The following is a 113,737-nucleotide window of genomic DNA, read 5'->3' as shown; positions in this document are numbered from 1 at the left end:
ACGTCCGCCGGATGAAACTGGCGCGCGAGACCGTCGGCCAGGACGTCCGGATCGCCGTCGACGCCAACCAGCGCTGGGACGTGTCCGCGGCGGTCGCCTGGATGACCGCGCTGGCGCCGTACGACCCGTACTGGATCGAGGAGCCGACGTCCCCGGACGACGTCCTCGGGCACGCGGCGATCGCGAAAGCGCTTGCGCCGATCCGGGTCGCGACCGGCGAGCACGTCCAGAACCGCGTGATCTTCAAGCAGCTGCTGCAGGCGGACGCGATTTCGGTGCTGCAGCTGGACGCCGCCCGCGTCGGCGGGTTCAACGAGAACCTGGCCATCCTGCTGCTGGCCGCCAAGTTCGGCGTCCCGGTGTGCCCGCACGCCGGTGGCGTGGGGCTCTGCGAGCTCGTGCGGCACCTGTCGATGTTCGACTTCGTCGCGGTGTCCGGCACCGACACCGACCGGTCCATCGAGTGGGTCGACCACCTGCACGAGCACTTCACCGACCCGGCCGTCGTCGAGCGCGGCCGGTACCTCGCCCCGACCGCACCCGGGTTCTCCGCGCGCATGCACGACGCCACGCTGCGCCGGTTCCGGTTCCCGGACGGTCCCGAGTGGACGGAGACCGCAAGTGAGTGAATTCGAGGGCCTGGTGGCCGCCGTCACCGGAGGCGCCTCGGGCATCGGCAAGGCGGTGGCGGACCTGCTCACCGAGCGCGGTGCGCAGGTGGCGGTGCTGGACCTGAAGCCGGACGACGACGGCTTCCGCTGCGACGTCGGCTCCGATCAGGAAGTCCGCGAAGCGATCGACGCCGTCGTGGACCGCTTCGGGCGGCTCGACATCCTGGTCAACAACGCCGGGATCGGCGCGCAAGGCGACGTCACGGCCAACGGCGACGACGAGTGGCACCGCGTGTTCGACGTCAACGTCGTCGGCATGGTCCGGCTCGCCCGCGCGGCGCTGCCGCACCTCAAGAACTCGCCGTCCGCGGCGATCGTCAACACCTGCTCCATCGCGGCCTGGGCCGGCTTGCCCAACCGCGCGCTGTATTCGGCCAGCAAGGGCGCGGTGCTCTCGCTGACCCTGGCCATGGCGACCGACCACCTGCCCGACCGCATCCGCGTCAACTGCGTGTGCCCGGGCACGGCGGACACCCCGTGGGTGGGCCGGCTGCTCGACGCCGCCGACGACCCGGCGGCCGAACGCGCGGCCCTCGCGGCCCGCCAGCCGATGGGCCGGCTGGTGACCGCGGCCGAGGTCGCGAACGCGATCGCCTACCTGGCGAGCCCCCTGTCCGCTTCGACCACCGGCACCGCGCTCGCGGTCGACGGCGGCATGTACGGCCTGCGTCCTCGCGGCCCCGTTCACCACGACTAGAAGACTTGATTCCCCGCCGTCATCAAGGAGGATGCTGTGCGCACGAAGGTGATCAAGGTGGCCGCCGTCGCCGCCTGCGGCCTGGTACTGGCCGCCTGTGGGTCCACTAAGGACAACGCGTCGGCGCCCGCGGCGGGTGGTGGCGCGGGCGGCAAGGTCGGGGCGACGCTGCCGCTGCTGACCTCGCCGTTCTGGCAGGCCTACAACAACTACGTGCCGAAGATGGCCAAGGAGGAGGGCGTCGACGTCCTCCCGACGGTCAACGCCGACAGCGACCCCGCGAAGCTGATCACCGACATCGGCACCTTCCTCAACCAGGGCGTCAAGGGCCTGGTCGTGACGCCGCTGGACTCCGCGGCCATCGTCGCCGGGCTCAAGCAGGCGGAGAACAAGGGCGTCCCGGTCGTCGCGGTCGACGTCGCTCCCGAAAGCGGCAAGGTCGCGATGGTGGTGCGGGCCGACAACAAGGCCTACGGCACCAAGGCGTGCGACGCGATCGGCACGAAGGTCAAGTCGGGCAAGGTCGTGCAGATCATGGGCGACCTGGCCTCGGTCAACGGCCGCGACCGCTCGGAAGCCTTCCGCGACTGCATGAAGCAGAAGTACCCGGGCATCCAGGTGCTGGAGATCCCGGCCGAGTGGAAGGCCGACAAGGCGTCCTCCGGCCTGGACAGCATGCTCACCGCGAACCCGGACATCAAGGGCGTCTACATGCAGGCCGGCGGGGTCTACCTGGCCCCGACCGAACAGGCGCTCAAGCGCAAGAACCTGTTCTTCCCGGTCGGCGACCCGAAGCACATCGTGCTCGTGTCCAACGACGGCATCCCGCAGGAACTGGCCGCGATCCGCGCCGGCGAGCTGGACGCCACGGTGTCCCAGCCGGCCGACGCGTACGCGAAGTACGGCCTGTACTGGCTGAAGAAGGCCATGGCGGGCGAGACGTTCAAGCCGGGCCCGACCGACCACGGCAGCACCATCGTCGAGATCAGCCCCGGCATCCTCGAAGACCAGCTGCCCGCGCCCGTCATCACCAAGGACAACGTGGACGACAAGGCCCTGTGGGGGAACAACCTGTGACCGCGCTGCCCGCCGGCGAATCCGCCGTCCCGGTGGTCAGCGCCGTAGGAGTCGGGAAGCGCTACGGCCCCACCGTGGCGCTCCACGACGTCAGCCTCACCGTGCACCCCGGCGAGTCGCACGCGCTCGTCGGGCGCAACGGGGCCGGCAAGTCGACGCTCGTCTCCATCCTCACCGGCCTGTCCGCCACGGACACCGGGCACGTCGAGTTCGCCGGGGTGCCGGCCCCGCCCCTGACCAGGCAGGACGACTGGAAGGCGCGCGTCGCCTGCGTGTACCAGCACGCGATGGTCGTCCCGCAGCTCACCGTGGCCGAGAACCTGTTCCTCAACCGGCAGGCCGGCGGCGGGTTCTCGATCGGCTGGAAGTCGTTGCGGCGCAAGGCTCGCGAGCTGCTGGACTCGTGGGACGTGCACGTCGACGTCGACACCCCGGCCGGGGACCTCTCGGTCGAGGACCGGCAGTTCGTCGAGATCGCCCGCGCGCTGTCCTACGGCGCCCGGTTCATCGTCCTCGACGAGCCGACCGCGCAGCTGGACAGCCAGGCCATCGAGCGGCTCTTCGACCGGATGCGCCAGATGCAGGCGGGCGGGGTGACGTTCCTGTTCATCTCGCACCACCTGCACGAGGTGTACGAGGTCTGCCAGGCCGTCACGGTGCTGCGCGACGCGAAGCACGTGCTCACCGCGCCGGTCGCCGAGGTCGGCAAGGCCCAGCTGGTCGACGCCATGACCGGCGAACCGGGCGGCCTGTCGGTCCGTGACGCCGCTTCCCGGGAGTCGCTGGAAGCGGACGCCGCCGAGATCCTCGCGGTCGACGGGCTTTCCGGCGACGGCTTCCGGGACGTCTCGTTCCGGCTGCGCCGCGGCGAGGTCGTCGGGCTGGCGGGCAGCAACGCCAGCGGCAAGCACCAGGTCGCGGAGACGGTCTACGGCCTGCGGACGCCGTCCGCGGGCACGATCCGCGTCGACGGCTCGCCGCTGCGGCCGGGGGACATCCCGGCGGCGATCCGGGCCGGCATCGGCTGCGTGCCGCGCGACCGGCACCACGAAGGACTGGTCCTGGAGCACTCGATCGCCGACAACACGACTCTGTCCATTTTGGACCGGATGGGCCGTGGCGGGATCGCGTCGCCCGCCGCCCGGCGCGCGAAGGCGGCGCAGGCTTTGAAGGACTACGACATCGTGGCCGCGAGCGCCGAGCAGCCCGTGTCGGACCTCTCCGGCGGCAACCAGCAGAAAGTCGTGCTGGCGCGGGCCCTGATCGGCGACCCGCGGGTGGTCGTGCTGATCAACCCGACCGCCGGGGTGGACGTGAAGTCGAAGGAGGCGCTGCTCGCGGTCGTCGACCGGGTGCGCGCCGAGGGCAAGGCGGTGCTGATCGTCAGCGACGAGCTCGACGACCTGCGCCTGAGCGACCGGGTCCTGGTGCTGCGCGCCGGGACCGTCGTCGCCGAACACCAGGCCGGGTGGTCCGACGGCGACCTCGTGGCCGACATCGAAGGAGTCGAGCTTTCGTGACCGACGTGATGACCTCCCCCACGACGCAGCTGCCCGCGCCACCCCGGCGCCGCAAGGCCGTCTGGCTGCGTGAACTCGCGCTCCTGCCCGCCCTGGTCGTGGTGTTCGTGATCGGCGGCCTGGTCGACGACACGTTCGTCGGCTGGAGCAACATCGTCAGCATCCTGACCGCATCGGCCGCGCTGTCGCTGGTCGTGCTCGGCGAGTCCCTGGTCCTGATCACCGGCAAGTTCGACCTGTCGCTGGAATCGACCATGGGCCTGGCGCCCGCGCTGGGCGCGATGGTCGTGATCCCGGCGGCGTCGGCCGGCTTCGGCGTCGAGCTGCCCGCGGCGATCGGGTTGCTGATCATCCCGTTGTGCGGGGCGCTGGTCGGGTTCGTCAACGGCTTCCTGATCGTGAAGCTGAAGCTGAACGCCTTCATCGTGACGCTGGCGATGCTGACCGTGTTGCGCGGTGTGCAGGTCGGGTCGACCAAGGGCAAAACGCTGTTCAACCTGCCCGACTCGTTCACGAACCTGGCGACGACGACGTTCGCCGGGCTGCCGATGTCGGTGTGGCTGGCGGCGCTGCTGTTCGCGGTCGCCGGCTGGGTGCTGCGCTACCACCGCGTCGGCCGTGCGCTGTACGCCATCGGCGGCAACCGCGAAGCCGCGCGGGCGGCGGGCGTGCGCGTCGACCGGATCGCGTGGGCGGTGTTCGTCGTGGCCGGGATCCTTGCGGCAATCGGGGGTCTGGCCTACACCGGATACGTCGGGGCCTTGGGCGCGAACCAGGGATCCGGCATGATCCTGCAGGTGTTCGCGGCGGCGGTGATCGGCGGCGTCTCGCTCGACGGCGGCAAGGGCACGCTGGTCGGCGCGCTGACCGGCGTCCTGCTGCTGTCGTCGGTGTCGAGCCTGCTCAACTACGCGCACGTCACGGCGGAGTGGCAGGGCGCGATCTACGGCGCCATCATCCTGGTCGCGCTGATCATCGCCCGGTACGCGGGCGGAAAGCCCCAAACCTGACGCTCGCCGCGTGAAGATCGGACCACTGCGAGGAGGTGGGTGTGTCAGGAGGCTGCCGCGGCCGGCCCGTCGTCCGAGTCGGGCACGGTCGGATCGTCCGCGGTGCCCAGGGCGTTGCGCAGCCACTGCTCCACGCCCGCGACGTGCACGGTCGCCCACGAACGGGCCAGCTCCGGCTCGCGCGCGGCGATGGCCTCGTAGATCGCCGTGTGCTGTTCGCGGGTCTTCGCGACCGCGCCCTCCTGCGTGAGGCCGCGCCAGATGCGGGCGCGGGCGGTCGGCCCGGAGAGGCTGTCGAGCAGCGAGCAGAGCACGGGGTTGCCGGAGCCGTCGGCGATCTTGCGGTGGAACTGCAGGTCGTTGGCGACCAGCGCCTCCACGGTCGGCGAGTCCTCCAGCTCGCTGAGCAGGGTGCCCAGCTCGGTGATGTCGTCGTCGCTCATGTGCAGCGCGGCCAGCGCGGTCGCCGCCGGCTCGAGGATCCGGCGCACGGCCAGGAAGTCGAGCACGGTGTCGTCGCGGTGGAAGTCGACCACGAACGTCATGGCGTCGAGCAGCAGGTTGGGCTCGAGGCTGGTGACATACGTGCCGTCGCCTTGCCGGACGTCCAGGACGCGGATCAGGCACAACGCCTTCACGGCCTCCCGCAGGGAACTGCGCGAAAGCCCGAGCCGCTGGGCCAGCTCGGCCTCCTTGGGCAGCCGGTCGCCCGGGGCGAGCTCCCCGGAGATGATCATGTCCTTGATCTTGTCGATCGCGACATCGGTGACGGGCACGGTGTCCGCCCTTCCCTGCAACAGACCTCGGATGTTTCGTGTTCCTCCCCAGCGTGCCATGTTCCGGCGAAGGAGTGGTGATGACCCACCAGCCCGCACCACAAAGAGTGGCTCTGCACACCCGGCTCAAGCCCGGCAAGGAGGCCGAGTACGAGTCCGTCCACGCGGTCATCCCGCCCGAGCTCGACACGGCGTTGCGCGAAGCCGGCGTGCGGACGTGGCGGATCTGGCGTAACGGTCTCGACCTCTTCCACGTCGTCGAAGTCGACGACTACGCGGCGATGCGGGCGGCACTGCGGGACCACCCCGCGAACGTCCCGTGGCAGGCCCGGATGGCCGAGCTGCTGGCCGTCGAAGACGACTACTCCGGCAACGACACCGGCATCGGGCTGGTCTGGGAACTGCCGGAAAAGGAGTGACGGCGTTGGAACTCTCCCTGTCCCCGCTCGGTCTCGGCTGCGCGCAGCTGGGCAACCTCTACCACGCGATCAGCGACGAGACGGCGGCCGCGACCGTGCGCCGCGCGTGGGACGAGGGCGTCCGCTACTTCGACACCGCGCCGCACTACGGCCTCGGACTGTCCGAAATCCGGCTCGGTGCGGCGCTGCGTTCGTACCCGCGTGACGAGTACGTGCTTTCGACGAAGGTCGGCCGCGTGCTGGAGCCGAACCCGGACGGCGCCGGCGAGACGGACGACGAGGGCTTCGCCGTCCCCGCCGCGTACAAGCGCCGCTGGGACTTCAGCCGCGACGGCGTCCTGCGGTCGTTGGAGGACAGCCTGACCCGGCTGGGGCTCGACCGCGTCGACGTCGTGTACGTCCACGACCCCGACGACCACTTCGACGAGGCCCTGCGCGGTGCCTTCCCGGCGTTGCGGGAACTGCGGGAGCAGGGCGTGATCGGCGCGTTCGGCGCCGGGATGAACCAGACGCGGCTGCCCGCCGAGTTCGTCCGCCGCACCGACCTCGACATCCTGCTCGTGGCCGGCCGGTACACGCTGCTCGGCCAGCCGGCGCTGGACGAGCTGTTCCCGCTGTGCGCCGAGCGCGGGGTCACGGTGGTCGTCGGCGGCGCGTTCAACGGCGGCATCCTGGCGACCGCCGAGCCGGGGCGCGTCTACGACTACGCCGAGGCGCCGCCGGAGCTGGTCGAGCGCGCGCGGCGGATCGCCGAGGTCTGCGCGCGGCACGGCGTCGAGCTGCCGGAAGCCGCCCTGGCGCTGCCGATGGCGCACCCTGCGGTGGCGTCGGTGGTCGTCGGCGCGCATGATCCCGAGCAGGTGAGTGTCAACGCGCGGCGGGCGCGGGCCGTCGTGCCGCCGGAGCTGTGGACCGAGCTCATCGGCGCGGGGCTGCTGCGCGCCGACGTCGTGATCGCCGAGGGAGTTTCATGATCGACGCGCACCACCACCTGTGGGACCCCTCGCGGCGCGAGTACCCCTGGATGGCGGGGGACGCCCTGGACCCGATCCGCCGCCCGTACACCGTCGACGACCTGCGCGCGGTGACGAAGGCGGCGGGGGTGCACGCGACGGTCCTGGTCCAGACGGTGTCGTCGGCCGAGGAGACCGAGGAGTTCCTCGCGACGGCGGCGGCGGAGCCGGTGATCGCGGGCGTGGTCGGCTGGGTGGACCTCACCGCCCCGGACGTCGCCGACCGGCTGGCCGCCCTCGACGGGCCCCTGTCCGGGATCCGGCACCAGGTGGAGAACGAGCCGGACGACGACTGGCTGCTGCGTCCCGAGGTGCTGGCCGGGCTGGGTGCGGTGGCGGCGGGCGGGTGGGCGTTCGACCTGCTCGTCCGGGCGCCCCAGCTGCCCGCGGCGGCGGCGCTGGCGGCGCGGCTGCCGGAGCTGCGCCTGGTCCTCGACCACGCGGCGAAGCCCCCGATCGCGACGGGGGAGTGGGAGCCGTGGGCCTCCGGCGTGGCCGCGCTGGCGGCGCACGAGAACGTGGTGTGCAAGCTGTCCGGGCTGGTCACCGAGGCGGACTGGTCCGGGTGGGAGGTCGGGCACCTGCGCCGGTACGTGGACCACGTGCTGGACGTGTTCGGCCCCGGGCGGCTGCTGTTCGGCTCGGACTGGCCGGTCTGCGAACTGGCGGCGTCGTACGAGGTGGTCGTGGACGCGGCGATCGCGCTGACCGGATCGCTGTCGGACGCCGAGCGCCTGGCCGTGTTCGAGCACAACGCCCGCGCGGTCTACGGCCTGGATGCGAGCGGGGACACCCCCTCCAGGGGGTGAAAGGGTGTCCCCGCCCGCCGCTGGCGTGGTCGGTCAGAACTCGTCGTCGCGGATCATGCCGCGCAGGCGGGTCAGGGCCCGGTGCTGCGTCACGCGGACGTTGCCCGGGGAGATCCCGAGTGCTTCGGCGGTTTCGGTCGCCGAGAAGCCGACGGCGATGCGCAGGGTCAGGATCTCCTGCTGCACGCGGGGCAGGGAGGCGAGCAGCTTGCCGAGCCGGGCACCGAGGTCCAGGTGCAGGGCGTGGCTTTCGGGTTCGTTGCCGGCGACCAGCGGGCGCTCCGGGAGCTCGGGGACGGGCTCGGAGCGGTCGCGGGCGACGGCGCGGTAGGCGTCGGCAACCTTGTTGGCGGCGATGGCGTGGACCAGGTAGAGGAAGGAGCCGCCGCGGTCCTGGTAGTCGGGCAGGGCCTTGAGGACGGCGAGGCAGACTTCCTGGGCGACGTCGTCGGCCGACAGGTAGGACAGGTCGCGGCCGCCCATGCGGGCGCGGCAGTAGCGGACCACCACCGGCTCGATCATCTGCAGCAGCGAGTGGATGGCGGCGGGGTTGCCGCCGCCGGCGTCCTTCACCAGGGGGTCGAGATCTTCCTTGGTGAGCCGCCCGCCCGGGCGCGGCAGATGCTCGGGAGCCCGATAATCGCGAAGCTCCGAAGCGGGCTGTTCGGTGGTCCTCGGCGGTGCTGTCATGGTCGTCTCCCCGGCCGACCCTCGACCGTCGCTGCCGGGGGTTCAACACTCCGTAACTGATCCATCGCAGAGGCTCCGAGAGATCCGGGCTGATCTGCGGTCCGTGCGACGCAGGGTAATCGTAAGCACCTCCACCCGAGTCAGTCCAGATTTCAACGACCAATACCCCGTTAGCAGGAGCGACCGTGATGTTCCCGCGACCCGGCGCCGCACATTGCGATTAATCTGTTTCAGGATGTGCCGACTTCACCCGTCAGTGGAGGATGACCACGGAGGCGGCCGTCGCGGTCACGGCCAGCGACGCGATCGCGGGCAGTGCCGGGCTCGCCGGACCGGGTTCGGGGGCGCGCAAGGCGCGTTCCCGCCGCGCGCCGATGGCCGCTAGCAGGGCAGATGTAACGGCGGCGAGCAGTGCGGGGATGAGAGAGAGGCCCCAGTGGTGCTGTGCGGCCGAGTGAAGGAGCAGCACGGTGCAGGCGGCCGACGCCAAGGCGGTCCGCCGCCAAGCGAGCCCAGTGCGCTCGGCTTGGGCGCCATCCGGGGTGGTCACGGCCGGATCCGGGGCGGCATGACGGTACTTATGACGTCACGATAATCGCGAACGAGCGGTATTCGCGGCGAACGTCGAAGCCCGGTCACGCCGACGGGGCGCTCTCGCTGGGGATGTCGGACGGCGGAGCCGGCGCCGGCGGCCGTCACCGTCCGCTGCGGGTTGTTGTCCCTCACGAGAGCACCAGCAACACGGCCGCGGCGACGATGAGGGCGAGCAGCCCGCCGGTCAGCACCAGGATCAGCCGGCTCGGCGGCAGCGGTTCCCCGGCCCGCATGGCGATCTGGACCCGCCGCCACCGCGGGTAGGCGGTCGCGGCCAGGATCCCGGCGAGAACGACGCAAAGCCCGGCAAGCACCGCACTGGCGGCAGCGGGCGACGGCACGAGCTGGTGCACGGCCACACCGCCGGCGAGTAGCCCGAGGGCGGTGCGGAGCCAGGCGAGGAAGGTGCGTTCGTTGGCCAGGGTGAACCGGTAGTCCGGTTCGGTGCCGCCCGCGTGGGGCTTGATGTCATCGGGGGCCACGGGTGCTGACGCTAGCCGGTGCGGGCGGGTGTGGCCGGTTCGGTGCGGGCTGGAGCTGCCGGCGTCAGCTGGTGCGCGCGGCGGCCGGTTCGGTCTGGTGGGCGAAGACCCACCACCGCAGCACCGCGAACCGCACGAAGCCGCCGACCAGGCTGGCCAGCAGCAGCGTGCCGGTCTCTTCCCACGACGTCGGCCGGTCGACGAGGGCGTCCAGCAGGGCCAGCACCGCCGAGCCGTAGAGGGCGTAGAAGGCGAACGTCAGCACGTCCTGCAGGTGCCGCTTCCCCGCATTGCTGCGCCGCCCGGCGAAGGTCACCCGGCGGTGGAACTCCGTGTTCCCCACTGTCGTGAGCGCGATCGCGACCAGGTTCGCGACCTGGGAGCCGAGCTCGTCGCGCAGCAGGAGGAACAGGACGGCCTGGATGCCGGTCGTCACCACGCCGGCCACCACGTACCACGCGGCGTGCGTGCCCAGCTCGTGGTGGCGGTCCGGATCGGTGGCGAGCAGCCGGCGATCCGGTGCGCACCTGGTGGTGGCCATGATCCCAAGCTACCCGGCATTCACAAACTTGTGAATGTGTTAAACCCGTTGAAGAAATGTGATCCCCGTGACACCGCGGGGTTTCGGGGCCCCGACCAGCGGGGTAGGTCACCGTCGACGACATTTCCGACGCCAGGAGACCCTGTGAGTGACCGTGACTCGGCCGAACCGCAAAGCCTGAGCCCCAGCGAGGCGCTGGACGAGGACGAGCTGCGCGTGGACCCGCTCGAAGAGGGCGTCGAGCCGCCCGAGCACTGGAGTGCCGCGGACCGCTACGGCACCACGCCCCGCGAGATCCGCGACGGCGAGCCGATGGACCTGCGCCTGTCCGAAGAGGTCCCGGACACCGAGCCGGAGCCGATCCCGGACCGCCCCTTGGCCGCGACGCCGGCGGCGGAGCTCGACGAAACGATCGAGGACGCCCCGCCGGACTTCGAGCCGGTGGTCCCGGAGGACACGGTGCCCCAGCGGCACACCGGCCCGGACCGGGGCGAACAGGCGATCTACGCGGGCGAGTCGGTGGCCGACGCCATCCGCGCGTCCCGGGAGGGCTGATCCGCTCAGCCTGCACACCCGTTCGGGCGCCCCTAGCGTGGGGCACCAGTGCATCGGACCGCGACGAAGGGAAGGCCGAAGATGCTGACCGTGACCGAAGCCGCCGCCGAGGCGATCACCGCACTGACGGGCCAGGAAGAGGGCGACGCCGGGCTGCGCCTGGCGGTCGAGAAAGCCGACGGGGAAAGCGCCCAGCTGGCCCTGTCGGTGGCTCCCGAACCGGCCGAGGGCGACAGCGTGCTGGGAGCGGACGAGGGCCCGAAGGTCTTCCTCGAACCCCAGGCGGCGGCCCTGCTCGACGACAAGGTGCTGGACGTCCAGGAGGACGAAGCCGGCGGCGTGGCGTTCGCCGTACTGCCTCAGCACACGAGCTGACCGCGGCGGACGGGCCTTTCGCTCCACGGGTGCGGAAGGTCCGTTCGCTCGCGGGCGTCACAGGTTCGGCGAACGCTCGCCGCTCGCCGCGGTCGCCTGCGACCAGCTCACGGCGGAGTTGCTCCTCCGCGGGCGTCGCTCGCTGAGCGCTTCTCCGCGGTCGGCTCTGCCGGAGTGCGCCCCTTTCCACGGGCACCGCTGCCTCATGCGGGGTGCGCCTTTCCGCGGGCGCCGCTCGTTCATGCCGGAGTGCACCTCTCGACGGGCGCCGCTGCCTCATGCGGGGTGCGCCTTTCCGCGGGCGCCGCTCGTTCATGCCGGAGCGCACCTCCCGACGGGCGCCGCCCATTCATGCCGGAGCGCGCTTCTCCGCGAGTGCCGCTCCCTCAGGCCGCCGCGCGGCCGGTCCCGCAGCGCTCGTCCTACTGCCTCGCCTCCTTCCAAGCCCGCACCAGCTCCGCCGCCCGCGCCCGCAGCAGTTCCGCCGCGTGCGCCCGCGCGTAGTCCAGCGAAGGCGCGTGGTCGACCAGCGCGCTGCTCCCCACGACTCCCAGCCGCGCCAACCCGGCGGCGTCGAGCTGGATCCGCCCCGCCAGCACCATCAACGGAATCCCCCGGGCCCGCTCGGCGATCCCCGCCGGCGCCTTGCCGTTCAGGCTCTGCTCGTCCAATGATCCCTCGCCGGTGATCACCAGATCCGCACCTTCGAGCGCCCGGTCGACCCCGGTCAGCCCGGCGATGAGCTCGAACCCCGATTCCACCCTCGCGCCGAGAGCGATCGCCCCGGCCGCGACCCCGCCGCCCGCTCCGGCTCCCGGCACCCGCGACACGTCCGGCGCGCCGCCCACCTGCAGTGCGTGCGCCCACCGCCCCAGGGCTTCGTCGAGCGTCGCCACCTCCGCCGGTCCCGCCCCCTTCTGCGGCCCGAACACCGCCGCCGCGCCTTCCGGGCCCAGCAACGGGTTCGTCACGTCGGTCGCCACCGCCACGCGCACACCGTCCAGCCGCTCCCGCACCGGCGTGAGCTCGGCCGAGGCGACCCGGCCCAGCGTCCCGCCGCCCAGGCCGACCGGCGCGCCGAACGCGTCCAGCACGCCCGCGCCGAGCGCGCCGAGCATCCCGGCTCCGCCGTCCGTGCTGGCCGTGCCGCCGACCGTGAGCACCAGCGCCTTCGCGCCGTGGATCAGCGCGTCCGCCAGCAGTTCGCCGACGCCCCAGGTGTGCGCGGCCAGCGCCGTCGCCGGCGACGGTTCGACGAATTCGATGCCGCACGCCCGCGCCGATTCCACATAGGCCGTGCCGTCCAGCACCGCATACCGCGCCTGGACGGACTCCTCGAGCGGCCCCCGGACCGTCAGCCGCACGATCCGCGCGCCCGCCGCCTCCAGGACGTCCAGGGTGCCTTCGCCCCCGTCGGCGACCGGGCAGGTGACGATTTCCGCGTCCGGCAAGGCATCCCGCACCCCGAGCGCGATCGCCTCCGCGGCCTCGACCGCGGTGAGACTGCCCTTGAACTTGTCCGGCGCGATGACGACCCGGGTCACGGCTTCACCTCCGTCAGCGGGGGACGCCCGGCGAGCACCGCCGCGACGTTGCGGGCGGCCAGCACGGCCATCCCGGTCCGGGTCTCGACCGTGGCCGACCCCAGGTGCGGGCTCAGCACGACGTCGTCCCGGCCGAGCAGCCGCGGCTCGACCTCCGGCTCCTTTTCGAACACGTCGAGCGCCGCGCCGGCGATCTCCCCGGCCTCCAGCGCGTCGGCCAGCGCGGCTTCGTCGACGACCGGGCCGCGGGTCGTGTTCACCAGGTACGCGCTGCGTTTCATGGCCCGCAACGCACCGGCGTCGATGAGGTGCCGCGTCTCGGGCGTCAACGGGCAGTGCAGGGAAACGACGTCCGAGCGCGCCAGGAGTTCCTCGAAAGACACGTACTCGGCCTCGGTGTCCTGTTTGGACCGTCCGGAGTAGACGATGGACATCCCGAACGCCGCCGCCCGGCGGGCCATCGCCCGCCCGATCTGCCCGTAGCCGACGATGCCCAGCGTCTTGCCCTGCAGCCCGGACCCGAGCAGGAAGCCGAGGTGGAACGACCACGGCGTGCGAGAGCGCAGCAGCCGTTCACCCTCGCCGATCCGCCGCGTGACGGCCAGCAGGAGGCCGAAGGCGAGGTCGGCGGTCGCGTCGGTGAGCACGCCCGGCGTGTTCGTGACGACGACACCGCGCGAAGCCAGCGCCGCGACGTCGACGTTGTCGTATCCCACCGCGACGTTCGCGACCACCTTCAGCCCCGGCCCGGCGGCTTCGGCCAGCGCGCCGTCGAGCCGGTCGTGCAGCATGCCGACGACCGCAGACGCCCCGCCGACGAACTCGTGCAGTTCGGCAGGGGTCAGCGGACGATCGGCGGGGGAGACCTCCACATCGCCTGCCTCGGCGAGGAGCTTCACCGCGTCGTCGGGAATCCATCGGGTCACCGCGATCTTGGCCACGACGACAGCGTAAGGCACCCCACCGACAGTTTTCGGGGTTCGGGTGGCGGAGCCCCCGACCTGGGGCGGAGCCCCAGATGTCATTGCCAATTCAGCCCACGCGAGTCAGCCGCACCACCGCGCTCGCGTACCCGCTGCCCGGCAACGAGACGTCGAGCCCGTGGTTCAGCAACACGGCCCCGTGGTGCTCGGCGCCGTCCTGATCGCGGTAGAGCCCGGCCGGATCCAGCCCCGCGAGCCGCGGCGGGGTGTACGGCCGCGCGAACTCCGTCGGCCGCCGCCAGAAGAACACGACGGCGGAATCGCCGAGCACGTACTGCACCGCCGTCAGCGCCGAGACCGCCGGATCCGCCAGCCGGTACAGCACGCCGTGCTGCACCACGGGCCGGATCTCCTTGTACAGCGCCACGAGCGACGCCGCTTCGGCGAGTTCGCCCGCCGTCCAGCGCGGCAGGTCGCCGCCCAGGCCGAGCACGCCCGCCATCGCCACGTGGAACCGGAAGCTCAGCGGGGCCTCCCGGTGCGTGGCCGGGTTCGGGCTGTCGGTGACCCAGGCCGACATGGTGCCCGCCGGGTAGATCTGGCCGTAGCCGTGCTGGATGGTGATCCGGTCGGCCGCGTCGGTGTTGTCCGACGCCCAGATCTCGTCGGTACGCGCGAGGATGCCCAGGTCGGTGCGCCCGCCGCCGCCCGCGCAGCCCTGGATCCGCAGGTCCGGGTGGTCGGCCCGCAGCCGGTCGAGGATCGCGTACACCGCCCGCACGTGGCCGACCCACAGGCGTGACGCGCCGGGCCCCGCGTCCGGCCAGCCGGCCTCGGTGAACGCGCGGTTCATGTCCCACTTGAGGTAGTCGATGCCGTGCTCGCCGACCAGCCGGTCGAGCCACTTGTGCGCCCAGTCCGCGACGTCCGGCCGCGCGAAGTTCAGCACGAGCTGGTTGCGCAACGTCGTCCGGGATCGGTTCGCCATGTGCAGCACCCAGTCGGGGTGCGCGCGGTAGAGGTCGCTGTCCGGGTTGACCATCTCCGGCTCGACCCACAGCCCGAACCGCATCCCGTGCGCGTGCACGGCGTCGACCAGCGGCTGCAGCCCGGCCGGGAAGCGCTGTTCGTTGGCGATCCAGTCGCCGAGCCCGGCGGTGTCGCCGCTGCGGGCGCCGAACCAGCCGTCGTCCATGACGAACAGTTCGGCCCCCACCCGGGCCGCTGCGGCCGCCAGTTCGGTCTCCGTCCGCTCGTCGACGTCCCAGCCGGTCGCCTCCCACGAGTTGTAGACGATCGGCCGCAGCTCGCCCGGGTGCGGCTGGACGAACTCGCGGACGTAGGCGTGCCAGCGCCGGCTGGTGCCGCCGAAGCCGTCGGCCGCGTAGAGCCCGGCGAACACCGGCGTCTCCCACGTTTCGCCCGGCTGCAGCCGCCAGGTGACGTGCTCGTGCCCGAATCCGCCGGTCCACGTGACGCGGCCGGTGTGCGTGCGCTCCACGGTGATCCGCCAGCTTCCGCTCCACGCCAGCGCGCTGCTCCAGACCTCGCCGGCGGTCTCCGTCGCGTCGCCCGCGTCGAGCATCACCCACGGGTTGACCTGGTGGCTGGAGGCGCCGCGGCGGCTGGTGAGCGTGGTTTCGCCGACCGGCAGCGGTTCGCGCAGCACGCCGTACTCGGCGCTCCACGCGCCGGACGTCCGGCTCAGCCGGGCGCCCTCGCGCCGGGGCAGCGTCCAGGACGCGGAGTCCGTGCGCAGCAAGGCGATGGGCTCGCCGGAGCCGGTGTGCCGCAACGACGTCCAGCGCTCGATGACGTCCGCGCGGACGCGGTAGTGCAGGGACACTTCGAGCGGGTAGTGCCGGTCGGCGAGCCGCACGACGAGTGCGTCGTCTTCGAGCGCGAAGCCGTCGTAACGCCACTCGAGCGCCGACGTCCCGTCCGCGTACTGCACGGCGAGGGCCGCGACGCCGAAGAAGGCGCCGCCCTCGGCCGGGAGTTCCTGCCGCTCGTCGCCGGGCTCGTCGAAGCTGCTGTCGGCCGGGTTGCGGCGCGCGGCGACCTGGGTGGCCTGGGCGAGCGTCAGCGGCGGGCCCCAGTGGACGTGCCGCGGGCGGTCGTCGGCGTCCAGCCGGAAGGCGTACGAGCTCTCGGGGGTGCGCAGCAGCCAGAGCCGGTGCGCGGGGTCGTGTTCGACGAGCGGCATGCCCGACAGCGTAGAGCTGACCAGCGCGAAAATAAATTCTTGACGAAGTTAATTAAATCTCTCTACCCTTCCGGCCATGCCTCGCAGTGCACCGGCAAGGGCGCCGATCACCAGTCCCGCGGCCGCGACCGTGTTCACCACGGTCCTGACCGAAGGGCCGGTTTCCCGCGTCGACGTCGCCCGCCGCACCGGGCTCTCCTCCGCCGCGGTCACCAAGGCCGCCCGGCCCTTCATCGAAGCCGGCTACCTCGAAGAACTCGCCTCGGAAGGCCGCACCGCGCCGGGCGCGGGCCGTCCGGCGAACCCCCTGGCCATCCGGCCGGACCGCGAGTACTTCGTCGGCGTCAAGATCACCGGCGACGACCTGATCGGCGTGGTCACCGACCTGCGCGCCGACGTCCGGGCCAGCGCCCACCACGCCCTGACCAGCCACGGCGTCGAGCACGTCGTCCAGGCGCTGGCCGACCTCGTCGGGGAGCTGCTCTCCGGCCACCTCCGCGAGCGCGCCTACTGCCTGGGCGTCGCGGTGTCCGGCGACGTCGACCGGGCCTCCGGCGTCGTCCGGTACTCCCCGTTCCTCGGCTGGCGGGACGTGCCCCTGGCGTCGCTTCTGGAAGACGCCACCGGGCTCACGGTCACCTTGGAGAACGACGTCAAGGCCCTCGCCGTCGCCGAGCAGTGGTTCGGCGAAGGCGTCGGAGCGTCGTCGTTCGCGCTGGTCACCGTGGGCACCGGCATCGGCAGCGCGCTGGTGGTCAACGGCGACCTGGTCCGCGGCGCACACGGCGTCGCCGGCGAGATCGGGCACGTCCCGGTCGCCGACGGCGGGCCGTCGTGCCACTGTGGTGGCCGGGGCTGCGTCGAGGCGATCGCGTCCACCGAGGCCATCCTGACGCACGCCCGGCAGGTCACCGGCGAACCCGGGCTGTCGATGGACGACGCCGTGACGCGGGCCCGCGGCGGTGACGAGCCGCTGCGTGAGGTGTTCGCCGCCGCCGGCCACGCGATCGGCCTGGGGCTGGCCGCGCTGGTCAACCTGTTCGGCCCGGAACGGGTGGTCGTCTCGGGCGAGGGCGTCGCCACCTACGACCTGTTCGAAGACCAGATCCGCCGGACCTTCGCGGTCCAGGCGTTCGGCAGCGCCGCCCGGTGCGGCCTGGTCATCCGGCCGCTGCCGTTCGAGGAGTGGGCCCGCGGTGCGGCCGCGGTCGCCGTCCAGAGCCTGTTCGTGTCCGACACCGTTTGAGGAGAGTCCCGTGAGCCCCATGAATCGCCGAAGCTTCCTGGTCGGTTCCGTCCTCTTTGCCGGGGGAGCGGCCCTCGCGGGCTGCACTTCAGACCCGTTGAACAAGAACGCCGCTTCGGGGGCGAAAGTCACGCTGCAGCAGTGGTACCACGCGTACGGCGAATCCGGGACGCAGCAGGCGGTCCAGCGGTACGCGCAGGAGTTCACCAAGGCCAACCCGGACATCGCGATCAACGTCAGCTGGATCGCCGGCGACTACGAGACCAAGCTGAACTCGGCGATGCTCACCGCGCAGGCGCCGGACCTGTTCGAGCTCGGCGACTTCCGGTACCAGAACGTCAAGAACGGCCTGCTCGCGCCACTGGACGACGTGGTCGGCCCGGTGAAGGGCGACTTCAGCCCGGCCGCGCTGGACACGGTGACCGTCGACGGCAAGGTCTACGGCGTCAAGATGATCGACGACGTCATGATGCTGTACTACCGCAAGAGCGCGCTGCAGGCCGCGGGCGTCCGGCCGCCGCAGACGTTCGCCGAGCTCCTCGAGGCGACGCGGAAGCTGAACAACGGCAAGCAGAAGGGCCTGTACGTCGGCACCGACGGCGTCGGCGAGGCGGCGACGCTCCTGCTCTGGTCGTCCGGCGGGGACTTCTTCGACGCGAGCGGCAAGAAGGTCGCCTTCGCCTCGCCCGAAGCGATCGCCGCGATCGGCGGGCTCAAGCAGCTGCACGACACCGGCGGCCTGCTCCAGGGCTACCCGACGGACTGGTCCGACCCCGGCGCGTTCACCGGAGGCGCCACGGCCATGCAGTGGGGCGGCCTGTGGTCGCTGCCGGACATCGAGAAGGCTTTGGGCGACGACTTCGGCGTCGTCGCGTGGCCGAAGTTCGGGGACGCGGGCAAGCAGGTCGCCCGGGTCGGCGGCTGGTACCAGCTGGCCAACGCGAAGTCCGCCAACTTGGACGCGGTCAAGAAGTACATCGACTGGCTGTGGATCAAGAACGCCGACCTGCAGAAGGAGTGGTGCGTCAAGTACGGCTTCCACATCCCGGCCCGCAAGGAGGTCGCGGCGCGGACGACCGAGTTATCCGGCGGTCCCGCGAAGGACGCCGTGACGATCTCGCAGCAGTTCGGCAAGTCGTACTCGGGGCTGTGGAACAAGGCGTCGGCGACGCTGTTCCTGCAGGCCGCGACGAAGATCGCGAACGGGCAGGCCGACCCGGCCGCCGAACTCGGCGACGCGGCGAAGAAGGCGCAGGCCGAAGTCGACAAGCAGCTGGCATGACGGCCGTGATGGAGGCCCCGGCGGTCTCGGCGTCGCCGGCGAAGAAGCGTCGCCGGCGTCGCGACTGGCGGGCGATCGGTGCGTTCATCGTGCTCACCGGGCCGGTGGTGGCCGGGCTGGGGCTGTTCAAGTACGTCGCCATCGCGTGGAGCTTCCTGCTCAGCTTCAACGACGCCCGCGGCACCATCACCCTCGGGAACTGGATCGGCTTCGGCAACTACGCGTTCCTGCTGGGCGACGACGCCTTCCTGACATCGTTGACGACGATCGCGCTCTTCACGGTCTTCATCGTGCCGATCACCTTCGTCGCGTCGCTGGGGCTCGCGGTGCTGATCAACAGCATCAAGCGCGGCAAGGCGTTCTTCCGGACCGTGTTCCTCATCCCGGCGGCGGTGTCGTACGTCGTCGCCGCGCTGGTGTGGAAGATGGCGCTGTTCGACGGGCTGCCGTCGGGGGTCGCGAACGTCGTCGGCGGGCTGTTCGGCGCCGACCCGGTACCGTGGCTGTCGACGACGAGCCCGCCGGTGTACTGGGTCGCGGTCGTGACGCTGCGGCTGTGGCTGCAGGTCGGGCTGTACATGATCCTGTTCCTGGCCGGGCTGCAGGCAATCTCGCCGTCGCTGTACGAAGCCGGCGAGCTGGACGGCACGACGCGGTGGCAGGCGTTCCGCTACATCACGCTGCCGCAGCTGCGGAACACGTCGGTGGCGGTGCTGCTGCTGATCCTCATCGCCGCGTTCCAGGCGTTCGACGAGTTCTACAACCTGTTCGGCACCGGCCTGTCCGGCACGGCGACCGCGCCGGTGAAGCCGCCGCTGGTCTACCTGTACGACTCCGCGCTCGGCGACCAGAACTACGGCGTCGGCTCGGCGGGCGCGTTCCTGCTGACGGTGATCATCGTCGTGATCACGCTGCTGCAGGGCCGGTTCGTCGGTTTCGGGAAGAAGGACTGATGGCCGTTCTGCCGGTTTCCCGGAAAGCGCCGAAGTACGTCCTGGCGTCGGTGCTGTCGCTGATCTTCCTGCTGCCGTTCTACCTCATGCTGCGCAACGCGCTGATGACGCGGCAGCAGGTCAGCTCGCCGGACTGGGCGTGGCTGCCGGATCCACTCTCGTGGGTGAACTTCGGCGACCTGTTCGCCGACGCTTCGGTGCCGATGGCGCACTCGTTGTGGAACTCGTTCCTGGTCGCGGTCGTGACGGCCCCGGTCGGCACGCTCTTCGGCTCGATGGCAGGCTATGCGCTGGCCCGGATCAACGTGCCCGGTCGGCGGTTCGTCTTCACGTACGTGCTGGTCACGCTGATGATCCCGCAGTCGGTGACGTTCGTGCCGACGTTCGTCGTCGTCGGCTCGATGGGCGGGGTCGACACCGAGTGGGGAATTATCGCGCCGAACCTGTTCAGCGCGTTCACGGTGATCCTGTTCCGCAACTTCTACCTGCGGTTCCCGGCCGAGATCGAAGAGGCCGGGCGGCTCGACGGCCTCGGCTACCTCGGCGTCTACCGGCGGCTGGTGCTGCCGAACTCGGGAAGCATGATCGCCTCGCTCGGGGCGCTGATGTTCATCGAAAGCTGGAACGCGTTCCTGTGGCCGCTCGTCATCGGGCAGGACCCGTCGTCGTGGACCGCACAGATCGCCCTTTCGACGTTCCTGACCGCGCAGTCGGTCAACCTGCCGGCGCTGTTCGCCGGTGCGCTCGTCACCATCGCGCCCCTGGTCGCGATGTTCCTGGTCGCCCAGCGGTTCATCGTCCGCGGGATCGCGGCGAGCGGGCTCAAGGAGTAGGTAGGTCCCCACCTCACGGCCTCGCCGTGCCGCCGCACGGCTCGCGCTGGATCCAGATCGGCTGACGATTTCCCCTTCGACGTGCGTGCGTCATCCATTGGGTGGAAGACGTCTGGTCGGGCCCCCGCCCGCCGTGCTATGTTCGCTGGCAGAACGAGTGTGCGTGATGCGAACAATCGATCGGTACGGAGGGTGTGATGGCGGAGCTGCTGTCGCTGGAGGAGGCCGTGGCCCGGCTGGTGCACGACGGCGACACCGTCGCGCTCGAAGGGTTCACGCACCTCATCCCGGTCGCGGCCGGGCAGGAGATCATCCGGCAACGCCGCCGGGACCTCACGCTGGTGCGCATGACGCCCGACATCGTGTACGACCAGCTCATCGGCGCCGGGTGCGCCCGCAAGCTGATCTTTTCGTGGGGCGGCAACCCGGGCGTCGGCTCGCTGCACCGCTTCCGCGACGCCGTCCAGCACGACTGGCCGGTGCCGCTGGAGATCGAGGAACACAGCCACGCGGGCATGGCGAACCGGTATGTCGCCGGTGCGTCCGGCCTGCCGTTCGCGGTGCTGCGCGGCTACACGGGCACCGACCTGCCTGCCCAGACCGACACGATCAAACCGATCACGTGCCCGTTCACCGGCGAGCGGCTGACGGCGGTGCCGGCGTTGAACCCGGACGTCGCGATCGTCCACGCCCAGCGCGCGGACCGCTCCGGCAACGTCCAGATGTGGGGCATCACGGGTGTGCAGAAGGAAGCGGTGCTGGCAGCGAAACGGTCCCTGGTGACGGTCGAGGAGATCGTCGACGAGCTGGAGCCCCGCCCGGGCGCGGTCGTGCTGCCGTCCTGGGTGGTCACGGCGGTGGCCGAGGTCCCGGGTGGCGCGAAGCCATCGTACGCGGCGGGGTACTACGAGCGGGACAACGCGGCGTACCAGGCGTGGGACGAGATCGGCCGCGACCGCGAGGAGTTCACGAAGTGGCTGAACGAGCTGACCGGGGTGACGGCATGACTGCGGAGTACACCGCCGACGAGATGATGAGCGTGGCGGCGGCCCGCGCGCTCGGCGACGGCATGTCGTGCTTCGTCGGGATCGGCCTGCCGAGCAAGGCGGCGAACCTCGCCCGCCGCGCGCACGCCCCGAACCTGACGCTGATCTACGAGTCCGGCTGCCTGGGCGCCAAGCCGTCCCGGCTGCCGCTGTCCATCGGCGACGGCGAGCTGGCCGACACGGCCGACGCGGTGATCAGCGTCCCGGAGGTGTTCAACTACTGGCTCCAGCCGGGCCGCATCGACGTGGGCTTCCTCGGCGCGGCCCAGCTCGACAAGTTCGGCAACATCAACACGACGGTGATCGGCTCGGACTACCACGACCCGAAGGTGCGGCTGCCGGGAGCGGGCGGCGCCCCGGAGATCGCGGCTTCGTGCGGCGAGGTGTTCATCGTCCTCCGCCAGAACCCGAGGGCCTTTGTGGAGAAGGTGGACTTCGTGACGTCGTTCGGCCACGGAACCGGCAAGGGCGACCGCGAGAAACTCGGCCTCCCGGGCCGCGGCCCGACGCTGGTGGTGACGGACCTGGGCTTGCTGCGCCCCGACCCGGAGACGGCGGAACTGACGTTGACGCAGCTCCACCCCGGCGTGGACCTCGACAAGGCCGTCGCGGCCACGGGGTGGAAACTGAAGGTGTCCGACGACCTCGAGACCACCCCGGCCCCCACGGAGCAGGAGCTGACCCTCCTGCGAGACCTGGAGAAGGCGAGCGCATGACCGACGTCTACGTCCTCGACGCGATCCGCACCCCGTTCGGCCGCTACGGCGGCGCGCTGGCCGGCGTCCGCCCGGACGACCTCGCCGCCGGCGTCCTCAAAGCACTCCAGCAGCGCACCGGCCTCGATCCGTCCACAGTGGACGAAGTCACCCTCGGCGACGCGAACGGCGCGGGCGAGGACAACCGCAACGTCGCCCGGATGGCCGCCCTCCTCGCGGGCTGGCCCACGACCGTCCCGGGCAGCACGGTCAACCGCCTCTGCGGCTCCGGCCTCGACGCGGCGATCCAGGCCAGCCGCGCGATCCAGACCGGCGACGCCTCCCTCGTCGTCGCCGGCGGTGTCGAGTCGATGACCCGCTCGCCGCTGGTCATGCCGAAGCCGGAGAAGGCGTTCCCCGCGGGCAACCAGACCCTCTACAACACCGCACTCGGCTGGCGCATGGTCAACCCGGCGATGCCGTCGCAGTGGACGATCTCCCTCGGCGAGTCCACCGAGCAGCTCGCCGAGCGCTACGGCATCGGCCGCGACGAGCAGGACGCCTTCGCCGCCCGCAGCCACGTGAACGCCGCCAAGGCGTGGGACGAGGGCTTCTACGACGACCTCGTCGTCCCGGTCGAGGGCGTCGACCTGACCCGCGACGAGGGCATCCGCCCGGATTCCAGCCCCGAGAAGCTCGCCAAGCTGAAGCCGGTGTTCCGCAAGGAGAACGGCACCGTCACCGCGGGCAACGCCTCCCCGCTCAACGACGGCGCCTCGGCCCTCCTCCTCGGCGACGAAAGGGCCGCCAGCCGCCTGGCCAAAGCCCCGCTGGCCCGGATCGCCGGCCGCGGCGCGGCGGGGGTCGACCCGGACGTCTTCGGCATCGGCCCGGTGCGGGCGGCGGAGATCGCCCTCGAACGCGCCGGCATCGGCTGGGACGACCTGGCCGCCGTCGAACTCAACGAGGCCTTCGCCGCGCAGTCGCTGGCCTGCCTGCGCGACTGGAAGGACCTGGACCCGGAGATCGTCAACACCCACGGCGGCGCGATCGCCATCGGCCACCCGCTCGGGGCGTCCGGCGGCCGGATCCTCGGCACCCTGGCGCACGACCTGCACCGCCGCGGCGGAGGCTGGGGCCTCGCCGCCATCTGCATCGGCGTCGGCCAGGGCCTGGCCGTCGTCCTCGAAGGCCGGTAAAGAGGAGAGAAACGTGGCCACTCCGACCGATCTCAGGCTGCCGCGCTACGGGGAAGACCCCGAAGGCACCCACCCGCCCCTCGACTCCAGCGGCTACCGCTCCACGGCCCTGCGGCACCCGAAGCAGGACCTCGTCCTGCTCCCGCAGATGCTGACCGAGGTCACCGGCCCGCTGCTCGGGCCCGGCCGCCTCGGCGAGCACGACAACGACCTCACCCGGCAGCACGCGGGCGAACCGCAGGGCCAGCGGATCATCGTCACCGGACGGCTCCTCGACGGCGACGGCCGCCCGGTGCGCGATTCGCTCGTCGAGATCTGGCAGGCCAACGCCGGCGGCCGCTACCGCCACACCGGCGACCGCTGGCCGTCGCCGCTCGACCCGAACTTCGACGGCGTCGGGCGCACCCTCACCGACAGCGACGGCCGCTACACCTTCACCACCATCAAGCCCGGCGCGTACCCGTGGAAGAACCACGACAACGCCTGGCGCCCCGCGCACATCCACTTCTCGGTGTTCGGTTCGGCGTTCACCCAGCGGCTGGTCACCCAGATGTACTTCCCGGACGACCCGCTGTTCTCCCAGGACCCGATCTTCAACTCGATCCCGGACGAGAAGGCCCGGCAGCGCATGGTCTCGCGCTACGACCACGAGATCACCCAGGCCGAGTGGGCCCTCGGGTTCCAGTTCGACATCGTGTTGCGCGGGCGCGACGCGTCGGTGTTCGAAGAGGAAGAGGACGACGACGAATGACCAGGCTGCTGCCCACCCCTTCGCAGACCGTCGGCCCGTACCTGTCGATCGGGCTGCCCTGGCCCGACGGCCCGCACGTCGTGCCCGAGGGCACGCCCGGCGCGTTCTGGATCCGCGGCACCGTCCGCGACGGCAACGGCGACCCGGTCCCGGACGCCATGATCGAGACCTGGCAGGCCGACCCGGACGGCGGCTTCTGCCACCCGGACGACCCGCGCGGCGCGGCGAACGGCGAGTTCCGCGGCTTCGGCCGCTGCCCGACCGAGGCCGACGGCACCTACGGGATCCTCACCCTGCTGCCGGGGATCGTCCCCGGCGAGGGCGGCGCCACACAGGCCCGGCACATCGACGTCTCGGTGTTCGCGCGCGGCCTGCTCAACCGGGTCGTCACGCGGATCTACTTCGAGGACCAGGACAACTCCGCCGACCCGGTGCTGGCGACGGTCCCGGAGGAACGGCGCGGCACGCTGATCGCGGCGAAGACCGGGGACGGCTACCGCTTCGACGTCCGGCTGCAGGGAGACGGCGAGACCGTCTTCTTCCGGGTGTGACGCCGGTGAGCGCGGTGAAGCTGCACCGGGTCGTGGAAGGCCCCGGAGACGGGCCGGTGGTCGTGTTCGGCGGGTCGCTCGGCAGCGACCTGCGGATGTGGGAACCGCAGGTCGCGCCGCTGGTGGAGCGCGGCTTCCGGGTGGTCCGGTACGACACCCGCGGGCACGGCGCCTCGCCGGTCCCGCCGGGTCCGTACGAGCTCGAAGACCTGGGCGCAGACGTTCTGGCGCTGCTCGACGAACTCGGCGTCGAACGGGCCCACCACGTGGGCCTGTCCCTCGGCGGCATGACCGGGATGTGGCTGGGGATCCACGCACCGGACCGGATCGCGAGCCTGATCCTCTGCTGCACGTCGGCGAAGCTCGGCCCACCGGAGATGTGGGCGGAGCGGGCCCGCACGGTCCGCGCCGAGGGCACCGCCGCGGTCGCCGGGGCAGGCGTGAGCCGCTGGCTGACGCCGGGGTACGCCGAGCGTCACCCGGACCGGGCCGAATTCCTGCGGGCGATGATCGCCGCGGTCCCGGCCGAGGGCTACGCGGCCTGCTGCGGCGCGATCGAGCGGATGGACCTGCTCGACCTGCTGCCGAAGATCAGCGCCCCCACCCTGGTCATCGCGGGCGCGGACGACCCGGCGACCGCGCCGGCCGAGCACGCGCGGCCGATCGCCGAGGGCATCCCCGGCGCGCGGCTGGAGGTCGTGGCGGATGCCGCGCACCTGGGCAGCTACGAGCGGCCGGCGGAGTTCACCCGGCTGATCCTGGACCACTTGGAGCGAGCGTGACGGACCGCCACGAGCAGGGCATGAAGGTGCGGCGCGAGGTGCTCGGCGACGAGCACGTCGACCGCGCGGTCGCGGGCACCACGGACTTCAGCCGCCCGTTCCAGGACTACATCACCGAGGGCGCGTGGGGCTCGGTGTGGGCCCGCGACGGCCTGGACCGCCGCACGCGCAGCTGCGTGACGCTGGCGGCGCTGACGGCGTTGCAGGCGCACAACGAGCTGGCGATGCACGTCCGCGCGGCGGTCCGCAACGGCCTGACGGCGGCGGAGATCAGCGAGGTCCTGCTGCACACGGCGGTGTACGCGGGCGCCCCGGCAGCGAACGCGGCGTTCGCCATCGCCCAGCGCACCCTGGCCGAGCTCGGCGAGCCGGGTGCCCGGCCCGCCGACGCCGGATAGGGTGCCGGGAATGGACGTGACGAGGCCGCCGTTCGCCGCCGAACTGGACAGTGAACCGGCGCACCGCGGCGCCCACCACGTCCAGTCGCTGGAGCGCGGGCTGGCCGTGATCAAGGCGTTCCACGCGGGCGCGGCCGAGCTCACCCTGAGCGACGTCGCCCGCGCCACGGGCCTCACCCGCGCGGCGGCCCGCCGCTTCCTCCTGACGCTGACCGACCTCGGTTACGTCCGCACCGACGGCAAGTACTTCTCGCTGACGGCCCGGGTGCTGGAGCTGGGGTACGCGTACCTGTCGAGCATGACGCTGCCGGAGGTGGCGCAACCGCACCTGGAGCACCTGTCGGCGCGCGTGCACGAGTCGAGCTCGGTCTCGGTCCTGGAGGGAACGGACATCGTCTACGTGGCGCGGGTGGCGGTGTCCCGCATCATGACGGTGAGCATCAACGTGGGCACCCGCTTCCCGGCCCACGCGACCTCGATGGGCCACGTCCTGCTGGCCGGCCTCAGCAAGGCGGAGCTGGAGGCGTACTTCGTGGTGGCCGAGCTGAACCGCCTGACCGACCACACGGTCACGGCACAGGCAGCCCTCCGGGCCGAGCTGGCCAAGGTGGCGGACCAGGGCTGGGCCATGGTGGACCAGGAACTGGAGGAGGGCCTCCGTTCGGTGGCGGCCCCGATCCACAACCGCAGGGGCCGCGTGGTGGCGGCGGTGAACCTGTCGACCCACGCAAGCCGCACAACGGCGGAGTCGGTCCAGACCGACCTGGTTCCCCCGCTCCTGGAGACGGCCCAGGCGATCGAAGCGGACCTGGCCATCGGAGCCACGGACCGCGCCCATGGCTGACCAGGCACCCCCCTCCCACCGACAGCCGGCGGTAAAGGGCTCCGCTGCCGGGATGGCCGAGCCGACCACCGCCGCACCCCCACCCGCCGGCAGCCGGACCGCCGTCCATGCCTGACCCCACCCCACCAGTCGCCGGCCTGCTCCTCGCCGCCGGGGCCGGCCGCCGCTTCGGTGGGCCCAAAGCCCTCGCCGAACTCGACGGTGAACCCCTCGTCCTCCGCGCCCTCCGTACCCTGACCGCCGCCGGCTGCCGGCCGGTCCGGGTGGTCGTCGGCGCCGCCGCCGATCAGGTCCGGGCCCTCCTGCCCGACCCCTCCCAAGCCGTGGCCGCCGAGGACTGGGCCACCGGCATGGGGGCCTCCCTCCGCGCCGGCCTCGCCGCCCTCGCGGACGATCCGGAACCCGTCGCCGCTCTCGTCCACCTCGTCGACCTGCCCTGGGTCGGGTCCGACGTCCTGACCCGCGTCGCCGCGCACGCCGCCGGAGACACCGTGGCCCGCGCCGCCTACCACGGCACCCCCGGGCACCCCGTCCTGCTCGGCCGCCGGTGGTGGCCCGAAATCGCCGAGACCGCCCGCGGCGATCGCGGCGCGCGGGACTGGCTGGCCACCCGGGAGGACCTCGCCCTCGTCGAGTGCGGTGACCTCGGCAGCGGCCGGGACGTCGACCGGCCCGCCGACCTCCCGGGCGGCCCGGCGTGAGCACCCTTCGCCGCCTACGATCGTCAGCGTGACGGACTCGCCCGAAGCACTCGCCGCCGCGCTCGACGCCACCGGTTACCTCGCCGATGACGGGCTCGCGACCGCCGGCTTCCTCGCCCTGCGGATGGGGCGGCCCCTCTTCTGCGAAGGCGAGCCCGGTACCGGCAAGACGTCGCTCGCCATCGCTCTCGCCACCGCGCTCGGCCGGCCGCTCGTCCGCCTCCAATGCCACGAAGGCATCGACGCCTCCCAGGCCCTCTACGAATGGGACTTCCCGCGGCAGCTCCTGCACCTGCGCGCCCTCGAAGCCGCCGGGGACGGGCACCTCGACGTCGAGGCCGCCGAACGTTCGCTCTACACCGAACGGTTCCTGCTCGCCCGGCCGCTGCTGCAGGCCCTGATCAGCGCCCCCTGCGTCCTGCTCATCGACGAGATCGACCGCGCCGACGACGAGTTCGAAGCCTTCCTGCTGCAGCTGCTCGACGAACACGCCGTCACCATCCCCGAGTACGGCGAAGTCCGCGCCGAGCAGCCGCCGCTGGTCGTGCTGACCTCGAACCGGACCCGCGAAGTGCACGACGCGCTCAAGCGCCGCTGCCTCTACCACTGGCTCGAACACCCGGACCTGGTGCGGGAGGTCGCCATCCTCCGACGTAGGATCCCGCAAACAGGCGAAGTGCTGGCCCGGCAGATCGCGGAAGCCGTCCACCGGCTCCGGGAAATGGATCTGCTGAAGCCACCGGGAGTGGCGGAGTCACTCGACTGGGCGCGAGCCCTGCTGACTCTGCAGCGTGACGAACTGGACGCGGCGACGGCGGCGCGGACACTCGGCGCAGTCCTGAAGTACAGCGAAGACCTCGACCGGGTCCGGGCGAAACTCGACGCCCTCTTCGCCTGATCCCGGTGGGACGACATCCCGGTGGGACGACGGACGAAGCCGAGACGGGGGAGGACCTGCGGATGAGCGTGGCGGAGACGACCGAGACGAGACCGGTGGCCGAAGCGGAGCCGGACCGGCCCGGCCCGGCCACCGGACGGCGGGGGTGGCGCGCCCGGCTCGCCGCCGTGGCCGCGGTGCTCGGCGGCACCGCGCTGATCGCCGCGCACGCCTCGCTCTACGGCCGCTGGCTGATCGACGACGCCGCCATCACGTTCGCCTACTCGCGCAACGTCGCCGACGGCTTCGGCCCCGTCCTCCAGCCCGGCGCCGCGCCGGTCGAGGGGTACTCCAACCCGACCTGGATGGTCCTGCTCGCCCTCGGCAAGCTCGTCGGCCTCTTCGACCACGGCACGCTCTTCGGCGTCAACGACCAGATCCTCTTCCCGAAGGCGCTCGCCCTCGCCTGCTGCGCCGGTATCCTCGTCCTGTTCTACTTCGGCGCGAAGACGCTCTCGCGCCGCCCCGCGCTGATCACGTTCGCCGCCGGGGCCGCGCTCGCCGCGATCCCGTCCTTCGTGATCTGGTGCTTCTCCGGGCTCGAAAACTCCTTCTACGCGCTGACGATCGCCGCTCTCGCCGTGCTGATCCTGCGCGCGGTGCAGAGCGGCCGGCTGCTCGACACCCGGATCGCCGTCGGCACCGGCCTGATCGCCATGCTCGCCGCGCTGACCCGGCCCGACGGGATCATCTACGCCGGCGCGTACCCGATCGTCGTCCTGCTGTTCCTCAAGCGGGAGCTCCTCGGCCGCAGCGTCCGCGCGGTCGTCGGGTCGGTCGCCGGGTTCGCCGTGCCCTACGGCGCCTACGTGGTCTTCCGCTGGTTCGAATTCGGCCGGCTGGTGCCCAACACCGCCGTCGCGAAGGGACAGGAGGCGCCGAACCTCGACGACCTCGCGCGGCCGGGCGAAATCGTGTCCTACGTGGGCTGGCTGATCGTCGCGGTCGCCGTCGCTTGCCTGGTGACGCTGCTGGTGCGGCCGTCGCGGCTGCGCACCGGCCTGATCGCGCTGCTCGTGCCGTTCGGGCTCACCGTCGTCGCCTACATCGTGCTCGAGTACGACTGGATGGGGCAGCTGCGCTTCGCGACCCCGGTCTGGACGCTCGGCGCGTTCGGCGGCGCGATCGTGGTCGTCGAGGCACTGGCCGCGGCCCGCCTGCGCGGCCGGATCGTGCTCGCCTGCCTGCTCGTGGTGGCCCTGGTCAGCTCGGTGAGCGGGCTGTACACCCAGGGCACCACCTACCGCGCCAACGTCAAGACGGCGTTCTGCATCGTCGCCGAGCGCGACGCCCAGACCGTCAACGGCTTCGCGGACATCCTGAAGCTGCCCGACACCGCGCAGGTCGGCCTCATCGACCTCGGCGGGACGTCGCTGGGCAGCCGCATCCGGGTGCTCGACCTGGCCGGGCTCGGCGACAAGCCGATCGCCGACTTTTTGCACGACTCCGACCTGCAGGGGCTGCGCGACTACGTCTTCACCCAGGCCAAGCCCGAGCTGATCACGTTCATCGGGTCGTGGATCACCACGCTGCAGTTCGACCAGGACCCGCGGTTCGACCGCGACTACGTCACGATCTTCGCGAACCAGGGGATCGGCAACTCGACGATCGACTCGCGCAACTGGGTCAGCTACCACGTCCGGCGCGACCTGGTCGACCCCGCGAAACTCGCGGAACTGCAGGCGTACGCCCGGAAGACGCTGACCCCGGTCCTGGAGCTGAACAAGACGGCGGGCCTGCGCGGCTGCGCGAACATCCAGCCCGGCACCAAGGCCGCCTGACCTCCGGAAATCACGCCCGCCTCGATGGTCCGCAAAGGACCGCCGGGGCGGGCGTTTTAATTGCGTTGCCCGCCCGCGGGGCATTCGGGCATCCTTTTCCCAGCACAGCAGAAACCGCCACCCGAGAGGAGGAGATCGTGGCCCGACGGCAAGACCGGAACCTCTGCGGCACGATCTCCCGTGCCGTTCGCTGACTTTCCTTTTCCTTCCGAAAAGCTCTTCGCGCCCACCCGCCGCTACCTTGGGTCGGCCGCGGCGAAGAGCGCGGTCTGCGCGCCCGTCCGGGGAGGGACGCGTGCGCAGACCGCCCCGTCCCGGTAGCTCAGCAGGACAGAGCGCGGCGCTACGAACGCCGAGGTCCGAGGTTCGACTCCTCGCCGGGACACCGAACAAGCGCACAATGGAGACATGACCACGGTCTCCGATCCGGTTGCGGGCTACGCCGGCTTCGCCGCCGCACTGCGCGAAGCCGGTGTCGCCTGCGACGCGCACCGCGTGCAGGCGTACCTGACCGCCGTGGCCGAGATCGACGTCGCCGAGCCCACGCAGCTCTACTGGGCCGGACGGCTGACGCTCTGCTCCAGCCCCGACGACCTCCCGTGCTACGAAGAGGCGTTCAGCCAGTGGTTTTCGATCGAGACGACGACCCCGCAGCGCGCGAAGACCGCTGTTCCGAAGCAGGCCCGGATCGCCCCGCTCGTCGACGCCGAAGGTGGCGACGGCGAGTCAGGCGACGGCCCTGACCAGCTCAAAGTCGCCGCGAGCGCCCACGAAGTCCTGCGCCACCGCGACCTCGCCGAACTCACCACGGCCGAGCGTGAACACCTCCGCGAGCTGCTGGCCACGCTGAAACCCGCGCCCCCGCGGCGCCCGGCCGCCCGCCGGACGCCGTCGCGGCGCGGCCGTCTCGACCCCTCGCGCACGCTGCGCGCCATGCTCGCCAGCGGTGGCGAACCCCTGAAACTCGTGCACGCCAAACGCGGCAGCCGGCCACGGCGCGTCGTGCTGCTCGTCGACGTCTCGGGGTCGATGAGCCCGTACGCCGACGCGCTGCTGCGGTTCGCCCACGTCCTGACGCGGTCCGCGCCCCAGTCCGTCGAGGTGTTCACCCTCGGCACGCGGCTGACCCGCGTGTCGCGGCAGCTGCGCCAGCGCGACCCGGAACGCGCGATGCTCGCGGCCGGCTCGGCGGTGCCGGACTTCGCCGGCGGAACCCGGCTCGGCGAGACGCTCCAGGCGTTCCTCGACCGCTGGGGCCGGCGCGGCGTGGCGCGCCGCGCGGTCGTCACCGTGTTCTCCGACGGCTGGGAACGCGGCGACACCGGCCTGCTCGGCGAGCAGCTCGCCCGCCTGCGCCGGCTCGCGCACGCCGTATTCTGGGTGAATCCGCACGCCGGCCGTGCGGGATACGCTCCGGTCCAGTCGGGCATCGTGGCCGCGCTGCCCCACATCGACCGGCTCCTGGCCGGGCACACCCTGGCCACCTTGGAACGACTGCTCGGGGAGATTTCCGATGCGTGACGTACTGGACGACGTGTTCCGCCGCTGGTCCGACGGGGAAACCGTCGGGCTCGGCACCGTGGTCGCCACCTTCTCCTCGGCGCCGCGCGCGCCGGGTGCCGCGATGGTCGTCGCTCCGGACGGCACAGTCGCCGGCAGCGTGTCCGGTGGCTGCGTCGAAGGCGCGGTCTACGAGCTCGCGCAGGAGGTCGTCGCCGAGCGCAAGCCGGTGCTGCAGCGCTACGGCGTCTCCGACGACGACGCCTTCGCGGTCGGCCTGACCTGCGGCGGGATCATCGACATCTACGTCGAGCCGGTCGACCGCGAGTCGATGCCGGAGCTCGGCGACGTGGTCGCGTCCGTGCGGAGCGGCGAGCCGGTCGCGGTCGTCACGATCATCGAACACGAGCACGAGGGCCTGGTCGGCGAGCACATGATCGTGTGGCCGGACCGCACCGCCGGCTCGCTGGGCTCGTCGCGGATGGACGACGCCGTGGCCGACGACGCGCGCGGCCTGCTGGCCAGCGGCCGCACCGGCACCCTGCACTACGGCCCCGACGGGCAGCGCCGCGGCGAGGGGATGGCGGTGTTCGTCAACTCCTTCGAGCCGCCGCCCCGGTTGCTGGTCTTCGGCGCGATCGACTTCGCCGCCGCGATGGCCCGTATGGGCGCCTACCTCGGTTACCAGGTCACCGTCTGCGACGCGCGGCCGGTGTTCGCCACCACCAGCCGGTTCCCGGACGCGCACGACGTCGTCGTCGACTGGCCGCACCGCTACCTGCAGGCCGAGGCGGACGCGGGCCGCGTCGACCAGCGGACGGCGATCGCGGTGCTGACCCACGACCCGAAGTTCGACGTGCCGCTGCTGGAGGTCGCGCTGCGCCTGGACGTCGGCTACGTCGGCGCGATGGGCTCCCGCAAGACCCACGACGACCGGTTCGCGCGGCTGCGCGAGGCCGGGATCACCGAGGCGGAACTGGAAAGGCTGTCCTCCCCGATCGGCCTCGACCTCGGTGCGCGCACGCCGGAGGAGACGGCCGTGTCCATCGCCGCGGAGATCATCGCGCTGCGCTGGGGCGGGGGCGGCAAGCGCCTGGCCGAGCTTTCGGGACGCATTCACGGCTGAGTACGCCGACCGGCCGATAAAAGTTCACCCATCCGGAACTCCGCACCTACGGAGTTGCGCTCAGCTTCGGCGCGCAGGTGCGGAACAAGTAGTTGAACGTGTGACATCAGGTCTTGTCGACGCGAAGGTCGCGTAGCACGCTCGGGGTTTGTGAGCCCGATCACCCTCGGGCAGGCCGTTCCCGAACCGGCTTTTGGAGGCCTGATGCGCATCACCGTCACCGTCGACGGGACGAAGTACACGGACGAAGTGGAGCCTCGCACGCTCCTCGTGCACCACCTACGGGAAAAACTCGGGAAGGTCGGTACCGTCGTCGGCTGCGACACCAGCAACTGCGGCGCCTGCACCGTCCACCTGGACGGGCACAGCGTGAAGTCCTGCTCCGTCCTGGCCGTGCAGGCCGACGGCTGCGAGGTCACCACCATCGAAGGTCTCGCCCGCGACGGCAAGCTGCACCCGGTGCAGCAGGCGTTCCACGACAACCACGCCCTGCAGTGCGGGTTCTGCACGCCGGGGATGATCATGCAGTCGATCGACCTGCTGGCCGACAACCCGGACCCGGACGAACAGGCCGTCCGCGAGGGCCTGGAAGGCAACCTCTGCCGCTGCACCGGCTACCAGAACATCGTCCGCGCGGTCCGCGACGCCGCGAAGCACATGAGCCCGGGCGCCGGGCCCGAAGCCGAGCGGATCGCCGAGAACAAGCACGTCGGCGTGGGTGGTGACTGATGACCGCCACGATCGAACCGGAGGTCGGCAAGTCCCGCCGCCGCAAGGAGGACGAGCGGCTGATCACCGGCCGCACCCGCTGGACCGACAACATCACGCTGCCCGGCCTGCTGCACCTGGCCGTGCTGCGCAGCCCGTTCGCGCACGCCAAGATCGTCTCGATCGACACGTCGGCGGCGAAGAGCGCGCCCGGCGTCATCGCCGTCTACACCGCGCAGGACCTCGACCCCGAAGGCGCGGTCGGCATGCCCTGCGCGTGGCCGATCACGCCGGACATGAAGGCTCCGCGCCGCCCGGTGCTGGCGGCCGGCACGGTCAACTTCGCCGGTGAGGGCGTCGCGGTCGTCGTCGCGCGCTCGTCCGCCGAAGCGCACGACGCGCTCGAGGCCATCGACGTCGAATACGACGAGCTGCCGGTCATCCTCGACATGGAAGCCGCCATCGCCGACGGCGCCCCGCTGGTCCACGAGGACCTCGGCACCAACACGAGCGCGGTGTGGAAGTTCGACTCGGCCGAGGCCGGCACCGGCGGCAACGTCGAGGACGCGATCAGCTCGTCGGAGGTCGTCCTCAAGCGCCGCTTCCGCCAGCAGCGGCTCGTGCCGGCGTTCATGGAGCCACGCGCCTGCGTCGTCGACCCGACCGGCACCCAGATCACCATGTGGTCGGCCACCCAGATCCCGCACATCCTGCGCGTGATGTCGGCGCTGACCCTCGGCATCCCCGAGCACAAGCTGCGCGTGATCGCCCCGGACGTCGGCGGCGGTTTCGGCGGCAAGATCGGTGTCCTGCCGGAAGAGATGATGTCGCTGCTGGTCGCGCAGAAGCTCGGCAAGCCGGTCAAGTGGAACGAGACGCGGTCGGAGACCATGCTCGCCGCGCACCACGGCCGCGACCAGATCCAGGACATCACCATTTCGGCGACCCGCGACGGCCAGGTCACCGGCCTCAAGGTCGAACTGCTCGCCAACCTCGGCGCCTACAACGGCCTGGTCGGGCCGGGCGTGCCGATCCTCGGCGCGTTCATGTTCAACGCCATCTACAAGATCCCGGCGTACCACTTCGCGTGCACCAACGTGTACACGACGACCACGCTGACCGACGCCTACCGCGGCGCCGGCCGCCCGGAAGCCACGTTCGCGATCGAGCGGATCATGGACGAGCTCGCCGTCGAGCTCGGCATGGACCCGATGGAGCTGCGCGAGAAGAACTGGATCAAGCACGAGGAATTCCCGTTCACCACGGTGTGCGGGCTGACCTACGACTCCGGCAACTACGAGGCCGCCACCGAGAAGGCCAAGCAGCTCTTCGACTACGACGGCCTGCGCGCCGAGCAGGAGAAGCGCCGCGCGTCGAAGGACAAGGTCCAGCTCGGCATCGGCATCTCGACGTTCACCGAGATGTGCGGGCTCGCGCCCTCGCGGGTGCTCGGCTCGCTCGACTACGGCGCCGGCGGCTGGGAGTACGCGTCGATCCGGATGCTGCCCACCGGCAAGGTCGAGGTCATGACCGGCGCGTCCGCGCACGGCCAGGGCCACGAGACGGCGTGGAGCCAGATCGTCGCCGACCAGCTCGGCGTCGCGTTCGAGGACGTCGAGATCCTGCACGGCGACACCCAGTCGTCGCACAAGGGCATGGACACCTACGGCTCGCGCTCGCTGGTCGTCGGCGGCATCGCCGTCGTCAAGGCGGCGGAGAAGGTGGTGGCCAAGGCCAAGCCGATCGCGGCGCACCTGCTCGAATGCGCGGAGGACGACCTCGAGTTCGCCGGCGGCAAGTTCACGGTGAAGGGCACCGACACGTCCACGACGATCGGCGACGTCGCGCTCGCGGTGTTCGCGGCGCACAACCTGCCCGACGGGGTCGAGCCGTCACTCGACTCGGATGCGACGTTCGACCCGGAGAACTTCTCGTTCCCGCACGGCACGCACCTGTGCGCCGCCGAGGTGGACACCGAGACGGGCCGGATCAAACTGCGCTCGTACGTCTGCGTCGACGACGTCGGCGTCGCGGTGAACCCGCTGATCGTCGAAGGCCAGGTGCACGGCGGGCTCGCGCAGGGCATCGCGCAGGCGTTGTTCGAGGGCACCGAACACGACGAGAGCGGGACGCTCACCACGGGCACGTTCGCCGACTACCTGCTGCCGTCGGCGGCCGACCTGCCGTCGTTCACCACCGACCGCACCGAAACGCCGTCGACGACGAACCCGCTCGGCGCCAAGGGCGTCGGCGAGGCGGGCACCATCGCGTCCACCCCGGCGGTGGTCAACGCGGTGATCGATGCTGTGCGGCCCTTCGGCGTGAACGACATCGAGATGCCGCTGACCCCGATGCGGGTCTGGCACGCCATCCAGCACGGCACCAGCGACGCGGGCGGCCCCGGCCGCGGCGAAGCCGGTGGCGGGCTCGGTTCCATCGACGCCACCGGAGGTGCGCAGTGATCCCGGCTCCCTTCGACTACGTCCGCCCGTCCACAGTGGACGAAGCGGTGCAGGCGCTGGTGGCGGCGGGCGAGGACGCCAAGGTCCTGGCCGGCGGACAGAGCCTCCTGCCGGTGCTGCGGATGCGCCTCGCGGCGCCGACCACGCTGATCGACCTCGGGCGCGTCGCGGAGCTGCGCGGCGTCCGCGAGGACGGCGACGAACTGGTGATCGGCGCGATGACGACGCACTACGACGTCCAGCGGGACGCGCTGGTCGCCTCGCACGCGGCGTTGCTCAAAGAGGCGACGGACACGGTGGCCGACCCGCAGATCCGCCACCGCGGCACACTCGGCGGCGCGATCGCCCACGCCGACCCGGCCGGGGACCTGCTCGCGCCGGTCCTGGCGCTGGAGGCGTCGCTGGTCCTGGCCGGACCGTCGGGGCGGCGCACGGTGCCGGCGGCGGAGTTCTTCCGCGACCTGTTCACCACCGCGCTGGCGCCGGACGAGCTGCTGGTCGAGGTCCGCATCCCCAAGCACACGGGGTGGCGGGCGCACTACGAGAAGTTCAACCGGGTCGCCCAGGCGTGGTCGATGGTCGCGGTCGCGGTGACGGTCCGTACCGAGGCCGGGGTCATCGAGGAAGCCCGGGTCGCCCTGACGAACATGGGCTCGACCCCGGTCCGCGCCTCGGGCGTCGAGGCGGCCCTGGTCGGCGTCCAGGCCTCGGCGGACTCGATCCGCGCGGCGGCTTCGCACGCGGCGGAGGGCACGAATCCGCCGGTGGACGGCAACGCCGACGTCGAATACCGCCGCCACCTGGCCGAGGTGCTGACGGGCCGCGCGATCGCGGCGGCGGCGGGAGCCTGACGCTCGTTCCGGGGCCGCGGCTCGCCCGCCGGCCCGCGGCCCCGGGACGGCTAGGGTGGGGTGCGGACACCCAGGTTCGGCAGAGAGGAGGTCGGCCCGTGCGGCTCGACCACGAATTCACCGTCCCGGCACCGATCGGCGAGGTCTGGCAGGCGGTCGTCGACCCGGAGCGCGTTGCCCCCTGCATGCCCGGCGCGTCGCTCACCAAGGTGGACGGCGACAAGTTCAGCGGAACGGTGAAGGTCAAGCTGGGACCGATTTCCCTGCTGTACAAGGGCAACGGCGAGTTCCTGGAGAAGGACGAAGCGGCCCGCAAGGTGACGATCAAGGCCTCGGGCAAGGACTCCCGCGGAGCAGGCACGGCAGCGGCAACGGTGACGTTGACGTTGACGGAGACCGACGGCGGAACTCACGGAGCAGTGTCGACGGACCTGGCGATCACGGGCAAGCCGGCCCAGTTCGGCCGCGGGTTGATCAGCGAGGTGGGCGGGAAGATTTTGGACACGTTCGCGGGCTGCCTGTCGGGCAAACTGGCCCCGGCGGAAGGCGCGACGGGTGCGGCGGCCGAGCAGGGGCCGGCTGGGAAGGCCCCGGCCGCGCAGGCGGCGGGAAGCGCTCCGGCGGCCGAGCAAGGGGCGGGCGGAGGTGCTCCGGCGGCGCAGGCCCCGGCCCAGCCGGTGGCCGAACCGGCCGTGAAGCCGGTGCCGGATTCCGCCGGGCAGGCGGCCGAGCCGACGGCCGCGTCCGAGCCCGTGGCCAAGCCGCAGCCGGCGGTCAAGTCCGCGCCGACCACCGCGGACATCAACACCGAGCCGAAGGCCAAGCCGGCGGAGCGTCCGGCGCTGCACAGCGTGCCGGCACCGCCGGAAACCGAGGCGATCGACCTGCTCGACTACGCGGGGCAGTCCGTGCTCAAGCGGGTGGCGCCGGTGCTGCTCGGCCTTGCCGCGGTCGTCGGGCTGGTGGCGATCGTCCGCGCGCTGCGGAAGTGATCTGACCTGAGTCGACGGTCCGGATTGGCCTCTTGCTCGAAGAGGCTGGGGCCCATCGTCCGTTTTGTCCTGTGCCTCCTTGGGCGATCTTTGGCGCGCGCTGAGCTGGGCTGATCTACCCTGCGCGGGTCTTCGGGCAGGCGCGTTGCCGGCAAATCCCCCGGACTGGCGACGCCGCTCGCCGGAACGGCTACGCTGGGCAACCTATCGGCCGAACTTCGCGCAAGGGGTACGTCACGATGCCGGCTCGTCACGTCTGTGACCTCGGCTCTTGAGAGCCCAGGCCGCCGTGCGCCGGGGATCGGTTTCCACCTGGCCGGGCTGGCCCGCGCGGTGGGCGATGTGGGGCGGTGCCAAGGCCCGCTGGATCGCCTACGCGCTCGGTTGTGAACTGCTCGCCGTCGTCGCGACGGTGACCGCGCTGGTCAGCGGGTTCGGTGGGCCGGTGCGTCCGGTGTGGTTCGCCGTGCTGGTCGCGTTGGGCGTGGCGCAGGCCGAGATGTCGCGCCGCATCGAACGGTTGCGCCGGTGGATGAGCGGGCAGACGCACATCAACGTCACGTCCGTCTGGTACCTGGCCGGTGTCGTCCTCCTCCCGCCTGCTTGGGTCGCGCTGCTGGCCGTTGTGCTCTACACGCACCTCTGGGTGCGAGTGTGGCGACAGGTGCGTACGCGGCCCGCGCACCGCTTCGTCGCGAGCACGGCGTGGGCGATGCTCTCCTGCTTCGCTGCTTCCTCCGTTCTCGCGGTCTTGGGGCTGCATGGGACGCCGCTGCAGACGCCGCGCGGGTTGTTCGCGTTGTGCCTGGCGGCCGCGGTGTTCGAGCTGGTGAACGTCGGTCTCGTCGCGGCCGGGATCTACCTGTACACGAGCCAGCGCTCGGCGGCGGACCTGATCGGCACGTGGGAAGACAACGCTTTCGAGCTGGCGACCCTCTGCCTCGGCGGCCTCGCCGCGCTGGCGCTGGTCGAGCAGCCGGTGCTGGTCGTGTTCGTCGTCGCGCCGTTGCTGCTGTTGCACCGGTACCTGTTGCTGAAGCAGCAGCTGCAGGTCGCCGCGGTCACCGACGAGAAGACGGGTCTGCTCAACACGGCGGGCTGGCACGAATCCGCGGTCCGTGAGCACGCCCGCGCCCAGCGCCGAGGCGCGGCCGGCGATTTCGCCGTGCTGATGATCGACCTGGACCATTTCAAGCGGATCAACGACACGTACGGCCACCTGACCGGCGACGACGTACTGGCCGCCGTCGCGGTGGCGATCTCCGGTTCGGTGCGCCAGGGCGACACGGTCGGCCGGTTCGGTGGTGAGGAGTTCGTCGTGCTGCTGCCGGGCATCGGCCGGGCGGACGTCCTGGCCATCGCGGAACGGGTGCGGGTGGCGGTGGGCGAGCTGAACGTGGTGATTTCCACGGGGTCGGGCACGGTCAGGGTGAGTGGCTTGTCGGTGTCGATCGGGGTGGCACGCCATCCCGACGCGGGTCCGACTCTCGACGACGTTCTCCGGACCGCTGATGCGGCGCTGTACCGGGCCAAGGAGGCCGGCCGGAACCGGGTTGCCGTGTGAGGACGGTTCGGGTCCGCGCCAAGAGCGGCTCGTCGAAGGGTAGCCCGGGGTTTTGAGGGCGGGCCGCGGAATGGTGGCGGGTTCGGGTGCTGCGGCAGGCTGGTTTGAAGGCCGGCCGCTCTTGTGCCGATGTGATGTAGCGCGCGAAATACGTGACCTTGCCTGTCGTTGCACCTCACATGAGCGGTGCGGATCACGAGACTGACGTCGTGGTGATCGGGGCCGGGCAGGCTGGGCTCTCCGCTGCCTATCACCTGCGGCGGGCCGGGTTCGCCAATGGGCGTGGGTTCGTCGTGCTCGATCACGGGAAGCGGGCCGGGGGTGCCTGGCAGTACCGGTGGCCGTCGCTCGTTCTCGGGAAGGTTCACGGCATCCATGACCTTCCCGGCATGGCCTTCGGCACTCCCGACGTGACGCGCCCCGCCTCCGAGGTGGTCTCCGAGTACTTCGCGCGCTTCGAGAGCGTCTACGACCTTCCGGTGCTGCGGCCCGTCGACGTCCAGTCCGTGACGCGGGCGGGGGAGCGGCTGGTCGTCTCGAGCCCGGTGGAATCCTGGGCCGCGCGGGCCGTCATCAGCGCCACCGGGACCTGGGACCGGCCCTTCTGGCCGCGCTATCCCGGGCAGGAAACCTTCGCCGGGCGGCAGCTGCACACCGCCGACTACGGCGGGCCCGAAGACTTCCGGGGGCTGCGGGTGGTCGTCGTCGGGGGTGGGGCGTCGGCCGTTCAGCTGCTCATGGAGTTCGCGCCGCTCGCGCGCGCCACGGCCTGGGTCACCCGGCGGCCGCCCGTGTGGCGGGACGAGCCCTTCAGCGAGAACTGGGGCCGCAGCGCCGTCGCCAAGGTCGACGAACGGGTGCGGGCCGGGCTCCCGCCCGAAAGCGTCGTCAGCGTCACCGATCTCGCCGTGACGCCGGAGGTGCGGGCCGCCCGTGCCGCCGGGATCCTCGACCGGCGGCCGATGTTCGAGCGCATCACGCCCGACGGTGTCGTCTGGGCGGACGGCTCGCGGTTCGACGCCGACGTGATCCTGTGGGCGACCGGCTTCCGGGCGGCGATCGACCACCTCGCACCGCTGCACATCCGTGAAGCGGGAGGCGGGATCCGCATGGACGGCACGCGGGTGGTGCTCGAGCCACGGCTGCACCTGGTGGGGTACGGGCCGTCGGCGAGCACGGTCGGGGCGAACCGGGCGGGGCGCGCCGCGGTGACGGAGATCCGGAAACTGCTGCGGTCGGACGGCTGAACCGGGTCTTCGGCGGATGGTCGGGGTGCGGGGGGTGCGGGCCATACATCCGAAGCTACCGAACGTCTGTGCGAACGTCAGTCGCTGAATCGGGTGATCTTGAAGCGGGCCGTTTCTCTTGTGGGACAACGAGGAAGAGAAACGTCGGACCACCGGTCCCGACCCCCGGCGCAGTATCCCGATCACCGGCACATGCGCTGAGCTGCGAAAACGGTGAAAAGCTCACCCTCTTGACCGATTCAACGACAAGACAAGTCTTGTCAGCCGGAACATCTCCTCGTTAAAGTCCGCTTAGTTAGGAAACTTTCCTAACAGTTCGAAGACGCCGCAGCCCACCAGCCACCGCCAGGCCCGTAAGGAGCGCGACGTGCCGTCCACCTGCCTACGTCCCCTATTCCGACTCACCCCGGTGCTCGCCGCCGTGGTGCTGCTGCCCTCCGCGATCGCCGCGGCCGCCACCACCCAGGCCGCCGATGTCCTGCTGTCGCAGGGGAAACCCGTCGCCACCTCGACCGTCGAAAGCTCGTCGTACACCGGCGCCAAGGCCGTCGACGGCAGCACCACCACCCGCTGGGCCAGCGCCGAGGGCTCCGACCCCCAGTGGCTGCGGATCGACCTCGGCCAGACCGCGAGCATCCACCGCGTCGTCCTCAACTGGGAAGCCGCCTACGCGAAGAAGTACCGGATCGAGGTCTCCGACGACGGCACGACGTTCACCACGGCCGCCACCATCGACACCGGTGACGGCAAGGTCGACGACCTCGGCGGCCTCACCGCCCGCGGCCGCTTCGTGCGCTTCGTCGGCCTCACCCGCGCCACGAGCTACGGCTACTCCTTCTGGGAGATGCAGGTCTTCGGCAGCACGGATTCCTCCGGCGACACCCAGGCCCCGACCACCCCGGCCGGCCTCACCGCGGGCCCGGCGACCGCCACGAGTGTCCCGCTGACCTGGGGCGCAGCCACCGACAACGTCGGCGTGACCGGGTACGACATCCTCCGCAACGGCACGGCCGTCGCCACCAGCGCGACGACGTCCTACACCGACACCGGGCTCACGCCGGGCACGAGCTACACCTACGCGGTCCGCGCGCGCGACGCCGCCGGGAACACCTCACCCGCGAGCACGGCGATCACGGTCAAGACCGCGGCGGGGAGCGCGGGATTCGTCCTCGCCGCAGCCGGGGACATCGCCGAACAGTGCACCGCGAGCAGCTCCGGCTGCGTCCACCCCAAGACCGCGAAGCTCGTCGAGAACATGAACCCCGCGGCCGTGATCACCATGGGCGACAACCAGTACGACGAACCCACCCTGTCGGACTTCAAGAACTACTACGACAAGTCCTGGGGCAAGTTCAAGAGCATCACCCACCCGATCCCCGGCAACCACGAGTCCTACTCCGGGTTCACCGGCTACGACCAGTACTTCGGCGCCATCGCCAAGCCGCAGGGCCAGCGGTACTACAGCTGGGAAATGGGCAACTGGCACTTCATCGCCCTCGACTCCAACGACTTCGTCACCCACGACGACTTCGCCGAGCCGCCGCAGATCACCTGGCTGAAGCAGGACCTCGCCACCAACAAGAAGGGCTGCGTCGCCGCGTACTACCACCACCCGCGGTGGAGTTCCGGTGACCACGGCGACAACAAGGACAGCATCGAGCTCTGGAACCTCATGGTCGCCAACAAGGTCGACCTCGTCCTCAACGGCCACGACCACGACTACGAGCGGTTCGTCCCGCAGAACGCCGACGGCAAGGCGGACGGAGGAGGCCCGGTCGAGATCGTCAGCGGCAGCGGCGGCGCCAACCTGTACGACCTGAGCCCCGCGCACGCGACGACCGCCAAGCTGCTGAAGACCTTCGGTGTCCTGAAGCTGTCGATGACGGACACGTCGTTCCAGACGCAGCTGATCGGCGTCGACGGCAAGGTCCTGGACAGCAGCCCGACCTACACCTGCCACTAGGAGCCCGGGCATGTACATCGCGGCAAGCCGTACCTCGGACCTGGCGACGGAAACCGACCGCAAACCGGCGCTGAAGCGGGTGTCCGCCAACGTGGTGGCGCTGGGCATGGTCAGCCTGGTCACCGACGTCTCGTCGGAGATGGTCACCGCCGTCCTCCCGCTCTACCTGGTGCTCGGGCTCGGCCTGAACCCGCTGCAGTTCGGGCTGCTCGACGGGCTCTACGCCGGCGCCACCGCGGTCGTGCGGGTGCTCGGCGGGCACCTGGCCGACCGGTGGCGGCGGCTCAAGGCCGTCGCCGGGTTCGGGTACGGCTTGTCCGCGGTGTGCAAGCTCGGCTTGGTCGCGGCCGGTTCGTCGGTCGCGGCCATCGGCCTGGTCCTCGCCGCCGACCGCACCGGCAAGGGGCTGCGCACCGGCCCGCGCGACGCGCTCATCTCGCTGTCCAGCGAGCCGGCGGCCCTCGGCCGGTCGTTCGGGGTGCACCGGGCGATGGACACCGTCGGCGCGTTCCTCGGCCCGCTGGTGGCGATGGCGGTGCTCGCGCTGAGCCTCGGCAGCTACACCAGCGTGTTCTTCACCAGTTTCTGCATCGCGGCCATCGCGGTGCTGCTGCTGGCACTGTTCGTCCGCGACCGGTCCGGCGCGGTCGACCGGGCCGCGGTGTCGGCGCGGGCCGCGCTCGGCCTCCTCCGGCAGCAGGACTTCCGGCGCGTGACGCTCTGGGCGGCGCTGCTGGGCCTGGTGACGGTCGGCGACTCGTTCGTCTACCTCGTCCTGCAGCGGCGCTGGGAGATCGCGGCGACGTACTTCCCGCTGCTGCCACTGGGCACGGCCGGGGTCTACCTGCTGCTGGCCGTGCCGCTGGGCAAGCTCGCCGACCGCGTCGGCCGCTGGCCGGTGTTCCTCGGCGGCCACGTGGCCCTGTGCCTGGCCCTCGTGCTGCTGTGCGGCCCGGCTTACGCGGCGCTTCCCGTCATCGCGCTCGGCCTGCACGGCGTGTTCTACGCGGCCACCGACGGCGTCCTGATGGCCGCCGCCGGCCCGCTCGTCCCGGCCGGCCTGCGCGCCACCGGGCTGGCCGTCGTGCAGACGGGCCAGGCCGTGGCCCGGATGCTCTCCTCCGTCCTCTTCGGACTGGCGTGGACGCTGTGGGACCTGCGGCCCGCGGTGCTCGTCGCCGCGGCCTGCCTGGCCGTCGTCGCCCTCGCCGCCGCCTTCGCGAAACCGGTGCGCCCGTGAAGAAACTCGTCCTCGCCCTCACCGGCACGGCCCTCCTGGTCGCCGCCGCTGTCACGTACACGGTCAGCGCGCGGCACGACACGGCGGCCGCCGAACCGGCCGCCGCGGTGACCCTCGCCCCCGGCCAGCTCCTGTTCCGCGACACGGCCACCGGCCGCGTCGGCGCCGTCCCGCTCGCCGACACCGCGGCGAAACCGCAGCTCAGCGGCCTGAAGTGTGACCGGTTCGCGGTGGCGAAGCAGACGGCGGTGTGCCTGGCGGTCCGGCCCGGCACGCTCCCGGCGATCACGGACGTCCTGGTCCTCGACGACCACCTCGCCGTCCGCCACACCGAGACCCTGCCGGGGACCCCGAGCCGCGCCCGCGTCTCCCCGGACGGCCAGCGCGTCTACTGGACGCTGTTCGTCACCGGTGATTCCTATGCGCAGACCGGCTTCTCGACCCGCGCGGGACTTTACGAAGCCGACACCGGACGGCTCGTCAAGACGATCGAGGAGCTCCCGGTCTTCAAGGACGGCAACCGCTACTTCGCGGCCGACGTCAACTACTGGGGCATCACCTTCGCCCCCGACGGCAACCGCTTCTACGCCACCCTGGGCAGCAAGGGCAAGACGTACCTCGTCGAGGCCGATTACGCGCGCTACCGCGGGAAGACCCTGCGCGAGAACGTCGAATGCCCGTCGCTGTCCCCGGACGGCAAGCGGATCGCCTTCAAGAAAAAGGTCGGCGAAGGCGTCTGGCGGCTGTCCGTCCTGGACCTCGGGTCGCTGAAGGAAACCGAGCTCGCCGAGACCCGCAGCGTCGACGACCAAGCGCTGTGGCAGGACGACCACACGGTGCTGTACGGCCTGGACAACGCCGTCTGGGCGGTCCCGGCGGACGGCTCCGGCGCGCCGCGGCAGCTGGTAGCCGGTGCGGCGTCGCCGGCCGTCACTCAGGACCCGAGGTAACGCACCTGGCCGCCCTTCCCTCGCTCGTAACCGTCCCGCCCGGCCAGGTGCTCGGGCACGCCGACCTCCCACCAGGCCCCGGCTTCGGTCCACGCCGACGGCTGCGTCTTCACCACGACGACGGCCGGACGCTGCTCCGAGACAGCCGCCTCGCGAGCCGACGCATACGCGGCTCGCAGCGAGTCCACAGTGGACGCGGTGAAAACCACGCACCCCAGTGACTCCGCGTGGCGCGCGAAGTCGACCCGCGGCGGCGAAGCGTGCGAAGTCGTGCAGTCGGCGTAGAAGTTGTTGAACGGCTTCCCGCCCTGACCCTCCTGAAGCCGTGCGATGACGGCGTACCCGTCGTTGTCGCACACCACAGCGACGAACGGGTGACCTGCGAAGGCGGCCGAGAACAGCTCCGAGTTCAACATCAGGTACGAGCCGTCACCCAGCAGCGTCGTCACCAGACCCGGGTGGGCGATCGCCGCACCCCAGGCGCCGGACAGTTCGTAGCCCATGCACGAGAAGCCGTACTCGACGTCCATGGAGACCGAGCCGGACCCGCGCCAGCCGCCGATCAGCTCGCCCGGCAGCCCGCCTGAGGCCGTCATGACGTAGTCGTCCGGAGCCGACAGGTCGTTGACCACGCCGACGACCTGGGCATACGACGGCAGCTCGCCCGAAGGAGACCGCAGCGAGTCGATGTGCGTGTCCCAAGAAGCGCGTTCGGCTGCGGCGCGGGCGGTCCATGAGGGGTCCACCCGCCAGCTCTCCAGCTGGGCGGCGAGGTCCGTCAGGCCCGCGTCCGCGTCCCCGACGACCGACAACGCCCCGTGCTTCACCGCGTCGAACCGGGCGGCGTTGAGCGACACCAGCCGGACGTCGGGGGAGAAGACCGTCCACGACGCCGTCGTGAAGTCCTGCAGCCGCGTTCCCACCGCGAGCACGACGTCGGCCGCCGCCGCGACGACGTTCGCCGAGGTCGAGCCGGTGATGCCGAGCGGCCCCGCGTGCAGCGGATGCCCGTGCGGCACCAGCGTCCGGCCCGCGGTGGTCTCCACGAGCGGAATCCCGTGCCGCTCGGCGAAGTCCAGTGCGCGCTGCCCGGCACCGGAGTACCGGACGCCCCCGCCGAGCACCATCAGGGGCCGTTGTGAGGAGCGCAGAAGCCCGGCCGCTTCGGTGACCGAACGCCGGTCCGGCCGCGGGCGCAGCGGCCGGTGCGTCACCGGCTCGAACAGCGCGTCCGGGAAGTCGTACGTCTCGGCCTGGACGTCCTGCGGCAGCGCCAGAGTCACCGGACCGGCGTCGGCCGGGTCCGTGAGCACCCGCGCGACCTGCGGCAACGTCGAGATCAGCTGCTCGGGCCGGGTGATCCGGTCGAAGTAGCGCGAGACTGCGCGGAAGGCGTCGTTCACCGTCGCCGTCGCGTCGCCGAACGGCTCGATCTGCTGCAGCACCGGGTCCGGCGCCCGGTTGGTGAAGGTGTCGCCCGGCAGGAGCAGCACGGGCAGCCGGTTCGCGTGGGCGACGCCGGCCGCGGTCACCATGTTCAGCGCGCCCGGCCCGATCGACGACGTCACCACACCGACCTGCCGCCGGTGCGTGGCCTTCGCGTACCCGACCGCGGCCAGGGCCATGCCCTGCTCGGTGTGCCCGCGCCAGACCGGGATGTCGCCGCGGTGTTCCTCCAGGGCGGTGCCCAGGCCGAGGACGTTGCCGTGCCCGAAGATCGCGAACACGCCGGGGAACAGCGGGACTTCGCGCCCGTCCAGGGTTTCCGAACGCTGGGCGAGGATCCAGCGGACCAGCGCCTGAGCCGTCGTCAGCTTCACTGCACACGTCCTTCGTGACTCGTGACCGGGCACCGCGGGTCGAGCTCCTGCGCCGCCCACGTGTCGCGGACCCAGCCGTGCGCCGGGTCGTCGCAGAACGCCATCGACCGCTCTTCGGCCGGCCCGGCCAGGACGTTCAGGTAGTACATCGGGTAGCCGGGCGCGGCCACGCACGGCCCGTGGTAGCCGCGCGGGATCAGGAAGACGTCGTGGTCGCGCACGGCGACGTCCTCGTCGAGGTCCCCGTCGCTCGTGTACGTCCGGTGCAGGCCGAAGCCTTCGCGGGACGGCGTCACGCCGTCGCGGCCGGCGATGCGGAAGTAGTAGATCTCCTCGTTGACGACTTCGCATTCGGTCGCCTCGTCGTGCTTGTGCGGTGGATACGACGACCAGTTGCCGCCCGGCGTGATCAGCTCGCACGCGTTGAGCTTGTCCGCGTGGTCCCACACCCCGGGGACGCCGAAGTTGGTCACCTGCCGCGTCGCCTGCCCGGCGCCGCGCACCTCGACCGGCACGTCCTCGGCGGGGCCGTACCGCGGGGTCAGCCGCCGGGTGCAGCGCGCCATCGGCAGCGCGACCTCGAGACCGTCCTTTGTCGACAACTCGACTTCGGCTTCGCGGGGGACGTACGCGAAGTCGGTCACGCGCGTGAAGACGGACGCGCGGCCGGCCAGCTCGAAGGTTTCCCCGTCGACGCGGACCGTCGCCGAACCGGCCAGGGGCAGCACGAACGCCTCGAATTCGCCGGTGTGCAGGACGCGGACCTCGCCGGGGGCCAGGGAAAGCACCCGCAACCCGGTGTACGTCCAGCCCGCGCTGTCCGGGGTCAGCCGGACCGGGTCGGTCTCGTCGGACAGGGTCCCGAACGGACGGTGCAGCTTGCTCACTTCGCGGCCTCCAGGACCTTCGCGGCGGCTTCCACGGCGGCGCCGACATCGCCGCCCGGCGGGTAGAGCAGGGTGCGGCCGACGACCAGGCCGCGGACGACGTCGTGGCGCAGCGTCCGGCCCCAAGAGGCCAGGTCGGCGGCCGGGTCGCCCGACGGCACGCCGCCGAGCACCACCACCGGCAGTGTGGTGGCGCCCAGGACGGCCGCCGAGTCAGTGGGCGGCAGCTTCAGCCACGTGTGGGCCGACGTCACGCCGAGCCCCGAAGCCACCGTAACCGCTCGCGCGAGCGACACGGGGTCCTGCTGCAGCACCAGTTTCCCGTCCGAACGGCGGTAGGGGAGCGGCTCCACCATGGCGACCAGGCCGTACGCGGCCAGCTCGGTGACGGCGTCGGCGCAGGCCTGCAGCGTCGGGACCGTGCCCGGGTCGGAGTCGACCAGCCGCAGCAGCATCTTGCCGCCGTCGAGCCCGCAGTCGACCAGGGTGCGGGCGTCGTAGCCGGTGAACCGGTCGTCGATCTCCCAGTCGGCGCCGGCCAGGCCGCCGCGGTTCATCGAGCCGAAGACGACCTTGTCGTGCAGGGCGCCGAGCAGCAGCAGTTCCTCGACGACGTCGGGGGTGCCGAGGAGGCCGTCGACCGCCGGGTTGGCCAGGGCGACGAGCAGCCGTTCGAGCAGTGTCCGCCGGTCGGCCATGGCGAGGGGGTCCTCGCCGACACCCAGCGCTCCCCGGGCCGGGTGGTCGGCCGCGACCAGGAACAGCGTGCCCTGGTCGGACAGCAGTTTCGAGCGCCGCCGGCGGGTCGCGTACGCCTGCCGGATCGCCCCCGGGTTCGTGGCCCGGACGTGCAGGAGATCCCGCCAGCGCTCGTCGGTGAGGATCACAGCAGCTCCTCGATTTCGGCGGGGGCCGGCATGGCGTCGGCGCAGGCCAGCCGCGACGCCACCAGCGCGCCCGCCGCGTTCGCGTACTCCGCGATGCGCACCGGCTCCCAGCCCGACAGCAGCCCGTGGATCAGGGCTCCGCCGAAGCCGTCGCCCGCGCCGAGGCCGCAGACGACCTCGACGCGCTGCGGCGGCACGGTCGACCGCCCGTCCGGCGTGGCCACCAGCACGCCTTCGGCGCCCTTCTTGATCACGGCCAGCCGCAGGCCCCGCTCCAGCAAGCGGTCCGCCGCGGTGTCCGGGTCCGCGGTGCCGACGGCGACCTCGACCTCGGTGCGGTTGCCGACCGCGACCGTGACGTGGTCGAGCATGGCGCCGATCTCCGCGCGGGCTTCGGCCGCCGACGGCCAGAACATCGGGCGATAGTCGAGGTCGAGGACGGTGTGCTCCCGGCGTCCCCGGGCTTCCAGGATCTTCCGCTGGGTCGTCCGGGCCGGTTCCGCGGAGACGCCGGTGCCGGTGACCCACAGCAGCGGCACCGACTCGACGACGTCCCAGGGCACGTCGTCGTCGGTGAGCGTGAGGTCGGGGGCGATCGGGGAGCGGTAGAACAGCAGCGGCGGGTCCGCGGGCGGGTTCAGCTCGCAGAACACCACCGGCGTCTGCAGCTCCGGCGAGGTGCCCACGAACTCCGGTGAGACGCCGAAGCCGTCGAGGGCCTGGCGAACGTAGTCGCCGAAGCCGTCCGGGCCGACCTTGGTGAGCACCGCCGTGCGCCGGCCGAGCCGTGCGGCGGCGACCGCGACGTTGGTCGCGGTCCCGCCGAGCGACTTCGCGAAGGTGCTGACCCCGGCCAGGGGCACGCCGCTCTGTTCCGGGTAGAGGTCGACGCCCACCCGGCCGATCGTCAACGCCTCCAGAGTCACGCCTTTTCCACCTGCCGCAGCTCGTGTTCGAGGGCTTCCAGTTCGGCACCGCCCGCCATCTGCCGGGTCAGTTCGTTGATGTCGATCTCGGACTTCTCGTAGTGCCCGAGCGCGGCACCCCGCTTGAGCAGCAGGAACCGGTCCGCGACGGGGTAGGCGTGGTGCGGGTTGTGCGTGATCAGCACGACGCCGAGCCCGCGATCGCGCGCCTGGGCGACGTACTTGAGCACCACGCCGGCCTGTTTGACACCGAGCGCGGCCGTCGGCTCGTCCAGGATCAGCACCTTCGCCCCGAAGTACACCGCGCGCGCGATGGCGACGCACTGGCGTTCACCGCCCGAGAGCGTCCCGACCGGCTGCTCGACGTCCCGCAGGTCGATGCCCATGTCGGACAGCGCCTTCTTGGTCGTCTCGCGGCCCTTCTTGCGGTCGAGCATCCGGAACGGGCCGAATCCGGTCGTCGGCTCGGAGCCGAGGAAGAAGTTCCGCCAGACGCTCATCAGCGGCACCACGGCGAGGTCCTGGTACACGGTCGCGATCCCGCGGTCGAGAGCTTCGCGCGGCGACGAGAACCGCACCGGCTCGCCTTCCACCAGGAACTCGCCGCGGTCGTGCTGGTGCACCCCGGCCAGGATCTTGATCAGCGTGGACTTCCCGGCGCCGTTGTCGCCGAGCACGCACGTCACCTCGCCCGCATTGACCACAGTGGACACATCGCGCAGCGCGATGACACTGCCGTAGGTCTTCCCGATCTCGCGGACTTCCAGCAGGCTCATCGGCGTACCCTCTCCGCGCGGCGCCGGAAGGCGTTGTTGACCAGGACCGCGGCCAGCAGCATGACGCCGAGGAACAGCATGAACCAGTCGCTGTTCCACTGCGCGAACACGATGCCCTGGCGCGCCATGCCGAAGATCAGCGCACCGATCGCCGCGCCCACCGCCGAGCCGAACCCGCCGGTGAGCAGGCAGCCGCCGATCACCGCCGCGATGATGTACTGGAACTCCAGCCCGATGCCCTGGTTCGCCTGGACGCTGGCGAAGCGCAGGATGTTGATCGAGCCGACCAGCCACGCGCCGAGCGCGGTGCCCATGAACAGCAGGATCTTCGTGCGCACCACCGGCACGCCGACCGAGCGGGCCGACACCTGCGACCCGCCGACCGCGAAGATCCAGTTGCCGAACCGGGTCCGCACCAGCAGCCACGCGGCGATCGCCGTGACGAGGATCCACCAAATGATCGACGACTGAAACTGTGTGCCGCCGATGTCGAACGTCGACGCGAACAGCCCGCCTGCCGATTCGTAACCGCTGGTCGAGCGCATGCCCGACACCTGGACGGTGTTGGTGACCAGCCGGGTCACGCCGAGGTTGAGGCCCTGCAGGGCCAGGAACGACCCCAGCGTGACGATGAAGCTCGGCAGCCCGGTCTTCATCACCAGCCAGCCGTTGAACGCGCCGACGCCGAGCGCGAAGGCCAGCGACGCCAGCAGCGCGAGCCAGACGTTCCAGCCCGCCTGCGTCGCCAGGATCGCCGTGACCAGCGACGTCGACGCCGTCATGACGCCGGCCGAGAGGTCGAACTCGCCGCCGACCATGAGCAGCGCGACCACGACGGCCATGATGCCCAGTGTCGAGGAGTCGTCCAGCCAGGTCGCCACGCCCAGCGGGCTGAGGAACTGGCCGGTGACCACGGAGAAGAAGACGAAGACCAGCACCGCTCCGAGGAGCGCGCCGATTTCGGGGCGGACGACCAAGCGGTCCGTCAGTCCCTTCTTGGCGACGCGCTCGTCGGGCTGCGCTTGGATCGCTGCGGTCATCGCGTGCCGCGCTGCGCGTACGGGGCGATGGTGTCGATGTTGGTCTTGTCGACGAAGCCCGGGCCGGTCTGCACCGGGTGGCCGCCGCCGATGGTGTTGCCGTTCTCCTTGTACAGCTTGAGGAAGACGATCGGCAGGTAGCCCTGTTCGTACTGCTGCTGGTCGACGGCGAAGAGGATGCTGCCGTCCTTGATGGCCGCGACGACGTCGGCGTTCAGGTCGAAGGTGGCCACCTGGGCCTTGGAGCTCGCTTCCTTCGCCGCGGCGACAGCGCGGGCCGCGACCTGCGAGTTCAGCGCGAGCACGGCGTCGATCGACGGGTCGGACTGCAGCGCGCCGCGGATCCGGGCCTGCGCGTCGGTCGGGTTGGAGATGTCGACCTGCAGCGTCGTGACGTTGCCGAAGGTCTGCTTCGCGCCGTCACAGCGCTGGTTCTGGCCGATGTTGCCGGCCTCGTGGATGACGCACAGCAGCTTGGTCTTGCCGGCCGCCTTGAGCCGCTGGCCGGCGCCCTGGCCCGCGAGGCCCTCGCTCTGCCCGACGTGCGCGATCGCGCCGAACTGGGCGCTGAAGTCCTCGCCGGAGTTGATGGTGATCACCGGGATGCCGGCCTTCACCGCGTTCTGGATCGACGTCTGCAGGGCCTGCGGGTTCGCCATCGAGACGACCAGGCCGCCGACCTTCTGCGCGACCGCGTTGTCGATCAGCCGGGCCTGGTTGCCCGGGTCGCCGTCGGAGAAGTAGTCGACGCCGACGTTCAGGTCCTTGCCCGCCTGCTCGGCGCCGTTCTTGACGACGTTCCAGAAGGCGTCGCCGGCGCTGCCGTGGGTGACCACGGCGACCTTGAGCGGGCCGCCCGAGCTGGGCACCGCGGCGGACGAGGTGCCGGGGGCGTTGCTGCCGGAGCTGTTGTCGGCCGTCGGGCCGCTGCAGGCGGACAGGACCAGGCCGGCGGCGGCGATCGCCGCCACGCCGGCCAGCTTCTTGAGAGAAAACACAGTCACTCCTTTGGGACCAGGTGCTAGAGGGAGGCGATAATCTTCGCGAGGTGGGCCAGGCTGCGCTCGGTGTCCCGCCGGGGTAGGTCGTCGGGGCTCTCCGCGCCGAGGGCGGTGTCCTGTTCGAGGACGTACCAGCCGTCGTAGCCGGCGGCCTGGACGGAGCGCACCATCGCCGCCACGTCCACGTCCCCCTCGCCGAGCGGGGTGTAGATGCCCCGCCCGACCGCGTCGGTGTAGCCGAGCCGGCCCGCGCGGACCTCGGCCGCCAGGTCTTCCCGGACGTCCTTGAGATGCACGTGCCCCACCCGTTCGGGATACCGCTGCGCCAGCTCGACCGGATCCGTCCCGCCGATCATCAGGTGCCCGGTGTCGAGGCACAACCCGAGATCGGAATCGGCGAGGAACCGCTCGACCTCGGCCTGCTGCTCCACGTGCGTCCCGACGTGCGGGTGCAGCACCGTGCGCAGGCCGTGGCGAGCCGCGATGTCGCGGATCTTGCCCGCGGTGTCGACGAGGGTCGCCCACTGGGTGCCGGTGAGCCGGGGGCGGTCGTCGTAGCCGTCGAGCCCGGTCGCGGCGGCGAGGACGAGGACGTCACCCCCGCACGCGGCGAAGAGCGCAGCCGACTCTTCCGCTTCCTTGAGCGCGTTCTCCTGGTTTTCGTGGAGCACGACGGCGAGGAAACCGCCGACGAGCGTCAGGTCGTACCCGGCGAGCAGCTCGCGCAGGGCGGCGGGCTCGCGGGGGAGATATCCGGGCGGTCCCAGCTCGGTGGCCTGGACACCCAGCGCCGCCATCTCGCCGAGCACGGTCGCCGCGTCCAGTACCCGGCCCCAGCCCGGGACTTCGCAGACGCCCCAGGAGATCGGGGCGGCGGCCACGCGGATCGTCGCTGTCACAAGGGGCCTCCGTCGGTCCGTTGGAGCGCTCTATTGATTAGAGCGCTCTAATCTTGTAGCGTCCGTCACAGCAAAGTCAAGGCCGAGTTTTCCGAGATCAGGGGAGGTGCGCATGGTGCGTCCGACCATGGAGGACGTCGCCGAACGGGCGGGAGTTTCCCGCGCGCTGGTCTCCCTGGTGATGAACAATTCACCGAAGGTCTCCGAGGCCCGGCGTGCGGCGGTGCTGCGCGCGGCCGAGGAACTCGGCTACCAGCCGCACGTGATGGCGCGCTCGCTGGCCAGCCGGACGTCGACGGTGCTCGGCGTGATGGTCAACGACCTGCGCAACGCCTTCTTCGCCGACATCGTCGAAGAGCTGGACACCGCCGCGCAGGCGGCGGGGTTCGACCTGATCCTCAACACCGGCGGCCGCAGCCCCACCCGCGAGTGGAACGCCCTGCACAACCTGCTTTCCTTCCGCCCGGCGGGGATCATCCTGCTGTCCCCGGTCGTCCCGGCGGCGTCGATCCAGGTCGCGGCCAAGCAGTGCCCGGTCGTGCTGGTGTCGCGGACGATTCGTTCGTCCATAGTGGACACGGTGAACGACGACGGCGAGGCGGGGTCGGCGCTGGCCGTCGACCACCTGGCCGGCCTCGGGCACCGGCGCATCGCGCACCTCGACGGCGGCGGTGCGGCCGGTGCGGCGCAACGGCGGCGCGGCTTCGAGTCCGCGATGCGGCGCCACGGCCTGGAGCCGGTCGTCGTGCGCAGCGAGCACACCGACATCGGGGGCGAGAACGCCGTGCGGGAGCTGCTCGGCGCGTACTCACGCCAGGAGCTGCCGACGGGCTTGGTCGCCGGCAACGACTTCAACGCCGTGGGCGCGATCTCGGCGCTCGAGGAGGCCGGGCTGCGGGTGCCGGAGGACGTCTCCGTCGTCGGCTACGACAACACTTCTCTCGCCGCGCTGCGGCACCTGTCCCTGACGACGGTCGACCAGCCGCGCAAGGACATGGCGCGGCTGGCCTTCGCGGCCTTGCTCGAACGCGTCCGCGGGGAGCGCACGGAGCCGGTCCGGCACCTGCTGCACCCGTCCCTGGTGGTCCGGGCGACCACCGCCGAGTTTTCCGACACAGGAGGAGCACCACGATGAGGTTGGGACTGGCGGGCACCGGCCGGATCGGCACCGCGCACGCGGAGACGCTGAAGGGCTTCGAAGAGGTCGAGTCGGTCGTCGTGGCCGACGTCGACACCGCGCGGGCCGCCTCCGCGGCCGCGAAGCTCGGCGTCGAAGCGGTGTCCCTCGACGAGCTGTTCGCCGCGGGGCTGGACGGCCTGGTCGTCACGGCGGCGACGGACGCGCACCCGGGTTTGATCATCGCCGCGGTCGACGCGGGGATCCCGGTGTTCTGCGAAAAGCCGGTGGCCGCGGACATCCCGGGCACCCTGGCGGTGATCGACCGGATCGGCGCGTCGGACGTCGGAGTCCAGATCGGCTTCCAGCGCCGGTTCGACGCGGGCTACGCGGCCGCACGGGCGGCGGTGGCGTCGGGCGAGCTGGGCTGGCTGCACACGTTGCGCGCGACCACGTTCGACCCGGCGCCCCCGCCGGCGGAGTACGTAGCCCATTCGGGTGGACTGTTCCGCGACTGCGGCGTCCACGACTTCGACATCATCCGCTGGGTGAGCGGCCGCGAGGTCGAGGAGGTGTACGCCATCGGAGCCAACCGAGGTGAGCAGTTCTTCGCGGACGCGGGTGACGTGGACACGGCAGCGGCAACACTGACCCTGGACGACGGCACATTGGCAACGGTGTCGCTGACCCGCTACAACGGCGCGGGCTACGACGTTCGCCTGGACGTACTGGGCTCGGTGTCCGGCGTGGTGGTCGGCCTGGACGACCGGGCGCCCCTGCGGTCGGTGGAGCCGGGTGTGGCCCCGTTGCCGGGGCCGGCGTACCCGGGTTTCATGGAGCGCTTCCGCCCGGCGTACACAACCGAGCTGAAGGCATTCTTGGACGTGGTCGCGAACCGGGCCCCTTCACCGTGCGGCGCGGCGGATGCGCTGGAGGCGTTCTACATCGCGGAGGCTTGCGAGGTGTCGCGCCGGGAACGGCGTCCGGTGAAGCTGACGGAGATCCGCCGCTGAGCAGCCGGTGATTATCCCACCGGGAACCGCCGGCGAATATGTCATTTGACTCAGAACTTTCGCGGAGACGCGATAGTGTGGGGTCGACATCGGCATCCCGGGGAGGGGCCAGAGGTGTGACTCAGGTCTTCGAGTGCACGATCGTCGTGGTCGACGTCGTGGGATTCACCGCTCCTGAGCGTCACCTTTCCGACCGGCTCGCGGTGCACCAGGGCATGTACGAGGTGCTCAAGACGGCGTTCGTCGAATGCGACATCGACTTCGACTCGTGTGCGAAAGAAGATCGCGGCGACGGCGTCCTGATTCTCCTGCCCAGCGGCACGACCAGGAGCACCGTCGCCGATCGGCTGCCCGAACGCATCGTCGTCGCGCTGCGCCGGTACAACTGGACCCGGACCCGGCGGGCGCAGATCCGGCTGCGCGTCAGCCTGAATTCGGGTGACGTCGTGTACGACGGGCACGGCTGGGTCGGTGAGGCGGTCGACACCGCGTTTCGGATTCTGGACGCGGAAGTGGCCAAAGCCGCATTCGCCCGGTCCGATCGGCTGATCGCGCTCATCTCTTCCGAGCGCTTCTTCGCCGACGTGATCGCGCAGGACCCGGGTCTTCTTCCGGAGACCTACAATGTGATCCCGGTCAAGGTGAAGAGTTTCACTGGATCGGCCTATTTGCGGTTACAGGGTGCATCCAGCTCGCCCGATCCCATTCCCCCCGAACCGAGCCGCAACGATGACGGCGGCCCGGCCACGCTGGAGGCGGGCCACCCGGTGCACGACCTCATCGCCGGCCGGGACCTGACGCTGCTGCGCCACCGGCTGACCCGGCTGCCGGTGCCCCGGCTGGCGGTGCTGATGAGCCGCGCGCTCGGTCCGGCGATCCCGCTGCCTCCGCTGGACGACGTCACCGACGCGTGGAGCGCGCTCGAACTGCTCACGGATTTCAACGCGGGCCCGGACGGGATCCCGCCGGCTGTCACCTTCCTCCGGCTCCTTGCCGAGGAAGTGGGCGGCGAGTCCGGAGACGCGATCAAGGCGTGGATCGGCGAGCAGGCCCGGCAGCTGCGCCTCGGCCCGGCGCTCGAAGTCCAGCGGCGGGCGCTGCCGCCGTTGCCTGTCCGTCCGCAGCTGCACTTGATGATCATGCTCGAACCGGTCGCCGATCATCCCGGCCGTTGCACGCTGGCCTTTTGGCGGCAGGACGACCCGGAGGTCTGGCCGCCGGCCCTCGGGGGCGTCCGGGAAATCGCGATCGACGAGGCCGAGTACCGCGTCGACGAGGTGATCGTGGCGGCCGAGCGCGTCTGGTCCGGGCAAAGCGTGTCGGCGTCCGTCGAATTCCTCCTGCCGCGCACCCTGATCAATCTTCCGGTGCGACGGTGGCGCAAAGAACACGCTTCCGGCGACCCGCAGCCGTTGCGCTATGGATACCGGCTGGGTATTCGTTCGCTCGAAAGGATGAGGGCCGAGCATTGGCACCGAAACTGGCTGTTGCGGTGGGACTCGATGCTCGAAGACCCTTCCGCCGATCGGCTGCATTACTCCGGCCGTGCGGAGTCCGCGCGGCAACCGGTCGATGCCGTGCTGAGCGACGAACGCTGGGTGGGCCTGGTGATGGCCTGTCCGCCGCCCCCGCGGCCGGATCGCGGGGCCGGACCGGACGATTTGACCAGCGCCCTCCGCGGCGGCCTGCCGGTGATCTTGTGGCATCCTGATGCCGGTCCCGAAGACCTGCGCGAGCTCCTCGGGTGGATGTTGTCCGAGGACGGGGGTTTGCGCGAACTCCTCGAGCGTCACAAATTGGCGAATTCACGGGCGGATCGGCCGTTCGCGAATTCTCTGATCGATGATTTGGTGGTAATGTATGATGACCCGAAAAGACTAATCGTGCTCGACCGGCCGTTGATCCCGACTCGACAGTAAGAGGATTCCTCGGATGAGTGCGAACGACCAGGACGCGGGCGTCACGCCGAACGGGCGGACGTCTCCATTCGACGCGCCCGATTGGTGGATCTACCGCGGGACCGGACGGCCGATCCACGACATCGACCTCGCCGGGATGCTGCCGGACCCGCCGCCCTGGCGTTGCTATTCCGGTATCCCGCCGGAGGAGGACGACGGGCCGCCGCCGGACGACGGCGAGGCCGAGCGCCGCCTGGGCACCGCGTTCACCCTGGCCGAGCAGGACATCGACCCGCGCGAGCTGAACATGGTCAACGCGGCTTTGTATCTTCGGCGCCCGTTGCTGGTCACCGGCAACCCCGGCACCGGGAAGTCCAGCCTCGCCTACCGCATCGCCCGCGAACTCGGCCTCGGCCGGGTCCTGCGCTGGGCCATCACCAGTCACACCACGCTGGCTTCCGGGCTCTACGGCTACGACGCCATCGGCCGCGTGCAAGAGGCCGCCACCAGCCAGGCCCAGCGCGGCGGCGAGGGGGAGGAGCCGCCGATCGGGGACTTCGTCCGCCTCGGCCCGCTGGGCACCGCGTTCCTGCCCACCCGGCTTCCCCGGGTGCTGCTCATCGACGAGCTCGACAAGTCCGAGGCCGACCTGCCGAACGACCTGCTTTCGCTGTTCGAGGACGGGGAGTTCCCGATCGAGGAGCTGGCTCGCGTGCGCACCCGGCACCCCGAGGTCACCGTGCACACCGCCGACCCGGAACGCACCGCGGTGGTGCGGGACGGGCGCGTCGCGTGCCGGGCGTTCCCGATCGTGGTCATGACGTCGAACGGTGAGCGGGAGTTCCCGCCGGCCTTCCTGCGGCGGTGCCTGCAATTGCGCATCGACAACCCCGACCTGCACCAGCTGGCGGCGATCGTCGCCGGGCACCTGGTCGACGAGCACGGGGAACACCGCGACCGGCTCGTCCGCGAGTTCGCCGAAAAGAGCAAGGCCGAAGGCGGACTGCCGACCGACCGGCTCCTGGACGCGGTGTACCTCGCCACGTCCGGTGCCTACCAACCGGATCACGAGGCGTGGCCGATGCTGGTGGACGCGCTGTGGCAACGACTGACGGTGCGGTGACGTGGACAGCCCGGCGGCTGGACCCGCGTCGTGCCCTCCCGCGGAGGCGCTCGCCGCCGGTGGCCGCGGGGAACTGGCCCTCGAGGACCTGAGCCCGACCGACGTCGCGGACATCGTGTGGCTGGCCGCGGCCATCACTCCCAGTACCGAAGCTGCTCAGCCTGACACCGTCGAGGGAAATTCTCCCGAACCCGCCGGGGAAAAAGCGCGAATCCGCAACGCGCCGTCCGAGCCACGGGAAGCCGCGCCGCCGCCTCCCGCGCCCCGGCCCGGCCCGGTCCCCGTTCCGGCGCCGGAGCGCGAACCCCGTTCCGAGGTCGTTTCGCTGGCCCCGGTCGAGCCGCTGGCGGACGAGGTCGTCGGCGGTGCGGCCCCGCTCGAAACCCTCGCCTGCTTCCGCGCTTTGAGCCCGCTGAAACGCAAGACGCCGTCCCGCCGACACACCGAGGTGGTCCTCGACGAAGAGGCCACTGCTGTCCGCGTCGCCGAGACCGGACGGTGGTGGCCGGTCACCCGAACGAGAGAAGAGCGCTGGCTCGACCTGACGCTCGTCCTCGACAACGGTCCCTCGATGGCGTTGTGGCGCCCGCGAATGTCCGCGTTCGTGGACATGCTCGAACATACGGGTGTATTCCGGTCGATCCAGATCCGCCTCCTGGAAACCGCCAAGGACACCGGGCAGGGATCACTGGTGCTCCGCGGCGGCACCCCCGGCGCGCCCACGCGCGACCCGGCCGAAATCCTCGACGGTTCCGGGCGGCGCGTCGTGCTGCTGCTGACCGACGGGGTCAGCGATGCGTGGCAACGGGAAGAACTGTATTCAGTACTGGCGACCTGGGGCCGCACGATGCCGGTGAGCATCGTCCACCTCCTGCCGCGCTGGCTGTGGGGCCGCTGCGGACTGAGCCCGCGCAAGGCCCGGCTCCGGCCGCCGGGTCCGGTGGCGCCGAACCACCGGTGGACGTTCGACCTGCCCGAAGCCTGGCTGGAACCCGAATCCCTGATCCCCGGCGGGGCCGTGCCCATACCGCTGATCGAGCTGCGGCCGCACTCGCTGGCCTGGTGGGGCCGGCTGGTCACCGGCCAGCACGCGGCGGAAACCGAGGGCACGGTCGTCCTCACCGCCGATCCCGCCCGTGACCCGGCGCCGGAAGAGGCTGCGCCGGTGCCGTCACCCGCCGAACGAGTGCACCGATTTCGCAGCGTGGGCTCGCCGGCGGCGGTACGCTTGGCGCAACTATTGGCAGCGGTGCCGGTGGATCTCGACGTGGCCAGGGTCGTTTCCAGGCATTTCGTCCCGGACGCGGGACCGGAGCACCTGGTGGAGCTTCTGGTGTCGGGGATCGTGTACCCTCCCGGACTCAAGGAAGGGAAGTCCACTTGGGACACAGGTGGGGTCTTCGTTTTTCCCGCGGCAGTCCGGGAAATGCTGCTCAGCGGCGCGCGTCGGTCAGAAACCGCGGGCGTTGTCCGGGTGGCGGCCACTCACCTGGGTGAACGGATTCCGCTGCTCGGTCACCTCCGAGATGCCATTGCCGACCCGCACAACACACCAGACCCAGACCTGACCCTCGACGCCCCGGCGGACGTCGAGCTGGAACGCGTGATCATGCGCGCCCTTTCCGGACCGTACTTGTCCCGAGCCGACCGGTTGTGGAACGCGGTGCAGCGGCATGAGCCCGTCACGTCTGAGTCTGAATCAATCAAGACATCAATCAAGACTGTGACCCCCACCGAAAAGACTGTGCCCCCCACCGAAAGTACGAGTTCCGACATGCCCGAGACGGCCGAACGTCCCTCCGATGCACCTTCCACGACCGAGGGACGTGCGCGCTATTTCGATGGCGAACCCGGTGAGCCGACCACCAGAATCGCTCATCCGGCGGCCTCGGGCGCCTTCCGGAGTTTCCCGGCCCGCCAGCCCGACGACCCGCCCCAGGTGTGGGGCAACGTCCCGCCGCGCAACCCGAACTTCACCGGCCGCGGCGAACTCCTGGAGCAGCTGGCGAAGCGCCTGAACAGCGGGACGACGGCGGTGCTCCCGTCGGCTTTGCACGGGCTCGGCGGTATCGGCAAGACGCAGATGGCGACCGAGTACATCTACCGCCACCTGCAGGATTACGATCTTGTCTGGTGGATCGACGCCGCGCACACCACGCAGATCCGCGCCGGGCTGACCCAGCTCGCCGGGGCACTGGGCATCCAGGGTTCGTCCGAAGCCCACATCGCCGTGCCGGCCGTACTCGAAGCCCTGCGCACCGGTCGGCCGTTCCGCCGGTGGCTGCTCGTGTTCGACGCCGCCGAAAGCCCGGAAGCGGTGCTGCCGTTCTTCCCGCGCAATGGGCCGGGGGAAATCCTGGTTACTTCGCGCAACAGCGACTGGGGCGGCGTCGCGCGGCCACTGGAACTCGCGGTGTTCAAGCGCGAGGAGAGCATCGAACTGCTCGGCCGGCGCGGCCCGGAAATCGATCCCCGGGACGCCGACCAACTGGCGGACAAACTCGGTGACCTGCCCTTGGCCGTCGAGCAGGCGGCGGCATGGCGCGCTGTGACGGGCATGCCTGTACAGGAGTACCTGCGGTTGTTCGACGACTCGGTCGAGGAGATCCTGGACACCGCGTCAGCCCCGGACTACGAGGTATCGGTCGCGGCGGCGTGGAACGTCTCGTTCGAGGAACTGAAGACGCGCAACCCGGCGGCCCACCAGATCCTGCACATCTGTGCTTTCTTCTCACCGGAACCGATATCCCGGGACCTGTTGACGGGCGTCAGCCGGGTGTCCATTTCCCCCGAACTCGACGCGGCGCTGCGCGAGCCGATCAAGCTGGCCCGGGCGATCCGTGACATCAACCGTTACGGTCTCGCGAAGATCGACCACGGCAGCAACACGCTTCAGCTGCATCGCCTGGTCCAGCTCGTTCTGCGCAAGAGAGTGATGGCACCCCAGGTGCACGCCCGCATGCAACATGGCGCGCACCAGCTCCTCGCGGCCCTCGACCCGAACGACCCCGAGTCGAGCCGCCACTGGCCCCGCTACCGCGAGCTATTGCCCCACGCGTACGCGGCCAATGTGCTGGAATGCGACGACAGCTGGCCTCGTCAGCTGTACATCAACCTAATGCGTTACCTGTTCGAGTACGGCGACCACGAAGAAGCTGCCCGGCTCGGCGAGGAAGCGCGCAAGCGGTTCACGGAGACACTCGGCCCGACGCACCCGCAGACGTTGGAGGTGTCCTCCCGCCTGGGGCTGTACCTATGGGCAGTCGGCCGGTACGAGGAGGCCGCGGAGCTGAACCAGCGCACGCTGGCCCTGCGCCGTCAGGTGTCGGACGAAGAGAACGAAGAGACGTTCGCGCTGCAGCGCAACATCACGATCGACCTACGTGCTCAAGGCAAGTTCGCGGAAGCCACCAAGCTGAGCGAAGAGATCTATCAAAAATCCAAACGAATGTTCGGTGAGGACGACCCGGAAACCCTCAACGCGGCGTTCCAGCACGGACTCAGCCTCAGGCTTTCGGGCGAATACCGAGCGGCGGCCGAACTGGACGAGGATACGTACCGTCGCCGCTGCGAGGTTCTCGGCCGCGACCACGTCCGGACGTTCAGCGTGAACAGCGCCTTCATCGTGGACCTGCGTGAGGCTGGAGAGTACGGCCAGGCGCGGGTGCAGCAGGAGCGGCTCACGGAGAACTTCCGCGCCCGGTACGGGGAAGACCAGCTGGACACGATCGTCAACTCCTTCCTGTTGTCGGTGACCAGGCGCAAGGACGGCGACCACGCCGGTGCGCTCGGTCTGTCCGCGTCGGCGCTCACCTGGTTCCAGCACGCCTACGGTGACAACCACAGCACCACGTTGGCCTGCGCTTTGGCGCACTCGATCGATCTTCGCCACTCGGGAGACCTGGCAGACGCCCGGAAACTCGGCGAGGAGACCTTCGAGCGATACCGGACCGGTCTCGGCGAGGACCACCCCCACGCGCTGGGGGCCAGCGTCGACCTCGCGGTGACGTTGCGATTGCAGGGGGAGATCGCCGCCGCGCGCACACTGGACGAGCGTGCACTGGAGCGGTTCCGTGCGACCATTGGCCCGGATCACCCGTATGCGATCATCGCGACGATCAACCTGGCGAGCGATCTGTCCGCGTTGGGAGAACTCGAACGGGCCATCGAGCTGAACCGCGACGCTCTGGAACGTGGAAGGCAGGTACTCGGCGAGGACCACCCGACCATGCTGGCGACCGCCTTCAACCTGGGGCTGGATCTCGCCGCGAACGGGCGAACCGAGGAAGCTGCGCCCTTCCAGGAACCAATCCTGGCGAAGTACCGTCGAGTTCTCGGTGAAGCGCACCCAGGCACTCAGGCGGCCGGCCGAGGCGAGCGGGCCACCTGCGACATCGACCCCATGATGATGTGAGCATCACCGGGAAACGACCTGCCCGAGCCAGGCGGCTATCCGTTCGACGGTGACCGGCGATCGGTCGCGCACCCGGCGGTGCAGCGAGCGGACCAGTTCGGGCCGGTGCAACAGGGCACGAGCGGCCGGGTGCCGGCCTCGCGCGGCGAGCGCGAGGCCGAGCCCGACCAGCGAGTTGGGCCGGTCCGGGTCCGCGGAGAGCTCCGAGCGGTACTCGTCGGCCGCCCGGGTGAAATCACCGTGCGCGAAAGCGAGATCGGCGGCCGTGGCGCCCGGCACTGTCGGCCACAACCCGGGATCCGCGCCGCCGACTGCGAGCCTGGCGAGGTCGGCTCGGGCCGGCGACCAGGTGCCGTCTGGCACCGGCGTCGGCGGCAGGGCGGTCGTCATCATGGTGAAGGGCGGCCGAGGCTGTTCGCGGAACCAGGCTTCCGCAAGCGCGGTCACCTCGTCCGGGTCCGGGCGGAGATGCCGGACCCGCCAGCCGGCGACGTGGTCCTGGACGGTGGCTTCGGCCAGCTCCCGAGCTTCCGCGGAGACGGCTTCCTGCCGCCACGGGCGGAGCCGTTCTTCGATGCCGTCGAGGAACCGGTGTCCGGCCGCGGTCAAGGTGTCGTCCGAGCGCAGCGCGCGCAGGGTTCGCCAGCAGCATTCGCGCCAGCGCGCGAACTCGAATTCGGCCCGCCGCGGTTGGACGCCGCCGGTCGCGAGCGCCCGCCAGAAAGCGGTCACCCCGAAGAAGGCGTACAACCCTTGGAAGGCGCCGCTCAAGGGGCGCGGATCATCCCGCCAAGGCACGTAAATCCGCTCCCGCGGGTCCGGCTCGTACAGCTCGACGAGGTGCAGCAGCCCGCCGAGCACGATGTGCTGGAACTCGTGGATCAACGTGTCGGCGAGCGCGGCGCCGTCGGACGGCAACCCGACCACCGCGCTGCCGAAGGCTTCTCCGGTCGAGGCGCTCGGGTTCCGGAACAGCACCTGGGGCTTGGGCACCAGCGAAACCAGCCCGACCGGCATGGCCGTCGCCAGGCCGGGCAGGTGGGTGGCGATGAGCCCGCAGGCGTCGTCGACCAGGCGCTGCCACGCGGCGACATCGCGGCTCGGCACCCGCTCGGGCGCAATCGGTTCGTACAGGCCGCGGTACGGGTCGAGGTCGTCCAGCAGCAGGGAGAACCGGTGCGGCCCGACCCGGCTCCGCAGCCGGCGGATACTCCACCAGCCGGTGTCTTCGGTCTCCCGCGCGGCTGGCACCCGAATGGTCGAGGTGCCGTCGGAAACAAAGTACCGTCGGCCGTCGCCGCCCACCGTGGCCACGGAATGCCCAGTGTTCGGGGAAAACCGCGCCAGACCGAGCGAGGGGATCATGGCGTTGCCGTGCCACACTGGGACGGCGGTTTCGAAGTCCAGCCCGGCCCGGATCGCGGCGGCGGCCGCGATGGCGTGCACGTGGCCGAGGTGCAGCCACAGCGGGCCGACGCCGTCCAGCCCGTCACGCAGGAGGCGTGTCGCGTAGCCGGCCCAGCTTCCAGTGTACGGATTGGTGAGCAACCGGTTGACCGCCCGGGGCGACCTCTGGTCGGCGCGGTCGAGGAGCTCCCATGCCGTGTCCACAGACGGCAGCGGTCCCAGCCGTTCCGGCGTTTTCGCCGCGTCGGTCAGCAGGGCGTGAATCAGGAGTTTGCGCCGGCTCCGTTCGGCGCGGCGCAGTTGTCGCACCAAATCCTCGCCGGTTTCGAAGCGCGCGATGGCGTCGAATTCCGGCCAGGACAGGCGGTGGAAGGTGGGACGGAGTCCCGCCGGGTCCGGCATCAGTCGATTCGTTCGCCGGCGGCCGCGTTGGAGCTCCGGTAGCGCGCGTGCAGCCGTCTGGTGCGTTCGACCACGTGGTGCGCCGAATGGCGTAGTTCGTCACTCTCCAGATCCCTCAGCGCGGAGATGGGTACCTGGTCGAGGTCCACCAGCGCGGATTCGATGTCCGGTTCGGTTCCAGCAGATTTCATCGTGCTGATTCCCTCCACCCGCCGAACAGTTGTGGGAGTTGCGCACGCCAAGGATAGCCGAGATTTCTGGACAGATCAGGTCCTCTTCCCGGCGGCAGCGGCAAGGCTCGCCGCGCGTGGCCGCCCGCTCCCCGGGCGGCCACGCGCGCCTTGAGCTCAGCCGAGCTGCAGTTCCGGGGAGTACATCTCGATCCAGTGGTACAGGTCGAGTACCCGGTCCAGGCCGATCCGCATCGCCGGGTCCATCGTTGCCGAGTCCACTTCGGACGCTCGGTGGGCCCACGCGCGGTCCACCAGCTCGAACACCTGGTGGCGCGGCTCGGCCAGCACCTCCTTGACCTGCTGCTGCAGCGCCGCCGCGTAGCCCGGGTCCTGCGTCGACGGGTACGGGCTCTTCACCCGCTGCGCCACCGACGGCGGCAGGACGTGGGACGTGGCGTGTCGCAGGAGGCTCTTCTCCCGCCCGTCGAACGTCTTCAGCGACCACGGCGTGTTGTACACGTACTCCACCAACCGGTGGTCGCAGAACGGGACACGGACCTCCAGGCCCACCGCCATCGAGGCGCGGTCCTTCCGGTCGAGCAGCATCCGCACGAACCGGGTCAGGTGGAGGTTGCAGATCGTCCGCATGCGCGCCTCGATCGCCGACTCGCCGTCCAGGTGCTCGACCGCGGCGACGGCGGACGCGTACTGGTCCGCGATGTAGGACTCGACGTCGAGGTTCTTCACCAGCTCCGGCGTGTACAGCGACGCCCGCTCGTCCATCATCGACGTGCGGAACGCCAGCCACGGGAACGTGTCCGCGTTGACGGCCTTCTCGTCGTGGAACCAGCGGTAGCCGCCGAACACCTCGTCGGCCGACTCGCCCGAGAGGGCCACCGTCGACTGGCCGCGGATCGCCTTGAACAGCAGGTACAGCGACGTGTCCATGTCGCCGAGGCCGGCCGGGATGTCGCGGGCGCGCAGCACCGCGCGCCGGACCTCGGGGTCGGTCAGGTCGCCCGGGTCGAGCATGACGTCTTCGTGCGCCGAGTTGACCAAAGACGCGACGTCCCGCACGAACGGCGAGTCCGCCGTGTCGCGCATCTCGTCCGGCTTGAAGTTCTCCTCCTGGCCGAAGAAGTCGACGGAGAACGTCCGCAGCTGCTCACCCTGCTCGGCCAGACGCGCGGCGGCCAGGCCGGTCACCGCGCTCGAGTCCAGGCCGCCCGACAGCAGCACGCACCGCGGGACGTCGGCGACCAGCTGCCGGTTGACGATGTCGGTCATCAGTTCGCGCACGCGCGCGACCGTCGTCTCCTGGTCGTCGGTGTGCTGCTTCGCGTCCAGTTTCCAGTACGTGCGGGTCTTGATGCCCTCGCGGGACACCGTGACGATCGTGCCCGGCCGGACCTCCTCCATGTCCTTCCACAGCGACCAGCCCGGCCGCTTGGTGAAGCCGGCCAGCTCGCGGAAGCCGTCGAGGTCGACGACCTTGCTCGCCAGCGGGTTGGCCAGGATGGCCTTCGGCTCCGAGCCGAACAGCACGCCGTCGCGGGTCGGGTAGTAGTAGAACGGCTTGATGCCCATCCGGTCGCGGATCATGACCAGGCGGTCGTCGCGCTCGTCCCAGATCGCGAAGGCGTACATGCCGTTGAGGTGGTCGACGACCGCGTCGCCCCACTGCAGGTAGCCGTGCAGCACCACTTCGGTGTCGCTGTCGGTTTCCCACTTGTGGCCGAGCTTCGTCAGCTCTTCCTTGAGCTCGGTGAAGTTGTAGGCCTCACCGCTGTAGACCATCGCGATGTCGCCGTTCGGCGTCGAGACCGTCATGGGCTGACGGCCGCCGGGCAGGTCGATGATGGCCAGGCGCCGGTGCCCCAGCGCGACGTGCGTGCGCACCCACGTCCCGGAGTCGTCCGGGCCGCGGCAGGCCATGGTCCCCGTCATCGAGTCGACCACGTCCTGGCGGCGGGTGAGGTCGGCGTCGTAGGAAACCCAGCCGGCGATACCGCACATAGGTGATCCCCTCTCCCAAGATTTGCTTAGCCGATACAACTATCGGTAACCCAGGTGTAACACGCCCCGAAGATCTTGTCTGCCCGAATTGCACGTTCCGTGCGTGTTCCATCACTGTTTGTGGCGTGAGTCACTGGCCAACTACCTGCGGTGAGAACGTGGCAAACGTTTGCGTGACCGCCGCCACCAGCCGTCAAGGCGGCGTAAATGCCCGTCAGGAACGCATCAAGGCGGCATCAGCCGGCCTCCGGAAGGCCCTCCCGGAACCGCACAGTGACGTCGTCCCGGTCACCGGACCCGGTGACCCGTCCTGAGAGGTGCCTGTGGCCGACTTGCTCTACGCCGTTCTGCTGATCGGTGTCTTCGTGGTGCTGGCGCTGGTTCTGCGCGGTTTGGAGAAGCTGTGAGCGGCGCCGGAACCCCGGCCGACGTCGTCGGCGGCCTGCTGGCGCTCGGCCTGCTGGTGTACCTGTTCGTCGCCTTGATCCGGCCGGAGAAATTCTGATGTCCGACACCACGGCCGGCCTCGTCCAGCTCGGCCTGCTCCTCGCCGCTCTCGCTGCGGTTCACCGACCGCTCGGCGACTACCTGGCGCGCGTCTTCTCCACCGGGAAGCACTGGAAACTCGAGAAGGGCCTCTACCGGCTCTTCCGCGTCAACCCGGACTCCGAGCAGCGGTGGCCGACCTACGCCGCGGGCGTGCTCGGCTTCTCGTTCGTCTCGGTCGTCCTGCTCTACCTGCTGCAACGGCTGCAGCCGTTCCTGCCGTGGAACCTGGGCCGCGGCCCAGTCGGCCCCGGCGTCGCCTTCAACACCGCGGTTTCCTTCGTCACCAACACGAACTGGCAGTCCTACGTCCCCGAGACGACGATGGGCCACTTCGTGCAGATGGCCGGGCTGACCGTGCAGAACTTCCTGTCGGCGGCCGTCGGCCTGGCCGTGGCGATCGCGGTGACGCGGGGCTTCGTCCGGGCGAAGACCGACCGGCTCGGCAACTTCTGGGTGGACCTCACCCGCGGCACGGTCCGCGTGCTGCTGCCGATGGCGTTCGTGTTCGCGCTCGTCCTGGTCGCACTCGGCGTCGTGCAGAGCCTCAAGGCCGGCGTCGCCGTCACCGACCCGGACGGCAGCCGCAGCACCATCGCGCTGGCCCCGGCCGCGAGCCAGGAGGCGATCAAGGAACTGGGCACCAACGGCGGCGGCATCTTCAACGCCAACTCCGCGCACCCGTTCGAAAACCCCACCGCCTGGTCGAACCTCGTGCAGCTGTTCCTGATCCTGGTCATCCCGGTCAGCCTGACCCGCGCGTTCGGCACGCTGGTCGGCAACCGCCGCCAGGGGTACGTCCTGCTGAGCGTGATGAGCCTGCTCTGGGCGGCTTCGCTGGCGCTCATCTGGTTCTCCGAGGCCAAGGCGGGCAACCCGGCGGCGCTGGCCGCCGGGGCGAGCCTGGAAGGCAAGGAACAGCGGTTCGGCATCGGCCTGACGTCGCTGTTCGCCGACACCACCACCGGGACGTCGACCGGCGCGGTCAACGGCGCCCACGACAGCTTGTCCCCGCTCGGCGGCGGGGGCCCGCTGCTCAACATGCTCTACGGCGAGATCTCGCCCGGCGGCGTCGGCACCGGGCTCTACGGCATCCTCGTGCTGGCGATCATCGCGATGTTCCTGGCCGGGCTGATGGTCGGGCGCACCCCGGAGTACCTGGGCAAGAAGCTCGGCAGGCGCGAGGTCACCTGCGCGGCGATCGCCATGCTGGCGATGCCGACGGTCGTGCTCCTCGGCTCCGGGATCGCCCTGCTGCTGCCGGGCACGGCGGGCGCGCTGGGCAACTCCGGCGCGCACGGGCTGTCGGAGATTCTCTACGGCTACGCCTCGACCGGCAACAACAACGGCAGCGCGTTCGGCGGGCTGACCGCGACGAGCGACTGGTTCCAGTCCTCGTTCGCCGTGGCCATGGCGTTCGGCCGGTTCGTGCCGATCCTCGCCGTGCTCTGCCTGGCCGGATCCCTGGCCGCCCAGCGCAGGGTGCCCGAAACCGCGGGCACCCTGCCGACCACCGGGCCGCTGTTCGCCACCCTGCTCACCGGCACGGTGGTGCTCGTCGCGGCCCTCACGTTCATCCCGGCGCTCGCGCTCGGGCCCATCGCGGAGGCACTCGCATGACCGTCACCGACGAACGCCCCCAGGTGACTCCCGCCGAAAGCAACAGCCGGGTCGGGGCCGGCGTGTTCAGCCCGCGCCAGCTCTGGACGTCGCTGCCGGAGGCGCTGCGGAAGCTCAACCCGAAGCACCAGCTCGGCAATCCCGTGATGTTCGTGGTGTGGGCGGGGTCAGCGCTCACCACCGTCTTCGCGGTCACCGACCCGAGCGTCTTCACCGTCCTCATCGCCGTTTGGCTGTGGTTCACGGTCCTCTTCGCGAACCTCGCCGAGGCCGTCGCGGAGGGACGGGGCAAGGCGCAGGCGGAGAGCCTGCGGCGGTCGAAGAAGGAGACCGTCGCCCGCCGGCTCACCGAAACCGGAGAGGAGCAGGTTCCCGGCGTCGAGCTGAAGATCGGCGACCTGGTCGTCGTCGAGGCCGGGCAGGTGATCCCGGGCGACGGCGACGTCGTCGAGGGCATCGCGACCGTCGACGAATCGGCCATCACCGGCGAGTCGGCCCCGGTCATCCGCGAATCCGGCGGCGACCGCAGCGCCGTCACCGGCGGCACGACCGTGCTGAGCGACCGGATCGTCGTGCGCATCACCACGAAACCCGGCGAGTCCTTTGTGGACCGCATGATCGCGTTGGTGGAAGGCGCTTCCCGGCAGAAGACGCCGAACGAGATCGCGCTGACCATCCTGCTCTCGACGTTGACCATCATCTTCCTGCTCGCCGTCGTCGCGCTGCAGCCGATGGCCCGCTACTCCGGCTCCGAACAGTCGGTGATCGTGCTGACCGCGCTGCTGGTCTGCCTGATCCCGACGACGATCGGCGCGCTGCTGAGCGCCATCGGCATCGCGGGCATGGACCGCCTGGTGCAGCGCAACGTCCTGGCGACCAGCGGCCGCGCGGTGGAGGCCGCGGGTGACGTCTCGACGCTGCTGCTGGACAAGACCGGCACCATCACCTTCGGCAACCGCCGGGCCACCGAGCTGATCCCGGTCGGGGCATCCACGCCGGACGAACTCGCCCGCGCCGCCCGGCTGGCCAGTCTCGCCGACGAGACCCCCGAGGGCCGCAGCGTCGTCGAGCTGACGTCCGGGTACGCGGACCGGGACGAGCACGGCGAGTTCGTCCCCTTCACCGCGCAGACCCGGATGAGCGGCCTCGACATCGGGACCCGCCGGATCCGCAAGGGCGCGGCGAGCGCCGTCCGGGCGTGGGTGCGCGACAACGGCGGGGAGTTCCCCGGCGAGACCGAGCGGGTGGTCGACGAGATCAGCGCCCAGGGCGGCACGCCCCTGGTCGTCGCCGAGGACGCGGTGGTGCGCGGGGTGATCCGGCTGTCCGACGTCGTCAAGCCGGGCATGAAGGAACGCTTCGCGGAACTGCGCTCGATGGGCATCAAGACGGTGATGATCACCGGCGACAACCCGCTGACCGCCAAGGCCATCGCCGCGGACGCCGGCGTCGACGACTACCTCGCCGAAGCCAAGCCCGAGGACAAGATGGCGCTGATCAGGCAGGAGCAGGAGGGCGGGCGGCTGGTCGCGATGACCGGCGACGGTACCAACGACGCCCCCGCGCTCGCCCAGGCCGACGTCGGCGTCGCGATGAACACCGGCACCTCGGCCGCCAAGGAGGCCGGCAACATGGTCGACCTCGACAGCGACCCGACGAAGCTGATCGAAATCGTCGAGATCGGCAAGCAGCTGCTGATCACCCGCGGTGCGCTGACCACCTTCAGCGTCGCCAACGACCTCGCCAAGTACTTCGCCATCCTGCCCGCGATGTTCACCGGTATCCACGCCCAGCTGGGCGGGCTGAACATCATGCACCTGGCCACGCCGAAGTCCGCGATCCTGTCCGCGGTCATCTTCAACGCGCTGATCATCGTCGTGCTCATCCCGCTCGCCCTGCGCGGCGTGCGGTACAAGCCGTCGTCGGCCTCGGCCCTGCTGCGCCGCAACCTGCTCGTCTACGGCCTCGGCGGGATCGTCAGCCCCTTCCTCGGGATCTGGCTGATCGACCTGCTCGTCCGCCTCATCCCCGGAATCGGGTGACCCGTGAACACACTCGTCAAACAGACCTGGGCCGGGCTGCGCGTCCTGCTCGTGATGACCGTCCTGCTCGGCGTCCTCTACCCCCTCGCGGTGTGGGCGATCGCGCGCGTCCCCGGCCTCGAAGGCCACGCCGAAGGCTCGATCGTCACGCAGAACGGGCAGCCCGCCGGCTCGTCGCTGATCGGCGTCGACCCGGTGGCCGCCGACCCCGCGCACGACCCGTGGTTCCACACCCGCCCCTCGGTGGTCGGCCCCGGCCTGCCGTCCGGCGCGTCCAACCAGGGCCCGGACAACGAGGATCTCGTCAAGACCATCGGGGAGCGCAAGGCCGCCATCGCCCAGCGTGAAGGCGTGTCGCCCGATCAGGTCCCGCCGGACGCGGTGACGGCGTCGGGCTCGGGCCTCGACCCGGCGATCAGCGTCGCCTACGCCGACCTCCAAGCACCGCGGGTCGCGCGGAACACCGGCCTGCCCCTCGACCGGGTGAAGCAGCTGATCGAGGAGAACACGAGCGGGGCCGGGATCGGCGTTCCCGGCGTGGCTGTGCTCCCGCTCAACTTGGCCGTGCAAGCCGCGGCCGGAGGGGCACACTGACACCGTGACCACGGAGAACAGGCCGCGCCGGGGAGAGCTGAGGATCTACCTCGGCGCGGCTCCGGGCGTCGGCAAGACCTTCGCCATGCTCGGCGAAGCACGCCGCCGGCTCGACCGCGGCACCGACGTCGTCGTCGGGCTGGTGGAGACGCACGGCCGGGCCAAGACCGCGGAGCTCCTCGACGGTCTCGAGGTCGTCCCGCGGCGGCACGCCGAACACCGCGGCCGCGCGTTCGAAGAGATGGACGTCGACGCCGTCCTCGCCCGCGCGCCGGAGGTCGCCGTCATCGACGAACTGGCCCACACCAACGTGCCGGGCTCCCGCAACGCCAAGCGCTGGCAGGACGTCGAAGAACTCCTGGAAGCCGGGATCGACGTGCTCTCCACGGTCAACGTCCAGCACCTGCAGAGCCTCAACGACGTCGTCGAGCGGATCACCGGCGTCACCCAGCAGGAAACCGTCCCGGACGAGGTCGTCCGCCGCGCCGAGCAGCTGGAACTGGTCGACATCACGCCGGAGGCGCTGCGGCGGCGGCTCGCGCACGGCAACGTCTACCCGGCCGAGCGGATCGACGCCGCGCTCGGCAACTACTTCCGCCCCGGCAACCTCACCGCGTTGCGGGAACTGGCGCTGCTCTGGGTGGCCGACCAAGTCGACGTCGCCCTCCAGCGCTACCGCGCCGAACAGCGGATCACCGACACGTGGGAGGCGCGCGAACGCGTGGTCGTCTCCATCACCGGCGGCCCGGAGAGCGAGACGCTCATCCGCCGCGCCAGCCGGATCGCCACCCGGGCCGGCGCCGAGCTGCAGGTGGTGCACATCCTGCGGGGCGACGGTCTCGCCGGGATCAGCCCGGCGGCGATGGCCCGCTGCCGCAAGCTTGCCGAGGAGGTCGGGGCGACGTTCCACACGGTCGTCGGCGACGACGTCCCGGGCGCCCTGCTGGACTTCGCCCGCGGGGTCAACGCCACCCAGCTCATCATCGGCACGTCGCGGCGCTCGCGGGTGGCGCGGCTGTTCGACGAGGGCATCGGCGCCTCGGTGGTCCGCCGGTCCGGGCCGATCGACGTGCACATGGTCACCCACTCCGAGGCGGGCGGGCGCCTGCGGACCGGGCTGGCCGCCAGCCCGCTGGGCGTCTCGCGGCTGGTGACGGGCTGGGTGCTGGGCATCGTGCTGCCGGTGCTGGTCACCCTCGTCGGCGTCTTCGTGCCAACAGGGCTCGACTTCGCCACCGACGTCATCGCCTACGTCCTGGTCACGGTCATCGTCGCGCTGGTCGGCGGCCTCGGCCCGGCGCTGGTCGCGGCGGTGCTCGGCGCGGGGCTGCTCAACTTCTTCTTCACGCCGCCGCTGTACACGCTCAACGTGCACACCCCGCAGAACCTCGTGACGCTGATCGCGATGGTCGTGGTCGCCGTGCTGGTCGCCCTGGTCGTCGACCAGGCCGCACGCCGGGCCGCGCAGGCCGCACGGGCGCGGACCGAAGCGGCGCTGCTGGCGTCCTACGCCCGGACCGTGCTCACCCACGCGAACCCGATCGAGCGGCTGCTGGCGAAGGTCCGCGAGAACTTCGCGCTGACGTCGGTGACGCTGCTGGAGAAGCAGGACGGCGAGTGGCAGTGCGTGGCGACCGCGGGGGAGCACCCGTGTGCCGATCCGGACGAGGCCGACGCCGACATCGCCGTCACCGCCCACGTCCACCTGACCCTGCGCGGCCGGGCGCTGCCGGCGGCCGACCGGCGGGTGCTGGAGGCCGTGGCCGGGCAGGCGTTCCTGGCCCTGCGCCAGCAGCGCGCGGCCGCCGCCGCGGCCCGCGCCGAGCGCAAGGCCGAGGCGACCGAGCTGCGCACGACCCTGCTTTCGGCTGTCGGGCACGACCTGCGGACGCCGCTGACCTCGATCAAGGCGTCGATCGGCAGCCTGCGCGCGCCCGACCTGGTGCTGTCCGAAGAGGACACCGCGGAGCTGATGGAGGCCATCGAGCTGTCCGCCGACCGGCTCGCCGGCCTGATCGACAACCTGCTCGACTCGTCGCGGCTGGCGACCGGCGCGGTCAAGCCGCACCTGCGGCCGGTGGGCTACGACGAGGTCGTCGCGCACGCCCTGTCCAATGTGGACAACTCGGCCGAGGTGGTGGTCGCGGTCGACGACCAGCTGCCTTCGGTGCTGGCCGACCCCGGCCTGCTGGAACGGGTGGTGGCCAACGTGCTGGACAACGCCCTGCGGCACGGCGGGCCCCCGGTGTCCGCCCGGGCCAGCGCGCACTCCGGCCACGTCGAACTGCGGATCGCCGACCACGGCAAGGGGCTGCGCAAGGGAGCCGCGGACTCGGCGTTCGCGCCGTTCCAGCGGCTCGGCGGCGACCGGGACACGACCCCGGGCGTCGGGCTCGGGCTGTCGGTGGCGAAGGGGTTCACCGAGGCGATGGGGGGCACGATCCGCGCCGAGGACACCCCGGGCGGCGGGCTCACCATCGTGGTTTCGCTGCCCGCGTTCAGTGTGGAGTACGAACAGGAGGGGGTGCGATGAGCGACCCGGGCGCCACCGTGCTGGTGGTGGACGACGAGCCGCAGATCGTGCGGGCCCTGCGGATCAACCTGACCGCCCGCGGCTACAAGGTGATCACCGCGCACGACGGCACGGCCGCGCTGAAGGCGGTGGCCGAGACCAAGCCCGACGTCGTCGTGCTGGACCTCGGCCTGCCGGATCTGGACGGCACGGAGGTGATCGCGGGCCTGCGCGGCTGGACGACGGTCCCGATCATCGTGCTGTCCGCCCGCGGCGACTCCGCGGACAAGGTCGAGGCGCTCGACGCGGGCGCGGACGACTACGTGACGAAGCCGTTCGGCATGGACGAGCTGCTGGCCCGGCTGCGCGCGGCGGTCCGCCGCTCGGCGGTGGCGGGCGCGGACGGCGCGGACGCGGTGGTCGACACGGCGTCGTTCAGCGTGGACCTGGCGGCGAAGAAGGTCCGCCGCCACGACGGCGTGGAGGTCCACCTGACGAAGACGGAATGGGGCGTGCTGGAGCTGCTGGTCCGCAACCGCGGCCGGCTGGTGGCGCAGAAGCAGCTCCTGCACGAGGTGTGGGGCCCGTCGTACGAGACGGAATCGCACTACCTGCGGGTGTACCTGGCCCAGCTGCGGCGGAAGCTGGAGCTGGAGCCGTCCCGGCCCCGGCACCTGCTGACCGAACCGGGGATGGGCTACCGCTTCGAGGTCTGACCCGGTGGGTACCCCGGGTGGGTGACCGAGGGGGAATCCGGAAATCCGAGGCGGCGCAGCCGGAAAGCGGTGCGGCTGCTCCTGCTGTCGGCACTGGTCTACCTGGCCGGGGTCGGAATCGGTGCCCTTCTGCGCCGGCCCGACCCGTGGAGCCAGGGCATCGTGGCCCTGGGGCCGTTCCTCGGCGCTGCGTTCGCGAAGCTCCTGTTCGGCCGGCCCCGGCGCGACGGGCCGTCCTAGAACCAGAAGGTCGGCTGCTCGATCCCGAACCGCAGCTTCGCGTACCGCTTCGAGGCCGCGGCCGAGAAGTAGATGTGCTGGGCCGCCGCGTGGAGGTCGCGGAAGCAGCGCTGCATCGGCTGGTCCGCGTGCAGCGCGCCCGCCCCGGCGTAGCCGAACGCGATGTTCACCGCGCTCAGCGAAGCGCGCATCGCCTGCTGGGTCGCCAGCAGGAACTGGCCGCGTTGCCGGACGTCCGGGACGTCGCCCGCGCACGCCGTGTCCCACAGCTGCCCCAGCGCGTCGAAGACGAACGCGCGTGCCGAGCGTAGCCGGCCCTCCGCGCGGGTCAGGGCGATCTGGACGTCGCCGTCCTCGGCGATCGGGCCCGGGCCCGGCGGGCGGAACTTGGCCGGTGCGAAGCCGGTGAACTCGTCCAGGGCGCGCCGCGCGATGCCGAGGGGGACGCCGGCCAGCAGTGTGCCCACGAACGTGAAGAACGGGAAGCGCCACAGCGGGCCGTCGTGGCGCGCCGGGTTGGTGAACGGCGAAATCGTGTGCTCCTCGCGCACCACCGTGTCGATCTCGACGTCGTGGCTGCCGGTGCCGCGCAGGCCCGTGACGTCCCAGTTCTCCACCACCCGGACCGCGGCGGCCGGCACGGCGGCGAGCCGCCAGTCCCGCGGGTCGCCGCCGGCGAAGGCGCCGTTGAAGAACAGGTCCGTGTGCGGGCTGCCGCTGCAGAAGGCCCAGCGGCCGGCCAGCGTGAACTTGCCGTCGCCGTCCGGGGTGAGCCGGCCCGTCGGCGCGAAGACGCCGCCGCCGATCGGGTCCGGGGTGCCGGCGACGAGGTCCGCCGCGACGGCCGGGTCCAGCCAGGCGAGGAACGCCGAGCCGTTGCCGATGGTGATCGTCCAGCCCGCGGAGCCGTCCGCCCGCGAGAGTTCCTCGACCACTTCGACGATCGTGGCCGGCGGCAGCTCCAGGCCGCCGAGCTCGCGCGGGGTCGCCAGCCGGAAGAGCCCGGCCGCGCGCGCCCGCTCGACCAGCTCGCGGGGCAGGGTCCGGAGCTGCTCGGCTTCGACGGCCCGCGCGCTCAGCTCGGGCGCGAGGTCCCGCGCGGCGGTGACGGCGTCGGTCGTGGCTTGTTCCATCATGGTCAGCGCCCCCTCAGGGTGTCATGATAGATGGACATCTATTCGATAGAGGAGTCTCTACCTAAATGGACGGCCCTGTCAAGCGCCGGTACGACACTTCGCGACGCCAGGAGCAGGCGCGCGAAAACCGCCGCCGGGTGCTGGCGGCGGCGTCGGAGCTGTTCCGGGAGAAGGGGTACGCGGGCACCGCGATGCCCGAGGTGGCGAAGGCGGCGGGCGTCTCGGTGCAGACGGTCTACAAGGCGTTCGCGAACAAGGCGACGCTGCTCAAGGCCGTCTTCGACGTGACGGTCGCCGGCGACGACGAGGACGTCCCCATCGCCGGGCGCGAGTTCATCGCCGAGATCCAGGCTGAGCCGGACGCGGCACGCAAGATCGAGCTGTACCTCGACCACCTGGTGGGCGTCGCCCCCGTGGTGTTCCCGGTGCAGCTGCTGGCCCGCGACGCGGCCGCCGCCGACCCCGCGGCCGCCGAGGTCTGGGCGCAGATGCGGCAGGAGATGCTCATGGCGATGACGTACTTCTCGGCCGACCTGCTGGCCACCGGCCAGGTGAAGCCCGGCCTGACCGCCGACGACGTCCGCGACATCCTGTGGACCTACCACGGCCCGGAGCAGTACGAGCTGCTCTGCCTGGAACGCGGCTGGTCCCCGGAGCGCTACGGGCGGTTCCTGCGGGACGCGATGATCGCGGCCGTCCTGGCCTGAACCGCCCGGGCGCTTGGGCTCAAGCCGTGGTGCTGGTCCCGGTCGTGCTCGACGAGGGAGCGCCGGCCGAGCTGGAACCGCCGCCACTCGGCTCGGACGGGGTGGTCGTCGGCGGGGTGGTCGGCGTGGTGGGCGTCGTCGCCGGCGGCGTCGGGGTGGGCTTCGTCGTCGGAGTGGTCGGCGTGTGGACCGGCGGCGGGGAGCTGTCGCCCGGGTCGTTGCGCGGCGGCGGGGGCGGAGCGGGCTGGGTGACGACCGTGGTGGTCGTCTTGCCGTCCGGGCTCACCGAAACCACCGTCGTCGGCGCGCTCGACGACGAGGGGCTGGACGTGGTCGGCGCCCCGCTGGAGGCCGGCGGGCTGCTCGACGACGGGGCGGTCGGCAGCGTCTGCACCCCGGCCGGGACCGTGCCCTGGCCGCCGGGGCCGCCCGTGCCGCCCGCCGTGGTCGCCGGCGCGGGGCCGGCGAGCTCGGCCACCGCGGCGAACGCGGTGGCGACGACCAGCCCGGCCACCCCGAGCACGACGTACCCGGTGCGGTTCGGTTTGCTGCTCTTGGGCGGCGCGGTGTCGATCCTGGTGATCCGAGAGCTCGAATCCGACCCGGCGGGGCGGGGCATACGGGGCTCCTTGGGGAATTCGGGAGGCGCGGGCGAGGTCGTGGAACGGGGCTGAGCCGACGGGGCAGAGCCACGGCGGGGGAGCGACCTCGGCGGCGAGGTTATCACCGGCGTGCGGGTATTCCCCCAGGTAGTGGCCTTGATCAGTTACTGTGCGCGGTCAGTCGACCCGGACGGGAGGAATGGTGTGAGTGACGGAGAAACCCGTACCCGGCTGACGGCGTGGGTGCGCGGCCGGGTGCAGGGTGTCGGTTTCCGCTGGTGGACGCGCAGCCGGGCGCTGGAACTCGGCCTGGTCGGGAGCGCGAGCAACCTCGCCGACGGCCGTGTCGAGGTCATCGCGGAGGGTAGCCGTGACCACTGTCAGCGGCTGTTGTCCGCGTTACGGTCGGGAGAATCACCCGGAAGTGTGGAGCACGTCGCCGAGCGCTGGTCCGACCCGAAAGGGGGACTCACGGGGTTCGTGGAGCGGTAGCACGCGCCGAGGAGGGGCGCGTCCGGCGGTACCCGGAGGCCCCCAGGTAGCCTGGGACGATTGAAACGCCAGTACCGGCAGCCAGAGGGGTCAGCACCCAGTGCACCTGAAAAGCCTGACGCTCAAGGGCTTCAAGTCCTTCGCCTCGGCCACCACGCTGCGCTTCGAGCCGGGCATCACCTGCGTGGTCGGGCCGAACGGCTCCGGCAAGTCCAACGTGCTGGACGCGCTGCGCTGGGTCATGGGCACCCAGGGCGCCAAGGACCTGCGCGGCGGCAAGATGGAGGACGTCATCTTCGCCGGCACCGCGGGCCGCGCCCCGCTCGGCCGCGCCGAGGTCACCCTCACCATCGACAACGCCGACGGCGCGCTGCCCATCGAGTACTCCGAGGTCTCGATCACCCGCCGGATGTTCCGCGACGGCGCGAGCGAGTACGAGATCAACGGCGACCGCTGCCGCCTGATGGACGTCCAGGAGCTGCTCTCGGACTCCGGCATCGGCCGCGAGATGCACGTCATCGTCGGGCAGGGCCAGCTGTCGGCGATCCTGGAATCCAAGCCCGAAGAGCGCCGCGCGTTCATCGAAGAGGCCGCCGGCGTCCTCAAGCACCGCAAGCGCAAGGAACAGACCCTGCGCAAGCTGGCCAACATGCAGGGCAACCTCGACCGCCTCGGCGACCTCACCACCGAGCTGCGCCGCCAGCTCAAGCCCCTGGGCAAGCAGGCCGAGATCGCCCGCAAGGCCCAGTCGGTGCAGTCCGAGCTGCGCGACTCCCGCCTGCGCCTGCTCGCCGACGACCTGGTCACCCAGCGGGACACGATCGCCCGCGACGAGGCCGACGAGCGGACCGCCCGGCAGCGCCGCGCCGAGGTCGAGCAGCACCTCGAGCTGGTCTCCGCCGAGGAAGCCGAGCTGGAAGCCTCCCTCGCCGAGGACGCGCCGCTGCTGCAGACCGCCCAGGAGACCTGGTACAAGCTGTCGGCTCTGGCCGAGCGGCTGCGCGGCACCGTCCGCCTCGCCGTCGAGCGCCAGCGGCACCTCTCCGCCGACATCACGACGTCGACCGGCGGCCGCGACCCCGAGGAGCTCCTCGAAGAGGCCGAGCGCGTCGCCGAGCAGGAAGAGGAGCTCAACGAGGCCGTCATGGAGGCCCGGGAGCTGCTCGCCCAGACCGTGCTGCGCCGCGAGGACCTCGAACAGCGCGTCCAGGCCGCCGAGCGCGCGCACTGGGCCGCCGTCCGCGCGATCGCCGACCGCCGCGAGGGCATGGCCAAGCTGACCGGCCAGGTCGAGGCGCTGCGCAGCAAGAACGGCGCCACCACCGACGAGATCGACCGGCTCAGCGTCTCCATCGAAGAAGCCGCCGAGCGCGCCGAGATCGCCGTCGAAGAGCTCGAGATGGCCCAGGCCGAGGGCGGCGCCGAGGAGTCCGACGACGCCGGCCTGATGGACCGCCACGACCGCGCGGTCGAAGCCAACAACGCGGCCAAGGCGCGCGTCGAGGAGCTGGTCAAGGCCGAACGCGCCGCCGAACGCGAGATCGCGTCGGAGAAGGCGCGCGTCGAAGCGCTGTCCATGGGCCTGCGGCGCAAGGACGGCGCGGGCGCGCTGCTCGGCGCGTCCCACGAGCTGCCGGGCCTGCTCGGCTCGGTCGCCGCGCTGCTGACCGTCGAGCCGGGCCACGAAGTCGCGCTGGCCGCGGCGCTCGGCCCGGTGGCCGACGCGATCGCCGTCACCGGTGGCGAAGACGCCCTGCGCGCGCTGAAGTACCTGAAGGAAACGGACTCCGGCCGCGCGGGCATCCTGCTCGGCGGTCCCGGGTTCACCGTGGACACCTCCTCCTGGCCGTCGCTGCCGGACGGAGCGCGCTGGGCCCGCGAGGTCGTCACCGCGCCCGCGCAGCTGCGGCCCGCCGTCGAGCAGGCCCTCGACAGGCTGGCCATCGTCCGCGATCTCGACGCGGCTCGCCACCTGGTCGCGGTGCACCCCGAGGTCCGCGCGGTCACGGCCGAAGGTGACGTCTTCGGCGCCCGCTGGGCGATCGGCGGGTCCGGCAAGCGCGAGAGCGTGATCGAGGTCCAGGCCGCCGTCGACGAGGCGGCGGAGCGGCTCCGCCTGGCCGAACGCTCGCTGGAGCGGTACGCGGCCGAGCTCGAAGGCGCCCGCGCCGAGCAGCAGGCCCGCCGCGAAGAGGTCTCCCAGGCCAAGGACGCCCTCGGCGAGGCGAAGGTCCGGAAGGCCCGCTCGTCGGAGCGGCTCAACCGGCTGCAGCAGGCCGCCCGCCAGGCGCAGGCCGAGGTCGAACGGCTCACCGGGCAGCGCGCGAAGGTCGAGCAGAGCCGCGTCCAGGCGCTGGCCCAGCTCGCCGAGCTGGAAGAACGGCTCGCCGCCGTCGCCGAGCAGCCCGTCGAGGACGACCCGGACACCGCCGAGCGCGACGCCGCCGTCGAGGAACTGGCCGTCGTCCGGCAGGAGGAGATGGAGGCGCGGCTCGCGCAGCGCACCTCCGAAGAGCGGGCGCGCAGCATCGCGGGCAAGGCCGAAGGGCTCCGCCGCGCCGCGCACGCCGAGCAGCAGGCCCGCGAACGCGCCGAGCGCGCCGCCGCGGCCCGCAAGCGCGGCGCCGGGATCGCCAACGCCGTGGTCAACGCGGGCGAACTCGCGCTGGACCGGATCGAGCACTCCGTGCAGCGGGCCGCCGCCGAACGCGACCAGGTCCAGGCCCGCCGCCAGAGCCGCGAGCAGGCGCTGACGAGTGTCCGCGCCAAGGTCCGCGAGCTCACCGGCGAACTGGAGAAGCTGACCGACGCCGTGCACCGCGACGAGGTCCTGCGTGCCGAGCAGCGGCTGCGGCTGGAGACCCTGGAAGCGAAGATCGCCGAGGACTTCGGCATCGGCCTCACGGACCTGGTGCAGGAGTACGGCCCGGACGTCCCGGTCCCGCCGAGCGCGGGCGAGATGGCCGAGTACGAGGCGGCCAAGGAGCGCGGCGAGGACGTCACCCCGCCGCCGCCGATGCCCTACGACCGCGACACCCAGGCCCGCCGCGCCAAGCGCGCCGAGAAGGACCTGTCGCTGCTGGGCAAGGTGAACCCGCTCGCCCTGGAGGAGTTCGCGGCGCTGGAGGAGCGGTACAAGTTCCTCTCCACGCAGCTGGAGGACCTCAAGGACACCCGCAAGGACCTCGAAGCGGTCATCAAGCAGGTCGACGAGAAGATCCTCGAGGTCTTCGCCGGCGCCTACGCCGATGTGGCCCGCGAGTTCGAGACGGTGTTCAGCGTGCTGTTCCCGGGCGGCGAGGGCCGGATGGTCCTGACCGAGCCGGACGACCTGCTGGCCACCGGCGTCGACGTCGAAGCGCGCCCGCCGGGCAAGAAGGTCAAGCGGCTGTCGCTGCTGTCGGGTGGCGAGAAGTCGCTGGTCGCGGTAGGCATGCTGGTCGCGATCTTCCGCGCCCGGCCCTCACCCTTCTACGTGATGGACGAGGTCGAGGCGGCGCTCGACGACACCAACATGCGCCGGCTGATCGGGCTGCTGGAGCAGCTGCGCGACTCGTCGCAGCTGATCATCATCACCCACCAGAAGCCGACCATGGAGATCGCCGACGCGCTCTACGGCGTGAGCATGCAGGGCGACGGCATCACGAAGGTGATCTCCCAGCGCCTGCGCACGACCGAGGAAGAGCCGGTCCCGGTCAGCTGACGCCGTCTTCGCGGGGTGGCCGGTCGTCCGGCCGGGCCCGCGGCTCGTAGGTCTTGAGGTCGCTGCCCATCCACTGGGCGTCCTCGAGGCGCGGCCGGCGTCCGCGCGGCGTGATCATGCCGCGCTTGACGCCGCGCTTGCGGTCGGACCGGTCCATGATCAGCGCGATGACCAGCACCACCGCGAGGACGGCGCCGAGCCCGATGAAGAACCCCATGTGATCCCCTCCCGTTCCCAGGCTACGGGAGCGGGAGGGGCACCACATCCGCCTATTCGGCGACCCAGAAGGCGTAGTCGGCCGAGTAGCGGACCGCGGTCTGGGCGCCGTCCGTGCAGGTCCCGGCCGGAGCCACGCCGCCGCGGGTGTTCAGCCGCTGGATGTACGTCACCTTGCCGAAGATCCCGTCGCCGGTGTTGAGGTTGGCCTTGAGCAGCAGCTCCGGGATGGCGCCCTCCCGCGGGGAGTTGGCCACGGCCGACGCGCCGACCGTGCTGCCGTCCACAATGGACGTCCACACCGGACCCTTGCTGTGCAGGGCCACCGGCTTCCCGTGCTTCGACAGGACCGCCGCGGGCTGGATCAGGGCCCACGCGCCGTTCGTGCAGCCGTAGATCTGGACGCCCTCGGCGGGGAAGCTCGCCAGCGCGACGTTGCCCGCCGGGACCTTGATCGCGTCCGGCACCTTCGGGGCCGCCGGGGTGGCCGAAGCCGTCGCCGCGCCGCCGACCAGGAGGGCACCCACCGCGAGCGCCACCGTCATCCGCTTCATGGAATCCACCTTCGAAATCCTCCCGCCGCTTCTCGGCGGGCTCCCGCCCATCCACACGGGAGCCCGCCGGAAACGGTTCAGACGGATCAGGCGGCGCGGACCTCCGCCGTTTCGCCGGCGGCTTCCGCCTCGGCCGCCTTGGGGTCCGGCGTCCGGTGGCGCAGGGCCAGCAACCCGCCCACGACCAGCGTGATCACCACGCCCAGCAGCGTGTACCACGGGTAGGCGAGGGCCACGCGATCGCCGGCCGCCTTGCTGAAGTCGATGCCGATCAGGCCGCCGGTCTTCGCGCTGAACTTCACCCCGAGGATGACGAACGCCATCACCACGACCGTCGTCACGAACGCGATGATCGCGTCCGCCTGCCGAGCCTTCTTGATCAGCAGGCCCAGCAGGAACGAGCCGAGCAGCGCGCCGTAGGTGTAGCCGGTGATCGCCAGCCCGAGCTCGATCACCGAGTTCTTCGTGGTGGAGAACAGCGACGCGAACACCGCGAACACCACGGCCCAGATCAATGTCCACATGCGACCGTGCCGCAGCAGCTTCGAGTCCTCCGGCGAGCGTTTGGTGAACCGCTGGTAGAGGTCGGCCACGGTGGACGTCGAAAGGGCGTTGAGCGCCGAGGCCAGCGCGCCCATGGTCGAGGCCAGCACACCCGCGATGAGCAGGCCCGACACGCCGACCGGCAGGTCGTCGATGATGAACCGCGAGAACACGTCGTCCGGGCTCTGCAGCCCCAGCTGCGCGACGGACTTCCGGCCGTTGAACACCCACAGCATCGCCCCGACCAGCAGGAACAGCGCGAACTGGATGGTGACGATGATGCCGCTGCCGATCAGCGCCTTCTGCCCGTCGCGCAGGCTGCGGGTGGCCATCAGCCGCTGCGCGATCAGCTGGTCGGCGCCGTGCGAGGCCATCGACAGGGCCGCGCCGCCGAGCACCGCCGTCACGAAGGCGTACGGGCTGGTCAGCAGGTTCTTCGTGAAGTCGACGAGCATGAACTTGCCGTCCGCGGACGCTTGCGACGCCCAGTCGGCCGGCAGCTTGTTCAGCAGCACGATTGCGGCCACCGCCGCACCGCCCAGGTACAGCGACAGCTGGATGACGTCGACCCAGACGACCGCCTTGATCCCGCCGATGTAGGCGTAGATCAGCGTCAGCGCGGTCAGGATGACGACGATCACCCAGTAGTCCAGGTGGATGTTGTAGTGCCCGAGGATCACCTTGATCGGGATCGCGCCGGCGAACAGCCGCACCCCTTCGGCCAGCAGCCGCGTGATCACGAAGGTGACCGACGCGGTGCCCTGCAGCCCGGAGCCGAACCGCTTCCCCAGGAACGCGTACGCGCTGACGAGGTTGCCGCGGAAGTACCGCGGCAGCAGCACGAACGCGGCGACGGTCCGGCCGATGATGTAGCCGAACGCCAGCTGCAGGAACAGGAACGCGTTGCCGAAGACCAGCCCCGGCGTGCTGATCACGGTCAGTGTCGAGGTCTCCGTGGCCACCACGGACAGCATCACCGCGCCCCACGGGAGACTGCGCTCGCCGACGAAGTAGTCGGCCGCCGACCGTTGCTTCCGGCCGACGAGCACGCCTATCAGCGGCATCGCCGCCAGGTAGACCACGATGATGGCGAGGTCGACACCGCGCATGGATCTCTCCTACCGTCCGGTCTTCTCCGCGACTCGCAACCGTGTCACGCTGCCCCCCAGCGGGGCGGGAAGGATCAGGGGGCCGGTGCCCGGGACCAGCGCGCCGAGCACGCGCGGCCCGCGTGCACCGGTCGCCGACGGCACCGTACCCGGCACGCCGCACCAGCTCAGCCAGCCCAGCAAGGCGGTGAGGTACGCCTCCTTGCCGGCGCCCGGCAGCCCGAGGTCGTCGCTCGTCTTCAGCGTCGCCGACGGCAGGTTCCGGGCCAGCGCCGCCATCAGCGCCGGGTTCCGGACCCCGCCGCCGGAGGCGATGACGGTCCCGGCGCCGTGCCGGCGGCACTGCTCGGCGACGGTGACGGCGGTCAGCTCGGTCAGCGTCGCCAGCAGGTCGCCGGGTTCGAGCGGCGGCAGGCCGCCGAGGGCGGCGTCGAGGTAGGGCGCGTTGAAGTGCTCCTTGCCGGTGGACTTCGGCGGCGCGGCGGCGAAGTACGGGTCGGCGAGCAACCGGCCGAGCAGGTCCTGGCGCACCGACCCGCCGAGCGCGAGCCGGCCGTCGGCGTCGCTGTGCCGCCCGGCGACGCGGTGGGCTGCGAGGTCGAGCAGGGCGTTGGCGGGCCCGGTGTCGTAGGCGATCGCCGGCGCGCCCGCGGTGACGACGGTGATGTTCGCGATGCCGCCGAGGTTGAGCGCGGCGACCGGGTGGCCGGCGTCCTCGGCGAGGCCGCGCAGCCACAGCTGGTCGAACGTGCTCGCCAGCGGTGCCCCGTGGCCGCCCGCGGCGACGTCGCGGGCACGCAGGTCCGCGCACACCGGCAGCCCGGTGCGTTCGGCGATCCAGGCGGGCTGGCCGAGCTGCAGAGTGCCGCGGACGTGGCCGTCCTCGACCCAGTGGAACACCGTCTGGCCCAGCGACGCGACCAGGTCCGCGGAGCCGCCGGCCAGTTCTCCGGCGCCGCGGGCGGCCGCGTCGGCGAACGCCTGCCCGACGCCGGTGTCCAGCCGGGTCAGCTCCCCGGCGGTGCAGGGGTTCGGCGGCAGCGCGGCGAGCAGGGCCTCGCGCAGCGGTTCCGGGTAGGGGACGTCGAGCTCGCCCAGGGGCGTCAGCACGACGGTGCCGGCTTCGGCGTGCAGGTCGGCGGCGGCCACGTCGATCCCGTCGATCGACGTGCCCGAAATCAACCCGATCACCCGATAGCCGTGGCTGGCGTTCAACCCCATCCGGAGGGGTTTAGTGCAGCGTTGCCTGTGACGCAACCCACGTGGTGAAGTCTTGGCCCAATCGGGACCCAGATGGTTGCGAATTGCCTGTGTGGACGGGGTGTCTGCCGGGCGGCGACGCGGATGAAAGGATGGGCCCGTGTCGAGCACCTGGTTCCTGTTCGTAGTCGTCGCCGTCGTCGTCCTGGTCGCCCTGCTGGTGACCGGTCTGCTGATCGCCCGCAGGCGGCGGATCAGCCTGGACGCCCAGCGCGAGGTCGAGGAGAAACCGAAGGGCGGCTCGTACGCGGCCAGCGGGGGCATCGCGCTCGCGCCCGGCGGCGCGGCTGCTCCCGAGCACCCGGTCGAGGACCGGCCCGAGGTCGACGGCCAGCCGGCCGTCGGCGACGACGCGGCGGTGCCGCGCGACTCGGCGCAGCGCACGGTCCGGGACGTCAAGCTGCCCGACGCCGAGGTCGTCGAACCGGCCCCGGTCGCCGAGGAGATCGAGCCGGCGACGGGCCGCATGGAGCGGCTGCGCGGCCGGCTGTCGAAGTCGCGCTCGATGTTCGGCACCAGCCTGCTCGGCCTGCTCGGCGCGGGCGACCTCGACGAGGACTCCTGGCAGGACGTCGAGGACACGCTGCTGATGGCCGACCTGGGCGCGGCCACCACGAACCAGATCGTCGAGCGGCTGCGCGACGAGCTGTCCCGGCGCGCGGTGCGGTCGTCGGCCGAGGCCCGCGAAGTGCTGCACGAGGTGCTGACCGCGCAGCTGTCGACCGACGGCCACCGCGCGGTGCGGGCGCTGCCGCACACCGTCGACGGGAAGAAGCAGCCCGCGGTGGTGCTGGTGGCGGGGGTCAACGGCACGGGCAAGACGACGACCACGGGCAAGCTCGCCCGCGTCCTGGTGGCCCAGGGCGGCACGGTGCTGCTGGGCGCGGCGGACACGTTCCGCGCGGCGGCGGCCGACCAGCTGCAGACGTGGGCCGAGCGCGTGGGCGCGGAGGTCGTCCGCGGCAAGGAGGGCGCGGACCCGGCGGCGGTGGCCTTCGACGCGGTCAAGCGCGGCGTGGACACCGGCGTGGACGCGGTCCTGGTCGACACCGCCGGCCGCCTGCACACGAAGACGGGCTTGATGGACGAGCTGGGCAAGGTCAAGCGCGTCGTGGAAAAGCAGGCGAAGGTCGACGAGGTGCTCCTGGTCCTGGACGCGACCACGGGCCAGAACGGGCTCATGCAGGCCCGCGTGTTCGCCGAGGTCATCGACGTCACCGGCATCGTGCTGACGAAGCTGGACGGCACGGCCAAGGGCGGCATCGTGTTCCAGGTCCAGAAGGAGCTGGGGGTGCCGGTGAAGCTGGTCGGGCTCGGCGAGGGCCCGGACGACCTGGCGCCGTTCGAGCCGGGTGCCTTCGTGGACGCCCTCCTGGGCTAGCGGATCGGGCAGCCGGTCTGAAAGTCGTAGACCATCAGGCCGTGCCCGAGCTGCCGGAGGTGGGCCGGGCACAGCTGCTTCGCCGTCGTCGGGGGATTCGTGCACTGCCGGTCCAGGCTCGCCAGCGCCCGGCACGCCGAGGGGTTCCGCGTCCGCGCCGAGGCGCCTGCGTCCGGGATGAAGAGCCCGCTGCGGGTGCGGATCTGCCGGTCGGCCGGTGGGGTCCAGCGCCGGGTCGGCGGCAGGCGGAAGAGCGGGGTGCCGTCGGGCCGCCGCAGGCCGACGTCGGACAGCAGGCGCGCGTTGGGGGCGTGCGCCGGGATCTCCAGCCGCGAGGTGCCGGTCTGCAGCCGTGACCACCCGAATCCGCGCAGCAGCGGATCCGAGCCGGTCCCGCGCGACGGATCCAGGATCATCGCGCTGCCGACGTAGTCCCCGCGCGGTACGGACAGGCGGGTCGAGTCCCCGAGCAGCAGGGAGACGATCGCTCCGCCGGACGGGTCGCCCGCTTCCTGGAGCGTGACGATCACCGGTGTCCTGGCCTGCAGCCGCAGGTGGTTGCCGATGGTGATGTCGATGGTGTCCGTGCCGCCGCGCCACGGTGTCTGCCACGTGCGCGGCCCGTCGAAGACCCGGTCGAGCACCCGGTCGAACAGCCGGTCCGCGACCTTCGCCGCCGCCCAGCCCAGCATCGGCCCCACCACGATCGGATCCACCATCGCCCGCCTCCCTCGCGTCCACCGGTACAGACGCGCCGTGGCGGCGTTCTGATACACCCCTTTTCGGGCCGGACCGGCTCGGGAGCGATCGCCGGTCAGAGCCGGAACAGCGGCGTCCCGTCCGCCTTCCGCAGCCCCAGCTGCAGGATCACCGGCGCCGACGGGCGGCTGACCGGGATCAGGCACGGGGACGTCCGGCGGGCCGCCACCGTCAGCCGGGACCAGCCGATGCCCTGGAGCGTGCGGCGGGCCGGGTCGACCACCATCGCCGCCCCGAAGTAGCGGCCGCCCGGGAGGGCGATGCGGGCGGTGTGGCCCAGGACCGCCGGGAACGCCGTGCCGGTGCGGCTGCCGTCCTCCTGCAGCGTGATGATCACCGGGGTGCGGGCCTTCGCGGCGAGGTGGTGGCGGACGCTGATCTCGGCCGTCCCCGCCGGGGCGGTCAGCGGCCGCGGCCACGCGGGTGGCGCGGCCGGCCCGTCGAGCGCCCGGGCGACGAGCCGGTCCAGCAGGTTCGAAGAGGCGCCTTGGGCGAGCCAGGCCAGGGCGCCGGTGTGCGGGTCCATGCGGTCCCTCCGGCGATATTCGGGTGACGGCGGCGGCGGTGCGAGCGCAGAATCCGGGCATGCCCGGTTGACGCACGCGTGCCCCTCCTCGTGACAGACGCTCCGAAGCCGTCGTTCGCTACGAGAGAGGACCCATCATGACCGCCATTGACGGCGACCGGGTGCGGCTGCGCCCGATCGGCGCAGCCGACCGCGTCCGGCTGCGCGAAATCCTGGCCACCCCCGAGGTCGCCCGCTGGTGGGGCGACCCGGACCGGGAGACCGAAGGCCTGTACGAGGTCGAAGAGGGCTACACCGTCTACGTGATCGAATCCGGCGGCGAGGTCGTCGGCCTGATCCAGAGCTGCGAGGAGCTGGACCCGCAGTACCGCCACGCGGGCATCGACATCTCGGTCCACCCGGCGTTCCACGGCCGCGGCATCGGCACGGACGCGATCCGCACGCTGGCCGCGCACCTGTTCGCGAACGGCCACCACCGGCTGACGATCGACCCGGCGGCGTCCAACGAGACGGCGATCCGGGTGTACACGAAGGTGGGATTCCGGCCGGTCGGGGTGCTGCGGAACTACGAACGCGCTCCGGACGGCACCTGGCACGACGGGTTGCTGATGGATCTGCTGGCGGGGGAGCTGAGCTGAGTCAGTCCTTGTCGACGACGTGCTGAAGCAGCCGGCTGATCTGCTCCACGCTGACGTTGATCTTGGTGAACCCGCTTTGTACTTCAGCCCGGAGATCGGCGACGTCAGTCTTGAGCCCCGAGATGTCGTGACCGTGCTCGATCTGCGTCTCGCGCAGTGCGTTCAGCACCTGAGTGTGGCCGTTCAGGGTCTGCTTGAAGTCGGAGACATCGCGGTCCGCCGTGCCGGCGAGAATACGAGCCGCCGCGGCGTCCTGCCGCGTGTGCTGCACCTGTTCCTCCAACGCGGTCACGCGGGCTTCGAGGTCTTCGAGGCTTGCCATGCCGCCGACTTTACCGGCGCCCGGCTCACTCGCCGCAGGGGGGTCACTTTGTGTCACCATAGTTTCACCCAATGTCACACTTGCGCGACGGCCTGGGACAGGCTAGCGCCGAGGGCGTCCGCGACCCGCTGCACCGCCGGGGCGATGTGCGCCACCGCCTCGGCGGTCAGCCGTCCCGACGGCCCCGACACCGACACCGCCGCCGGAACCGGCGCCCCCGGCACCGCCACCGCGACACACCGCACCCCCAGCTCCTGCTCTGCCTCGTCCAGCGCGTAGCCCTGCGACGCGATCCTCGACAGCTCGACCGCCAGCGCGTCCGGGTCCGTGAACGTGTGCTCGGTGTACGCCGGCATCCCGGTCCGGCCGAGCAGCTCGCGCACCTCGGAATCGGGCAGGTGCGCCAGCATCGCCTTGCCGACCCCGGTCCCGTGCGGCAGCAACCGCCGTCCCACCTCGGTGAACATCCGCATCGAGTGCTTCGAAGGCACCTGGGCCACGTACACGACCTCGTCGCGCTCCAGGACCGCCAGGTTCGCCGTCTCGCCGACCTCCTCCACCAGCTCCGCCAGCAGCGGCCGCGCCCACGCGCCGAACTGCATGCTCGCGTTCTCGCCCAGCCGGATCAGGCGGGCGCCCAGTGCGTAGCGGCGGTTCGTGTTCTGGCGGACGTACCCCAGATCCACGAGCGTGCGGATCAGCCGGTGGATGGTCGGCATCGGCAGCCCGGACAGCGTCGCCAGCTCCGACAGGCTGGCTTCGCCGCCGGTGTCCGCCAGGTGTTCCAGCAGCTCGAAGGCGCGCTGCAGGGACTGGACGCCGCCGTCGCGACCGTTCTTCTCCGCCGGCACGGTGGCCCTCCTTACGTCGGCGTTGAGCTTCCGCTATGCAGAAACTATAGTCCGGCTGGTAGAAAACCGTAGGGCCGTTATCCAAAGATCCGAACCCTCGAGGTGTTTCCCCATGTCTTCTGAAGTCCAGGTGCTGGGCGACCCGGTCGAGCGCGGCGACGAGATCCTCACGCCGGAGGCGCTCGCCTTCCTCGCCGGCCTGCACGACGCCTTCGCCGCCCGCCGCGACGAGCTGCTCCAGGCGCGGAGCAAGCGGCGCGAGGAGGCCCGGACCACCGGCCGGCTCGACTTCCTGCCCGAGACCAAGGAGATCCGCGAAGGCGACTGGCGGGTCGCCGGCGCGCCGCCCGCGCTGCGCGACCGCCGCGTCGAGATCACCGGGCCGACCGACCGCAAGATGACCATCAACGCGCTCAACTCCGGTGCGAAGGTGTGGCTCGCCGACCTCGAAGACGCCAACACCCCGCACTGGCACAACGTGGTCTCCGGCCAGGTCAACCTCTACGACGCCATCCGCGAAACCATCACCCTGGAGAGCGGCGGCAAGAGCTACGCCCTCAAGGACGACGTCGAGCACGCCACGATCGTGGTCCGCCCGCGCGGCTGGCACCTGCCCGAAAGCCACCTGAAGTTCGGTGACCGCGAAGGCGTCGGCGCGCTCGTCGACTTCGGCCTGCACTTCTTCCACAACGCCGCCGAACTGCTCAAGCGCGGCAAGGGCCCGTACTACTACCTGCCGAAGATGGAGAGCCACCTCGAAGCGCGGCTCTGGAACGACGTCTTCACCCACGCCGAGAAGACCCTCGGCATCGAGCACGGCACCGTCCGCGCCACCGTGCTGATCGAGACCATCCCGGCCGCGTTCGAGATGGAGGAGATCCTCTACGAGCTGCGCGAACACGCCTCGGGCCTCAACGCGGGCCGCTGGGACTACCTGTTCAGCGTGATCAAGTACTTCCGCGACGCGGGCGAGAAGTTCGTGCTGCCGGACCGCAACTCCGTCACCATGACCGCGCCCTTCATGCGCGCCTACACCGAGCTGCTGGTGCGCACCTGCCACAAGCGCGGCGCGTTCGCGATCGGCGGCATGGCCGCGTTCATCCCGAGCAAGGACCCCGAGGTCAACAAGGGGGCCTTCGAGAAGGTCCACGCGGACAAGTCGCGCGAGGCCGGCGACGGCTTCGACGGCTCCTGGGTCGCGCACCCGGGCATGGTCGAGCTCTGCAAGGAGGAGTTCGACAAGGTCCTCGGCGAAAAGCCGAACCAGCTCGAGCGCACCCGCGACGAGGTCAGCGTCACGGCCGACCAGCTGCTCGACGTCGCTTCGACGCCGGGCGGGGCGACGGCGGCCGGCCTGCGCGCCGCGGTCGACGTCGGTGTCCGCTACATCGCGTCCTGGCTGGGCGGCAACGGCGCGGCGGCCATCCACAACCTGATGGAGGACGCGGCCACCGCCGAGATCTCGCGCTCGCAGATCTGGCAGTGGGTCAAGAACGGGACCACTTTGGACAGTGGCGACGTCGTGACGTCGGAGCTGGTGCGCGGGGTGCTGGCGGACGTCCGCGGCGAGCTGGCGGCCGAGCTCAAGCCGGAGCTGCTGGAGCCGGCCGTGGAGCTGTTCGAGCAGGTCGCGCTGGCCGAGGAGTTCCCGGACTTCCTGACCCTGCCGGCCTACGAGCGGATCAAGTAGGTGCGGCTGCCCGAGGACGTCTACGACGCCGCCGACGCGCGCCTGGCTGCGGCCGACGCGCGCGTCGCGGCGTCGTACCCGGGGGAGCGGCCGGGGCGGCAGCCGGTGCACACGGTCTACGTCCCGGCGTCGCAGTACAAGACGCGCCTGGTCGCCGACTGGGGCAAGCAGGCGATGCGGGTCTTCGTCGAACACGGCGACCTGCTCGGCCTCGACGGCGGCGGGTACGAGCGCGTGCGCGCGAAGCTGCTCACCGAACCGATCGAGGACCTGCGGATCGACTTCGAGGACGGCTACGGCCGGGTGCCCGACGACGTCGAGGACGCGGCGGCGCGCGCGGCCGGGCAGACCCTGGCGACGACCGGCGGGACGCCGTTCTGCGGTATCCGCTTCAAGAGCTTCGAGGCGGCGACGCGCCGGCGTGGCATCCGCACCCTGGACCTGTTCCTGGGTGCGTTGCTGGACAACGGCCCGCTGCCGCCCGGGTTCGTCGTCACGCTGCCGAAGGTGACGGCGGTCGAGCAGGTCTCGGTGGCCGCGGAAATCCTGGCGCGCCTGGAATCCGCGTACGACCTCGCTCCGGGAACCTTGCGCTTCGAGGTCCAGATCGAGACCTCCCAGTCCATTGTGGACACCGACGGGACGCTGTCGGTGGCGCGGATCGTGCAGGCCGCTTCGGGCCGCTGTTCGGGGTTGCACTACGGCACGTACGACTACAGCGCGGGCCTCGGCATCGCGGCGGCGTACCAGAGCATGGAGCACCCGGCGGCGGACCTCGCGAAGGGCCTGATGCAGGTTTCGGCGGCGGGCACGGGAGTCCGGCTCTCGGACGGCTCGACCAACCGGCTCCCGGTCGGCGACGCCCTGCCCGCGGCGTGGGCCGAGCACCTGAGGCTGGTCCGCCGGTCGCTGGAGCGCGGCTTCTACCAGGGCTGGGACCTGCACCCCCACCAGCTGCCGACCCGCTTCGCGGCGACGTACACGTTCTACCGCTCGGGATTTCCGGAGGCGGTGGCGCGGTTGCGCGCGTACGGGGAGAAGAAGGCCGGGGGCGTGCTGGACGAACCGGCGACCGCGCAGGCGCTGGCGGTGTACCTGCTGCGGGGGCTGGATTGCGGGGCGCTCGACGAGGGTGAGCTGACGTTCGGACGGCCGGAGCTGGAGAAGTACGCCCAGCGGCTCGCCTGAAGGTCACTCACCGAGCCGGGCGCGGTCGGCCGCCGAGCGGCCGGCGTCCCAGCCCTCGGCACTGCGCACGGTCACCGATTTGCCCACCACCTGCGGGAACAGCGTGGTGAACGCCGTGTTCACCCGCAAGTCGTGCGAGGCCAGCGCCGGCAGCAGCCGGTCCGCGCCCGGCGTGGCCGTGAGCGTGGCCGCGGCCGCCTGTTCGAGGCGCTCGCCGATCCGGGTGGCGTAGGCGACGAGGAACGACTTGCGGAACGGCCGCGACCGGCCGGCCGGGTCGGCGATCATCGCCCGCGTCGCCTGGACCAGCAGGGACGTCGTCAGCAGCGTGACGGCGTCCAGGTCGTCGCCGACCACGGTGACGAAGTCCCAGCGCGGGTCGAAGACCGCGCGGCAGCGGTTGGCCTTCGCGACCACGTCGACCAGCAACGACTTCGCGTCGGTGTACGGCGTGTCGAGCCAGATCCGGCGGGACGACGGCAGCTCCTGTCCGGCCGTCACCAGCACGCGGTCCAAGGCGTGCCGGGTCATGAGCTCCTGGGCCTTCGCCGACAGCGCCTCCGCTTCATCGGGGAACGAGCTCGACTCGGCCTTGGCCAGCAGCGCCCGGACCCGGCTCAGCTTCTTGTCGTCGACACCGTGCCGGCCGGCCGGCTGCGGCGCGGTCCCCGAGACCGGCAGGGTGAGCAGCAGGCCCATGGCGTCCACCACCGCCGTCACGGCCTCGGCCGGGGTGAGGATGTGCTTCGCCGCCCACTGCGCCAGGTGCGGTCCGGCGTCGAGCAGGTACGAGCAGGCGAATTCGTCCACGCGGCGGCTCGCGGCCTGACGCAGGTCCTCGGGCGGCCAGCCGCCCCGGTGGGCCCGGTCGAGCAGCGGCCGGACGGCCAGTTCCGCGCCCCGGACCAGCTCGCCGGACAGCTCGAAGCCCGGGGCGAGCCACCGGGCGTCCGCCCCGGCCCGGGCGGCGGCCAGCAGCGCACCCGCGAAGCCCTCGGCCGTCGTCGGCAGCTCGCCGGCCGGCGCCTTCCGGTTGCCCACTAGCGCAGCCTGGGGAGGGCGTCGCGGGCGAAGTGGCTCAGCGTGCGCAGGTCTTCGGCGAACCGCTCGCGGTGCTCCTGCGGCAGGGGGCGGAAGAAGAACCGCTCGATGTTCTCCACGTGCACGCGGCTGGCCCGCACGGTGGTCTCCTCGCCGAGCGCGGTCAGGCGCACCAGCTGCACCCGCCGGTCGCGCGGGTCGGCGGTGCGGGTCACCAGCCCGAGGGCCTCCATCCGGTCGACCAGCCGGGTCGCCCCGCCCGTGGTGAGCACCTGCTCCTGCGCGATCGAGCGCATCGTCAGCCCGCCCTCACCGGCGCGGCCGACGATCAGCAGCACCTCGTAGACCAGGTGCGTGATCCCGCACTCGCGTTCCAGCGCCCGGCCGAGCAGGTATTCCAGCCGGTTCGCCGCGCCCTGCAGCCGCCCGAAGGCCTGCACGCGGGCATCGTTCGCCGCCTGCCGGGCCGAAGTGATTTCGGGGTCCACCCCCTCATCCTCCCGCCTGCCCGCCGGCGCGCAACGCGAGGTGGTCCCCGGCCTCACTCTCCCGCGAGTAACGCCAGGTAGACGTCGAGCTGGTCGGTGAACTCGGTCAGATCCGCGCCGAGCAGCTCGCCCGCGCGGCCGATCCGGTAGCGCAGCGTGTTGACGTGGACGTGCAGGGCCTTCGCCGCCCGGGTCGGGGAGCCCGAGCACTCCAGGAACACCCGGACCGTGTGCACCAGGTCCGTGTGCTGCTCGGCGTCGTAGGCCAGCAGCGGGCCGAGGACCCGCCGCCGCAGGGCCGCGTGCAGGCCGTCGGGGGCGCCGGCCAGCAGCAGTTGGTGCACGTCCACTTCGGCCGCCGGGACGGTCACCACCCGGCCCGGGCGCCGCGCCGCCACCGCCACCGCGTACCGCGCGCTTTCCCGAGCCTCCTCCCGCGGACCCGGATCGCTCACCCCGCACAGGATCCGGGTGGCCCGCAGCAGTGGTTCCACAGTGGACAGTTCGGCCGGCGCCGGCGACGAAGCAGTCGCCGCGAACGACGTTTCCCCGGCGGTTTCGAGCAGGACCGCGTCCGGCAGCCACTCGCTCAGGACGTCCCGGCTCTCGTCGCTCCCCGCGGTCCGCAACGCGACCACGCGCGCCTCTTCCGGCAACGACGGTTCCGGCCGGGCCGCCCGTGCGCGCGTGACGCCGACGAGCCCCGCGAGTTCCTCGGCCAGCTCGGCCTGGGCGGTGCTCAGCGGCGCGCCCGCGGCGATCAGCCACGGCACCGCGTGCCGTCCCTCGACCGGGACCACCGTCAGCGGCCCGGGCTCGCGCGCTGCGTACCGGCGGACGACGTCCTCGGCCGGCATCGGCAGCGGCGCCGTCCCGGCGACCACCCGGCCCAGCCCCGACAGCACCCAGCAGGGCAGCCCGAGCTCCGCCGACGCGCGCTCCAGCAGCGTTCCGACCGGCGCCTCGGCCGCGGCCTGCAAACGTTTGCGGGCACTGTCGGACGCCGCCGCCAGCGCCAGCACCACCTGCTCGGTGATCACCGAAAACGACAGGTCGGCGGGCACTTCGAGGAGCGGGATCCGGTGCCGGACGCAGGCGTCGACGACGTCGTCCGGGATCCCGCCCGAGTCGGCGCCGGACGCGGCCAGCGCGGCCGCGCCCGAGCGGGCCAGCGCGGCCACGAACGGCTCGGCGTCCCCCGGCGCGCGCCACCAGAGCAGGCCGGAGAGCACCAGCTCGCCGGCCGACAGGTACCGCCCGGGGTCGGGCAGCTCCGTGACATAGATGCGTGTCACCGGCCGGTCGAGCAGGTCGGTCCCGGCCCGCGGGCGCAGCCGCAGCCCCGGCAGGCCCAGCAGAGTTTTCACGGTCGTCATGAGGCTTGTAGGAAAGCACAATCGCGCCGGGTTTCGCTCCTGTGCGTTTCATGCGTGGTGCCGTTGCCGCCCGCGCCCGGTCCGTCGTCTACTGGTCTATCGCCTTCACGAAGGAGCAACGACCGTGGAGTTCCTGCGTCCCGCGACGCTCGCCGAGGCCCTGGCCCTCAAGGCCGCGCGGCCGGACGCCGTGCCGATCGCCGGTGGCACCGACGTCATGGTCGAGCTCAACTTCGACCACCGGCGGCCCGCGGCCCTCCTCGACCTGACCACGGTCGCCGAGCTGGCGGAGTGGTCCACATCGGACGGCACGGTCCGGCTCGGCGCCGGCGTCCCGTACTCCCGGGTCATCACCGACCTGGGCGAATCCGTCCCGGCGCTGGCCATGGCCTCCCGCACGGTCGGGTCACCCCAGATCCGCAACCGCGGCACGGTCGGCGGCAACCTCGGCGCCGCCTCGCCCGCCGGCGACACGCACCCGGTGCTGCTCGCCCTGGACGCGCGGATCGAGGTGGCCTCCGTCCGGGGGACCCGCCTCCTCCGCGCGGAGGAGTTCTACGTCGGCGTGAAACGCCACGCCCTCGCCCCGGACGAGCTGATCACCGCCGTCCACCTGCCCGAACGCGCCGGGCCGCAGCAGTTCGCCAAGGTCGGCACGCGCAACGCCATGGTCATCGCGGTCTGCTCGTTCGCGATTTCGCTCCGCCGAGGCGAGGTCGGCGCCGCGATCGGGTCCGCCGCGCCGACCCCGCGCCGCGCCCGGGCGGCGGAGGACTTCCTGGCCGCCGAGCTGCCCTGGACGTCGACCGAGCCGCTGCCGGATTCCCTGAAACGCCGCTTCGGCGACCTGGTCGGGGAAGCGGCGTCCCCGATCGACGACGTCCGGGGCAGCGCCGCGTATCGGAAGCACGCTCTGGGGGTACTAGCGCGGCGTACGTTGACCTGGGCCTGGGACGAACACCGGACGGGGGAGCGCGCATGCGCCTGAATGTCACGATCAACGGCGAGCCGCGGCAGGCGGACGACGTCTGGGAAGGGGAAAGCCTGCTGTACGTGCTGCGGGAACGGCTCGGCCTCCCGGGCTCGAAGAACGCCTGCGAGCAGGGCGAATGCGGCTCCTGCACGGTCTACCTCGACGACGTCCCGGTGTGCGCCTGCCTGGTGGCGGCCGGGCAGGCCGAGGGGCGGGTGGTCCGGACGGTCGAGGGGCTGGCCGACGGCGACACGCTCGACCCGGTGCAGCAGTCCTTTGTGGATGCGGGCGCCGTCCAGTGCGGGTTCTGCACACCGGGCCTGGTCGTCGCCGCGCACGACCTGCTGAACCGCGTCCCCGACCGGTCCGACGAGGAGATCCGCGAGGCGCTGGCCGGCAACCTCTGCCGCTGTACCGGCTACGAGAAGATCCTCGACGCGGTGCGCGCGGCGGCGAAGGGCGGTGTCGCGTGAGGACACTCATCGCGAACGCGGCCGTCGCCACCGTCACCGGCGAGGAGTACGCGAGCGGGCACGTCGTCGTCGAGAACGACCGGATCGCCGAAGTCGGCGAAGGCGTGTACACCGGCGAGTTCGACGAGCGCGTCGAGGCCGAAGGCTGCCTGATCACGCCGGGGCTGATCAACACCCACCACCACCTCTACCAGTGGGCGACCCGCGGGCTGGCCGCCGACCACACGCTCTTCGAGTGGCTGGTCGCGCTCTACCCGGTCTGGGGCCGCCTCGACGACGGGATCACGCACGCCGCCGCCACCGCCGGGATGGCGCGGCTGGCGCTGACCGGCTGCACCACCGTCGCCGACCACCACTACGTCTTCCCGCGCGACGGCGGCGACCAGGTCGCGGCGCTGGCCGCGGCCCGGCAGCGGATCGGCGTCCGGCTGCACGTCGTGCGCGGGTCCATGGACCGCGGCGAGTCCGACGGCGGCCTCCCGCCGGACAACCTCGTCGAGACGACCGACGACGCACTCGCCGGCACCGAAGCGGCGATCGACCGCTTCCACGACGACTCTCCCGGCGCCCACCTGCAGATCGCCGCGGGCCCGTGCTCGCCGTTCTCGGTCACCGAGCGGCTGATGTCCGGCGCGGCCGAGCTGGCGCGGCGCAAGGGCGTCCGCCTGCACACCCACCTCGCCGAGACCCTCGACGAAGAACGCCAGTGCCTGGCCGAGGTCGGCTGCACCCCGGCCGAGTACGCCGACAAGCTCGGCTGGCTCGCCGACGACGTGTGGCTGGCGCACACCGTCCACCTCGCGCCCGAGGCGATCCGCCGCTTCGGCGCCACCGGCACCGGCTCGGCGCACTGCCCGACGTCCAACGGCCGTCTCGGCAGCGGCATCGCCCCGGTCCGCGACCTGCTCGACGCGGGGGTGGCGGTCGGCCTCGGCGTCGACGGGGCCGCCTCGAGCGAGTCCGGCGGTCTCGCGGAGGAACTGCACCAGTCGCTCCTGCAGGCCCGCCAGCGTTGCGGGCCCCGCGGCCTGACCACGCGCGAGGCGCTGTGGATGGGCACGATGGGCGGCGCCCGCTGCCTCGGCCGCGCGGACGACCTGGGCTCACTGGAACCCGGGAAGCTCGCCGACCTGGCCGTCTGGGACCTGACCGGGCTGAACTACGCGGGCATCACCGACCCGGTCGCGGCGCTGGTGCTCGGCACCACGCCGCCGCTGCGCCGGCTGTTCGTCGGCGGCAAGGCCGTCGTCGAGGACGGCACCCTGCGCGAAGCCGACGAGACCGCCATCGCCCGCGAGCTGGCCGCCGCGAGCGCGAGACTGCGGGAGAGCCGATGACCACCACTTCCGTCGCTTCGCAGACCGCGAACGGCGTCGGGACGTCGCCGCGGCGGCCCGACGGCACGGTGAAGGTGCGCGGCGAGTTCGCCTACTCCTCGGACCTCTGGCACGAGGACATGGTGTGGGGCGTGACCCTGCGCAGCCCGCACCCGTACGCGCGGATCACCGCGATCGACATCACCGACGCCCTCACCGTGCCCGGCGTGTACGCGGTGCTGACGCACGAGGACGTCCCGGGTCTCAACCGCTACGGCCTTGAACACGCCGACCAGCCGGTGCTCGCTTCGGACGTCGTGCGGTACCAGGGCGAGCCGGTGGCGCTGGTCGCCGCCGACCACCCGGAGACCGCGCGCCGCGCGATGAAGCGCATCCACGTCACGTACGAAGAACTTGAACCGGTGACGGACTCCGAAGCGGCCGTCGCGGGCGAAGGGCCTTCACTGCACGAAGGCGGCAACGTCGTCCGGCACGTGAAGATCCGCCGCGGCTCGCAGGACCTCGAAGCCGACGTCGTCGTCTCGGGCGTCTACGAGGTCGGCATGCAGGACCAGGCCTTCCTCGGCCCGGAGTCCGGGCTCGCCGTGCCGGACACCGAAGGTGGCGTCGACCTGTACGTCGCGACGCAGTGGCTGCACGTCGACCAGCAGCAGATCGTCGCGGCCCTGGGCCTCCCGGTGGAGAAGGTGCGGCTGACGCTCGGCGGCGTCGGCGGGGCGTTCGGCGGCCGCGAAGACCTGTCGATGCAGGTCCACGCCTGCTTGCTGGCGCTGCACATCGGCAAGCCGGTGAAGATGGTGTACAACCGCGAAGAATCCTTCTACGGCCACGTGCACCGCCACCCGGCGAAGATGTACTACGAGCACGGTGCCACGCGTGACGGCCGGCTCGTGTATGTGCGTACGCGGCTCTTCCTCGACGGAGGCGCGTACGCGTCCTCGACCGGTGCGGTGGTCGCGAACGCCGCGACCCTCGGCGTCGGTCCGTACAAAGTGGACAGTGTCTCGGTGGACTGCTGGGGCACCTACACCAACAACCCGCCGTGCGGCGCCATGCGCGGCTTCGGCGCGGTGCAGGCGGCGTTCGGCTACGAGTCCCAGATGGACAAGCTGGCGGCGGCCTGCGGCCTGGACCCGGTGGAGATCCGCGTCCGCAACGCGATGAGCGAGGGCGACCTGATGCCGACCGGCCAGGTCGTCGACGCGGAAGCGCCGGTCGCCGAGCTGCTGACCCGCGTGCGGGAGATGCCGATGCCGCCGGAGCGGCCGTTCGACCTGCGGCACATGCCGGGCGGGGTGTCGAACACGACGCACGGCGAAGGGGTCGTCCGCGGCGTCGGATACGCCGTCGGGATCAAGAACGTCTGCTTCTCCGAAGGCTTCGACGACTACTCGACGGCCCGCGTGCGCCTGCAGCTGGTCGGCGGCGAGCCGGCCGCGACCGTGCACACCGCGGCCTGCGAGGTCGGCCAGGGCCTGGTGACGATCATGCAGCAGATCGTGCGCACGGAACTCGGCGTCGACCAGGTGACGGTCCTGCCGATGGACACCTCGATCGGCAACGGCGGCTCGACGTCGGCGTCGCGCCAGACCTACGTCACCGGTGGCGCGGTGCAGGCCGCCTGCGCGGCCGTGCGGGCGCGGCTGCTGTCCCGGTTCGACCCGAAGGTGCGGGTCGTCGGCGGCAAAATCGTCGCGGCCGACGGCCAGGTGGTCGCCGACCTGGTGGACGTCCTCGGCGACGACGTCCACGACGAAACGGTGGAGTGGCGGCACCGGCCGACGTCCGCCTTGGACCCGGAGACCGGGCAGGGGACCGCGCACGTGCAGTACGCGTTCGCCGCGCACCGGGCCGTCGTCGACGTCGACACCGAGCTCGGCCTGGTCAAGGTGGTCGCGCTGGACTGCGCCCAGGACGTCGGCAAGGCGCTGAACCCCCAGGCCGTCGTGGGCCAGATCCAGGGCGGCTCGGCGCAGGGGCTGGGGCTGGCGGTGATGGAGGAGATCCAGACCTCCGGGGGGAAGATCCGGAACCCCTCCTTCACCGACTACCTGATCCCGACGGTCCTGGACATGCCGCCGATGACCATCGACGTCCTGGAGCGCCCCGACCCGCACGCGCCCTACGGCCTGCGCGGGGTCGGCGAGCCGCCGACGATCTCCTCGACCCCGGCGATCGTGGCCGCGATCCGGGCCGCGACCGGGCTCGCGCTCACCCGCGTCCCGGTCCGGCCGGAGCACCTGACCGCTACCTGAGCTGCCAGTTCTGGTTGGCGTCGTCGTTGCAGTTCCACAGCTCGAGCTGGACGCCGTTGACGTTGCCGGCCGGCTTGTCGCCGCCGGTGACGTCGACGCACAGCCCGGCTTGGCTGATCGAGCCGTCGGCCTCGAGCTTGAACTTCTGGTTGGCGCCACCGTGGCAGGTCCAGGCGATGAGCTTGGTCCCAGCCGCGCTGGTGCCGCCACTGGCGTCGAGGCAGAGGCCGTTGGCCCGCAGCTCCCCGGCGCTGGTGAACGTCCAGGCCTGGTTCCCGCCGCCGTCGCAGTCCCAGATGTCGACCTGGGGGCCGGGCGTGGGGGCGCTGCCGTTGATGTCGATGCAGCGCGACGAAGACGCACCCTCGATCGGGTGCGCGGTGCCGACGCTGCTCCCGGACGAATTCGCCTTCACGCGGTAGACGACCGTGCTGTGCGACGGGACGTTGGCGCTGATCGTGCCGGTGCTGGTGGTCAGCTCCTTCGACCACAGGTTGGTCAGCCGGTAGCTCGACGCGGCGGGCAGCCCGGCCGCGGCGGCCGTCGTTGAGACGGTCTTCGTGGTGCTGTTCTCGTTGAACAGCACGACGGCGACATCGCCGTTCTGGAGCGGTTTCGCCAGGACGTCCAGGCCTCCCGACGACGAGATCCGGGTGGCCTGCTTGCCGAGCGGGTCCTGGTCGACGGCGATGACGTCGCCGTTGAGGTAGGTCGAGAACGTCGCGACGCTGGCGCTGCGGAGGTCGGCGCCGGCGATCAGCGGCGCGGCCATCGCGGCCCAGAGCGTGAAGTGGGCGCGGTCTTCCTGGAAGTCCATGCCGTCGCCGACTTCGAGCATGTCGGGGTCGTTCCAGGCCCCCGGCTTCGCGGCGGCCGCGAGCCCGACGTTCTGGTGGTAGATCGAGTCGATGCTGCCCCAGTTGTTCGTGATGTCGCCGGTGGTGCGCCACAGGTTGCCGACGTCCGGCGCCCAGGTCGACGGGCTGAAGTTGCCCCACTCGCAGATGCTGTAGGCGATCGGGCGGCCGGTGGCCTTGAGCGCGTCGCGCATCGCCGAGTAGCGGCGGACGTAGTCCTGCTGGGTCTCGCCGGCCGGGCTGCCGCAGTTGTCGTACTTGAGGTAGTCGACGCCCCAGCTCGCGAAGAGGTTCGCGTCGGCCTGCTCGTGGCCGAGGCTGCCCGGGTAGTGCTGGCAGGTCTCGGTGCCGGCGCTTTCGTAGATGCCGAACTTCATGCCGCGGGCGTGGATGTAGTCACCGAGGGCCTTGAGGCCGCTCGGGAACTTCGCGGAGTCGGCGACGAGGTTGCCCGAGCCGTCGCGGGAGCGGGTCATCCAGCAGTCGTCGAGGTTGACGTAGGTGTAGCCGCGGTCGCGCATCCCGGAGCTGACCATCAGGTCGGTGGTCTGCTTGACCAGGGTTTCGCTGATGTTGCATTCGAAGGTGTTCCAGGTGTTCCAGCCCATCGGCGGGGTGCGGGCGAGGCCGTTTTCGAGGGCGCCGGCGGGTGGGCTCGCGAGCCCGACGGCGGCGATGGCGGTGGCGAGGACGGCGAGGACACGGCGCATGGCGGCTCCAACCGGACGGCGGTGTGAGGCAGGAGGACTAGACCATTTCTCGATCAGCAGCTTCCGTGTCGGATGCTGCGCGGTCAAGCGCCACTTTGGTGATTCGTGTTGGATCCCCGACTAAAGTTGTGTGCGCTCCTGGAGGAGTCGCCGGGCGACGTCGACGGTCGCGGCCCCGGCGACGGCCATGGCTTCGGTGTCCCGCAGCGAGCGGCAGAGGACGAAGGCGCCTTCGAGGTTGTTCACGGCGGTGATGGTGAGCGTCCGGGCGGCGTCCCGGGGCAGCCCGAACTTCGCGAACTTTTCGGTCCCGGCGTCGATCCAGGCGGTGAAGACGTCGGCGGTGGCCTGCCGGAGCGGTTCGTTGGTGCTGGCGACCTCGAGGGCGACGGTCGCGATCGGACAGCCTTCGACGTAGCCGGTGGCTTCGAGGGTGGCGATCCCGGCGGCGAAGAACGCCTCGATCCCGCTGATCACGTCCGGCGCGGGCGCGATGAAGAGGTCGAACAGCTGGATGTAGGCGAGCCCGGAGGTGCGGATGACCTCCTCGCCGAGCTGCTCCTTGCCGCCGGGGAAGAAGTGGTACAGGGACCCGAACGGGGCATTGGCTTCGGAAACGATCTGCTTCAGCCCGGTGCCGGCGTAGCCGTTGCGCCGGAACAGCTCGGCGCCGGCGGCCATGATGCGTTCCTTGGTCCCTGCCACCCCACGATGATAGAGCGTTCTATCAACTCAGTGGATGTCCCAGGCCGGCCCCGGGTCCTCGGCGTCGTCCCGCAGGACGGTGCCCTCGATCAGCCCGTACGGCCGGTCGGCCGCGTAGAACACCTCGTTGTCGTTCTTCAGCCCGAACGGGCTCAGGTCGACCAGGAAGTGGTGCTTGTTCGGCAGCGACAGCCGCACCTCGGCCACCTCTTCGCGGGTCTCGAGCACCGCCTCGCCCATCGCGTACAGCGTCTGCTGCAGCGAAAGGCTGTGCTTGGTCGCGAACGTCTCCAGCAGCACCCGCCGGATCTCGCGGTGGCTTTCCGCCCAGTCGATGCCCTCGCCCCGGTAGCGCCAGCGCGCGGTCACGGCCGTCGCCAGGATGCGGTCGGCGGTTTCGGCGAGGGTCGTGTACTGGTCGCGCGGGAAGCCGTGGAACTCCGAACCGGTGGACTTCAGCAGCGTCAGGCCGTCGATGCCGGAGACGACCCACGCGCGCCCGTCCTGGATCGTCACGGCGGTCGTGCGGCGTTCGCCGCCGGAGCGGCTGAACGCGTGGTCGTGCGGCTCGCCGCCGACCGGGATGCGGTCCCAGGCGTGCTCGTCGATCTTGATGCGCGCGCCCGTGATGTTTTCCTGCGTGCCGGTGAAGTGGCGGGCCAGGCGCAGGCCGAAGTCCTCGATCTCGTCGACCGGCGCCTCCTTCGCGAAGGCGTACACGGTGTTCTTCTGCGTGTCGGTCGCCAGCACCCCGGCGTTGTCGCCGGTCAGGTGCGTCGCGGCCAGCTCGCCGCGCAGCGACGTCGACACGGTGAGGTCCTTCAGGTGGTGTACGGCGCCTTCGCGGCGCACCGTGACCAGGCGGACCTCCGCCTTGCCGTACTGGTTGGGGCCCAGGGTGATGGCCACGGTCAGCTCCCTCGGTAGGTCGAATAGGCGAACGGGCTGAGCAGGAGCGGCACGTGGTGGTGCGCCGCGGGGTCGGAGATCCGGAACGTCAGGGTGACCTCCGGGAAGAAACCGTCCGGGCCCAGGTAGGCGCCGGTGTCGAAGATCAGCCGGTAGGCGCCCGGCTCCAGGGTTTCCGGGCCGAGGTCGCGGATGCGGCCGTCGTCGTCGGTGCGGCCTTCCGCGATCGGCTTGCCGTCGGCGGTCTCGAACCGGACGGCGATCCCCTGGGCCGGGCGCCCCTGGGCCGTGTCGAGGACGTGGGTGGTCACGAGGCTCACGCGGTCACCGCTTTCGCGAGTCGGAGTTCGGCGATCTTCAGCAGTTCCCGCCCGGCGACGGCGAGCTCGGTCGCGGGGTCGTTGTTCAGCCGTTCGCGCAGGATCTCCAGCAGTTCTTCACCGCTGCGGCCGCTCGCGCAGACCAGGTAGACGTGCCCGAACTTGGCTTCGTACTCGGCGTTCGCGGCGGCGAACGCGTCCGCATTGTCCACACCGGACTGTTCGGACCGCGCCCAGCCGCTCGCCGGTTTCTCGCCGATCCGCGGGTGCGCAGCCATGGCCTGGCGGATCTCGTCGCTGGTCAACGGCAGGTTCGCGGCGGCTTTCACCGCGTCGACGTCGGGATACGGCCGCCCGGCCAGCACGGCGTCGACCCACCGGGGCACGGCGAGGCACTCCGTCAGCAGCGGACGGACGTCGGTGGTGTTGAACTCGGTGAGCAGCACGGGCTGACCGTACGTCGGCGCCGAAGTTCCGTCAACATTTTGTTGAAAGCGCTGGTCAGTCCGCTTCCCGGTTGAGGTAGTTGTAGACGGTGAACCGCGTGACGCCCAGCGCGTCGGCCACCGACGAGACCGATTTCCGCAGGCCGAAGGCGCCGCGTTCGCGCAGCAGCCGCACCGCGCGCTGCTTGCCGCCGCGGTCGAGTTCGCCCAGCTTGGCGCCCAGTTCCCGCTCGACGTCGGCGATCAGCCGGGCCAGCGCGTCGTTCAGTTCGACGACGGGCGCGCTGCCCGGGTCGTCGGCCCGGCGCAGTTGCAGCGTGACCCGCGTGGCGCCGCCCTCCAGGGCTGCCTTCGCGATCGCCGGGAGAGCTTCGAGCAGCTCCTTCGCCTCGCCGCGGGCGAGCGTGCCGAGCGGCCCGAAATCGGTGTCCAGCCCGGCTTCCGCGGCGGCGTCGCGGGCGGCGACGGCGTGCTCGGGCGGCGAACCCTCGCCGTGGAACGGTTCGCTGGTGAACTCCGCTTCAAGCCGCACGACGATGACCGTACTGTGTCGATGCGGCCGATTCGACCGGCAGTCACGGCGGAACGGGTGCCGGTGGGCGGGTTCGCTTCGGACCGTTTCCGCCTGCTTTCGGCCGAATCGGCCACGGGCTGCGTCCGTCGTTGACGAGCGGCGCGCGCCGTGGTTACTGTCGTTGTGCGAAACCGCCTTTCCGTACTGTGAAATCGGCGGTGGTCATCCTCCCGGAGAAGGGTTCTCGGATGGATCTTGTGGTGCGTGCCGCCCGGGCCGTGACGGCCGCGGGCGAAGTCCCGGCGACCGTCGGCGTCGACGGCGGCCGGATCGTCGCGGTCGAACCCGAAGGCGCCTCGTTGACCGGCGACCGCGTCCTCGACCTCGGCGACGACGTCGTGCTGCTGCCCGGGCTGGTCGACACGCACGTCCACGTCAACGACCCCGGCCGCGCCGAGTGGGAGGGCTTCGAGACGGCGACCCGCGCGGCCGCGGCGGGCGGGGTGACCACGATCGTGGACATGCCGCTGAACAGCCTGCCGCCCACGGTCGACGTCGCGGCCCTGGAGGTCAAGCGCAAGGCGGCGGCCGGCCGGGTGCACGTGGACGTCGGTTTCTGGGGCGGCGCGATCCCGGGGAACGTCTCCGACTTGCGGGGGCTGCACGAGTCCGGGGTGTTCGGCTTCAAGTGTTTCCTGCTGCACTCCGGGGTCGACGAGTTCCCGCCGCTCGACCCGGCCGGGCTGGACGAAGCGTTGCGGGAGCTCGGTTCCTTCGACGCCCTGATGATCGTCCACGCCGAGGACGCGCACGAGATCGATTCGGCGCCGGAACCGCACGGCGGTCGCTATGTCGACTTTCTGCAGTCGCGGCCACGGCAGGCGGAGAACCTCGCGATCTCGCACGTCATCGACGCGGCCCGGCGTCATTCTGCGCGGGCCCACATCCTGCATCTGTCCTCTTCGGACGCTCTGCCCCTGATCGCCGCCGCACGCCGTGACGGCGTCCGGCTCTCGGCGGAGACCTGCCCGCACTACCTCAGTTTCGTCGCCGAGGAAATCCGTGACGGCGCCACGCAGTTCAAGTGCTGCCCGCCGATCCGCGAGGCGGCCAACCGCGAGCTGCTCTGGCAGGGCCTCGCCGACGGCGTCATCGACACGATCGTCAGCGACCATTCGCCGTGCACGCCGGAGCTGAAACGCTTCGACAGCGGCGACTTCGGCGAAGCCTGGGGCGGGATTTCGAGCCTGCAGCTGGGGCTCCCGGCGATCTGGACGCAGGCGCGGCAGCGCGGGTTCGCGCTCACCGACGTCGTCCGGTGGATGGCCGAGCGCCCGGCCGCGCAGGCCGGGATGCGCCGCAAGGGGCACCTGGCGGTGGGGTACGACGCCGACTTCTGCGTGTTCGCGCCGGACGAAGCGTTCGTCGTGGACGTCGCGAAACTGAAGCACCGCAACCCGGTCAGCGCCTACGACCGGCGGCCGCTCGCCGGCGTCGTGCGCTCGACGTGGCTGCGGGGCGCCGAAATCACCGGCGACGAGCCGCGCGGCGCGCTGCTGACCCGGGGGAACTGCTGAAATGGAGGGCGCTGTGACCGACCGTCCGGAGTGGACAGAACTGCCCGACCTCGCGTCCCGCCGCTTCGGCGGCACGGTGATGTGGGCGACCGACGAGCTGTTCGCCGAGAAGGAGAACCTCGTCAACCCGTGGGTGCCGGCCCACCGCGCGGAGACGTTCGGGCCGAAGGGCCAGGTCTACGACGGCTGGGAGACCCGCCGCCACCGCGAACCGGGCGACGACCAGGCCATCGTCCGGCTCGGCCTGGCCGGCACGATCACCGGCGTCATCGTCGACACGGCCTTCTTCAAGGGCAACTACCCGCCGTTCGTCTCGGTCGAAGCGACGTCGCTCCCGGGTTACCCGTCGGCGGCGGAGGTGGCCGAGGCCGAGTGGGACGTCCTGGTCGACCGCGCGCCGGCTTCGGGGCACACGGAGAACTTCTACGCGGTCAACGGCTCGCGGCGGTACACGCACGTCCGGCTGACACAGCACCCGGACGGGGGAGTGGCGCGCCTGCGCGTGCACGGAGCGCCGATCCCGGACCCGGCGCTGCTGGACCTGGACGCGCTCGACCTGGCGGCCCTGGAGAACGGCGCGATCGTGACGGGCTGCAGCAACCGGTTCTATTCGTCGCCCAACAACATCCTGTCGCCGGGTTTGGCGGCCCACCAGGCGGAGGGCTGGGAGACGGCCCGCCGCCGCGACGACGGCAACGACTGGGTGACGCTGCGCCTGGCGGGCGCCGGGATCGTCCGGTTCGTTGAGCTGGACACGAGCAACCTGAAGGGCAACGCCCCGGGCTGGGCGTCCGTGAGCGGCCGCGGGACGTACGGCGAGTGGGCGCCGTTGCTGCCGAAGACGCGGTTGCAGCCGGACACGCGCCACCGGTTCGCGCTCCCGGACGGCCCGGAGGTGACGGAGGCCCGCCTGGACATCTACCCGGACGGCGGCCTGGCCCGCCTCCGGCTGTTCGGCCGCCTCACGGAGGCGGGCCGCACGAACCTGAAGGCCCGGTTCGCGAAGACGCGCTAGCCGGCGCCGGGCCGGTTGAGGTAGGCGGAGGCCAGGGAGAGGACACAGGCACAGCCGACGAGGGCGCTCACCCACCACGGCAACCCGACCACGACGCTCCAGACGAAGCCCGCCGCCGCCAAGAGGGCGACGAGGATGTTCCGGAGCTGCAGCGGGGTGGGTTTCGCCATGCCGCCACCCTCTCACGGCGCCGAGGGGCCGCTGTCGGCTCCCCGCGGCCGGGCCGGATCGGGCCGGGTTGCCGTGGGCTCCCTGGACCCGGGGTGAGCCGCCGCGCGCCCGCCTGTCCCGCATGCCGCCTCGGGCCGGGCAGCCCTTGCCCCTTGTCCCACGCCGCCAGGGTCGTGACTGGTAAGGCGTGTTCTAACTCGCCTTACCACTCACGACCGGCGTCAGACCTCCGCGTGTTCCCCGGGCTCGAGCAGCACGAGCCGGTCACCCAGCCCCGCCGTCTCGAACTCCTTCCGCAGCACGTCCGGCCCCTCGCTGAAGTGCCCCCAGCCCCGGAAATGCAGCGGAACCACCTTCGCCGCGCCCAGCACCTTCGCCGCCTCCACCGCGTCCACGCTGGTCAGCGTCAGCGGCGCGCCGTCGAACAACACCGTCCGGGCCGCGCCGGCGAACAGCACCGCGATGTCCACCCGGAACCGCGCCGCGATCTCCCTCACCAGCTCCACCGAAGCGTTGTCCCCGCTCACGTACACCGTCGGCAGCCCGTCGCCGGTCAGCACGAACCCCGTCACGTCCCCGGTGACCCGCGACGCGCCCTCCGGCCCGTGCAGCGCCGGAACCGCCGTCACGGTCAGCGAGCCCACCTGCGTCGATTCCCACGGCTCCAGCCCGCGAGCCGTCCCGCCGAGCCGCGCGGCCCCGCTGGGCGTGACCAGCGTCAGCGGCACCGTCGCGAGGTACGCGCGGCCGCGGTCGTCCAGGTTGTCCGGGTGCTGGTCGTGGGACAGCAGCACCGCGTCCACCACCCCGGCCGCCTCTTCGGTCAGCGCCGATTCCTCGGTCTTGACCAGCACCCGCTCGCCGACCGGGTGGTCGCCGGGCGCGTCGAACGTCGGGTCGGTGAGCAGCCGGACGCCGCCCAGTTCCAGGAGGGCGGTCGGGCCGCCGGAAAACGTGATCCCCATCGTCATACCGGGGCCAACCGCGGGAACGTCCGTTCTCTTCCCGGGATCAGGGCGCCGACTGCCGCCGCGAGCTGATCACGCCCGTGTTGAACCCGGCGAGGTGCAGCCCGCCGGCGAAGCGCGCGTGCTCGATCTTGACGCACCGGTTCATCACGACGTCCAGCCCGGCTGCCCGCGCCCGGTCGGCGACCGGCTCGTGCCACAACCCGAGTTGCAGCCACAGCGTCCGCGCGCCGGCGTCGATCGCCTCCTCGGCGACCTGCGGCAGGTCGTCGTGCCTGCGGAACACGCTGACCAGGTCCGGTTCGCCCGGGACGTCCTTCAAAGCCGCGTACACCGGCTTCCCGAACAGCGTGTCCAGCCGCGGGTTGACGAAGTTGACCTCGTACCGCGTCGACGACAGCAGGTAGGTCGCGACGAAGTAGCTGGGCCGCGCCGGGTTGGCCGACGCGCCGACCAGCGTCACGGACTTCGTCCGCCGAAGGATCGCGCGCCGCTCGACCGCGCCGACGTCGTGCGTCATCCGGCCACCGCCTTGCCCAGTGCCTGGTCGAGGTCCCAGAGGATGTCCTCGACGTCTTCGAGGCCGACCGACAGCCGGATCAGGTCCGGCCCGACGCCCGCGGCCGCCAGCTGCTCCTCCGACAGCTGGGCGTGCGTGGTCGAGGCCGGGTGGATGACCAGCGTCCGCGCGTCCCCGACGTTCGCCAGGTGCGACAGCAGCTCCACCGACTCGACGAACTTCTCGCCCGCCGCGCGGCCGCCGTCGATGCCGAACGAGAACACCGCCCCCGGCCCGGCCGGCAGATAACGACGAGCCAGTTCGTGGTGCGGGTGCGACGGCAACCCGGCGTAGGACACCCACGCCACCCGGGGATCCGCGTGCAGGTACTCCGCGACCGCCCGGGCGTTGGCGACGTGCGCGTCCATCCGCTGGGGGAGCGTCTCGACGCCCTGCAGCAGCAGGAACGCCGAGTGCGGCGACAGAACCGCACCGATGTCCCGCAGCTGCTCGGCGCGCAGCCGGGTGCAGAACGCGTACTCGCCGAAGTTCTCCCAATAGCGAAGGCCACCGTAGCTCTCGACGGTCTCGGTCATCCGCGGGAACTTCCCGTTGCCCCAGTCGAACTTCCCGGACTCGACGACGATCCCGCCGAGCGTCGTCCCGTGCCCGCCGAGGAACTTCGTCGCCGAGTGCAGCACGATGTCGGCGCCGTGCTCGATCGGGCGGCACAGGTACGGCGTCGCCAGGGTGGCGTCGACGACCAGCGGGATGTCGTGGGCGTGCGCGAGGTCCGCCAGTGCGGCGAGGTCGGCGATGCCGCCGCCGGGGTTGCCGATGACCTCGGTGTAGAGCAGCCGGGTCCGGTCGGTGATCGCCGCGGCGTAGTCGTCGATGCCGCCGCTGACGAAGGTGGTCTCGACGCCGAAGCGCCGGAGCGTGCCGGTGAGCTGGGTGACGGTGCCGCCGTAGAGGCCGCTCGCGGAGACGATGTGGTCGCCGGCCTCGGTGAGCGCGCTGAAGGTGAGGAACTCCGCGGCCTGCCCGCTCGCCGTGGCGACCCCGCCGATGGCCCCTTCGAGGCTGGCGATCCGCTCTTCGAAGGCGGCCACGGTCGGGTTCCCGATGCGGCTGTAGATGTTGCCGTACTTCTGCAGCGCGAACAGGTTCGCCGCGTCGGCCGCGTCCTCGAAGACGAAGCTCGTGGTCTGGTAGATCGGCACGGCCCGGGCGCCGGTGGCCGGATCGGGCGTGCCGCCCGCGTGCAGGGCGCGGGTGCGGAAGCCCCAGCTGCGTTCACTCATCGCTGCCCACGGTAACCGCAGCATCCCCCGGATGACACGCGCTCTCAGGGCGTGGGCGCGGTTACGCTCCAGTCCGTGACAGTGCGGTGGAGCGTGACGATCGACTGCGCGGAGCCTCGCGCACTGGCCCGGTTCTGGGCGGTGGCCCTCGGCTACATCGAGCGCCCGCCGCCGCCGGGGTTCGCGAGCTGGGAAGCGTGGTTCACCCGGCACGGCGTGCCCGAAGAGGAGTGGGACGACGGCGCGTACCTGACCGACCCGGAGGGCGTGCTGCCGAGCCTGAGCTTCCTCAAGGTGCCCGAGGGGAAGGTCGCGAAGAACCGCCTCCACCTGGACATCCAGGCCGGCGGCGGGCGAGAGGTGCCGTGGGAGACGCGCTGGGAACGGGTGGTCGAGGCGGTCGCCCGGCTCACCGCCGCGGGCGCGACGGTGCTGCGGCAGGACGAGCTGGACGGCCGCCCCGACCACTTCGTGATGGCCGATCCCGAGGGCAACGAGTTCTGCGTGCTGTGACCCGGGTCAGCTCCGCCACGGCAGGACCCGCCCGTACCGGACGAGCTCGCCGTAGGTCGCCGGGTCGACGTCGGCGAACACCAGGTCCAGTACCTTCCGCGCCGCCTCGTCGGGTGTCTGGGCCTGGCTGAAGTCGCTGAACCACGGCCGCGACGCCCGCGTGTCGACCAGGCCCGGGCAGACCGCCGCCACCAGAGTGCCGTTCGCGAGATCGGTGTCCCGGCGTTCGGCCGCCACCGCGCGCACCGCCGCGACCTGCGCGACCTTGGACGGCACGTTGATCCACTCCGGCCAGCCCGCCGCGGCGGACGTGCCGTCGTGGATCGCCGCGCGCCAGTCCTCGACCGCCTTCTCGACGTCGTCCAGCGAGACGCCGTCGAACCGCGGCCGCAGTGGCTCGGGCAGGTGGCCGAGCGTGCCCAGCGAGCTCGCCACGATCAGCAGCCGCCCGCCCGGCCGCAGGAGCGGCCCGAACGACCGCAGCACCGCGTGGGTGCCGCCGTTGGCGACGTCGAGGAACACGTCGGCCTGCTCGGCCTGGCGGTCCGGATCGAGGGCGGCGATGGCGTTCGAGAGCACGATGTCGGCCGGTCGGGCGAAGCGAGCCACGGCGGCGGCGTCGGAGACATCGAGGACGTGCCCTTCGACGCGGCTGCGCGTCGCCGGATCGGCGGCGACACGCGCGGCGGCCTCGGCCACCCGGCCGGGGTCGCGGCCGGTGAGCAGGACGAGGTCTTCGGGCGCGAGGCGGGCAGCGAGCCCGCGGACGAGGGCGAAGCCGAGACCCTGGTTGGCCCCGGTCACCACGGCGATTCGTGTCATACCGCCACGCTAGGTCGGCCGAAGCCATGCGGAAAGCGAGAATCCGGCAACCCTGGTATGCGTGAACGTCATGGACTTCGGTGACGTTTCCCTGGTCGCCCTGCGCGTGTTCCGCGAGGTCGCCGAACGCGGCACCCTCACCGCGGCCGCGACGGCGCTCGGCTACACGCAGTCCGCGGTGTCGCGGCAGATCGCGTCCCTCGAACGGGTCGCCCGGACGCCCGTGCTGGAGCGGCGGCCGGGCGGCGTCCGCCTCACCGCCGCCGGGACCATCGTGCTGCGGCACGCCATCGCCGTGCTCGGCGAAATCGACGCCGCCGGGCGCGAGCTGGCCGGGCTGCCCGCCGACGCCGGAACGGTGCGCCTGGGCTGGTATCCCAGCGCGGGCGCGGTGCTGGTGCCGCGCGCCGTCGCCGAACTGCGCCGCACGCACCCGGCCGTCACCGTCATCACCCGGGAGGGCACGACGCCCGTCCTCGTCCGGGCGCTGCGCGCGGGCACGGTCGACCTGGCGCTCCTCGGCTCGGCCCCGCCGTTCCGCCCGCCGGACGCCGAGACACCGGCGCTGCGCCTGGAGACCCTGTTCGAGCGCAGCCTCCGCCTCGCCGTGCCCGCGGGCCACCCGCTGGCCGGCGCCGGCGAGATCGACGTGGCGGACCTGCGCGGGCAGCGCTGGATCGCCGGGCCGCAGTCGGGGGAGGGGACGCTGATGGGCGTGTGGCCGGGGCTCGACGAGCGGCCCGAGATCGCGCACACCGCCCGGGACTGGCTGGCCAAGCTCAACCTGGTCGCCGCCGGCTGCGGCCTCACGACGTTGCCGGCGTCGCTCGCCGACGCCGTGCCGCCGGGAGTGCGCGTGCTGGAGGTCCGGGGCGGTCCGTCGGAGCGGCGGCGGGTGGTGCTGGCGCGCGTCCCGGGGCCGGTGTCCGAACCCGCGACCCTGCTGGCCGGGGTCCTGCGCCGGATCGCCGCGGAATGACCCGGATCACGCGCGTTCCGGTCACATCGGTGCCCGCCGCGGGGTCTACTGCTACGACGCACGGCGGAAGGAACAGGACACAGTGGACGCGCTGACCGAGCGGTTCGAACAGGAGCGGCCGCGGCTGCGGGCGGTCGCCTACCGGATGCTGGGTTCGGCGGCCGAAGCCGACGACGCCGTCCAGGAGGCGTGGCTGCGGTTCTACCGCACCGACGCGGGGGAGATCGGGAACCTCCCCGCGTGGCTGACCACGGTGGTCGCCCGGGTCTGCCTGTCGCTGCTGCGCTCGCGCCGCAACCACCGCGAAGAGCCCCTGGACGGGCAGCCGGAGCCGGACGACGACCGCCGCGACCCCGGTCAGGAGGCGGAGCTGGCCGACACGGTCGGGCTGGCGCTGCTGGTGGTGCTCGACGCGCTGGGACCGGCCGAGCGGGTGGCGTTCGTGCTGCACGACATGTTCGCGGTGCCGTTCGACGAAATCGCCCCGGTGATCGGCAAGACCCCCGCGGCCACCCGGCAGCTGGCCAGCCGCGCCCGCCGCCGGGTGCGGGGCGGGACCACGGCGGACGCGGACCTGCCCCGGCGGCGCAAGGTCGTCGAAGCGTTCCTGGCGGCGTCCCGCGGCGGTAACTTCGAGGCGCTGCTCGCGCTGCTCGACCCGGACGTGGTGCTGCACGCCGACCGGTTCGTCGGCCCGAGCCCGGCGCCGATCGAGCTGCGTGGCGTCGAGAGCGTCCGCCGGGGTGCGATCCTGGCGTCCGAGCGGGCCCGCGCGAGCGAACTCGCCCTGGTCGACGGCGCCCCCGGCCTGCTCATGGTGCGCGAGGGCCGCTTGGCGGTCGTCCTGGCGTTCCAGGTCGACGGCGACCGGATCACGGGCATCGAGGTCATCGCCGACCCGGAGCGGCTCGCCGCGCTGGAGCTGGCGGTTCTCTAACCCAGGGCGGCGCGAAGGCGTGCTTCGCGCTCTTCGGGCGTCTGACGCGGGCAGCTCACGCACTTCGGGTTGCCGACCTCGTAGATCAGGCAGCACGAAGCACGCCGTACCGCGGGCGTACGTCCGACACGCACGAAGCGCGGCTTCGGCAGACCCAGGTCGATCGCGTCCACCAACGGCTCGGCGAGGGCCATCGCGCGCTCGGGATCGGGCGTCCACAGCAGCCGGTTGCCGATCGAGTCGGTGGCGATCGCGCCCAGCGCCCGCTCCCGCGCCCCGCTGACGGCGGCGATGGTGG

General features: G+C 71.5%; 108 protein-coding genes and 1 tRNA gene (2 of these 109 only partly in view). 66 read left to right on the top strand and 43 right to left on the bottom strand.

Going from position 1 to position 113,737, the window contains the following annotated elements; all coding sequences use genetic code 11:
* The 5 genes in view from AB0J55_RS22760 to AB0J55_RS22740 are tightly spaced (at most 36 nt apart) and all read left to right on the top strand, a layout consistent with a single transcriptional unit that may run on beyond the window.
* Positions 1–629: the 3' end of an enolase C-terminal domain-like protein gene (locus AB0J55_RS22760; RefSeq protein ID WP_364251662.1), read on the top strand. Its footprint begins 676 nt before the window's first position; 629 of the gene's 1,305 nt are visible here — the last part of the coding sequence; its start codon lies beyond the left edge, outside the window; the stop codon is at positions 627–629.
* Positions 622–1,368, top strand: a complete 747-nt coding sequence (locus tag AB0J55_RS22755) for an SDR family oxidoreductase (RefSeq protein WP_364251659.1) — start codon at positions 622–624, stop codon at positions 1,366–1,368. Before AB0J55_RS22760 ends, AB0J55_RS22755 begins: the two co-directional genes overlap by 8 nt.
* Positions 1,369–1,404: 36 nt before the next feature.
* A complete protein-coding gene (locus tag AB0J55_RS22750) occupies positions 1,405–2,445 on the top strand; it encodes a sugar ABC transporter substrate-binding protein (protein WP_364251656.1) in 1,041 nt (346 codons plus the stop codon).
* Complete coding sequence (locus AB0J55_RS22745; RefSeq protein ID WP_364251654.1) at positions 2,442–3,965, top strand: sugar ABC transporter ATP-binding protein; 1,524 nt, start codon at positions 2,442–2,444, stop codon at positions 3,963–3,965. The genes AB0J55_RS22750 and AB0J55_RS22745 overlap by 4 nt, the downstream gene beginning before the upstream one ends.
* Positions 3,962–4,975 (top strand): ABC transporter permease, encoded by a 1,014-nt coding sequence (locus tag AB0J55_RS22740; RefSeq protein WP_364251651.1) that lies wholly within the window; start codon positions 3,962–3,964, stop codon positions 4,973–4,975. The genes AB0J55_RS22745 and AB0J55_RS22740 overlap by 4 nt, the downstream gene beginning before the upstream one ends.
* A 44-nt stretch (positions 4,976–5,019) precedes the next feature.
* On the opposite strand, the gene AB0J55_RS22735 is transcribed toward AB0J55_RS22740, so the two are convergent.
* Positions 5,020–5,751, bottom strand: coding sequence for a FadR/GntR family transcriptional regulator (locus tag AB0J55_RS22735; protein WP_364251648.1), 732 nt, complete (start codon positions 5,749–5,751; stop codon positions 5,020–5,022).
* Between the two features lie 80 nt (positions 5,752–5,831).
* Between AB0J55_RS22735 and AB0J55_RS22730 the strand changes: the two genes are divergently transcribed.
* From AB0J55_RS22730 to AB0J55_RS22720, 3 genes are read left to right on the top strand one after another with little or no spacing between them, the layout of a single operon-like run.
* Positions 5,832–6,170: an L-rhamnose mutarotase gene (locus tag AB0J55_RS22730; RefSeq protein WP_364251645.1), complete on the top strand. Its 339-nt coding sequence runs from the start codon at positions 5,832–5,834 to the stop codon at positions 6,168–6,170.
* 5 nt (positions 6,171–6,175) lie between these two features.
* Positions 6,176–7,144 carry an aldo/keto reductase gene (locus AB0J55_RS22725; protein WP_364251642.1) on the top strand — a complete coding sequence of 323 codons (969 nt, stop codon included), beginning with the start codon at positions 6,176–6,178 and terminating at the stop codon, positions 7,142–7,144.
* Positions 7,141–7,992, top strand: a complete 852-nt coding sequence (locus AB0J55_RS22720; RefSeq protein WP_364251639.1) for an amidohydrolase family protein — start codon at positions 7,141–7,143, stop codon at positions 7,990–7,992. The genes AB0J55_RS22725 and AB0J55_RS22720 overlap by 4 nt, the downstream gene beginning before the upstream one ends.
* Positions 7,993–8,025: 33 nt before the next feature.
* On the opposite strand, the gene shbA is transcribed toward AB0J55_RS22720, so the two are convergent.
* From shbA to AB0J55_RS22700, 4 genes are all read right to left on the bottom strand, one after another.
* Positions 8,026–8,682, bottom strand: coding sequence for an RNA polymerase sigma factor ShbA (gene shbA / locus AB0J55_RS22715; RefSeq protein ID WP_364251637.1), 657 nt, complete (start codon positions 8,680–8,682; stop codon positions 8,026–8,028).
* A 253-nt stretch (positions 8,683–8,935) separates the two neighbouring features.
* The gene (locus AB0J55_RS22710) at positions 8,936–9,232 is read right to left on the bottom strand and encodes a DUF202 domain-containing protein (protein ID WP_364251634.1); all 297 of its coding nucleotides are present in this window, start codon (positions 9,230–9,232) and stop codon (positions 8,936–8,938) included.
* 172 nt (positions 9,233–9,404) lie between these two features.
* Positions 9,405–9,758: a DUF202 domain-containing protein gene (locus AB0J55_RS22705; RefSeq protein WP_364251632.1), complete on the bottom strand. Its 354-nt coding sequence runs from the start codon at positions 9,756–9,758 to the stop codon at positions 9,405–9,407.
* A gap of 64 nt (positions 9,759–9,822) precedes the next feature.
* The gene (locus AB0J55_RS22700; RefSeq protein WP_364251630.1) at positions 9,823–10,299 is read right to left on the bottom strand and encodes a GtrA family protein; all 477 of its coding nucleotides are present in this window, start codon (positions 10,297–10,299) and stop codon (positions 9,823–9,825) included.
* A 144-nt stretch (positions 10,300–10,443) separates the two neighbouring features.
* Between AB0J55_RS22700 and AB0J55_RS22695 the strand changes: the two genes are divergently transcribed.
* Both AB0J55_RS22695 and AB0J55_RS22690 read left to right on the top strand, forming a co-directional pair.
* Complete coding sequence (locus tag AB0J55_RS22695) at positions 10,444–10,854, top strand: hypothetical protein (protein ID WP_364251627.1); 411 nt, start codon at positions 10,444–10,446, stop codon at positions 10,852–10,854.
* A gap of 81 nt (positions 10,855–10,935) precedes the next feature.
* Positions 10,936–11,229 carry an iron-sulfur cluster biosynthesis family protein gene (locus AB0J55_RS22690; RefSeq protein WP_364251624.1) on the top strand — a complete coding sequence of 98 codons (294 nt, stop codon included), beginning with the start codon at positions 10,936–10,938 and terminating at the stop codon, positions 11,227–11,229.
* Positions 11,230–11,651: 422 nt separating this feature from the next.
* Here the strand turns inward: AB0J55_RS22690 and AB0J55_RS22685 are convergent, their stop codons facing one another.
* From AB0J55_RS22685 to AB0J55_RS22675, 3 genes are all read right to left on the bottom strand, one after another.
* On the bottom strand, positions 11,652–12,773 hold the full coding sequence (locus AB0J55_RS22685; RefSeq protein WP_364251621.1) for a glycerate kinase: 1,122 nt from the start codon (positions 12,771–12,773) through the stop codon (positions 11,652–11,654).
* On the bottom strand, positions 12,770–13,714 hold the full coding sequence (locus AB0J55_RS22680) for a D-glycerate dehydrogenase (protein WP_364251619.1): 945 nt from the start codon (positions 13,712–13,714) through the stop codon (positions 12,770–12,772). The genes AB0J55_RS22685 and AB0J55_RS22680 overlap by 4 nt, the downstream gene beginning before the upstream one ends.
* Before the next feature lie 91 nt (positions 13,715–13,805).
* Positions 13,806–15,902 (bottom strand): alpha-galactosidase, encoded by a 2,097-nt coding sequence (locus AB0J55_RS22675; protein ID WP_364251616.1) that lies wholly within the window; start codon positions 15,900–15,902, stop codon positions 13,806–13,808.
* Between the two features lie 76 nt (positions 15,903–15,978).
* On the opposite strand from AB0J55_RS22675, the gene AB0J55_RS22670 reads away from it, so the two are divergent.
* The 27 genes from AB0J55_RS22670 (at position 15,979) to AB0J55_RS22540 (ending at position 44,504) form a co-directional block, all read left to right on the top strand.
* On the top strand, positions 15,979–17,148 hold the full coding sequence (locus AB0J55_RS22670; protein ID WP_364251613.1) for an ROK family protein: 1,170 nt from the start codon (positions 15,979–15,981) through the stop codon (positions 17,146–17,148).
* Between the two features lie 97 nt (positions 17,149–17,245).
* A complete protein-coding gene (locus AB0J55_RS22665; RefSeq protein ID WP_364251611.1) occupies positions 17,246–18,430 on the top strand; it encodes an extracellular solute-binding protein in 1,185 nt (394 codons plus the stop codon).
* Positions 18,427–19,383 carry a sugar ABC transporter permease gene (locus AB0J55_RS22660; protein ID WP_364251608.1) on the top strand — a complete coding sequence of 319 codons (957 nt, stop codon included), beginning with the start codon at positions 18,427–18,429 and terminating at the stop codon, positions 19,381–19,383. The genes AB0J55_RS22665 and AB0J55_RS22660 overlap by 4 nt, the downstream gene beginning before the upstream one ends.
* The gene (locus AB0J55_RS22655) at positions 19,383–20,216 is read left to right on the top strand and encodes a carbohydrate ABC transporter permease (protein ID WP_364251605.1); all 834 of its coding nucleotides are present in this window, start codon (positions 19,383–19,385) and stop codon (positions 20,214–20,216) included. Before AB0J55_RS22660 ends, AB0J55_RS22655 begins: the two co-directional genes overlap by 1 nt.
* Before the next feature lie 197 nt (positions 20,217–20,413).
* A complete protein-coding gene (locus AB0J55_RS22650; protein ID WP_364251602.1) occupies positions 20,414–21,223 on the top strand; it encodes a CoA transferase subunit A in 810 nt (269 codons plus the stop codon).
* On the top strand, positions 21,220–21,978 hold the full coding sequence (locus tag AB0J55_RS22645) for a CoA-transferase subunit beta (RefSeq protein WP_364251599.1): 759 nt from the start codon (positions 21,220–21,222) through the stop codon (positions 21,976–21,978). The genes AB0J55_RS22650 and AB0J55_RS22645 overlap by 4 nt, the downstream gene beginning before the upstream one ends.
* On the top strand, positions 21,975–23,156 hold the full coding sequence (locus AB0J55_RS22640) for a thiolase family protein (RefSeq protein WP_364251596.1): 1,182 nt from the start codon (positions 21,975–21,977) through the stop codon (positions 23,154–23,156). The genes AB0J55_RS22645 and AB0J55_RS22640 overlap by 4 nt, the downstream gene beginning before the upstream one ends.
* 13 nt (positions 23,157–23,169) lie before the next feature.
* The gene (gene pcaH / locus AB0J55_RS22635; RefSeq protein ID WP_364251593.1) at positions 23,170–23,907 is read left to right on the top strand and encodes a protocatechuate 3,4-dioxygenase subunit beta; all 738 of its coding nucleotides are present in this window, start codon (positions 23,170–23,172) and stop codon (positions 23,905–23,907) included.
* Positions 23,904–24,458, top strand: a complete 555-nt coding sequence (gene pcaG / locus AB0J55_RS22630; protein ID WP_364251590.1) for a protocatechuate 3,4-dioxygenase subunit alpha — start codon at positions 23,904–23,906, stop codon at positions 24,456–24,458. Before pcaH ends, pcaG begins: the two co-directional genes overlap by 4 nt.
* Positions 24,459–24,463: 5 nt before the next feature.
* Positions 24,464–25,240, top strand: coding sequence for a 3-oxoadipate enol-lactonase (gene pcaD / locus AB0J55_RS22625; RefSeq protein WP_364251587.1), 777 nt, complete (start codon positions 24,464–24,466; stop codon positions 25,238–25,240).
* A complete protein-coding gene (gene pcaC, locus AB0J55_RS22620; protein ID WP_364251584.1) occupies positions 25,237–25,638 on the top strand; it encodes a 4-carboxymuconolactone decarboxylase in 402 nt (133 codons plus the stop codon). The genes pcaD and pcaC overlap by 4 nt, the downstream gene beginning before the upstream one ends.
* A gap of 10 nt (positions 25,639–25,648) precedes the next feature.
* Positions 25,649–26,482 carry an IclR family transcriptional regulator C-terminal domain-containing protein gene (locus AB0J55_RS22615; protein ID WP_364251581.1) on the top strand — a complete coding sequence of 278 codons (834 nt, stop codon included), beginning with the start codon at positions 25,649–25,651 and terminating at the stop codon, positions 26,480–26,482.
* 107 nt (positions 26,483–26,589) lie between these two features.
* Positions 26,590–27,183 (top strand): nucleotidyltransferase family protein, encoded by a 594-nt coding sequence (locus AB0J55_RS22610; RefSeq protein WP_364251578.1) that lies wholly within the window; start codon positions 26,590–26,592, stop codon positions 27,181–27,183.
* A 28-nt stretch (positions 27,184–27,211) separates the two neighbouring features.
* Entirely contained in the window at positions 27,212–28,081 is an 870-nt protein-coding gene (locus AB0J55_RS22605) for a MoxR family ATPase (protein ID WP_364251576.1), read from the top strand.
* A 5-nt stretch (positions 28,082–28,086) separates the two neighbouring features.
* Positions 28,087–29,901, top strand: a complete 1,815-nt coding sequence (locus AB0J55_RS22600; protein WP_364251573.1) for a hypothetical protein — start codon at positions 28,087–28,089, stop codon at positions 29,899–29,901.
* 311 nt (positions 29,902–30,212) lie between these two features.
* Positions 30,213–30,286, top strand: a tRNA-Arg gene (locus tag AB0J55_RS22595).
* Positions 30,287–30,309: 23 nt separating this feature from the next.
* Positions 30,310–31,422 carry a VWA domain-containing protein gene (locus AB0J55_RS22590; protein WP_364251570.1) on the top strand — a complete coding sequence of 371 codons (1,113 nt, stop codon included), beginning with the start codon at positions 30,310–30,312 and terminating at the stop codon, positions 31,420–31,422.
* Positions 31,415–32,527: an XdhC/CoxI family protein gene (locus AB0J55_RS22585; RefSeq protein ID WP_364251567.1), complete on the top strand. Its 1,113-nt coding sequence runs from the start codon at positions 31,415–31,417 to the stop codon at positions 32,525–32,527. The genes AB0J55_RS22590 and AB0J55_RS22585 overlap by 8 nt, the downstream gene beginning before the upstream one ends.
* A gap of 204 nt (positions 32,528–32,731) precedes the next feature.
* Positions 32,732–33,256, top strand: coding sequence for a (2Fe-2S)-binding protein (locus AB0J55_RS22580; RefSeq protein ID WP_364251564.1), 525 nt, complete (start codon positions 32,732–32,734; stop codon positions 33,254–33,256).
* A complete protein-coding gene (locus AB0J55_RS22575; RefSeq protein WP_364251561.1) occupies positions 33,256–35,697 on the top strand; it encodes a molybdopterin cofactor-binding domain-containing protein in 2,442 nt (813 codons plus the stop codon). The genes AB0J55_RS22580 and AB0J55_RS22575 overlap by 1 nt, the downstream gene beginning before the upstream one ends.
* Entirely contained in the window at positions 35,694–36,548 is an 855-nt protein-coding gene (locus tag AB0J55_RS22570; RefSeq protein ID WP_364251558.1) for a xanthine dehydrogenase family protein subunit M, read from the top strand. The genes AB0J55_RS22575 and AB0J55_RS22570 overlap by 4 nt, the downstream gene beginning before the upstream one ends.
* A gap of 98 nt (positions 36,549–36,646) precedes the next feature.
* Positions 36,647–37,540, top strand: coding sequence for an SRPBCC domain-containing protein (locus AB0J55_RS22565; protein WP_364251555.1), 894 nt, complete (start codon positions 36,647–36,649; stop codon positions 37,538–37,540).
* Positions 37,541–37,811: 271 nt separating this feature from the next.
* Positions 37,812–39,104 (top strand): GGDEF domain-containing protein, encoded by a 1,293-nt coding sequence (locus tag AB0J55_RS22560; RefSeq protein ID WP_364251552.1) that lies wholly within the window; start codon positions 37,812–37,814, stop codon positions 39,102–39,104.
* 179 nt (positions 39,105–39,283) lie between these two features.
* Positions 39,284–40,351, top strand: coding sequence for an NAD(P)-binding domain-containing protein (locus tag AB0J55_RS22555; RefSeq protein ID WP_364251549.1), 1,068 nt, complete (start codon positions 39,284–39,286; stop codon positions 40,349–40,351).
* Positions 40,352–40,760: 409 nt separating this feature from the next.
* Entirely contained in the window at positions 40,761–42,314 is a 1,554-nt protein-coding gene (locus AB0J55_RS22550; RefSeq protein ID WP_364251952.1) for a discoidin domain-containing protein, read from the top strand.
* A 10-nt stretch (positions 42,315–42,324) separates the two neighbouring features.
* Positions 42,325–43,554, top strand: a complete 1,230-nt coding sequence (locus AB0J55_RS22545; RefSeq protein WP_364251546.1) for an MFS transporter — start codon at positions 42,325–42,327, stop codon at positions 43,552–43,554.
* Positions 43,551–44,504 carry a hypothetical protein gene (locus AB0J55_RS22540; protein ID WP_364251543.1) on the top strand — a complete coding sequence of 318 codons (954 nt, stop codon included), beginning with the start codon at positions 43,551–43,553 and terminating at the stop codon, positions 44,502–44,504. The genes AB0J55_RS22545 and AB0J55_RS22540 overlap by 4 nt, the downstream gene beginning before the upstream one ends.
* Here AB0J55_RS22540 and iolD read toward each other — a convergent pair.
* Genes iolD through AB0J55_RS22500 form a run of 8 tightly spaced genes read right to left on the bottom strand, consistent with a single transcriptional unit; the run spans position 44,489 to position 52,740 of the window.
* On the bottom strand, positions 44,489–46,324 hold the full coding sequence (iolD, locus tag AB0J55_RS22535) for a 3D-(3,5/4)-trihydroxycyclohexane-1,2-dione acylhydrolase (decyclizing) (protein ID WP_364251540.1): 1,836 nt from the start codon (positions 46,322–46,324) through the stop codon (positions 44,489–44,491). The genes AB0J55_RS22540 and iolD overlap by 16 nt on opposite strands.
* The gene (gene iolB / locus AB0J55_RS22530) at positions 46,321–47,211 is read right to left on the bottom strand and encodes a 5-deoxy-glucuronate isomerase (protein WP_364251537.1); all 891 of its coding nucleotides are present in this window, start codon (positions 47,209–47,211) and stop codon (positions 46,321–46,323) included. Before iolB ends, iolD begins: the two co-directional genes overlap by 4 nt.
* Complete coding sequence (locus tag AB0J55_RS22525; RefSeq protein WP_364251534.1) at positions 47,208–48,098, bottom strand: aldolase; 891 nt, start codon at positions 48,096–48,098, stop codon at positions 47,208–47,210. The genes iolB and AB0J55_RS22525 overlap by 4 nt, the downstream gene beginning before the upstream one ends.
* On the bottom strand, positions 48,095–49,024 hold the full coding sequence (gene iolC / locus AB0J55_RS22520; RefSeq protein ID WP_364251531.1) for a 5-dehydro-2-deoxygluconokinase: 930 nt from the start codon (positions 49,022–49,024) through the stop codon (positions 48,095–48,097). The genes AB0J55_RS22525 and iolC overlap by 4 nt, the downstream gene beginning before the upstream one ends.
* Positions 49,021–49,800 carry an ATP-binding cassette domain-containing protein gene (locus tag AB0J55_RS22515; protein WP_364251528.1) on the bottom strand — a complete coding sequence of 260 codons (780 nt, stop codon included), beginning with the start codon at positions 49,798–49,800 and terminating at the stop codon, positions 49,021–49,023. Before AB0J55_RS22515 ends, iolC begins: the two co-directional genes overlap by 4 nt.
* Positions 49,797–50,840, bottom strand: a complete 1,044-nt coding sequence (locus AB0J55_RS22510; RefSeq protein ID WP_364251525.1) for an ABC transporter permease — start codon at positions 50,838–50,840, stop codon at positions 49,797–49,799. The genes AB0J55_RS22515 and AB0J55_RS22510 overlap by 4 nt, the downstream gene beginning before the upstream one ends.
* Positions 50,837–51,838 carry a sugar ABC transporter substrate-binding protein gene (locus tag AB0J55_RS22505; protein ID WP_364251522.1) on the bottom strand — a complete coding sequence of 334 codons (1,002 nt, stop codon included), beginning with the start codon at positions 51,836–51,838 and terminating at the stop codon, positions 50,837–50,839. Before AB0J55_RS22505 ends, AB0J55_RS22510 begins: the two co-directional genes overlap by 4 nt.
* A gap of 23 nt (positions 51,839–51,861) precedes the next feature.
* On the bottom strand, positions 51,862–52,740 hold the full coding sequence (locus AB0J55_RS22500) for a TIM barrel protein (RefSeq protein WP_364251519.1): 879 nt from the start codon (positions 52,738–52,740) through the stop codon (positions 51,862–51,864).
* Between the two features lie 112 nt (positions 52,741–52,852).
* Here AB0J55_RS22500 and AB0J55_RS22495 point away from each other — a divergent pair, with 112 nt between their 5' ends.
* The 5 genes from AB0J55_RS22495 to fxsT all read left to right on the top strand — a co-directional run bounded on the left by AB0J55_RS22495 (position 52,853) and on the right by fxsT (position 62,305).
* Entirely contained in the window at positions 52,853–53,875 is a 1,023-nt protein-coding gene (locus AB0J55_RS22495) for a LacI family DNA-binding transcriptional regulator (RefSeq protein ID WP_364251516.1), read from the top strand.
* Positions 53,872–54,870 carry a Gfo/Idh/MocA family oxidoreductase gene (locus tag AB0J55_RS22490; RefSeq protein WP_364251513.1) on the top strand — a complete coding sequence of 333 codons (999 nt, stop codon included), beginning with the start codon at positions 53,872–53,874 and terminating at the stop codon, positions 54,868–54,870. The genes AB0J55_RS22495 and AB0J55_RS22490 overlap by 4 nt, the downstream gene beginning before the upstream one ends.
* Before the next feature lie 116 nt (positions 54,871–54,986).
* Positions 54,987–56,789, top strand: coding sequence for a hypothetical protein (locus tag AB0J55_RS22485; RefSeq protein ID WP_364251510.1), 1,803 nt, complete (start codon positions 54,987–54,989; stop codon positions 56,787–56,789).
* 13 nt (positions 56,790–56,802) lie between these two features.
* Positions 56,803–57,891: a MoxR family ATPase gene (locus AB0J55_RS22480; RefSeq protein ID WP_364251508.1), complete on the top strand. Its 1,089-nt coding sequence runs from the start codon at positions 56,803–56,805 to the stop codon at positions 57,889–57,891.
* A gap of 73 nt (positions 57,892–57,964) precedes the next feature.
* Positions 57,965–62,305 carry an FxSxx-COOH system tetratricopeptide repeat protein gene (fxsT, locus tag AB0J55_RS22475; RefSeq protein WP_364251949.1) on the top strand — a complete coding sequence of 1,447 codons (4,341 nt, stop codon included), beginning with the start codon at positions 57,965–57,967 and terminating at the stop codon, positions 62,303–62,305.
* Between the two features lie 3 nt (positions 62,306–62,308).
* Here fxsT and AB0J55_RS22470 read toward each other — a convergent pair whose 3' ends face one another.
* The 3 genes from AB0J55_RS22470 to asnB form a co-directional block, all read right to left on the bottom strand.
* On the bottom strand, positions 62,309–64,114 hold the full coding sequence (locus AB0J55_RS22470; RefSeq protein WP_364251505.1) for an HEXXH motif-containing putative peptide modification protein: 1,806 nt from the start codon (positions 64,112–64,114) through the stop codon (positions 62,309–62,311).
* The gene (locus tag AB0J55_RS22465) at positions 64,114–64,305 is read right to left on the bottom strand and encodes a hypothetical protein (protein ID WP_364251502.1); all 192 of its coding nucleotides are present in this window, start codon (positions 64,303–64,305) and stop codon (positions 64,114–64,116) included. Before AB0J55_RS22465 ends, AB0J55_RS22470 begins: the two co-directional genes overlap by 1 nt.
* Before the next feature lie 156 nt (positions 64,306–64,461).
* The gene (gene asnB, locus AB0J55_RS22460; RefSeq protein ID WP_364251499.1) at positions 64,462–66,303 is read right to left on the bottom strand and encodes an asparagine synthase (glutamine-hydrolyzing); all 1,842 of its coding nucleotides are present in this window, start codon (positions 66,301–66,303) and stop codon (positions 64,462–64,464) included.
* Between the two features lie 403 nt (positions 66,304–66,706).
* Here asnB and kdpF point away from each other — a divergent pair, with 403 nt between their 5' ends.
* From kdpF to AB0J55_RS22425, 7 genes are read left to right on the top strand one after another with little or no spacing between them, the layout of a single operon-like run.
* Positions 66,707–66,808 carry a K(+)-transporting ATPase subunit F gene (gene kdpF, locus AB0J55_RS22455; protein WP_014466724.1) on the top strand — a complete coding sequence of 34 codons (102 nt, stop codon included), beginning with the start codon at positions 66,707–66,709 and terminating at the stop codon, positions 66,806–66,808.
* Complete coding sequence (kdpA, locus tag AB0J55_RS22450) at positions 66,808–68,469, top strand: potassium-transporting ATPase subunit KdpA (RefSeq protein WP_364251496.1); 1,662 nt, start codon at positions 66,808–66,810, stop codon at positions 68,467–68,469. The genes kdpF and kdpA overlap by 1 nt, the downstream gene beginning before the upstream one ends.
* Positions 68,466–70,511 carry a potassium-transporting ATPase subunit KdpB gene (gene kdpB, locus AB0J55_RS22445; RefSeq protein WP_364251493.1) on the top strand — a complete coding sequence of 682 codons (2,046 nt, stop codon included), beginning with the start codon at positions 68,466–68,468 and terminating at the stop codon, positions 70,509–70,511. Before kdpA ends, kdpB begins: the two co-directional genes overlap by 4 nt.
* Before the next feature lie 3 nt (positions 70,512–70,514).
* Positions 70,515–71,105, top strand: coding sequence for a potassium-transporting ATPase subunit C (locus AB0J55_RS22440; RefSeq protein WP_364251490.1), 591 nt, complete (start codon positions 70,515–70,517; stop codon positions 71,103–71,105).
* 4 nt (positions 71,106–71,109) lie between these two features.
* The gene (locus AB0J55_RS22435) at positions 71,110–73,638 is read left to right on the top strand and encodes a sensor histidine kinase KdpD (RefSeq protein ID WP_364251487.1); all 2,529 of its coding nucleotides are present in this window, start codon (positions 71,110–71,112) and stop codon (positions 73,636–73,638) included.
* Positions 73,635–74,333: a response regulator gene (locus tag AB0J55_RS22430; RefSeq protein ID WP_364251484.1), complete on the top strand. Its 699-nt coding sequence runs from the start codon at positions 73,635–73,637 to the stop codon at positions 74,331–74,333. Before AB0J55_RS22435 ends, AB0J55_RS22430 begins: the two co-directional genes overlap by 4 nt.
* 21 nt (positions 74,334–74,354) lie before the next feature.
* Positions 74,355–74,573, top strand: a complete 219-nt coding sequence (locus tag AB0J55_RS22425) for a hypothetical protein (RefSeq protein ID WP_364251481.1) — start codon at positions 74,355–74,357, stop codon at positions 74,571–74,573.
* Here the strand turns inward: AB0J55_RS22425 and AB0J55_RS22420 are convergent.
* The gene (locus AB0J55_RS22420) at positions 74,570–75,709 is read right to left on the bottom strand and encodes an acyl-CoA dehydrogenase family protein (protein WP_364251478.1); all 1,140 of its coding nucleotides are present in this window, start codon (positions 75,707–75,709) and stop codon (positions 74,570–74,572) included. The genes AB0J55_RS22425 and AB0J55_RS22420 overlap by 4 nt on opposite strands.
* 65 nt (positions 75,710–75,774) lie before the next feature.
* Here AB0J55_RS22420 and AB0J55_RS22415 point away from each other — a divergent pair, with 65 nt between their 5' ends.
* From AB0J55_RS22415 to smc, 4 genes are all read left to right on the top strand, one after another.
* Positions 75,775–76,416 (top strand): helix-turn-helix domain-containing protein, encoded by a 642-nt coding sequence (locus tag AB0J55_RS22415; protein WP_364251475.1) that lies wholly within the window; start codon positions 75,775–75,777, stop codon positions 76,414–76,416.
* A gap of 26 nt (positions 76,417–76,442) precedes the next feature.
* Entirely contained in the window at positions 76,443–77,090 is a 648-nt protein-coding gene (locus AB0J55_RS22410; RefSeq protein WP_364251472.1) for a hypothetical protein, read from the top strand.
* Between the two features lie 132 nt (positions 77,091–77,222).
* On the top strand, positions 77,223–77,510 hold the full coding sequence (locus AB0J55_RS22405; protein ID WP_364251469.1) for an acylphosphatase: 288 nt from the start codon (positions 77,223–77,225) through the stop codon (positions 77,508–77,510).
* A gap of 100 nt (positions 77,511–77,610) precedes the next feature.
* Positions 77,611–81,213: a chromosome segregation protein SMC gene (gene smc, locus AB0J55_RS22400; RefSeq protein WP_364251467.1), complete on the top strand. Its 3,603-nt coding sequence runs from the start codon at positions 77,611–77,613 to the stop codon at positions 81,211–81,213.
* On the opposite strand, the gene AB0J55_RS22395 is transcribed toward smc, so the two are convergent.
* The 4 genes from AB0J55_RS22395 to AB0J55_RS22380 all read right to left on the bottom strand — a co-directional run bounded on the left by AB0J55_RS22395 (position 81,206) and on the right by AB0J55_RS22380 (position 84,856).
* Entirely contained in the window at positions 81,206–81,430 is a 225-nt protein-coding gene (locus AB0J55_RS22395; protein ID WP_364251464.1) for a hypothetical protein, read from the bottom strand. The genes smc and AB0J55_RS22395 overlap by 8 nt on opposite strands.
* Positions 81,431–81,482: 52 nt before the next feature.
* Positions 81,483–81,983 (bottom strand): DUF3455 domain-containing protein, encoded by a 501-nt coding sequence (locus tag AB0J55_RS22390; RefSeq protein WP_364251461.1) that lies wholly within the window; start codon positions 81,981–81,983, stop codon positions 81,483–81,485.
* An 86-nt stretch (positions 81,984–82,069) separates the two neighbouring features.
* Positions 82,070–83,635 carry a sodium:solute symporter gene (locus AB0J55_RS22385; protein WP_364251458.1) on the bottom strand — a complete coding sequence of 522 codons (1,566 nt, stop codon included), beginning with the start codon at positions 83,633–83,635 and terminating at the stop codon, positions 82,070–82,072.
* Between the two features lie 9 nt (positions 83,636–83,644).
* A complete protein-coding gene (locus AB0J55_RS22380) occupies positions 83,645–84,856 on the bottom strand; it encodes an anhydro-N-acetylmuramic acid kinase (RefSeq protein WP_364251455.1) in 1,212 nt (403 codons plus the stop codon).
* 139 nt (positions 84,857–84,995) lie between these two features.
* Between AB0J55_RS22380 and ftsY the strand changes: the two genes are divergently transcribed.
* Positions 84,996–86,276 carry a signal recognition particle-docking protein FtsY gene (gene ftsY / locus AB0J55_RS22375; RefSeq protein WP_364251452.1) on the top strand — a complete coding sequence of 427 codons (1,281 nt, stop codon included), beginning with the start codon at positions 84,996–84,998 and terminating at the stop codon, positions 86,274–86,276.
* On the opposite strand, the gene AB0J55_RS22370 is transcribed toward ftsY, so the two are convergent.
* Both AB0J55_RS22370 and AB0J55_RS22365 read right to left on the bottom strand, forming a co-directional pair.
* On the bottom strand, positions 86,273–86,995 hold the full coding sequence (locus AB0J55_RS22370) for a hypothetical protein (protein ID WP_364251449.1): 723 nt from the start codon (positions 86,993–86,995) through the stop codon (positions 86,273–86,275). The genes ftsY and AB0J55_RS22370 overlap by 4 nt on opposite strands.
* A gap of 95 nt (positions 86,996–87,090) precedes the next feature.
* Positions 87,091–87,561, bottom strand: a complete 471-nt coding sequence (locus AB0J55_RS22365) for a hypothetical protein (protein WP_364251442.1) — start codon at positions 87,559–87,561, stop codon at positions 87,091–87,093.
* A gap of 137 nt (positions 87,562–87,698) precedes the next feature.
* Between AB0J55_RS22365 and AB0J55_RS22360 the strand changes: the two genes are divergently transcribed.
* A complete protein-coding gene (locus tag AB0J55_RS22360) occupies positions 87,699–88,199 on the top strand; it encodes a GNAT family protein (protein ID WP_364251439.1) in 501 nt (166 codons plus the stop codon).
* A gap of 1 nt (position 88,200) precedes the next feature.
* On the opposite strand, the gene AB0J55_RS22355 is transcribed toward AB0J55_RS22360, so the two are convergent.
* Together AB0J55_RS22355 and AB0J55_RS22350 are read right to left on the bottom strand one after the other, a co-directional pair.
* The gene (locus AB0J55_RS22355; RefSeq protein ID WP_364251436.1) at positions 88,201–88,521 is read right to left on the bottom strand and encodes a hypothetical protein; all 321 of its coding nucleotides are present in this window, start codon (positions 88,519–88,521) and stop codon (positions 88,201–88,203) included.
* Positions 88,522–88,595: 74 nt separating this feature from the next.
* Positions 88,596–89,372 carry an IclR family transcriptional regulator gene (locus tag AB0J55_RS22350; protein ID WP_364251433.1) on the bottom strand — a complete coding sequence of 259 codons (777 nt, stop codon included), beginning with the start codon at positions 89,370–89,372 and terminating at the stop codon, positions 88,596–88,598.
* Between the two features lie 112 nt (positions 89,373–89,484).
* Here AB0J55_RS22350 and aceB point away from each other — a divergent pair, with 112 nt between their 5' ends.
* Together aceB and AB0J55_RS22340 are read left to right on the top strand one after the other, a co-directional pair.
* Positions 89,485–91,062, top strand: a complete 1,578-nt coding sequence (gene aceB, locus AB0J55_RS22345) for a malate synthase A (protein WP_364251430.1) — start codon at positions 89,485–89,487, stop codon at positions 91,060–91,062.
* Positions 91,063–92,250, top strand: a complete 1,188-nt coding sequence (locus tag AB0J55_RS22340; RefSeq protein WP_364251427.1) for an aldolase — start codon at positions 91,063–91,065, stop codon at positions 92,248–92,250.
* Positions 92,251–92,253: 3 nt separating this feature from the next.
* Here AB0J55_RS22340 and AB0J55_RS22335 read toward each other — a convergent pair whose 3' ends face one another.
* Genes AB0J55_RS22335 through AB0J55_RS22325 form a run of 3 tightly spaced genes read right to left on the bottom strand, consistent with a single transcriptional unit; the run spans position 92,254 to position 95,155 of the window.
* The gene (locus AB0J55_RS22335) at positions 92,254–93,291 is read right to left on the bottom strand and encodes a DUF2786 domain-containing protein (protein ID WP_364251425.1); all 1,038 of its coding nucleotides are present in this window, start codon (positions 93,289–93,291) and stop codon (positions 92,254–92,256) included.
* The gene (locus AB0J55_RS22330) at positions 93,291–93,779 is read right to left on the bottom strand and encodes a MarR family transcriptional regulator (RefSeq protein WP_364251422.1); all 489 of its coding nucleotides are present in this window, start codon (positions 93,777–93,779) and stop codon (positions 93,291–93,293) included. Before AB0J55_RS22330 ends, AB0J55_RS22335 begins: the two co-directional genes overlap by 1 nt.
* Before the next feature lie 53 nt (positions 93,780–93,832).
* Positions 93,833–95,155 carry a PucR family transcriptional regulator ligand-binding domain-containing protein gene (locus tag AB0J55_RS22325; protein WP_364251419.1) on the bottom strand — a complete coding sequence of 441 codons (1,323 nt, stop codon included), beginning with the start codon at positions 95,153–95,155 and terminating at the stop codon, positions 93,833–93,835.
* Positions 95,156–95,279: 124 nt separating this feature from the next.
* Between AB0J55_RS22325 and AB0J55_RS22320 the strand changes: the two genes are divergently transcribed.
* Genes AB0J55_RS22320 through pucD form a run of 4 tightly spaced genes read left to right on the top strand, consistent with a single transcriptional unit; the run spans position 95,280 to position 100,193 of the window.
* Positions 95,280–96,143, top strand: a complete 864-nt coding sequence (locus AB0J55_RS22320; RefSeq protein WP_364251416.1) for an FAD binding domain-containing protein — start codon at positions 95,280–95,282, stop codon at positions 96,141–96,143.
* A complete protein-coding gene (locus AB0J55_RS22315; protein ID WP_364251413.1) occupies positions 96,134–96,601 on the top strand; it encodes a (2Fe-2S)-binding protein in 468 nt (155 codons plus the stop codon). The genes AB0J55_RS22320 and AB0J55_RS22315 overlap by 10 nt, the downstream gene beginning before the upstream one ends.
* Entirely contained in the window at positions 96,598–97,938 is a 1,341-nt protein-coding gene (locus AB0J55_RS22310; protein ID WP_364251410.1) for an 8-oxoguanine deaminase, read from the top strand. Before AB0J55_RS22315 ends, AB0J55_RS22310 begins: the two co-directional genes overlap by 4 nt.
* On the top strand, positions 97,935–100,193 hold the full coding sequence (gene pucD / locus AB0J55_RS22305) for a xanthine dehydrogenase subunit D (protein ID WP_364251407.1): 2,259 nt from the start codon (positions 97,935–97,937) through the stop codon (positions 100,191–100,193). The genes AB0J55_RS22310 and pucD overlap by 4 nt, the downstream gene beginning before the upstream one ends.
* Here the strand turns inward: pucD and AB0J55_RS22300 are convergent.
* From AB0J55_RS22300 to AB0J55_RS22275, 6 genes are all read right to left on the bottom strand, one after another.
* Positions 100,186–101,760 carry a ricin-type beta-trefoil lectin domain protein gene (locus AB0J55_RS22300; RefSeq protein ID WP_364251404.1) on the bottom strand — a complete coding sequence of 525 codons (1,575 nt, stop codon included), beginning with the start codon at positions 101,758–101,760 and terminating at the stop codon, positions 100,186–100,188. The genes pucD and AB0J55_RS22300 overlap by 8 nt on opposite strands.
* Before the next feature lie 120 nt (positions 101,761–101,880).
* A complete protein-coding gene (locus tag AB0J55_RS22295) occupies positions 101,881–102,441 on the bottom strand; it encodes a TetR/AcrR family transcriptional regulator (protein ID WP_364251946.1) in 561 nt (186 codons plus the stop codon).
* A 51-nt stretch (positions 102,442–102,492) separates the two neighbouring features.
* A complete protein-coding gene (gene pucL / locus AB0J55_RS22290; protein ID WP_364251401.1) occupies positions 102,493–103,374 on the bottom strand; it encodes a factor-independent urate hydroxylase in 882 nt (293 codons plus the stop codon).
* Between the two features lie 2 nt (positions 103,375–103,376).
* Entirely contained in the window at positions 103,377–103,694 is a 318-nt protein-coding gene (uraH, locus tag AB0J55_RS22285; RefSeq protein WP_364251398.1) for a hydroxyisourate hydrolase, read from the bottom strand.
* Complete coding sequence (gene uraD, locus AB0J55_RS22280) at positions 103,691–104,140, bottom strand: 2-oxo-4-hydroxy-4-carboxy-5-ureidoimidazoline decarboxylase (RefSeq protein WP_364251395.1); 450 nt, start codon at positions 104,138–104,140, stop codon at positions 103,691–103,693. The genes uraH and uraD overlap by 4 nt, the downstream gene beginning before the upstream one ends.
* 55 nt (positions 104,141–104,195) lie before the next feature.
* On the bottom strand, positions 104,196–104,672 hold the full coding sequence (locus AB0J55_RS22275) for a helix-turn-helix domain-containing protein (RefSeq protein WP_364251392.1): 477 nt from the start codon (positions 104,670–104,672) through the stop codon (positions 104,196–104,198).
* Between the two features lie 230 nt (positions 104,673–104,902).
* Between AB0J55_RS22275 and allB the strand changes: the two genes are divergently transcribed.
* Both allB and alc read left to right on the top strand, forming a co-directional pair.
* Positions 104,903–106,231 carry an allantoinase AllB gene (gene allB / locus AB0J55_RS22270; RefSeq protein WP_364251389.1) on the top strand — a complete coding sequence of 443 codons (1,329 nt, stop codon included), beginning with the start codon at positions 104,903–104,905 and terminating at the stop codon, positions 106,229–106,231.
* 1 nt (position 106,232) lies between these two features.
* Positions 106,233–107,246 (top strand): allantoicase, encoded by a 1,014-nt coding sequence (alc, locus tag AB0J55_RS22265; RefSeq protein WP_364251386.1) that lies wholly within the window; start codon positions 106,233–106,235, stop codon positions 107,244–107,246.
* On the opposite strand, the gene AB0J55_RS22260 is transcribed toward alc, so the two are convergent.
* The 4 genes from AB0J55_RS22260 to AB0J55_RS22245 form a co-directional block, all read right to left on the bottom strand.
* Positions 107,243–107,416 (bottom strand): hypothetical protein, encoded by a 174-nt coding sequence (locus tag AB0J55_RS22260; RefSeq protein WP_364251383.1) that lies wholly within the window; start codon positions 107,414–107,416, stop codon positions 107,243–107,245. The two genes, alc and AB0J55_RS22260, sit on opposite strands and share 4 nt — an antisense overlap.
* A gap of 222 nt (positions 107,417–107,638) precedes the next feature.
* Complete coding sequence (locus tag AB0J55_RS22255; RefSeq protein ID WP_364251943.1) at positions 107,639–108,382, bottom strand: MBL fold metallo-hydrolase; 744 nt, start codon at positions 108,380–108,382, stop codon at positions 107,639–107,641.
* Between the two features lie 46 nt (positions 108,383–108,428).
* Positions 108,429–108,905 (bottom strand): CoA-binding protein, encoded by a 477-nt coding sequence (locus AB0J55_RS22250; RefSeq protein WP_364251380.1) that lies wholly within the window; start codon positions 108,903–108,905, stop codon positions 108,429–108,431.
* Complete coding sequence (locus tag AB0J55_RS22245) at positions 108,902–110,188, bottom strand: O-acetylhomoserine aminocarboxypropyltransferase/cysteine synthase family protein (protein ID WP_364251377.1); 1,287 nt, start codon at positions 110,186–110,188, stop codon at positions 108,902–108,904. The genes AB0J55_RS22250 and AB0J55_RS22245 overlap by 4 nt, the downstream gene beginning before the upstream one ends.
* Before the next feature lie 75 nt (positions 110,189–110,263).
* Between AB0J55_RS22245 and AB0J55_RS22240 the strand changes: the two genes are divergently transcribed.
* Entirely contained in the window at positions 110,264–110,701 is a 438-nt protein-coding gene (locus tag AB0J55_RS22240; RefSeq protein ID WP_364251374.1) for a VOC family protein, read from the top strand.
* A gap of 6 nt (positions 110,702–110,707) precedes the next feature.
* Here the strand turns inward: AB0J55_RS22240 and AB0J55_RS22235 are convergent, their stop codons facing one another.
* Positions 110,708–111,523 (bottom strand): SDR family NAD(P)-dependent oxidoreductase, encoded by an 816-nt coding sequence (locus tag AB0J55_RS22235; protein ID WP_364251372.1) that lies wholly within the window; start codon positions 111,521–111,523, stop codon positions 110,708–110,710.
* A 70-nt stretch (positions 111,524–111,593) separates the two neighbouring features.
* Between AB0J55_RS22235 and AB0J55_RS22230 the strand changes: the two genes are divergently transcribed.
* On the top strand, positions 111,594–112,502 hold the full coding sequence (locus AB0J55_RS22230) for a LysR family transcriptional regulator (protein WP_364251940.1): 909 nt from the start codon (positions 111,594–111,596) through the stop codon (positions 112,500–112,502).
* Between the two features lie 82 nt (positions 112,503–112,584).
* The gene (locus tag AB0J55_RS22225; protein WP_364251369.1) at positions 112,585–113,439 is read left to right on the top strand and encodes a sigma-70 family RNA polymerase sigma factor; all 855 of its coding nucleotides are present in this window, start codon (positions 112,585–112,587) and stop codon (positions 113,437–113,439) included.
* Here the strand turns inward: AB0J55_RS22225 and AB0J55_RS22220 are convergent.
* A protein-coding gene (locus tag AB0J55_RS22220; RefSeq protein WP_364251366.1) for a (2Fe-2S)-binding protein crosses the window boundary here: on the bottom strand, positions 113,436–113,737 show its final stretch. The gene runs 325 nt beyond the window's last position; 302 of the gene's 627 nt are visible here — the last part of the coding sequence; the start codon falls outside the window, past its right edge; it ends in the stop codon at positions 113,436–113,438. The genes AB0J55_RS22225 and AB0J55_RS22220 overlap by 4 nt on opposite strands.

This window comes from Amycolatopsis sp. NPDC049688, from assembly GCF_040674975.1.
In the GTDB taxonomy this organism is placed as follows: Bacteria; Actinomycetota; Actinomycetes; order Mycobacteriales; family Pseudonocardiaceae; genus Amycolatopsis.
Note: the sequence above shows the minus strand (reverse complement) of the source record. Positions and strands in the feature narration are given on the sequence as shown.

Excerpts from the sequence above, each read along its gene's own strand:
- aceB (WP_364251430.1), top strand. The coding sequence starts at position 89,485 with ATGTCTTCTGAAGTCCAGGTGCTGGGCGACCCGGTCGAGCGCGGCGAC.
- AB0J55_RS22730 (WP_364251645.1), top strand. The coding sequence starts at position 5,832 with ATGACCCACCAGCCCGCACCACAAAGAGTGGCTCTGCACACCCGGCTC.
- AB0J55_RS22720 (WP_364251639.1), top strand. The coding sequence starts at position 7,141 with ATGATCGACGCGCACCACCACCTGTGGGACCCCTCGCGGCGCGAGTAC.
- kdpB (WP_364251493.1), top strand. The coding sequence starts at position 68,466 with ATGACCGTCACCGACGAACGCCCCCAGGTGACTCCCGCCGAAAGCAAC.
- AB0J55_RS22670 (WP_364251613.1), top strand. The coding sequence starts at position 15,979 with ATGCCTCGCAGTGCACCGGCAAGGGCGCCGATCACCAGTCCCGCGGCC.
- AB0J55_RS22490 (WP_364251513.1), top strand. The coding sequence starts at position 53,872 with ATGAGGTTGGGACTGGCGGGCACCGGCCGGATCGGCACCGCGCACGCG.
- AB0J55_RS22230 (WP_364251940.1), top strand. The coding sequence starts at position 111,594 with ATGGACTTCGGTGACGTTTCCCTGGTCGCCCTGCGCGTGTTCCGCGAG.
- AB0J55_RS22650 (WP_364251602.1), top strand. The coding sequence starts at position 20,414 with ATGGCGGAGCTGCTGTCGCTGGAGGAGGCCGTGGCCCGGCTGGTGCAC.
- AB0J55_RS22465 (WP_364251502.1), bottom strand. The coding sequence starts at position 64,305 with ATGAAATCTGCTGGAACCGAACCGGACATCGAATCCGCGCTGGTGGAC.
- alc (WP_364251386.1), top strand. The coding sequence starts at position 106,233 with ATGGAGGGCGCTGTGACCGACCGTCCGGAGTGGACAGAACTGCCCGAC.
- AB0J55_RS22660 (WP_364251608.1), top strand. The coding sequence starts at position 18,427 with ATGACGGCCGTGATGGAGGCCCCGGCGGTCTCGGCGTCGCCGGCGAAG.
- AB0J55_RS22390 (WP_364251461.1), bottom strand. The coding sequence starts at position 81,983 with ATGAAGCGGATGACGGTGGCGCTCGCGGTGGGTGCCCTCCTGGTCGGC.
- AB0J55_RS22420 (WP_364251478.1), bottom strand. The coding sequence starts at position 75,709 with ATGATGGAACAAGCCACGACCGACGCCGTCACCGCCGCGCGGGACCTC.
- AB0J55_RS22555 (WP_364251549.1), top strand. The coding sequence starts at position 39,284 with ATGAGCGGTGCGGATCACGAGACTGACGTCGTGGTGATCGGGGCCGGG.
- AB0J55_RS22325 (WP_364251419.1), bottom strand. The coding sequence starts at position 95,155 with ATGACGACCGTGAAAACTCTGCTGGGCCTGCCGGGGCTGCGGCTGCGC.
- AB0J55_RS22415 (WP_364251475.1), top strand. The coding sequence starts at position 75,775 with ATGGACGGCCCTGTCAAGCGCCGGTACGACACTTCGCGACGCCAGGAG.
- AB0J55_RS22365 (WP_364251442.1), bottom strand. The coding sequence starts at position 87,561 with ATGGACCCGCACACCGGCGCCCTGGCCTGGCTCGCCCAAGGCGCCTCT.
- AB0J55_RS22700 (WP_364251630.1), bottom strand. The coding sequence starts at position 10,299 with ATGGCCACCACCAGGTGCGCACCGGATCGCCGGCTGCTCGCCACCGAT.
- AB0J55_RS22235 (WP_364251372.1), bottom strand. The coding sequence starts at position 111,523 with ATGACACGAATCGCCGTGGTGACCGGGGCCAACCAGGGTCTCGGCTTC.
- AB0J55_RS22385 (WP_364251458.1), bottom strand. The coding sequence starts at position 83,635 with ATGCGCGGTGTCGACCTCGCCATCATCGTGGTCTACCTGGCGGCGATG.
- AB0J55_RS22690 (WP_364251624.1), top strand. The coding sequence starts at position 10,936 with ATGCTGACCGTGACCGAAGCCGCCGCCGAGGCGATCACCGCACTGACG.
- AB0J55_RS22515 (WP_364251528.1), bottom strand. The coding sequence starts at position 49,800 with ATGAGCCTGCTGGAAGTCCGCGAGATCGGGAAGACCTACGGCAGTGTC.
- AB0J55_RS22250 (WP_364251380.1), bottom strand. The coding sequence starts at position 108,905 with ATGACGCACGACGTCGGCGCGGTCGAGCGGCGCGCGATCCTTCGGCGG.
- AB0J55_RS22430 (WP_364251484.1), top strand. The coding sequence starts at position 73,635 with ATGAGCGACCCGGGCGCCACCGTGCTGGTGGTGGACGACGAGCCGCAG.
- AB0J55_RS22675 (WP_364251616.1), bottom strand. The coding sequence starts at position 15,902 with ATGCCGCTCGTCGAACACGACCCCGCGCACCGGCTCTGGCTGCTGCGC.
- AB0J55_RS22370 (WP_364251449.1), bottom strand. The coding sequence starts at position 86,995 with ATGGTGGATCCGATCGTGGTGGGGCCGATGCTGGGCTGGGCGGCGGCG.
- AB0J55_RS22645 (WP_364251599.1), top strand. The coding sequence starts at position 21,220 with ATGACTGCGGAGTACACCGCCGACGAGATGATGAGCGTGGCGGCGGCC.
- AB0J55_RS22245 (WP_364251377.1), bottom strand. The coding sequence starts at position 110,188 with ATGAGTGAACGCAGCTGGGGCTTCCGCACCCGCGCCCTGCACGCGGGC.
- AB0J55_RS22315 (WP_364251413.1), top strand. The coding sequence starts at position 96,134 with ATGCGCCTGAATGTCACGATCAACGGCGAGCCGCGGCAGGCGGACGAC.
- kdpA (WP_364251496.1), top strand. The coding sequence starts at position 66,808 with ATGTCCGACACCACGGCCGGCCTCGTCCAGCTCGGCCTGCTCCTCGCC.
- AB0J55_RS22590 (WP_364251570.1), top strand. The coding sequence starts at position 30,310 with ATGACCACGGTCTCCGATCCGGTTGCGGGCTACGCCGGCTTCGCCGCC.
- allB (WP_364251389.1), top strand. The coding sequence starts at position 104,903 with ATGGATCTTGTGGTGCGTGCCGCCCGGGCCGTGACGGCCGCGGGCGAA.
- asnB (WP_364251499.1), bottom strand. The coding sequence starts at position 66,303 with ATGTGCGGTATCGCCGGCTGGGTTTCCTACGACGCCGACCTCACCCGC.
- AB0J55_RS22615 (WP_364251581.1), top strand. The coding sequence starts at position 25,649 with ATGGACGTGACGAGGCCGCCGTTCGCCGCCGAACTGGACAGTGAACCG.
- AB0J55_RS22610 (WP_364251578.1), top strand. The coding sequence starts at position 26,590 with ATGCCTGACCCCACCCCACCAGTCGCCGGCCTGCTCCTCGCCGCCGGG.
- AB0J55_RS22585 (WP_364251567.1), top strand. The coding sequence starts at position 31,415 with ATGCGTGACGTACTGGACGACGTGTTCCGCCGCTGGTCCGACGGGGAA.
- AB0J55_RS22295 (WP_364251946.1), bottom strand. The coding sequence starts at position 102,441 with ATGGCCGCCGGCGCCGAGCTGTTCCGGCGCAACGGCTACGCCGGCACC.
- AB0J55_RS22380 (WP_364251455.1), bottom strand. The coding sequence starts at position 84,856 with ATGGGGTTGAACGCCAGCCACGGCTATCGGGTGATCGGGTTGATTTCG.
- AB0J55_RS22260 (WP_364251383.1), bottom strand. The coding sequence starts at position 107,416 with ATGGCGAAACCCACCCCGCTGCAGCTCCGGAACATCCTCGTCGCCCTC.
- pcaG (WP_364251590.1), top strand. The coding sequence starts at position 23,904 with ATGACCAGGCTGCTGCCCACCCCTTCGCAGACCGTCGGCCCGTACCTG.
- AB0J55_RS22480 (WP_364251508.1), top strand. The coding sequence starts at position 56,803 with ATGAGTGCGAACGACCAGGACGCGGGCGTCACGCCGAACGGGCGGACG.
- AB0J55_RS22655 (WP_364251605.1), top strand. The coding sequence starts at position 19,383 with ATGGCCGTTCTGCCGGTTTCCCGGAAAGCGCCGAAGTACGTCCTGGCG.
- AB0J55_RS22575 (WP_364251561.1), top strand. The coding sequence starts at position 33,256 with ATGACCGCCACGATCGAACCGGAGGTCGGCAAGTCCCGCCGCCGCAAG.
- AB0J55_RS22470 (WP_364251505.1), bottom strand. The coding sequence starts at position 64,114 with ATGCCGGACCCGGCGGGACTCCGTCCCACCTTCCACCGCCTGTCCTGG.
- AB0J55_RS22640 (WP_364251596.1), top strand. The coding sequence starts at position 21,975 with ATGACCGACGTCTACGTCCTCGACGCGATCCGCACCCCGTTCGGCCGC.
- AB0J55_RS22580 (WP_364251564.1), top strand. The coding sequence starts at position 32,732 with ATGCGCATCACCGTCACCGTCGACGGGACGAAGTACACGGACGAAGTG.
- pucD (WP_364251407.1), top strand. The coding sequence starts at position 97,935 with ATGACCACCACTTCCGTCGCTTCGCAGACCGCGAACGGCGTCGGGACG.
- AB0J55_RS22300 (WP_364251404.1), bottom strand. The coding sequence starts at position 101,760 with ATGCGCCGTGTCCTCGCCGTCCTCGCCACCGCCATCGCCGCCGTCGGG.
- AB0J55_RS22355 (WP_364251436.1), bottom strand. The coding sequence starts at position 88,521 with ATGGCAAGCCTCGAAGACCTCGAAGCCCGCGTGACCGCGTTGGAGGAA.
- AB0J55_RS22395 (WP_364251464.1), bottom strand. The coding sequence starts at position 81,430 with ATGGGGTTCTTCATCGGGCTCGGCGCCGTCCTCGCGGTGGTGCTGGTC.
- AB0J55_RS22255 (WP_364251943.1), bottom strand. The coding sequence starts at position 108,382 with ATGGGGATCACGTTTTCCGGCGGCCCGACCGCCCTCCTGGAACTGGGC.
- AB0J55_RS22545 (WP_364251546.1), top strand. The coding sequence starts at position 42,325 with ATGTACATCGCGGCAAGCCGTACCTCGGACCTGGCGACGGAAACCGAC.
- AB0J55_RS22360 (WP_364251439.1), top strand. The coding sequence starts at position 87,699 with ATGACCGCCATTGACGGCGACCGGGTGCGGCTGCGCCCGATCGGCGCA.
- shbA (WP_364251637.1), bottom strand. The coding sequence starts at position 8,682 with ATGACAGCACCGCCGAGGACCACCGAACAGCCCGCTTCGGAGCTTCGC.
- AB0J55_RS22495 (WP_364251516.1), top strand. The coding sequence starts at position 52,853 with ATGGTGCGTCCGACCATGGAGGACGTCGCCGAACGGGCGGGAGTTTCC.
- AB0J55_RS22510 (WP_364251525.1), bottom strand. The coding sequence starts at position 50,840 with ATGACCGCAGCGATCCAAGCGCAGCCCGACGAGCGCGTCGCCAAGAAG.